113 protein-coding genes and 1 riboswitch (2 of these 114 only partly in view) are annotated in these 110039 nt (G+C 68.6%); of the genes, 67 read left to right on the top strand and 46 right to left on the bottom strand.

Going from position 1 to position 110039, the window contains the following annotated elements; translation table 11 throughout:
* Both WG902_RS16525 and WG902_RS16520 read left to right on the top strand, forming a co-directional pair.
* Window positions 1–125: the end of a (2Fe-2S)-binding protein gene (locus tag WG902_RS16525; protein WP_340061229.1), read on the top strand. It extends 352 nt beyond the left edge of the window; the window shows 125 of its 477 coding nt (coding positions 353–477); its start codon lies off the left edge, out of view; the stop codon is at window positions 123–125.
* Window positions 122–2245, top strand: coding sequence for a xanthine dehydrogenase family protein molybdopterin-binding subunit (locus WG902_RS16520; protein WP_340061228.1), 2124 nt, complete (start codon window positions 122–124; stop codon window positions 2243–2245). Before WG902_RS16525 ends, WG902_RS16520 begins: the two co-directional genes overlap by 4 nt.
* 260 nt (window positions 2246–2505) lie before the next feature.
* On the opposite strand, the gene WG902_RS16515 is transcribed toward WG902_RS16520, so the two are convergent.
* From WG902_RS16515 to nthA, 4 genes are all read right to left on the bottom strand, one after another.
* Window positions 2506–3090 (bottom strand): hypothetical protein, encoded by a 585-nt coding sequence (locus WG902_RS16515; protein WP_340061227.1) that lies wholly within the window; start codon window positions 3088–3090, stop codon window positions 2506–2508.
* Between the two features lie 107 nt (window positions 3091–3197).
* Entirely contained in the window at window positions 3198–3578 is a 381-nt protein-coding gene (locus WG902_RS16510) for a nitrile hydratase accessory protein (RefSeq protein WP_340061226.1), read from the bottom strand.
* Window positions 3575–4234, bottom strand: coding sequence for a nitrile hydratase subunit beta (gene nthB, locus WG902_RS16505; RefSeq protein WP_340061225.1), 660 nt, complete (start codon window positions 4232–4234; stop codon window positions 3575–3577). The genes WG902_RS16510 and nthB overlap by 4 nt, the downstream gene beginning before the upstream one ends.
* Window positions 4231–4860, bottom strand: a complete 630-nt coding sequence (gene nthA / locus WG902_RS16500) for a nitrile hydratase subunit alpha (RefSeq protein ID WP_340061224.1) — start codon at window positions 4858–4860, stop codon at window positions 4231–4233. The genes nthB and nthA overlap by 4 nt, the downstream gene beginning before the upstream one ends.
* Before the next feature lie 141 nt (window positions 4861–5001).
* Here nthA and WG902_RS16495 point away from each other — a divergent pair, with 141 nt between their 5' ends.
* From WG902_RS16495 to galK, 3 genes are read left to right on the top strand one after another with little or no spacing between them, the layout of a single operon-like run.
* Entirely contained in the window at window positions 5002–6798 is a 1797-nt protein-coding gene (locus WG902_RS16495; RefSeq protein WP_340061223.1) for a glycoside hydrolase family 2 protein, read from the top strand.
* Window positions 6798–7883, top strand: coding sequence for a galactose-1-phosphate uridylyltransferase (gene galT, locus WG902_RS16490; protein ID WP_340061222.1), 1086 nt, complete (start codon window positions 6798–6800; stop codon window positions 7881–7883). The genes WG902_RS16495 and galT overlap by 1 nt, the downstream gene beginning before the upstream one ends.
* Window positions 7880–8920 carry a galactokinase gene (galK, locus tag WG902_RS16485; RefSeq protein ID WP_340061221.1) on the top strand — a complete coding sequence of 347 codons (1041 nt, stop codon included), beginning with the start codon at window positions 7880–7882 and terminating at the stop codon, window positions 8918–8920. The genes galT and galK overlap by 4 nt, the downstream gene beginning before the upstream one ends.
* Window positions 8921–9119: 199 nt before the next feature.
* Here the strand turns inward: galK and galE are convergent, their stop codons facing one another.
* From galE to WG902_RS16465, 4 genes are all read right to left on the bottom strand, one after another.
* On the bottom strand, window positions 9120–10124 hold the full coding sequence (gene galE, locus WG902_RS16480; protein ID WP_340061220.1) for a UDP-glucose 4-epimerase GalE: 1005 nt from the start codon (window positions 10122–10124) through the stop codon (window positions 9120–9122).
* A complete protein-coding gene (locus tag WG902_RS16475) occupies window positions 10121–12340 on the bottom strand; it encodes a family 1 glycosylhydrolase (protein WP_340061219.1) in 2220 nt (739 codons plus the stop codon). The genes galE and WG902_RS16475 overlap by 4 nt, the downstream gene beginning before the upstream one ends.
* Complete coding sequence (gene glf / locus WG902_RS16470) at window positions 12340–13545, bottom strand: UDP-galactopyranose mutase (RefSeq protein ID WP_340061218.1); 1206 nt, start codon at window positions 13543–13545, stop codon at window positions 12340–12342. The genes WG902_RS16475 and glf overlap by 1 nt, the downstream gene beginning before the upstream one ends.
* A 71-nt stretch (window positions 13546–13616) precedes the next feature.
* A complete protein-coding gene (locus WG902_RS16465) occupies window positions 13617–14798 on the bottom strand; it encodes a glycosyltransferase (protein ID WP_340061217.1) in 1182 nt (393 codons plus the stop codon).
* A 256-nt stretch (window positions 14799–15054) separates the two neighbouring features.
* Here WG902_RS16465 and WG902_RS16460 point away from each other — a divergent pair, with 256 nt between their 5' ends.
* From WG902_RS16460 to WG902_RS16450, 3 genes are all read left to right on the top strand, one after another.
* Window positions 15055–15855 carry a phytanoyl-CoA dioxygenase family protein gene (locus WG902_RS16460; RefSeq protein ID WP_340061216.1) on the top strand — a complete coding sequence of 267 codons (801 nt, stop codon included), beginning with the start codon at window positions 15055–15057 and terminating at the stop codon, window positions 15853–15855.
* Window positions 15856–15862: 7 nt separating this feature from the next.
* Window positions 15863–16816: an aldose 1-epimerase gene (locus tag WG902_RS16455; protein ID WP_340061215.1), complete on the top strand. Its 954-nt coding sequence runs from the start codon at window positions 15863–15865 to the stop codon at window positions 16814–16816.
* Window positions 16817–16884: 68 nt separating this feature from the next.
* Entirely contained in the window at window positions 16885–17463 is a 579-nt protein-coding gene (locus WG902_RS16450; RefSeq protein WP_340061214.1) for a hypothetical protein, read from the top strand.
* Window positions 17464–17503: 40 nt separating this feature from the next.
* On the opposite strand, the gene WG902_RS16445 is transcribed toward WG902_RS16450, so the two are convergent.
* Together WG902_RS16445 and WG902_RS16440 are read right to left on the bottom strand one after the other, a co-directional pair.
* Window positions 17504–17701: a hypothetical protein gene (locus WG902_RS16445; RefSeq protein ID WP_340061213.1), complete on the bottom strand. Its 198-nt coding sequence runs from the start codon at window positions 17699–17701 to the stop codon at window positions 17504–17506.
* A gap of 74 nt (window positions 17702–17775) precedes the next feature.
* A complete protein-coding gene (locus WG902_RS16440) occupies window positions 17776–18999 on the bottom strand; it encodes an MFS transporter (protein ID WP_340061212.1) in 1224 nt (407 codons plus the stop codon).
* Between the two features lie 119 nt (window positions 19000–19118).
* Between WG902_RS16440 and WG902_RS16435 the strand changes: the two genes are divergently transcribed.
* The 4 genes from WG902_RS16435 to WG902_RS16420 all read left to right on the top strand — a co-directional run bounded on the left by WG902_RS16435 (window position 19119) and on the right by WG902_RS16420 (window position 22790).
* On the top strand, window positions 19119–20036 hold the full coding sequence (locus tag WG902_RS16435) for an alpha/beta hydrolase (protein ID WP_340061211.1): 918 nt from the start codon (window positions 19119–19121) through the stop codon (window positions 20034–20036).
* A 4-nt stretch (window positions 20037–20040) separates the two neighbouring features.
* On the top strand, window positions 20041–21012 hold the full coding sequence (locus WG902_RS16430) for a Bug family tripartite tricarboxylate transporter substrate binding protein (protein WP_340061210.1): 972 nt from the start codon (window positions 20041–20043) through the stop codon (window positions 21010–21012).
* Between the two features lie 40 nt (window positions 21013–21052).
* Window positions 21053–22534 (top strand): sensor histidine kinase, encoded by a 1482-nt coding sequence (locus WG902_RS16425; protein WP_340061209.1) that lies wholly within the window; start codon window positions 21053–21055, stop codon window positions 22532–22534.
* An 85-nt stretch (window positions 22535–22619) separates the two neighbouring features.
* Entirely contained in the window at window positions 22620–22790 is a 171-nt protein-coding gene (locus WG902_RS16420; protein WP_340061208.1) for a hypothetical protein, read from the top strand.
* Window positions 22791–22815: 25 nt separating this feature from the next.
* Here WG902_RS16420 and WG902_RS16415 read toward each other — a convergent pair whose 3' ends face one another.
* Window positions 22816–23841, bottom strand: coding sequence for an AraC family transcriptional regulator (locus WG902_RS16415; RefSeq protein WP_340061207.1), 1026 nt, complete (start codon window positions 23839–23841; stop codon window positions 22816–22818).
* A gap of 163 nt (window positions 23842–24004) precedes the next feature.
* Between WG902_RS16415 and WG902_RS16410 the strand changes: the two genes are divergently transcribed.
* The 6 genes from WG902_RS16410 to WG902_RS16385 are packed head-to-tail and all read left to right on the top strand — an operon-like array spanning window position 24005 to window position 30993.
* Complete coding sequence (locus WG902_RS16410) at window positions 24005–25564, top strand: carboxyl transferase domain-containing protein (RefSeq protein WP_445263701.1); 1560 nt, start codon at window positions 24005–24007, stop codon at window positions 25562–25564.
* 5 nt (window positions 25565–25569) lie between these two features.
* The gene (locus tag WG902_RS16405; RefSeq protein ID WP_340061205.1) at window positions 25570–26709 is read left to right on the top strand and encodes an acyl-CoA dehydrogenase family protein; all 1140 of its coding nucleotides are present in this window, start codon (window positions 25570–25572) and stop codon (window positions 26707–26709) included.
* 25 nt (window positions 26710–26734) lie between these two features.
* On the top strand, window positions 26735–27580 hold the full coding sequence (locus WG902_RS16400) for a hypothetical protein (RefSeq protein ID WP_340061204.1): 846 nt from the start codon (window positions 26735–26737) through the stop codon (window positions 27578–27580).
* Window positions 27577–28359, top strand: a complete 783-nt coding sequence (locus WG902_RS16395) for an enoyl-CoA hydratase/isomerase family protein (RefSeq protein WP_340061203.1) — start codon at window positions 27577–27579, stop codon at window positions 28357–28359. Before WG902_RS16400 ends, WG902_RS16395 begins: the two co-directional genes overlap by 4 nt.
* Before the next feature lie 4 nt (window positions 28360–28363).
* Window positions 28364–29005, top strand: a complete 642-nt coding sequence (locus tag WG902_RS16390) for a DUF4126 domain-containing protein (protein WP_340061202.1) — start codon at window positions 28364–28366, stop codon at window positions 29003–29005.
* Window positions 29005–30993 carry an acetyl-CoA carboxylase biotin carboxylase subunit gene (locus tag WG902_RS16385; protein WP_445263698.1) on the top strand — a complete coding sequence of 663 codons (1989 nt, stop codon included), beginning with the start codon at window positions 29005–29007 and terminating at the stop codon, window positions 30991–30993. The genes WG902_RS16390 and WG902_RS16385 overlap by 1 nt, the downstream gene beginning before the upstream one ends.
* Before the next feature lie 119 nt (window positions 30994–31112).
* Here WG902_RS16385 and WG902_RS16370 read toward each other — a convergent pair whose 3' ends face one another.
* The gene (locus WG902_RS16370; RefSeq protein ID WP_340061201.1) at window positions 31113–32189 is read right to left on the bottom strand and encodes an alpha/beta fold hydrolase; all 1077 of its coding nucleotides are present in this window, start codon (window positions 32187–32189) and stop codon (window positions 31113–31115) included.
* 90 nt (window positions 32190–32279) lie between these two features.
* Between WG902_RS16370 and WG902_RS16365 the strand changes: the two genes are divergently transcribed.
* The 7 genes from WG902_RS16365 (at window position 32280) to WG902_RS16335 (ending at window position 37369) form a co-directional block, all read left to right on the top strand.
* Window positions 32280–33200 carry a 2-hydroxyacid dehydrogenase gene (locus tag WG902_RS16365; protein ID WP_340061200.1) on the top strand — a complete coding sequence of 307 codons (921 nt, stop codon included), beginning with the start codon at window positions 32280–32282 and terminating at the stop codon, window positions 33198–33200.
* Between the two features lie 4 nt (window positions 33201–33204).
* The gene (locus tag WG902_RS16360; RefSeq protein WP_340061199.1) at window positions 33205–34113 is read left to right on the top strand and encodes a hydroxymethylglutaryl-CoA lyase; all 909 of its coding nucleotides are present in this window, start codon (window positions 33205–33207) and stop codon (window positions 34111–34113) included.
* A complete protein-coding gene (locus WG902_RS16355; RefSeq protein ID WP_340061198.1) occupies window positions 34110–34604 on the top strand; it encodes a YbaK/EbsC family protein in 495 nt (164 codons plus the stop codon). The genes WG902_RS16360 and WG902_RS16355 overlap by 4 nt, the downstream gene beginning before the upstream one ends.
* Window positions 34601–34822, top strand: a complete 222-nt coding sequence (locus WG902_RS16350) for a DUF1289 domain-containing protein (protein WP_340061197.1) — start codon at window positions 34601–34603, stop codon at window positions 34820–34822. The genes WG902_RS16355 and WG902_RS16350 overlap by 4 nt, the downstream gene beginning before the upstream one ends.
* Window positions 34819–35460, top strand: a complete 642-nt coding sequence (locus tag WG902_RS16345) for a 2-hydroxychromene-2-carboxylate isomerase (RefSeq protein WP_340061196.1) — start codon at window positions 34819–34821, stop codon at window positions 35458–35460. The genes WG902_RS16350 and WG902_RS16345 overlap by 4 nt, the downstream gene beginning before the upstream one ends.
* Window positions 35461–35485: 25 nt before the next feature.
* Window positions 35486–35647 (top strand): hypothetical protein, encoded by a 162-nt coding sequence (locus tag WG902_RS16340; RefSeq protein ID WP_340061195.1) that lies wholly within the window; start codon window positions 35486–35488, stop codon window positions 35645–35647.
* Between the two features lie 66 nt (window positions 35648–35713).
* Window positions 35714–37369 carry a histidine kinase dimerization/phospho-acceptor domain-containing protein gene (locus WG902_RS16335; protein WP_340061194.1) on the top strand — a complete coding sequence of 552 codons (1656 nt, stop codon included), beginning with the start codon at window positions 35714–35716 and terminating at the stop codon, window positions 37367–37369.
* Here the strand turns inward: WG902_RS16335 and WG902_RS16330 are convergent.
* Both WG902_RS16330 and WG902_RS16325 read right to left on the bottom strand, forming a co-directional pair.
* Window positions 37359–38459: an ABC transporter substrate-binding protein gene (locus WG902_RS16330; RefSeq protein WP_340061193.1), complete on the bottom strand. Its 1101-nt coding sequence runs from the start codon at window positions 38457–38459 to the stop codon at window positions 37359–37361. The two genes, WG902_RS16335 and WG902_RS16330, sit on opposite strands and share 11 nt — an antisense overlap.
* A 68-nt stretch (window positions 38460–38527) precedes the next feature.
* Entirely contained in the window at window positions 38528–38836 is a 309-nt protein-coding gene (locus WG902_RS16325; protein ID WP_340061192.1) for a hypothetical protein, read from the bottom strand.
* Window positions 38837–38996: 160 nt separating this feature from the next.
* Here WG902_RS16325 and uvrA point away from each other — a divergent pair, with 160 nt between their 5' ends.
* The 5 genes from uvrA to WG902_RS16300 all read left to right on the top strand — a co-directional run bounded on the left by uvrA (window position 38997) and on the right by WG902_RS16300 (window position 48365).
* Window positions 38997–44867, top strand: a complete 5871-nt coding sequence (uvrA, locus tag WG902_RS16320) for an excinuclease ABC subunit UvrA (RefSeq protein WP_340061191.1) — start codon at window positions 38997–38999, stop codon at window positions 44865–44867.
* Window positions 44868–44902: 35 nt separating this feature from the next.
* Window positions 44903–45949, top strand: coding sequence for a histone deacetylase family protein (locus tag WG902_RS16315; protein ID WP_340061190.1), 1047 nt, complete (start codon window positions 44903–44905; stop codon window positions 45947–45949).
* A gap of 32 nt (window positions 45950–45981) precedes the next feature.
* On the top strand, window positions 45982–46518 hold the full coding sequence (locus WG902_RS16310; RefSeq protein WP_340061189.1) for a hypothetical protein: 537 nt from the start codon (window positions 45982–45984) through the stop codon (window positions 46516–46518).
* A 112-nt stretch (window positions 46519–46630) separates the two neighbouring features.
* Window positions 46631–47587, top strand: a complete 957-nt coding sequence (locus WG902_RS16305; protein WP_340061188.1) for a Bug family tripartite tricarboxylate transporter substrate binding protein — start codon at window positions 46631–46633, stop codon at window positions 47585–47587.
* A gap of 10 nt (window positions 47588–47597) precedes the next feature.
* Window positions 47598–48365 (top strand): gamma-glutamyl-gamma-aminobutyrate hydrolase family protein, encoded by a 768-nt coding sequence (locus WG902_RS16300; RefSeq protein ID WP_340061187.1) that lies wholly within the window; start codon window positions 47598–47600, stop codon window positions 48363–48365.
* A 138-nt stretch (window positions 48366–48503) separates the two neighbouring features.
* Here WG902_RS16300 and WG902_RS16295 read toward each other — a convergent pair whose 3' ends face one another.
* Both WG902_RS16295 and WG902_RS16290 read right to left on the bottom strand, forming a co-directional pair.
* Window positions 48504–49295: an HAD-IIB family hydrolase gene (locus WG902_RS16295; RefSeq protein WP_340061297.1), complete on the bottom strand. Its 792-nt coding sequence runs from the start codon at window positions 49293–49295 to the stop codon at window positions 48504–48506.
* 19 nt (window positions 49296–49314) lie between these two features.
* Window positions 49315–50958 carry a peptide chain release factor 3 gene (locus WG902_RS16290; protein ID WP_340061186.1) on the bottom strand — a complete coding sequence of 548 codons (1644 nt, stop codon included), beginning with the start codon at window positions 50956–50958 and terminating at the stop codon, window positions 49315–49317.
* A gap of 82 nt (window positions 50959–51040) precedes the next feature.
* On the opposite strand from WG902_RS16290, the gene ligD reads away from it, so the two are divergent.
* The 5 genes from ligD to WG902_RS16265 are packed head-to-tail and all read left to right on the top strand — an operon-like array spanning window position 51041 to window position 56603.
* Window positions 51041–52267, top strand: coding sequence for a non-homologous end-joining DNA ligase (gene ligD, locus WG902_RS16285; protein WP_340061185.1), 1227 nt, complete (start codon window positions 51041–51043; stop codon window positions 52265–52267).
* Between the two features lie 35 nt (window positions 52268–52302).
* The gene (locus WG902_RS16280) at window positions 52303–53322 is read left to right on the top strand and encodes an NAD(P)-dependent oxidoreductase (RefSeq protein ID WP_340061184.1); all 1020 of its coding nucleotides are present in this window, start codon (window positions 52303–52305) and stop codon (window positions 53320–53322) included.
* Between the two features lie 38 nt (window positions 53323–53360).
* A complete protein-coding gene (locus WG902_RS16275; protein WP_340061183.1) occupies window positions 53361–54509 on the top strand; it encodes a mandelate racemase/muconate lactonizing enzyme family protein in 1149 nt (382 codons plus the stop codon).
* A 16-nt stretch (window positions 54510–54525) separates the two neighbouring features.
* Window positions 54526–55497, top strand: coding sequence for a Bug family tripartite tricarboxylate transporter substrate binding protein (locus WG902_RS16270; RefSeq protein WP_340061182.1), 972 nt, complete (start codon window positions 54526–54528; stop codon window positions 55495–55497).
* Window positions 55494–56603 carry an enolase C-terminal domain-like protein gene (locus WG902_RS16265; RefSeq protein ID WP_340061181.1) on the top strand — a complete coding sequence of 370 codons (1110 nt, stop codon included), beginning with the start codon at window positions 55494–55496 and terminating at the stop codon, window positions 56601–56603. Before WG902_RS16270 ends, WG902_RS16265 begins: the two co-directional genes overlap by 4 nt.
* A gap of 3 nt (window positions 56604–56606) precedes the next feature.
* On the opposite strand, the gene WG902_RS16260 is transcribed toward WG902_RS16265, so the two are convergent.
* Window positions 56607–57353 carry a class I SAM-dependent methyltransferase gene (locus tag WG902_RS16260; RefSeq protein WP_340061180.1) on the bottom strand — a complete coding sequence of 249 codons (747 nt, stop codon included), beginning with the start codon at window positions 57351–57353 and terminating at the stop codon, window positions 56607–56609.
* 112 nt (window positions 57354–57465) lie between these two features.
* Between WG902_RS16260 and WG902_RS16255 the strand changes: the two genes are divergently transcribed.
* Window positions 57466–58038: a DNA-3-methyladenine glycosylase I gene (locus tag WG902_RS16255; RefSeq protein WP_340061179.1), complete on the top strand. Its 573-nt coding sequence runs from the start codon at window positions 57466–57468 to the stop codon at window positions 58036–58038.
* A 78-nt stretch (window positions 58039–58116) separates the two neighbouring features.
* Entirely contained in the window at window positions 58117–58752 is a 636-nt protein-coding gene (locus WG902_RS16250) for a hypothetical protein (RefSeq protein ID WP_340061178.1), read from the top strand.
* Window positions 58753–58794: 42 nt separating this feature from the next.
* Here WG902_RS16250 and WG902_RS16245 read toward each other — a convergent pair whose 3' ends face one another.
* The gene (locus WG902_RS16245; RefSeq protein WP_340061177.1) at window positions 58795–59868 is read right to left on the bottom strand and encodes an ATP-dependent DNA ligase; all 1074 of its coding nucleotides are present in this window, start codon (window positions 59866–59868) and stop codon (window positions 58795–58797) included.
* A 65-nt stretch (window positions 59869–59933) separates the two neighbouring features.
* A riboswitch (S-adenosyl-L-homocysteine riboswitch) is annotated at window positions 59934–60005 on the top strand.
* A 59-nt stretch (window positions 60006–60064) separates the two neighbouring features.
* Between WG902_RS16245 and ahcY the strand changes: the two genes are divergently transcribed.
* The 3 genes from ahcY to metF all read left to right on the top strand — a co-directional run bounded on the left by ahcY (window position 60065) and on the right by metF (window position 63188).
* The gene (gene ahcY / locus WG902_RS16240; protein ID WP_340061176.1) at window positions 60065–61501 is read left to right on the top strand and encodes an adenosylhomocysteinase; all 1437 of its coding nucleotides are present in this window, start codon (window positions 60065–60067) and stop codon (window positions 61499–61501) included.
* Between the two features lie 122 nt (window positions 61502–61623).
* Window positions 61624–62364, top strand: a complete 741-nt coding sequence (locus WG902_RS16235) for a TlyA family RNA methyltransferase (RefSeq protein WP_340061175.1) — start codon at window positions 61624–61626, stop codon at window positions 62362–62364.
* The gene (metF, locus tag WG902_RS16230; protein WP_340061174.1) at window positions 62361–63188 is read left to right on the top strand and encodes a methylenetetrahydrofolate reductase [NAD(P)H]; all 828 of its coding nucleotides are present in this window, start codon (window positions 62361–62363) and stop codon (window positions 63186–63188) included. Before WG902_RS16235 ends, metF begins: the two co-directional genes overlap by 4 nt.
* Before the next feature lie 110 nt (window positions 63189–63298).
* Here the strand turns inward: metF and WG902_RS16225 are convergent, their stop codons facing one another.
* Together WG902_RS16225 and WG902_RS16220 are read right to left on the bottom strand one after the other, a co-directional pair.
* Window positions 63299–63892, bottom strand: a complete 594-nt coding sequence (locus WG902_RS16225; RefSeq protein WP_340061173.1) for an ATP-dependent Clp protease proteolytic subunit — start codon at window positions 63890–63892, stop codon at window positions 63299–63301.
* Window positions 63893–63936: 44 nt separating this feature from the next.
* Window positions 63937–64827 carry a 23S rRNA (adenine(2030)-N(6))-methyltransferase RlmJ gene (locus WG902_RS16220; RefSeq protein ID WP_340061172.1) on the bottom strand — a complete coding sequence of 297 codons (891 nt, stop codon included), beginning with the start codon at window positions 64825–64827 and terminating at the stop codon, window positions 63937–63939.
* Between the two features lie 322 nt (window positions 64828–65149).
* Between WG902_RS16220 and rplM the strand changes: the two genes are divergently transcribed.
* The 5 genes from rplM to erpA all read left to right on the top strand — a co-directional run bounded on the left by rplM (window position 65150) and on the right by erpA (window position 67678).
* Window positions 65150–65587, top strand: coding sequence for a 50S ribosomal protein L13 (rplM, locus tag WG902_RS16215; RefSeq protein WP_340061171.1), 438 nt, complete (start codon window positions 65150–65152; stop codon window positions 65585–65587).
* Complete coding sequence (gene rpsI / locus WG902_RS16210; protein ID WP_340061170.1) at window positions 65584–65976, top strand: 30S ribosomal protein S9; 393 nt, start codon at window positions 65584–65586, stop codon at window positions 65974–65976. Before rplM ends, rpsI begins: the two co-directional genes overlap by 4 nt.
* 135 nt (window positions 65977–66111) lie before the next feature.
* On the top strand, window positions 66112–66819 hold the full coding sequence (locus WG902_RS16205; RefSeq protein WP_340061169.1) for a DUF6776 family protein: 708 nt from the start codon (window positions 66112–66114) through the stop codon (window positions 66817–66819).
* Between the two features lie 24 nt (window positions 66820–66843).
* On the top strand, window positions 66844–67248 hold the full coding sequence (locus tag WG902_RS16200; protein ID WP_340061168.1) for a bactofilin family protein: 405 nt from the start codon (window positions 66844–66846) through the stop codon (window positions 67246–67248).
* Window positions 67249–67309: 61 nt separating this feature from the next.
* Window positions 67310–67678 (top strand): iron-sulfur cluster insertion protein ErpA, encoded by a 369-nt coding sequence (erpA, locus tag WG902_RS16195; RefSeq protein ID WP_340061167.1) that lies wholly within the window; start codon window positions 67310–67312, stop codon window positions 67676–67678.
* Here erpA and WG902_RS16190 read toward each other — a convergent pair.
* On the bottom strand, window positions 67675–68781 hold the full coding sequence (locus tag WG902_RS16190) for an anhydro-N-acetylmuramic acid kinase (protein ID WP_340061166.1): 1107 nt from the start codon (window positions 68779–68781) through the stop codon (window positions 67675–67677). The genes erpA and WG902_RS16190 overlap by 4 nt on opposite strands.
* A 27-nt stretch (window positions 68782–68808) precedes the next feature.
* Complete coding sequence (locus WG902_RS16185; protein WP_340061165.1) at window positions 68809–70179, bottom strand: M23 family metallopeptidase; 1371 nt, start codon at window positions 70177–70179, stop codon at window positions 68809–68811.
* A gap of 175 nt (window positions 70180–70354) precedes the next feature.
* On the opposite strand from WG902_RS16185, the gene tyrS reads away from it, so the two are divergent.
* From tyrS to vapC, 3 genes are read left to right on the top strand one after another with little or no spacing between them, the layout of a single operon-like run.
* Window positions 70355–71590 (top strand): tyrosine--tRNA ligase, encoded by a 1236-nt coding sequence (gene tyrS, locus WG902_RS16180; RefSeq protein ID WP_340061164.1) that lies wholly within the window; start codon window positions 70355–70357, stop codon window positions 71588–71590.
* A gap of 41 nt (window positions 71591–71631) precedes the next feature.
* The gene (locus WG902_RS16175; RefSeq protein WP_340061163.1) at window positions 71632–71922 is read left to right on the top strand and encodes a type II toxin-antitoxin system VapB family antitoxin; all 291 of its coding nucleotides are present in this window, start codon (window positions 71632–71634) and stop codon (window positions 71920–71922) included.
* Window positions 71922–72329 (top strand): type II toxin-antitoxin system VapC family toxin, encoded by a 408-nt coding sequence (gene vapC, locus WG902_RS16170; protein ID WP_340061162.1) that lies wholly within the window; start codon window positions 71922–71924, stop codon window positions 72327–72329. The genes WG902_RS16175 and vapC overlap by 1 nt, the downstream gene beginning before the upstream one ends.
* Before the next feature lie 4 nt (window positions 72330–72333).
* Here the strand turns inward: vapC and WG902_RS16165 are convergent, their stop codons facing one another.
* The 4 genes from WG902_RS16165 to WG902_RS16150 form a co-directional block, all read right to left on the bottom strand.
* Complete coding sequence (locus tag WG902_RS16165) at window positions 72334–73032, bottom strand: ankyrin repeat domain-containing protein (protein ID WP_340061161.1); 699 nt, start codon at window positions 73030–73032, stop codon at window positions 72334–72336.
* The gene (locus WG902_RS16160; protein WP_340061160.1) at window positions 73029–73520 is read right to left on the bottom strand and encodes a GlcG/HbpS family heme-binding protein; all 492 of its coding nucleotides are present in this window, start codon (window positions 73518–73520) and stop codon (window positions 73029–73031) included. The genes WG902_RS16165 and WG902_RS16160 overlap by 4 nt, the downstream gene beginning before the upstream one ends.
* A gap of 103 nt (window positions 73521–73623) precedes the next feature.
* Window positions 73624–74250 carry a response regulator transcription factor gene (locus tag WG902_RS16155; RefSeq protein ID WP_340061159.1) on the bottom strand — a complete coding sequence of 209 codons (627 nt, stop codon included), beginning with the start codon at window positions 74248–74250 and terminating at the stop codon, window positions 73624–73626.
* Window positions 74247–75701 carry a sensor histidine kinase gene (locus WG902_RS16150; RefSeq protein ID WP_340061158.1) on the bottom strand — a complete coding sequence of 485 codons (1455 nt, stop codon included), beginning with the start codon at window positions 75699–75701 and terminating at the stop codon, window positions 74247–74249. Before WG902_RS16150 ends, WG902_RS16155 begins: the two co-directional genes overlap by 4 nt.
* 40 nt (window positions 75702–75741) lie before the next feature.
* Between WG902_RS16150 and WG902_RS16145 the strand changes: the two genes are divergently transcribed.
* Together WG902_RS16145 and dtd are read left to right on the top strand one after the other, a co-directional pair.
* A complete protein-coding gene (locus tag WG902_RS16145) occupies window positions 75742–76659 on the top strand; it encodes a cation diffusion facilitator family transporter (protein ID WP_340061157.1) in 918 nt (305 codons plus the stop codon).
* Entirely contained in the window at window positions 76659–77099 is a 441-nt protein-coding gene (gene dtd, locus WG902_RS16140; protein ID WP_340061156.1) for a D-aminoacyl-tRNA deacylase, read from the top strand. The genes WG902_RS16145 and dtd overlap by 1 nt, the downstream gene beginning before the upstream one ends.
* 85 nt (window positions 77100–77184) lie before the next feature.
* Here dtd and ybeY read toward each other — a convergent pair whose 3' ends face one another.
* Both ybeY and WG902_RS16130 read right to left on the bottom strand, forming a co-directional pair.
* Window positions 77185–77634 (bottom strand): rRNA maturation RNase YbeY, encoded by a 450-nt coding sequence (ybeY, locus tag WG902_RS16135; RefSeq protein WP_340061155.1) that lies wholly within the window; start codon window positions 77632–77634, stop codon window positions 77185–77187.
* The gene (locus tag WG902_RS16130; RefSeq protein WP_340061154.1) at window positions 77631–78575 is read right to left on the bottom strand and encodes a PhoH family protein; all 945 of its coding nucleotides are present in this window, start codon (window positions 78573–78575) and stop codon (window positions 77631–77633) included. The genes ybeY and WG902_RS16130 overlap by 4 nt, the downstream gene beginning before the upstream one ends.
* Window positions 78576–78602: 27 nt before the next feature.
* Here WG902_RS16130 and ruvA point away from each other — a divergent pair, with 27 nt between their 5' ends.
* Together ruvA and ruvB are read left to right on the top strand one after the other, a co-directional pair.
* On the top strand, window positions 78603–79181 hold the full coding sequence (ruvA, locus tag WG902_RS16125) for a Holliday junction branch migration protein RuvA (RefSeq protein WP_340061153.1): 579 nt from the start codon (window positions 78603–78605) through the stop codon (window positions 79179–79181).
* A complete protein-coding gene (gene ruvB, locus WG902_RS16120) occupies window positions 79178–80236 on the top strand; it encodes a Holliday junction branch migration DNA helicase RuvB (RefSeq protein WP_340061152.1) in 1059 nt (352 codons plus the stop codon). The genes ruvA and ruvB overlap by 4 nt, the downstream gene beginning before the upstream one ends.
* A gap of 144 nt (window positions 80237–80380) precedes the next feature.
* Here ruvB and WG902_RS16115 read toward each other — a convergent pair whose 3' ends face one another.
* The 11 genes from WG902_RS16115 to WG902_RS16065 all read right to left on the bottom strand — a co-directional run bounded on the left by WG902_RS16115 (window position 80381) and on the right by WG902_RS16065 (window position 89693).
* Window positions 80381–82141 carry a lysoplasmalogenase family protein gene (locus WG902_RS16115; RefSeq protein ID WP_340061151.1) on the bottom strand — a complete coding sequence of 587 codons (1761 nt, stop codon included), beginning with the start codon at window positions 82139–82141 and terminating at the stop codon, window positions 80381–80383.
* 19 nt (window positions 82142–82160) lie between these two features.
* Entirely contained in the window at window positions 82161–83354 is a 1194-nt protein-coding gene (locus WG902_RS16110; protein WP_340061150.1) for a DSD1 family PLP-dependent enzyme, read from the bottom strand.
* The gene (locus WG902_RS16105) at window positions 83323–83967 is read right to left on the bottom strand and encodes a histidine phosphatase family protein (protein WP_340061149.1); all 645 of its coding nucleotides are present in this window, start codon (window positions 83965–83967) and stop codon (window positions 83323–83325) included. Before WG902_RS16105 ends, WG902_RS16110 begins: the two co-directional genes overlap by 32 nt.
* Before the next feature lie 22 nt (window positions 83968–83989).
* Window positions 83990–84913 (bottom strand): tRNA 2-thiocytidine(32) synthetase TtcA, encoded by a 924-nt coding sequence (gene ttcA / locus WG902_RS16100; RefSeq protein ID WP_340061148.1) that lies wholly within the window; start codon window positions 84911–84913, stop codon window positions 83990–83992.
* Window positions 84914–84917: 4 nt separating this feature from the next.
* Window positions 84918–86279, bottom strand: coding sequence for an ATP-binding protein (locus WG902_RS16095; protein WP_340061147.1), 1362 nt, complete (start codon window positions 86277–86279; stop codon window positions 84918–84920).
* Entirely contained in the window at window positions 86276–86944 is a 669-nt protein-coding gene (locus WG902_RS16090; RefSeq protein WP_340061146.1) for a response regulator, read from the bottom strand. The genes WG902_RS16095 and WG902_RS16090 overlap by 4 nt, the downstream gene beginning before the upstream one ends.
* 6 nt (window positions 86945–86950) lie before the next feature.
* Complete coding sequence (locus WG902_RS16085) at window positions 86951–87646, bottom strand: cytochrome b/b6 domain-containing protein (RefSeq protein WP_340061145.1); 696 nt, start codon at window positions 87644–87646, stop codon at window positions 86951–86953.
* Window positions 87618–87959 carry a diheme cytochrome c gene (locus WG902_RS16080; protein ID WP_445263697.1) on the bottom strand — a complete coding sequence of 114 codons (342 nt, stop codon included), beginning with the start codon at window positions 87957–87959 and terminating at the stop codon, window positions 87618–87620. The genes WG902_RS16085 and WG902_RS16080 overlap by 29 nt, the downstream gene beginning before the upstream one ends.
* Before the next feature lie 153 nt (window positions 87960–88112).
* Window positions 88113–88505: a DUF1924 domain-containing protein gene (locus WG902_RS16075; RefSeq protein ID WP_340061144.1), complete on the bottom strand. Its 393-nt coding sequence runs from the start codon at window positions 88503–88505 to the stop codon at window positions 88113–88115.
* A gap of 58 nt (window positions 88506–88563) precedes the next feature.
* Window positions 88564–88932 (bottom strand): dihydroneopterin aldolase, encoded by a 369-nt coding sequence (locus WG902_RS16070; protein ID WP_332825126.1) that lies wholly within the window; start codon window positions 88930–88932, stop codon window positions 88564–88566.
* Window positions 88929–89693 (bottom strand): SDR family oxidoreductase, encoded by a 765-nt coding sequence (locus tag WG902_RS16065; RefSeq protein ID WP_340061143.1) that lies wholly within the window; start codon window positions 89691–89693, stop codon window positions 88929–88931. The genes WG902_RS16070 and WG902_RS16065 overlap by 4 nt, the downstream gene beginning before the upstream one ends.
* Before the next feature lie 50 nt (window positions 89694–89743).
* On the opposite strand from WG902_RS16065, the gene WG902_RS16060 reads away from it, so the two are divergent.
* From WG902_RS16060 to WG902_RS16020, 9 genes are all read left to right on the top strand, one after another.
* Window positions 89744–90805 (top strand): class I SAM-dependent methyltransferase, encoded by a 1062-nt coding sequence (locus WG902_RS16060; protein ID WP_340061142.1) that lies wholly within the window; start codon window positions 89744–89746, stop codon window positions 90803–90805.
* A 142-nt stretch (window positions 90806–90947) separates the two neighbouring features.
* Window positions 90948–92117 carry an ROK family protein gene (locus tag WG902_RS16055; protein WP_340061296.1) on the top strand — a complete coding sequence of 390 codons (1170 nt, stop codon included), beginning with the start codon at window positions 90948–90950 and terminating at the stop codon, window positions 92115–92117.
* Window positions 92118–92172: 55 nt separating this feature from the next.
* Window positions 92173–93657 carry a sugar ABC transporter ATP-binding protein gene (locus tag WG902_RS16050; RefSeq protein ID WP_340061141.1) on the top strand — a complete coding sequence of 495 codons (1485 nt, stop codon included), beginning with the start codon at window positions 92173–92175 and terminating at the stop codon, window positions 93655–93657.
* Window positions 93638–94636 (top strand): ABC transporter permease, encoded by a 999-nt coding sequence (locus WG902_RS16045; RefSeq protein ID WP_340061140.1) that lies wholly within the window; start codon window positions 93638–93640, stop codon window positions 94634–94636. The genes WG902_RS16050 and WG902_RS16045 overlap by 20 nt, the downstream gene beginning before the upstream one ends.
* A gap of 43 nt (window positions 94637–94679) precedes the next feature.
* Window positions 94680–95648, top strand: a complete 969-nt coding sequence (locus WG902_RS16040) for a substrate-binding domain-containing protein (protein WP_340061139.1) — start codon at window positions 94680–94682, stop codon at window positions 95646–95648.
* Window positions 95649–95650: 2 nt separating this feature from the next.
* On the top strand, window positions 95651–96658 hold the full coding sequence (locus tag WG902_RS16035) for a sugar phosphate isomerase/epimerase family protein (RefSeq protein ID WP_340061138.1): 1008 nt from the start codon (window positions 95651–95653) through the stop codon (window positions 96656–96658).
* Window positions 96655–97818, top strand: coding sequence for a Gfo/Idh/MocA family protein (locus WG902_RS16030; protein ID WP_340061137.1), 1164 nt, complete (start codon window positions 96655–96657; stop codon window positions 97816–97818). Before WG902_RS16035 ends, WG902_RS16030 begins: the two co-directional genes overlap by 4 nt.
* Before the next feature lie 92 nt (window positions 97819–97910).
* Window positions 97911–98105: a DUF2905 domain-containing protein gene (locus WG902_RS16025; protein WP_340061136.1), complete on the top strand. Its 195-nt coding sequence runs from the start codon at window positions 97911–97913 to the stop codon at window positions 98103–98105.
* Window positions 98106–98109: 4 nt separating this feature from the next.
* The gene (locus WG902_RS16020) at window positions 98110–99033 is read left to right on the top strand and encodes an ROK family protein (protein WP_340061135.1); all 924 of its coding nucleotides are present in this window, start codon (window positions 98110–98112) and stop codon (window positions 99031–99033) included.
* Between the two features lie 18 nt (window positions 99034–99051).
* On the opposite strand, the gene WG902_RS16015 is transcribed toward WG902_RS16020, so the two are convergent.
* From WG902_RS16015 to WG902_RS15995, 5 genes are all read right to left on the bottom strand, one after another.
* A complete protein-coding gene (locus WG902_RS16015) occupies window positions 99052–99609 on the bottom strand; it encodes a hypothetical protein (RefSeq protein WP_340061134.1) in 558 nt (185 codons plus the stop codon).
* Complete coding sequence (locus tag WG902_RS16010) at window positions 99606–100877, bottom strand: multifunctional CCA addition/repair protein (RefSeq protein ID WP_340061133.1); 1272 nt, start codon at window positions 100875–100877, stop codon at window positions 99606–99608. The genes WG902_RS16015 and WG902_RS16010 overlap by 4 nt, the downstream gene beginning before the upstream one ends.
* Window positions 100878–100905: 28 nt before the next feature.
* Window positions 100906–101589, bottom strand: a complete 684-nt coding sequence (locus tag WG902_RS16005; protein WP_340061132.1) for a glutathione S-transferase family protein — start codon at window positions 101587–101589, stop codon at window positions 100906–100908.
* An 80-nt stretch (window positions 101590–101669) separates the two neighbouring features.
* Window positions 101670–102176, bottom strand: coding sequence for an MgtC/SapB family protein (locus WG902_RS16000; RefSeq protein ID WP_340061131.1), 507 nt, complete (start codon window positions 102174–102176; stop codon window positions 101670–101672).
* A gap of 12 nt (window positions 102177–102188) precedes the next feature.
* The gene (locus WG902_RS15995) at window positions 102189–104180 is read right to left on the bottom strand and encodes a lytic transglycosylase domain-containing protein (protein WP_340061130.1); all 1992 of its coding nucleotides are present in this window, start codon (window positions 104178–104180) and stop codon (window positions 102189–102191) included.
* A gap of 9 nt (window positions 104181–104189) precedes the next feature.
* Between WG902_RS15995 and WG902_RS15990 the strand changes: the two genes are divergently transcribed.
* A complete protein-coding gene (locus WG902_RS15990; RefSeq protein ID WP_340061129.1) occupies window positions 104190–104789 on the top strand; it encodes a 5-formyltetrahydrofolate cyclo-ligase in 600 nt (199 codons plus the stop codon).
* A gap of 137 nt (window positions 104790–104926) precedes the next feature.
* Here WG902_RS15990 and WG902_RS15985 read toward each other — a convergent pair whose 3' ends face one another.
* A complete protein-coding gene (locus WG902_RS15985) occupies window positions 104927–105910 on the bottom strand; it encodes a LysR substrate-binding domain-containing protein (protein WP_340061128.1) in 984 nt (327 codons plus the stop codon).
* Between the two features lie 115 nt (window positions 105911–106025).
* Here WG902_RS15985 and WG902_RS15980 point away from each other — a divergent pair, with 115 nt between their 5' ends.
* From WG902_RS15980 to WG902_RS15965, 4 genes are all read left to right on the top strand, one after another.
* Window positions 106026–106532, top strand: coding sequence for a DUF2917 domain-containing protein (locus WG902_RS15980; RefSeq protein ID WP_340061127.1), 507 nt, complete (start codon window positions 106026–106028; stop codon window positions 106530–106532).
* A gap of 37 nt (window positions 106533–106569) precedes the next feature.
* Window positions 106570–107118: a gluconokinase gene (locus tag WG902_RS15975; RefSeq protein ID WP_340061126.1), complete on the top strand. Its 549-nt coding sequence runs from the start codon at window positions 106570–106572 to the stop codon at window positions 107116–107118.
* Window positions 107115–108104 (top strand): MBL fold metallo-hydrolase, encoded by a 990-nt coding sequence (locus WG902_RS15970; RefSeq protein WP_340061125.1) that lies wholly within the window; start codon window positions 107115–107117, stop codon window positions 108102–108104. The genes WG902_RS15975 and WG902_RS15970 overlap by 4 nt, the downstream gene beginning before the upstream one ends.
* Before the next feature lie 116 nt (window positions 108105–108220).
* A complete protein-coding gene (locus WG902_RS15965; RefSeq protein WP_340061124.1) occupies window positions 108221–108538 on the top strand; it encodes a hypothetical protein in 318 nt (105 codons plus the stop codon).
* Here the strand turns inward: WG902_RS15965 and WG902_RS15960 are convergent.
* On the bottom strand, window positions 108515–109393 hold the full coding sequence (locus tag WG902_RS15960) for a DUF6279 family lipoprotein (protein ID WP_340061123.1): 879 nt from the start codon (window positions 109391–109393) through the stop codon (window positions 108515–108517). The genes WG902_RS15965 and WG902_RS15960 overlap by 24 nt on opposite strands.
* An 18-nt stretch (window positions 109394–109411) precedes the next feature.
* Between WG902_RS15960 and glmU the strand changes: the two genes are divergently transcribed.
* On the top strand, window positions 109412–110039 hold the start of the coding sequence (gene glmU, locus WG902_RS15955; protein WP_340061122.1) for a bifunctional UDP-N-acetylglucosamine diphosphorylase/glucosamine-1-phosphate N-acetyltransferase GlmU. 776 nt of this gene lie beyond the right edge of the window; the window shows 628 of its 1404 coding nt (coding positions 1–628); the start codon lies at window positions 109412–109414; the stop codon falls past the right edge of the window.

The raw sequence follows: 110039 nt of genomic DNA, 5'->3' as shown, positions 1-110039 counted from the left end.
GCATTGCGCAGCCGAGCGAGATGCAGGTGCGCGAGGCGCTCGACCGCCACCTGTGCCGCTGCGGCGCCCACAACCGGATCGTGCGCGCGGTGCTGCGCGCCTCGGGCAAGGAGGCGGTGCGATGAGCGACCTGCCGACGAACCTGAAGACCAATCCCCGCCTGTCGAACTGGCTGTCCATCGAGGCCGGCGGGCGCGTGGAGGTGCGCAGCGGCAAGGTGGAACTGGGACAGGGCATCACCACGGCGCTGGCCCGCATCGCCGCGCAGGAGCTGGACGTCGCATTCACGCGCATCGCCATGCGGCCGGCCAGCACCGACGGCGCGCCCAACGAAGGCTTCACATCGGGCAGCCTGTCGGTACAGGACTCCGGCAGCGCGCTGCGGCAGGTGTGCGCCGAAACCCGCGCGCTGTTCCTGGACGAAGCGGCGCGCCGCATGGAAGTGTCGCCCGCGGACCTGGTGGTGCGCGACGGCGAGATCCGCGTGCGCGGTGCGGCGCAGCTGCCTGGCACGAGCTACTGGGAGCTGGCCGGCGTGATCAGCCTCGATCGCGATGCGACCGGCCAGGCGCCGCCGCAAGCGCCACGCACCTCCGATGCCGACGAGCCGCAGCGCCTGGACCTGCCCGCGAAGATCCTCGGCCAGCCGGTGTTCCTGCACGACCTGGAACTGCCCGGGATGCTGCACGGGCGGGTGCTGCACCCGCCATCGACGCTGGCGCTGCTGCGGGACGTGGACATCATGGCGATGAAGGGCCTGCCCGGCGTGGTGGAAGTGGTGCGCGATGGCAGCTTCCTCGGCGTGATCGCGCACACGGAGCAGCAAGCGGCGTTGGCGTTGCGCAAACTGGAATCGGTCGCCCGCTGGGACGAGCAGGCGACCCTGCCGGACGCCAACGCATTGCCGGCTTTCCTGCGTTCCCAGCCCGCGGAGACCACGGTTGTCTCCGAAAGGAATCTCGACGCGGCGGCGCCGGAAGGCCGGCGCTTCGCAGCCAGTTACGCCAAGCCCTTTCTCGCGCATGCCTCGATCGCGCCCTCCTGCGGCGTCGCGCGGTTTGCGGCCGACGGGAGCCGGCTGGAGGTATGGACCCACGCGCAGGGCGTGTACCCGATGCAGCGGGACCTGGGCCTGCTGCTGGAGCAGCCGGCTTCCTCGATCACGGTGACCCATGTGCCCGGCGCCGGCTGCTACGGCCACAACGGCGCCGACGACGCCGCGTGCGAGGCGGTGCTGCTGGCGCGCGCCGTGCCCGGCCGCGCGGTGCGCCTGTTGTGGAGCCGCGCCGACGAACTGGGCTGGTCCCCTCTCGGGCCTGCAATGAGCGTGGACGTGAAGGCAACGGTGGACGACGGCGGCCGCATCGTCGACTGGGAGCACGAGGTCTGGTCGAATGGCCACAGCCTGCGGCCGGGCCGCGCGTCTTACCCGGTGTTCCGCGCGGCGATGTTCCTCGGCAAGCCGTTCACCGCGCCTGTCGCGATCAACATGCCGGTGCCCACGGGCGGCGGCGCCGAGCGCAACTCCATTCCCACCTACGGCTTTCCCCGCCACCGCGTGACGAACCATCGCGTGCTGGCCATGCCCTTGCGAACCTCCGCCCTGCGCGGGCTGGGGGCCGTCGGCAACGTGTTTGCCGCCGAGTCCTTCATGGACGAAATCGCGCAGCAGCTGGGCGTGGATCCGCTCGCCTTTCGCCTGCGCCATGCCGCCGACGACCGGACCCGCGCCGTGCTGGAGGAAGCAGCCCGCATGGCGGACTGGCAGGGGCGCAAGGCGCGGGAGGGCGAGGGCTGGGGCCTGGCCTTCGCGCGCTACAAGCACAACGGCGCGTTTTGCGCCGCCGTCGCCCAAGTGGACGTGCAGCGCGACGTGCGCGTGCGCAATCTCTGGCTCGCGGTGGATGTCGGCCGGGTGGTGGTTGCCGACGGCGTTCGCAACCAGCTCGAAGGCGGCGCCATCCAGACCGTGAGCTGGGCCACCCGGGAGGAGGTCCGCTTCGACGCGACGCGTGTCACCAGCGACAGCTGGGAGAGCTATCCGATCCTGCGCTTTTCCGAAGTGCCCGCCGTGCACATTTCGCTGTTGGACAGGCCGGCGGAGAAATCGGTCGGGGCGGGAGAAGCCACGCATGGCCCGGTGGCCGCGGCGATCGCCAATGCCGTGGCGGATGCGGTCGGGGTGCGGGTGCGGGAGTTGCCGCTGACGCGCGAACGGCTCGAACAGGCATTGCAGCAAGCCTGACGGACGCGTTTTCGTCCGACAGCAGAGCCTCACGTAGGTCGACGCGCACACGGCTGGGCCAGCGTGCAGCAGAGCCGTTTCCACCGCACGGCTGGAAGAAATTACAGGGCTACCGCGGCTTCAGCTTCTCCTACGTCCCTGTCGGATTTCTGCGGACGCCTGCTGCGGTGCTTCGCCGTGGCCGGGAAGAAGATCGACTGACTACCGTGAAGTGTGCCGAGCCGGAGTGCGCGGCATCGCAACAACCACTCACTGAAGGATCAAGGCATGAAATCGACCAAGTACACCCTCTCCACCCTGGCCGCCGCGGCGGCCCTGGCATTCGGCAGCGCTGCGATCGCGCAGGGCGCCGGTGGCGGCAGCGCCGGCGGCGCGGGCGGCGCAGCGGGCGCGGGCACCAGCGCCGGCGCGGCGGGCAGCGGGGGCGGCAGCATGGGCAGCGGCGCCGGGGGCAGCGGCTCCAGCACGGGCTCGGCATCGACCGGCGGCAGCGCGACGGGCTCCAGCGCCACGGGCACCGGCACGCGCACGGACAGCACGGCGAGCGGCACCTCGGGCACCACGATGGGCTCCACCTCCAGCTCCACTCCGAGCACGACGGGCAGCACCTCGGGCTCCACCCCCACCACCGCCGGCAGCTCCACCTCCGGCACCGTGGGCAGCTCCGGCTCCACCTCCGGCACGGTCGGCGGCTCCGCCTCGGGCACCGTCGGCAGCACGGGCAGCAGCGGCTCCCTTGGCAGCAGCGGCACCGCGGGTTCCTCGTCCTCCGGCACGACCCTCGGCGCTTCGGGCTCGAGCAGCGGCTCCACCATGGGCTCGTCGAGCAGCGGCTCGTCCAGCATGGGCGCATCGGGTAGCGGCGGCACCGTTCGTGCAGCGCGCGCCGACCGCAACTAAGCCACTCCCTCCCAAGACTCCCTTCCAGCCAGCGGCGTTGCCGCTGGCTTTTTTACGCGCGGGGTTCGGCAGGGGTGAAATCGTCGGCGCGCAACTCGATCGGCTGGCCGTGCGGCGTGCGGTCGGCGGCGTGGTCCCAGGCCCGCTGGTAGCGTGCGAGTTCGGTGGGTGACGCAGCTCCCCGCGCGGCCACGATGTCTTCCAGGGCGCCGAGCCACTGGCGGTAGTACGCTTCACCCGCGTCGGCACCCTCTGCCGCGGGTTCGGCGCGGATGCGCGCCGCCAACGCCTGCGCCCACTCGGGCCAGGTGAACAGGCCGCGCTCGTGCAACGCCAGCGTCATCGCGAAAGCCTGCGCCTGCCACGGCGCACCGAACACCGGCCCTTCCGCATCGCCAGGCAGCCCGGGAACGGGCACGGGCACCACACTCATGCGGCCTCCAGGTAAGACTGCCAGGCGTCGACCGAGACTTTCAATCCCGCTTGCGCCGTGGTGCCCCAGAGCTCGACGCCGTCGAACACCACCGTGTACAGCGGCTCGGGTTGTTCGCCCAGCGCCTGCGCGTGCGCGTCGGCAAACACGTGGCTGCCGTGCAGGCGCTCGACGGTGCCGACCTTGCCGCGCACGTAGCCGGGCAGCCGGGTGTGATGCGCAACGGCATGGGCCCGCGTCCGGACGCGCTGCCCGATGGTGAAGCTCGCCGCCGGCCCGGTGTCGCGCAGGGTCGGCGAGCCCTTGGCGAGCGCAGCCGCGACATCCTGCGCGCGCAGCACGCGCCGCACGGTGGCCGGCGGGTGGAGCATGCGGCCGGCCTGCAGTTCGTCGGGGAACACCTGGGCGCGCTCCAGCATCAGCTTTTCCAGCCCCGCCAGCCAGATGCGGTAGTAGCTCAGGCGTTCGTAATCAGGCAGCGTTTCTCGCGCGGCCCGGCTCATGTCGATGTTCCAGCTGCCGGTGGCGCCCATCGCCAGCACCAGTGCGAGCGCAGTCGGCTCCCATGGCTCGTGGAAGCGCTCGCTCTCGTCCTCGGGAACGACGGCGCCGTGCCCGCGCTGGCCGCCCAGGTCCGCATGCGTGGTGTACGTCATGGCGCGGCTCCGGGCGAGCGGGGCAGGCCCGTGCCGATCATCGAATCGCGCGTCACCAGGGCGGCGAGCTGGTCCTGGTCGAGGCCTTCCGTGCCGGCCGGCCGCTGTGGCAGCACCAGGTAGCGCACCTCCGCGGTGGAATCCCAGACCCGGATTTCACGTTCGGCCGGCAGCGTCACACCGAAATCCGCCAGCACTCCGCGTGGATCGCGCACGGCGCGCGAGCGATAAGGCGCGCTCTTGTACCAGACCGGCGGCAGGCCCAGCACCGGCCATGGGTAGCAACTGCACAGCGTGCAGACCACCATGTTGTGCACGGCGTCGGTGTTGGCCACCGCCACCAGGTGCTCGCCCTGGCGGCCCGCGTAGCCCAGCGAGGCGACAGCGGCCGTGGCGTCGCGCATCAGCCAGTCCCGAAACGCGGGCTCGCTCCACGCGCGGGCCACCACGCGCGCGCCGTTGCGCGGGCCCACGCGCGTCTGGTAGGTGTCGACGATGGCGTCCAGCGCCGCGGGGTCGATGTAGCCCTTCTGCGCCAGCAGGGTCTGCAGGGCGCGCACCCGCAGCTCGGTGGCGTCGAGCTCGCTGTGGTCGTGACCGTGGTCGTGATGCTCATGCGTGGCCATCCATCCATGATGCCCCAAGAGCCAACGCGGCGCCATCCGTCGCAACGTCCGCAACAGTCGTGATTCGGGCGCTTGTCCGACACGCCGGGCGCCGCTGCCGGTCAAAGCTTTTCGCTGCGCGATTTTTCAGGAGAAACGCATTTGGAGACAGGGACCCAACATGGCTATCCACGGCCGCAACTGCAGCGGGCCGACTGGACCAGCCTCAACGGGACGTGGCGCTTCCGCTTCGACGATGACGCTACGCTCGGCTGTCCCACGGACGTGAAGGATTGGCCACTGGAGATCACGGTGCCGTTTCCGCCGGAGTCCACCGCCAGCGGCATCGGAGACCGGGGCTTCCACAAGATCTGCTGGTACGAGCGGGAGTTCGACTGCAAGCCGGGGAAGGACCGCGTGGTCCTGCGTTTCGGCGCCGTCGATTACTCGGCGCGGGTCTGGGTGAACGGCCAGCTGGCGGTGACGCACGAGGGCGGCCACACGCCGTTCTGGGCCGATATCACCGACATGCTGCGATCCGATGGCCGCCAGACGGTGACAGTGCGTGCGGAGGACGACCCGTTCGAATTGACCAAGCCGCGCGGCAAGCAGGACTGGCAGCTCGAGCCGCATTCGATCTGGTATCCGCGCACCACCGGCATCTGGCAGACGGTGTGGTTGGAGCGGATGAACCGCACCTTCATCGACAAGATCCGCTGGACGCCGCGGGTCGAAGGTTTCCAGATCGGCATCGAGGCGCGCCTGGGCGGCGACATGAGCGCGACGGACATGTCGCTGGAGCTGGAACTCAAGCACGGCGACCGGCTGCTGGCGCGCGACCGCTACCGGGTGGTCGATGGCGAGGTGGACCGCTTCGTGGTGCTGTCCGACCCCGGCATCGACGACTTCCGCAATGAGCTGCTGTGGAGCCCGGAGCGCCCGACGCTGCTGGACGCGACATTGCGGCTGTGGATCGGCGGCAAGATGGTGGACGAGGTCAGGTCGTACACCGCGCTGCGCTCGGCGCACGTGCTGCGTGACCGGTTCATGCTCAATGGCCGGCCCTACGTGCTGCGCATGGTGCTGGACCAGGGTTACTGGCCGGACACGCTGCTGGCCTCGCCCGGCGATGCGGCGTTGCGCAAGGACGTGGAGCTGGCCAAGGCGATGGGCTTCAATGGGGTGCGCAAGCACCAGAAGATCGAGGACCCGCGCTACCTGTACTGGGCGGACAAGCTCGGGCTGATGGTCTGGGAAGAGATGCCGTCGGCCTACCGGTTCACCCGCACGGCCATCAAGCGCATCGTGCGCGAATGGACGGAAGTGATCGAACGTGACTACAGCCACCCCTGCATCATCGTGTGGGTGCCGTTCAACGAGTCGTGGGGCGTGCCGGAGCTGCCCACCGTGCAGGCGCATCGCCACGCGGTGGAAGCGCTGTACCACCTGACGAAGACGCTGGACCAGTCGCGCGCGGTGATCGGCAACGACGGCTGGGAGTCATCGGCCACCGACATCATCGGCATCCATGACTACGACTCCAACCTGGAGCACATCCGCAAGCGCTACGGCCCCGAGGTGGAGCCCGAGCAGCTGTTCGACCGGCGCCGGCCCGGCGGCCGCGTGCTGACGCTGGATGGCTATCCGCACCAGGGGCAGCCGATCATGCTGACCGAGTTCGGCGGCATCGCCTTCCAGGCCCATGCCGAAGCAGGCGTGAAGAAGATCTGGGGCTACACCGCGGTGGACGACGAGGAAACCTTTGCCCGCCTCTACGAGGAGCTGCTGAAGACCATCATCCACACGGCGCTGTTCAGCGGCTTCTGCTACACGCAGTTCGCCGACACCTTCCAGGAGGCGAACGGCCTGCTGTACGCGGACCGCACGCCGAAGATCCCGCTGGCGCGGATCGCCAAGGCCACGTCCGAATCGCGCACCTACATTCCCGGGGGCGTGTGATGCACAGCGTGGAACTCACCAAGCCGGATGGCCGGCGGATGACGCTCTATGCGCGCCAGCCCCTGCCGCCCGGCCTGCAGGCGCCCAGCCCGTTCCCCGACCCGCTGGCCGGCGCGGCGCACCTGCGCTGGCACCCGTTGCGCGGCGAGTGGGTGACGTATGCGGCGCACCGGCAGGGCCGCACCTTCCTGCCGCCGCCGGAATACAACCCGCTGGCGCCGATGACCGATCCGGCCAATCCCACGGAGGTGCCGGTGGGGCCGTGGGACGTGGCGGTGTTCGAGAACCGCTTTCCGTCGCTCGGCGGGGCCGTGGCGGCGCCGCCGGAACTGATCGTGCCGACGGCGCCGGCCGAGGGCCGCTGCGAAGTGGTGGTGTTCACGCAGGACCGCGAGGCTTCGCTCGGCGCGCTCCCGCTGGACCACATCGAGCTGCTGATGCGTGTGTGGGGGGACCGCATGCGGCGCCTGGGCGCGGAGGACGTCATCCAGTACGCGCTGCCTTTCGAGAACCGCGGCGCAGAGGTCGGAGTGACGCTGCACCATCCGCACGGGCAGATCTACGCGTATCCGGTCGTGCCGCCGGTTCCCGCCCGCATGCAACAGGTGGCGGTGGCGCACTACGCACGGGAGAAGCGCGGGCTGCTCGAGATGCACATCGAAAAGGAAGTGCGCGATGGCCGGCGGGTGCTGTACGAAGGCCCGCACGCGGTGGCTTTCGTGCCGGTGTGCGCGCGCTATCCCTACGAGGTGTGGGTGGCGCCCATCCGCGCGGTGGAAAGCTTCGCGCACCTCACCGACGAAGTGCGGGCCGACCTGGCCCGCGCGCTGAAGACGGTGCTGCTCAAGTTCGACGCGCTGTGGCAGCGGCCGTTTCCCTATCTCATGGCCTGGTACCAGGCGCCCACCGATGGCCATCCGCATCCGGAGTCGCACCTGCACGCCCAGTTGTGGCCGCCGTACCGCACGCGCGACCGCCTGAAGTACCTGGCGGGGACGGAGCTGGCCGCCGGCTTCTTCGCGATGGACGCGCTGCCGGAGGAGAAGGCCCGCGAGCTGCAACAGGTGGAAGTGAGGTTTGCATGAGCGCGGCATTCGACGCGGTGGCCGATGCACCCGGGCGCGTGAACCTGCTGGGCGAGCACACCGACTACAACGACGGCTTCGTGCTGCCGGTGGCGATCCGGCAGCGCACGCGGGTTTCGATGCGGCGCAACGGCACGGCCGCATTCGCGCTGCACGCCAAGGAGCTGGCGCAGACGGTGCGCTTCTCCTTCGACGAGCCGCCGACCGACCATTTCGCCAGCTACGTCTACGGTTGCCTGGTGCTGGCCAGGGCGCGCCGCGCGCAGATCCCGGGCCTGGACATCGAGGTGAGCTCGGACGTGCCCATGGGCGTGGGCCTGTCGTCGAGCGCGGCGCTGGAGGTGGCCACGCTGCGTTGCCTGCGGGAACTGCTGTCGCTGCCGTTCGACGACGTCGAGATCGCGCAGCTGGCGCAGAAGGCCGAGATCGAGTTCGCGCACGTGCGCTGCGGGATCATGGACCAGATGGCGTCCAGCCTCGCGGGGACGGAGCGCGCGTTGCTGATCGACACGCGCTCGCTGGACCGGCGCGACGTGCCCTTGCCCTTGGGAAGCGTGGTGCTGGTGCTGGATTCCGGCGTCGCGCGCACCCTCGCCGGCAGCGGCTACAACCAGCGGCGCGGCGAGTGCGAAGCGGCGGCGCGACAGCTGGGCGTGGTGTCGTTGCGCGACGTGCCCGGGCTCGACGCCATCGAGCGCCTGCCGGACCTGCTGCGCCGGCGCGCCCGGCACGTCTTCACCGAGAACGCGCGCGTTCTGCAGGCGGCGGAGATGACCGATGCGGCTGCGTTCGGCCAGCTGATGAATGCGTCGCATGCGAGCTTGCGCGATGACTACGAGGTGTCGACGCCCGAGCTGGACCAGCTGGTGGCGCTGCTGCAGTCGCACCCGGGGGTCTACGGGGCGCGGTTGACGGGTGCCGGGTTCGGGGGTGCGTGCGTGGCGCTGTGCAAGGCACAGCACGTGCAATCGGTTGCGGATGCGGTGCTGGCGCAGTACAACGCGGCGGGGCACAAGGGGCGGCAGCTGGTGCCTTGATTTGCATGCCGGGGTCGCTGGCGCGAACCCGGCCTACGGTGATGCGTCCGGCGTAGGGCGGCTTCGCGGAGCGGAACCCGCCGTACAGGTGATGCGTCCGGCGTAGGGCGGGTTCGCGAAGCGACCCCGCCATCGCCGAACCCGCCGTACGGGTGATGCGTCCGCGTAGGGCGGGTTCGCGAAGCGACCCCGCCATCGATCAGCGCTTCATCGCCGCGTGCTTCTGCTCCCACTGCCACGCATGCGCAATGATGGTCTCGATATCCGGGTACTGCGGCACCCAGTTCAACTCGGCGCGCGCGCGCTGCGCGTCGGCCACGAGCACCGGGGGATCGCCGGCGCGCGGCGGATCGTCGCGCAGCGGGATCGGGTGTCCCGTCACCTTGCGCGCCGCTTCGATGACCTCGTTGACCGAATGGCCGGCGCCGTTGCCCAGGTTGTAGACCGTCGTCGGCGCACCGTCGCCCAGTTTCTTCAACGCCAGCAAATGGGCCGTGCACAGGTCCTGCACGTGGATATAGTCGCGCACGCAGGAGCCGTCGGGCGTCGGGAAGTTCGAGCCGAAGCGGGAGATGAATTCACGCCGCCCGGACGCTACCTGCAGCACCAGCGGGATCAGGTGCGTCTCGGGTTCATGCCGCTCGCCGAGCGTGCCGTCCGGGTGCGCGCCCGCCGCATTGAAATAACGCAGCGTGATGGAGCGCACGCCGTAGGCCTGGCTGTAATCCGCCAGGGCCCTCTCGACACCCAGCTTGCTGTTGCCGTAGGGGTTGATCGGCTGCTGCGGGTGCCGCTCGGTGATGGGCACTTCCACCGGGTTGCCGTACACGGCCGCCGTGGACGAGAAGATGAATTGCTTGACGTCGCACGCCACCATGGTGTCCAGCAGGTTGAGCGTCTGCACCAGGTTGTTCCGCCAGTACTTCGCCGGCGCCGTCATCGACTCGCCGACCAGGCTGGCCGCGGCGAAATGCATCACGCATTGCGGCTGGTAGCGCTGCAGCAGTCCGCGCATGAAGGTGGGGTCCCCGATGTCGCCCGCCTCCAGCGTCGCGCCCGAGACGACCGCGTCCGCATGGCCGGTCGCCATGTTGTCGACGACGACCGGGTGGTAGCCGGACTCGGCCAGCATGCGAACCATGTGCGAGCCGATGTAGCCGGCGCCGCCGGCGACGATGACGGAAGGAAGTGCGTTCTGGGTCATGGAAGTGCGGATGCAGCTTCGAGTGTCTCATGCAAAAGTTCCGGCGCGATGGTCGCCGCCGGCGGGCAGGCGGACGGCGGTACGTCCGCCAGGTAGCGCGCCATGGCCTCCTCCAGGCTGGGCATCACCAGGCCCCGTTCGCTGCCGAGCACCGAGTAGCGTGGACGCGGTGCTGTCTGGCCAAGCGAAGCTCCCGGCACAGCCTCGACCAGGCCGGCGTCCAGCCCGGCCATGTCTGCCGCCAGCACCGCCAGTTCGCTCCAGCTCGCCGCGCCGCGGTTGGCCAGGTGCCAGATGCCGGACTCGCCGTCGATCAGCAGGTCGAGAGTGGCCTGCACCAGGTCGGGCACGTAGGTGGGCGACACGAACTGGTCATCCGCCGCGCGCCAGGGCTCGCCGCGGCGCAGCGCGCCCAGCGCCTGCGTCACGAAGTTGTGCTGGTCCCACGGGCCGAAGAAGGCGGCCGTGCGGATCACCAGCGCGTCGCGCGCATGCCGCAGCACCCGCACTTCGGATTCGCGCTTGGCACGGCCATACGCGTTGAGCGGCCGCGCCTCGTCGCTCTCCACGAAGGGCGCGTCCTTGCCGCCGTCGAACACCAGGTCACTGGAGAACGTGACGACGCGCACGCCGCGCAGGGCGCAGGCCTGCGCCAGGATGGCGGCGCCGACCACGTTGTCGCGCCAGCAACTCGGCTCCTCGTGTTCGGCCTCGTCCACCCGGACGTAGCCCGCGGTGTTGATCACCGCCCAAGGGTTCCACCGCTCGAGGGCCGCCTGCACGGAGGCGGCATCGGCGACATCCATGTCGGCGCGATGCAGGAGCTTGAAAGGCAGGCCGCGCAATTCGCACATGCGCGCGAAGGCGCGACCCAGGGTGCCCGTGGCGCCGGTGATCAGCAGGGGCCGCCCGCGCAGTGGCAGGGACTGCACCCGCCCGCTCGCGGGATAGCGCAGGCGCGTTTCGCGCTGCCACCAGCCAGGTGCTTCCAGCACCGGGTGATCGGGTTCCACGTCATGGCCCAGTTGCCATGCCAGCCTGGCCAGGGCCGTGGGCCGGGGCGGATCGGACCGCACGTCCCAGAGCGCCGGCTCGTAGTGGCCCTGGTCGAGCGTGACCAGGCTGTCCCAGTCGAAGCTGCCGAAAGCCGCCCAGCAGGTGAGCGCCCGCACGTCGTGGCCGGCCGCGCGCGCCCGTTGCGCCCCCTGCCACGCCTGGTGCAGCCAGCGCATCTGCTCTTCGCGGGAGCAGCCCAGGTGCACCTCGGTGATCGCCAGCGGCAGCTGGTAGCGCTCGCTGGCCTCCGCCAGCCGCGCTTCGAAGCTGCCGATGAAGTTGCCGTCGACCCGGACCCGTTCGACGTCCGCATACCGCTGGCGGCCGTTGCCACCCACCAGGTGTTCGGGATAGAGGTGGATGCGATCGTCCAGGTGACGCTCGCTGGTGAGGTAGCTGTTGATGCCGACGATGTCGGGCGGGCACTGCGCGTCGATGAAGAACTGCAGCTCTTTTTCGGTCGCTCCGGATTCGCGCAGGTAATTCCACATGCCGTGCCGCGGCGTCACGCGCCCGGTCAGCAGGTCGAAGGACAGCCAGCGCCGCAGGTTCTCGAAGTCGGCCTGGTACTTCAGCGAGCGCGAGCTGGTGATGTAGCCGAGGTCCTCCGTCTGCACCAGCTTGGCGTTGGGATGGACGGCGCGGATGGCGCGCATCGCCAGCACCGTGCCGCGCATCTGGTTCAGCAGCGCCCGCACGAAGCTGACGTCGTCCGCGCGATGCGGATACCAGTGGCCGTACAGGCCACTGAAGCGGGCCGTGGTGAGCGGCTCGTTGACGGGCGTCCAGGCGTCGATGTGCGGATAACGCTCGGCGGCCGCGGCTGCATAGTCAGCCAGCAAATCGGGCAACGCCGGGTCCAGCAGGTTGGTCCACATCGGGCCGCTGCCGTGGTGCAGCAGGCCGGCGATGGGCGCCACCTTCAGTTCCTGCAGCCGCGCGATGCGCTGGTCGCTCCACTCCCAGGCACAGGGGCCGCCACGTTCGGCCTGCGTGCGTTCCCACACCAGCGGGAAGCGCATGCGCTGGATGCCGAGGCCGGCCAGCCGGTCGAGGTCGTCGAGGCGATGGGCGAAGCCGCTGGCCGGGAGCTGGTCGTGGAACCGGTCACCGACACGATTGACGGTGCACTCGGGTCCGGCCCACAGTTCGAGCGGCATCAGGCCGTGACCGGCGCCGCCAGCGCCGCCGAACCCAAGCCCCGGCCGGCCTCATGGGAGGCCTGCAGCTTGCGGAAAGTGGCGAGCGCCTGGCCCACCACCTGGTCCATGTTGTAGTACTTGTACGTGGCAAGCCGGCCGACGAACGTGACGTTCGGCGTGTTCTCGGCTTCCGCCTCGTACTTGCGGTACAGCTCCGCGTTCTCGGGCCGCGGCACCGGGTAGTACGGGTCGCCTTCGGCGCACGGATACTCGTACACGACCGACGTGGAGGCGTGCTCCTGGCCGGTGATGTGCTTGAACTCGCTGATGCGGGTGTAGGCGTAGTCGTTGGGGTAGTTCACCGTGCCCACCGCCTGGAACTGCTCCTTGGGCACGTTGACGTGCTCGAAGCGCAGGCTGCGGTACGGCAGCTTGCCGTACTTGTTGTCGAAGAAGGCGTCGACCGGGCCGGTGTAGATCATGTGCCTGAACGGGATGATGTCCACGATCTCGCGGTAGTCCGTGTTCACCATGATCTTGATGTTCGGGTGCGCCAGCATCTTCTCGAACATGCGCGTGTAGCCGTGCAGCGGCATGGCCTGGAACTTGTCGGCGAAGTAGCGATCGTCGCGGTTGGTGCGCGTGGGCACGCGCGCCGTGACGCTGGCGTCCAGCTCGGACGGGTCCAGCGCCCACTGCTTGCGCGTGTAGCCGCGGAAGAACTTGTTGTACAGCTCGCGGCCTACCTTGTTGACCACCACGTCCTCGGAGGTCTTGATCTCGTCCTTCTTCTCGGCGACGGACTCGAAGAACTTCTCCACCTCGAACGAGGTCAGGTTCAGGCCGTACAGCTTGTTGATCGTGTCCAGGTTGATGGGCATCGGCACCAGCTGGCCGTCCACGCTGGCCAGCACGCGGTGCTGGTACGGCCGCCACTGCGTGAACTTCGACAGGTACTCGAAGATGTCTTCCGAGTTGGTGTGGAAGATGTGCGGCCCGTACGGGTGGATCAGTACGCCGTGGTCGTCGTAGCGGTCATACGCGTTGCCGCCGATGTGCGGGCGCTTGTCGACGATGAGCACGCGCATGCCGAGTTCGTTGGCCAGCCGCTCGGCCAGCACGCTGCCGGCAAAGCCGGCGCCCACGATGAGGTAGTCGAATATCGCGCGATCGGGCACGGTGGCGGCGACCGCTCGCTCGAGGTCCTGGCTGATCTTGTCCATGGGCTGTTCCTGATGCTTGCAAAGGGGAAAGCCGGTGGCGGCCGGGACGGCCGTCGTCCCGGCGGGGTCGGTCAGTTCGCGGCCATCCCCGAAGACGCGGCGGAGGCGCGCGCCAGTTCGGTCGCGATGTTGGCCACTGCAGGCAGCTCGCGGGCTTCGCGTGCGGCCTCGGCCTTGGCGATCACTGCGGCCATCTGTTCGGCCGTGTTGTCCCACGAGGTGCGGGCGATGATGTCAGCCACGGCCTGGTCGTGCACCGCGCGCTGCGCGGGCGTCCAATCCAGGAAGGCCTCGCAGGCGGCGACGAAGCCGGCGGCGTCTTCCTTGATGGGCACCACGTGGCCGTAAGGCTCCACGACGTCGCGGATGGCGGTGCTGACCGAGGGCCGGCCGCAGGCCATGTATTCCAGCGTCTTGGTGGGACTGATGAAGCGCGTGGACTCGTTCAGCGCGAACGGCAACAGGCAGACGTCCCAGCCGTTGATGAAGGCGGGCAGGTCCTGGTAGTTCTGCTGGCCCAGCCAGTGGATGTTCGGCCGCTGGGGGCAGCTGGCCGGATCGATCTTGACGACCGGCCCGACCATGACGATCTGCCAATCCGGCCGCGCGTCCGCGACCCCCGCGATCAGATCGAGGTTGATGCGTTCGTCGATCACGCCGCAGTAGCCCAGCCGGGGCCGGGCGATGTGCTTCTGCAGGCGGTGGTCCGGAGTGCCCTGGCGGAAGTGCAGTGCATCGACGCTGCTGGGGAAGCAGTGCACGTTGCGGTGCCTGCCCTTCTTGGCGTTGTAGAGGCTGCGGCCGCCGGTGAAGACCACGTCGGCGGCCTTGAACAGCGCCGTTTCCTGGTCGATCAGTTCCTTCGGCGCGCCGCGGAACATGGACAGTTCGTCCATGCAGTCGTAGATGATGCCCTCCGGCTCCAGCTTCTCGGCCATGGGCAAGGCCATCGGCGTGTAGAACCAGACCCAGTAATCGTCGATCCGTTGTTCCTGCAGGCACTTGCCCACCAGCTTCTGCAGCGCGGCCTTGTGCTCCGCATGAAAACCGTGCGCCGCGCCGCGCAGGTGCGGTCGCCACACCTCTATGCCAGGAGCGGCGGCGATGTACTCGATGCGGTCTTCCGACGCGTTGGGCATCGGCTCCTCGATGAAGATCACCGGCCAACGCGAGGCCAACCGTGTCAGCAGGTGCTGTGGGCGTTGATAGACGAAGTTCCAGCGGAGGTGGGAGAAGACTACGAGGGTTTTCATGGGGTTATTTTGCTGGCCTATTGCGCAGCAATGCCGTGCCACAAGAGCAAATGGGTGCAGTCCTACGCATGCGTACGCCACCTTCGGGCGAGCCGTGAGCGACGCGACGCTGTACGTAGCGCAGGCGTTTCCCGCATGTCCATCGTCCGGCAGCCGGTCCCCGCGTGGGACACATCCTGCATTGCGCGTGCTGAGCTTGCACGGGCGTCGATTGGGTGGAAGATAAGCGTTCTCCATTCGCACCCGAGACCTATCCATGCGCTACACAGCCGCAGAGCACGACGCCTTCGCTCGCGATTTCAACCGCGACAGCCTCGTCATCCTGCGCGACCACATCCCGCGTGCCAAGCTCGCGCGCTGGGCCGAGGCCTTCCCGCCGCTGCTGCGCGCGCAGATCGCGCGCGAGAAGCAGGTTTCCAGCCGCGGTGCGCAGCGTTACTACGTGACGCTTCCGTTCGCCGGCCTGTGGGCCGATCCCGAGATCTACGAAGACCGTGACCTGCTGGCCGTGGTGGAGCGGGTCGCGGGGCCCGAGCCGGTGCTGTGCCAGCTGGCCAGCGACACGCCGATGAAGGGCTCCGACTTCCAGCCGTGGCATGCCGACACGCCGGCGCTGTTCCCGGAATGGAACAACAACGACACGCCATCGTTCCAGCTGGCGGTGAACTTCGCCCTGTGCGACATCGACGACGACAACGGACCGTTCGAGACCACCTACGGCACGCACCGGATGAACAAGCCGCAGGCCATGGCGGGGCTCGCATCCGGCGCGATCGCGCAGCACCGCCTGCACATGCGCATGGGCGACGTGATGATCCGCGACGTGCGCGCCGTCCACCGCGGCACGCCGAATTTCACCGACCGGCCGCGGCCGATGGTCGTGCTGGGCTACAGCCGCCGCTGGTACTTGCGGCCCGAGGTGCAGATCCGGGTGCCGCAAAGCACATGGGACACCTTGTCGCCGACCGGGCGCAGCCTCCTGCGCTTCAACCCCGTGGTGCCGGATGAGGAGCTCGCGCTCGAACAGGAAGAAAGCTATCGCAGCTTTGCCTACTGAACCGCAGATGACGCCTGCCGCCGTTTCCGCCGAACCCCTCGTCGTGCTGGCCGCCGGGGAATTGCGGCTGGTGCTGGCGCCCGACGCCGGCGGCTCCATCGCCAGCTTCACCCGCCATTGGCAGCAAGGTGGCAGCCGGCGGCACCTGCACTGGCTGCGGCCTGCCACGGCCACCGGGCTGGCGGCCCGGGACCCGCTGGACATGGCGAGCTTTCCGCTGGTGCCGTTCTGCAACCGCATCCGCAACGGGCGCGCCAGCTTCGAGGGCCGCCAGATCCGCTTTCCGCCCAACCATCCCGCTGCGGACGCACCGCATCCCTTGCACGGCATCGGCTGGTTGCGGCCCTGGCAGGTGGCGTCGGCGGCCGTGGACGAGGCCGAGCTGACCCTGGCAGTGGATGCGAGCGAGGCCTGGCCGTGGCGCTTTTCCGCGCGCCAGCATTTCCGCCTGCGCCAACGCGTGTTGCACGTGGAGATGGAGGTACGCAACGAGGACACGGCGGCCATGCCGGCCGGCATCGGCCACCATCCCTATTTCCCGCACCACCCGGGCACGCGCGTGCGCAGCCCCGCGCGCGCCATGTGGCGGGGCGACGCGCAAGTGATGCCGGTCGACCTGCAGTCGGGCGGCCCGGTCGACGCGTTGCGCGAAGGCGTGGAGCTCGCCCGGCTCGACCTGGACAACAACTTCACCGGCTGGGAGCACTCCACCCGCATCGACTGGCCCGAAGACGTGCACGGCCCGGCGCGCAGCATCACCATGGAGGCGGAGTCGCCGCTCGACTACTTCGTGCTGTACTGCCCGAGCGGCTACGACCATTTCTGCGCCGAGCCCGTGAGCCAGTGCACCGACTGGCTGAACCTGCTGCCGCAGTACGGCCGCGAACCGCTGGGCGGCGCCCGCCTCGCCCCCGACGCATCCCTCATTGTCCGGTTCACGCTGCGGCCGCAATGGGAGTGAGCCTCCCGGTAGCCAGCCCGGGGGAAACCCGGCGGGCAGGGTGGCCGCGCAAGGACTAAACTTGGCCCATGGGCTTGCTCCTGTACGGCGGTCTCGGGCTGCTCCCGCTCTGGGTGCTGATCGCTTATGCCTTGCTCGCGCAGCCGGGCGGCGCGTCCCAGGCTTCCGACACGGTGCTGTGGTGGACGGTGGGCGCGGTCCCCGCGTGCTTCATGACGCTGATGTTCGCGGAGGCCATCATGGTTTCGCGCGAGCGCCGGCACGACCCCTGGCGACAGCACAAGATCCTGCTGATCGTGGCGCCCTGTGTCGCCCTCCTGGTGGCCAGCGGCCTGACCTGGGAGCGCCAGGAGGATGCGCGCATCGGCGAAGAGGCGCGCATCACGCGATTCGTCGCGCAAGACCCCGGCGTCGTCGCCTGGCTGGGGCCTGATGCGCCGACCAGGGTGACGCTGTCGCAACCCAACGCGGACCTCACCGGCGCGCCGCAGCGCTACTGGGTGACGGCGGAAAGCGGTCGCCGCCGCGTGCAGGCCGTGGTGCATGCGGACCGCGCGGCCGCGGCCGAACGGCTGACGTTGCTGTGCGCGGAGCGCGAGATGCTTCCGGTGCTGCGCGACAAGCCGCCGCTGCGGTGCCCGCGCTGACGCCCAGCCGTCAGGGCATCCGGTCAGCGCGCGTGACCGGCTAGTCCAGCGGTTTCTCCGCCGTCGGCACCGGCGCCGCCTCGTCGGGGACCTTCGCCGCATCGGACGCATGCCGTTCCATGTGCGTCTTCTTGCCCGGCTGCGGCGTCTTGTCCGCGCCGGGTGCGATCTCTTCCTTGTTGTGCTTCTTTTCCTGCTGCACCTTCTTGTCGTGCGCAATGTTGCGGGGGTCCGTCATCGAGTCTCCTGTGTGGTTGACCGACCATCCTCCACGCAGGGTTCCCGCCCGGGCGTAGGACAAGCCGACGCCGCCTACCCCGGCTTCTTCGCCATGAGGAACAACACCGAGCCGGACCCGGCGACCAGCGCCAGCACCGTGAACCCCAGGCGGTAGTTGCCGGTGGCATCGGCAAACAGTCCCGCGATCATCGGCCCGGCCACCTGCCCGAGCGAAATGATGATGGCCGACAGGCCCAGGATCATGCCGATGGCCTGCAAGCCGAAGTAGTCCGCGCGCAGGGCCTGCATGAACGGCCCGCGCAGGCCCCATGCCACGCCATGCAGCACGGCGAAGGCGCCCAGCATCACGGGATGCACCGCCCAGGTCAGGGCGAGCAAGCCCAGCATGTGCGCCAGCATGCAGCCCGCGGCGACCACGCGCTTGTTCCAGCGGTCGCCCTTGGCCGCGCCCACCAGCACGCCGCAGGCCTGGGCGATCGTCATGAGCGTGATCACGAAAGACGCCTCGGCCAGGGTGTAGCCGAGGCCCTGCTTCATGTGCGAGATGGCGTGCACGTTCACGGCGGTCACCACCAGCAGCGCGAAGGCGTGGCCGACGCCCAGCAGCCAGAAGGCGCGGGTGCGCAGCGCCTGCGCCGCCGTGAACGACGGCGCCCGCACGGGCATCGTTCCACCCAGCGTCGGTTCGGGCGCCGGCGCTGGAGGGAGCCCGTCCATCGTCTCGCCGATCTCCGCGGGATTGCGTCGGACGAAGCGCGCGAGCGGCAGGCCGGCCAACAGCACGATCACACCCGAGCCCATGGCCGTCATGCGCCAGCCATGCGTCTGCATCGCCCAGCCGACCACCGGCACCGCCAGTCCGCCGGCTGCGAGGCCCAGGCTGATCATGGAAAGCGCCCGGGCGCGCCGGCGCTCGAACCAGTGCATCAGCGCAACGGAGAACGGAAAGTAACCCGAAAGGCTTGCACCGATCGACACGATGACCACGGCCACATAGAAGCCGGCAAGCGAATCGATCTGGCTGAGGAAAATGAAACCGGCGGCCAGCAGCAGGATGCCTGCGTGGACCAGCATGCGCGGGCCGAAGCGGTCCACCAGCCAGCCGAGCGCGGGGCCGAGCAGCGCGCCCTCGAGCGACTGCAGCGCGGCGCCGCCCGCGAGGGCGGTCTTGCTCCAGCCGCGCTCCTCCGAAAGCACCGCGACATAGGCCCCGAAGGCCTGCACGAGCATGGCGGAATGGAGGAACTGGATCCCGGCGCCCGCTGCCGCGATGCGCCAGCCGTGGAAGATTTTCAAGGCGTGCTGCGAGAATGCGCACGCAGTGTATCTCCCGGAGCACCCGGGCAACTCCCGGCTAGGCAGGCCGTCAGCGCCCGATCAGAATGGCGCGTGCCGACAACATGGAGAACAGGCCGATGACGAATGTGAAGTGGACAGGTGGCGACGAGCACTGGGCGAAGAAGGGCGACGTCCGCCTCTTCCTGTGGAACAAGAAGGCAGCGGCCGGCGTGCCGCATGCGGGCACGATCTTGTTCGTGCATGGTTCGTCGATGGCCGGGCAGCCCACGTACGACCTGCAGGTGCCGGGCCGGCCGTTCTCGTCCGCGATGGACTGGTTCGCGCAGCACGGCTTCGACACCTGGACGATGGACAACGAGGGCTACGGCCGCTCGGACAAGCATCGCCCCATCAATTCCGACATCTCCAACGGCGCCGACGACCTCGCTGCCGGCAGCGAATACATCCTCAAAGCCACGGGAGCGAAGAACCTGCTGATGTACGGTATATCGTCGGGCGCGCTGAAGGCCGCATTGTTCGCGCAAAGGCACCCCGAGCGTGTCGCCAGGCTGGCGCTCGACGCCTTCGTCTGGACGGGCGAAGGCAGCCCCACCCTGGAACAGCGCAAGAAGAAGCTGGCGGAGTTCCAGGCCAAGACCCGCCGGCCCATCGACCGCGCCTTCATCCACAGCGTCTTCGACCGCGACCATCCCGGGACGGCGGACGAGGCGACCATCGACGCTTTCGCCGACGCGATCCTGACGCTCGACTCGTCGATGCCCACCGGCACCTACGTGGACATGTGCTCGAAGCTGCCGCTGGTGGACCCCGCGAAGATCCGGATGCCCACGATCGTGCTGCGCGGCGAATACGACGGCATCGCCAGCATCGAGGACCTGCTCGCATTCTTCCAGCGGCTGCCGAACATGCAGAAGCAGTTCAGCGTGATGGCGGGCGTCTCGCACGCCAGCTTCCAGCAGAAGAACTACTTGATGGTCTACGACATCCTGCACGCGTTCTACACGCTGCGCGACCCGCTCTACAGGGGAGGGTGATCCGATGCTCCACGTTCTTCGTGCCACCGGCCTGGCGGTGCTGCTGGCCGTGGCCGGTGCTTCCGCCGTCGCCCAGCAGGCCTATCCCAACCGCCCGGTCCGGCTGATCGTCCCGTTCGCGCCCGGTGGATTCACGGACGTCGTCGCGCGCATCCTCGGGCAGAAGATGTCGGTCGCGCTCGGCCAGCAGTTCATCGTCGAGAACAAGGCCGGCGCCGGCTCCACCATCGGATCCGATTTCGTGGCCAAGGCGCCGCCGGACGGCTACACGCTGCTGATGGTGTCCAGCACGCACGTCATCAGCCCCTGGATCTACAGCAACCTTCCCTACGATCCGATCAAGAGCTTCACGGTCGTCGGCAAGCTGGTCGACTCACCCTACGTGCTGCTGGTCCACCCCAAGGTGCCGGCAAGGAACGTGCAGGAGTTCATCGCCGCCGCCAAGGCCCAGCCGGGCACGCTGCACTACGCATCGTCGGGCAACGGCAGCGCGCAGCACCTCATGGGCGGCCTGTTCGTGGCGATGACGGGCGCGCCGCTCAAGCACGTCCCCTATCGCGGCAGCTCGGGCGCGGCGAACGACCTCGTGGCGGGCGTCGTCGAGAGCAGCTTTGCGGGCGTGCCGAACGCGCTGTCGCAAGTGCCGCAAGGGCGGCTGCGCGCCCTCGCGGTCACCACGTCCAAGCGCGCGCCGCAGCTGCCGGATGTGCCGACCATGCAGGAGGCCGGCGTCCCCGGTTACGACGCCTCGGTGTGGCTGGCGCTGCTGGCGCCGGCGGGCACGCCGCCCGACATCGTCCGCCGCCTGAACAGCGAGATCGCGGCGCTGATGCAGGCGCCGGACACGCGCAAGGCGTTGCTCGACGCGGGTGTCGAGCCGACGCCGTCCACGCCGCAGGAAATGAGCGCCTACATGACGCAGGAACTCGCGCGCTGGGGCAAGGTGGTCAAGGACGCCAACATCAAGCTGGAATGAGCCTCCGGGAAGTGCTCTTGTCCCATCGGTGCGCGCCATCGTGCTGAGCGGAACCACCCTGTCCGCCGACCCGGGCCTCGTCGCGAAGGCCATCGCGGAGGCGACGGACGACATCGTCTTCGCCAAGGACCTGGAGCGCCGCTACCAGTTCGCCAACCCCGCGATGCTGGCGGCGGTGGGCTGCACGCGCGAGCAGGTGATCGGCCACGTCGATGCCGAGTTCCTGCGCGACCCCGTGACGGTAGCCCAACTGATCGGCATCGATCGCCGGGTCCTGGTGGACGGCGAGACCGTGGAGACCGAACAGCCGCTGCGGATGCCCGACGGCAGCCTGCGCTACTGGCTCTCGCGCAAGATGCCGCTGCGCGACGCGCAAGGGCGGCTGATCGGCTTGCTGGGGATTGCACGCGACATCACGTCGCGCAAGCTGGCCGAAAAGCAGAACGACGCCGGCCGGCTGAAGCTGGAGATGGCGGTGCAGGCGGCCGGCCTGGTGATGGCCGAAATCGACTATCGCAGCAACCAGAACCACATCTCCGCCGAGCTCGCGCGGCTGCTGGAACTGGGCGACGGCGAGATGACCGTGCCACGCCAGGCGATCTTCGACCGCATCCATCGCGAGGACATCGACCGCTACATGGCGGGCATCCGCGCGGCGATGGATCCCACCGGCAACGGCCACCTGGCCATCGACGTGCGCGCGCAGTTGCCCAGCGGCACGGTGCGCTGGCTGCACATCGTGCTGCAGGTCACCTTCAGCGCGATCGATGGCGAACTCAAACCCGATCGGGGCGTCTGCGCCGCGCGTGACGTCACCCAGGAAAGGGAGGCTGACCGCCACAAGGACGAATTCATCGCGACGCTGGCGCACGAACTGCGCAACCCCCTCGCCCCCATCCGCACAGGGCTGGAGATCCTGCGGCGCGTGGGTGAGCTGCCGCCGGCCGCGGCGCGCACGCGCGAGATGATGGAACGCCAGCTCAACCACATGGTGCGGCTCGTGGACGACCTGATGGACGTGTCGCGCATCAGCCGGGGCAAGCTGGAATTGCGGCTGGCGCCCGTGTCGGTGGCGCAGGTGGTGGAGCACGCGCTGGAAGCCAGCCAGCCGGGGCTGCAGGCGGCGGGCCATGTGCTGGAAGTGCAGGTTCCGGCGCAGCCGCTGGTGGTGCGCGGGGACCTGACCCGCCTGGCGCAGGTGGTCAGCAACCTGGTGAACAACGCGGTCAAGTACACGCCGCGTGGCGGCCGCATCGCCTTGTCGGCGGCCGTGGATGGCGACGAGGCGGTGCTGGCGGTGCGCGACGACGGCGCCGGCATCCCCACGAGCCTGCTGCCGCGCGTGTTCGACCTGTTCGCACAGGGCGACGGCGCGCGCGAGAAAGGGCAAGGCGGCCTCGGCATCGGCCTGTGGCTGGTCAGGAGGCTGGTGGAGATGCACGGCGGCCGGATCGACGCCCGCAGCGACGGGCCGGACCAGGGCAGCACCTTCACCGTGCGCCTGCCGGTGTGGCGCTCCTGAGGCGGCGCGCCTACAGCCGGCGCGGCTGGCGGCTGATGGCGGCAGCCGGTGCCTGCGCTAGCCTGTGGACGAACAGGAGCCCGCCATGCCCGATCTGAATGACGCAAACCCGACGCCGCCCGAGGAGTCGAAGGCGCGGTTGCGGCGCGCCGAGGAAGAAAGCCGCAAGCTCGATTCGCCGCAGCGGACCAACGAGTCCACCATCGACCCCGAAAAGCCCGAGGACGACATCCTGGACGGCTTCCACGGCGGCTGAGCCGCGGCGCCGGAGCATCGCGCGTTCAGGCGCTGCGCCGGAATTCACCGGGGCTGACGCCCGTCCACTGCCGGAAGGCCCGGGCAAAACTCTTCTCGTTGCGAAAGCCCACCGCCGCGGCCACCTGCTTCAACGGCTTCGCGGTGCGCCACAGTAGCTCCCGTGACTTCTCCATCCGGACCTCGTCCTTGAGCTGCTGCAGGCTGGCGCCTTCGTCCTTGAGCTGGCGGTGCAGCGTGCGCGCCGAAACGTTCAGCAGCGAAGCCAGCGCCCCGGCGCTGTGCGCGCGCTCCGGGTGCGCGGCCAATGCCTGCCGCACCTGGGGCACCAGCAGGCGGTCGCGCCGGTACTGCAGCACGGTGATGGACAAGGCACGCTGCAGCATCTGCGCCAGCGCCTTCTCGTCACGTCGAAGCGGCAGCGCGAGGTACCGCGCATCGAAGACGATCGCCGCCGTGGCGGCGCCGAACTGCATCGCGCCCGGGAACATGTGGACATAGGCGTCCGCATGCGGGGGCGCCGGGAAGGGAAACCGGGTGGCCTGCAGCGGGATCCGCGAGTCGACGTACCAGCATGCAAGGCCATGGATGTTGCGCAGCACGAAGGCCAGGCTCAGCTCGCGCAACTCCGGCGGCAACGGCCGCACCTCCTCGATGGCGACGCAGGCGCTGGCGCCACTGACCGACAGGGACAGCGCGATGTCACCGGTCAGCAGTGCGTGGTGCCGGCACCAGCGCTTGAGGGCCACACCGAGGTCCGGCGCCGTCAGGGACGCGCGTGCGAGCATGCCGTAGCTGCCCCAGGGCAGCTTGCGGCCGAAAGCGCCCAGCCCTTCGTCGTCCAGCTCCTGCATGGCTGCCGCGGACAAGATCTCCATCTGGCGCGAGGTGATGCGCGCGTCGGATCTCGCCAGCTGTGCTGGCGTGATCTGTGCCAGGGCGAGCGCCTGCGCCGGGCCCCGGCCATGCTGCCGGTAGGCCGCCGCGATAGCTCTGGCAAACGCCATGGGTGTGGCGGCAATGGGGGCGGGCCGGTGGCGGGCGACAGGCATCGGCGCAGTGTAATTGCGTGGCAGGATTTGCAACCAGCGGGGCAACCCGGGCGGCGTCCGAAGGGCTAAGCTCCGGCGCAAGCGCCCGACAGGAGACAAAGTGCCGGCTCTCGAATCGCAACTCAATCCCCGCTCCGCCGAATTCCAGTCCTATGCGGCGGCCATGCAGGCGCTGGTGGACGACCTGAACGCGCAGGTGGCCTTGCACGCGGCCGGCGGCGGCGAAGCGGCGCGCAAGAAGCATTCGGGGCGCGGCAAGCTGCCGCCGCGCGAGCGCGTGCAGATGCTGCTGGACCCGGGGACGCCTTTCCTGGAGATCGCGCCGCTGGCCGCGCACGGCATGTACCTGGAGAAGGACGGCGTGATGGCCGCGCCGTGCGCCGGCATGATCGCAGGCATCGGGCGCGTGAGCGGCGTCGACTGCATGGTGGTCTGCAATGACGCCACCGTGAAGGGCGGCACCTACTACCCGATGACGGTCAAGAAGCACCTGCGCGCGCAGGAGATCGCCGCGCAGAACCGCCTGCCCTGCATCTACCTCGTGGATTCGGGCGGCGCCAACCTGCCGAACCAGGACGAGGTGTTCCCGGACCGCGAGCATTTCGGCCGCATCTTCTACAACCAGGCCAACCTCTCCGCGCAAGGGCTCGCCCAGATCGCGGTGGTGATGGGATCGTGCACCGCCGGCGGCGCGTATGTGCCGGCGATGAGCGACGAGACCATCATCGTCAAGGAGCAGGGCACCATCTTCCTGGGCGGCCCGCCGCTGGTGAAGGCGGCGACGGGCGAAGTGGTGAGCGCCGAAGACCTGGGCGGCGGCGACGTGCACACGCGGCTGTCCGGCGTGGCCGACCACCTGGCGATGAACGACGAGCACGCGCTGGCATTGGCGCGGCAGGCGGTGGCCACGCTCAACCGCCCGAAAGTCCCGCCGGTGGAACTGCGCAAGCCGGAGCCGCCGAAGTACGACCGCAAGGAGCTGTACGGCGTGATCCCGACCGACGCGCGCAAGCCGTTCGACGTGCGCGAGATCATCGCCCGCCTGGTCGACGGGTCGGAGTTCCACGAGTTCAAGGCGCGCTTCGGCGCCACCCTGGTCTGCGGCTTCGCGCACATCGAGGGCATGCCGGTCGGCATCCTCGCCAACAACGGCATCCTGTTCTCCGAGTCGGCGCAGAAGGGCGCGCACTTCATCGAGCTGTGCTGCCAGCGCAAGGTGCCGCTGGTGTTCCTGCAGAACATCACGGGCTTCATGGTGGGCCGCAAGTACGAAAGTGAAGGCATCGCGCGGCACGGCGCCAAGCTGGTCACCGCCGTGGCGACGGCCAGCGTGCCGAAGTTCACCGTCATCATCGGCGGCAGCTACGGCGCCGGCAATTACGGCATGTGCGGCCGCGCCTATTCGCCGCGGTTCCTGTGGATGTGGCCGAGCGCGCGCATCTGCGTGATGGGCGCCGAGCAGGCCGCGAGCGTGCTCGCCACCGTCAAGCGCGACGGCATCGAGGGCCGCGGCGGCCAGTGGAGCGCCGAGGAAGAGGCCGCGTTCAAGCAGCCGATCCTGGACCAGTTCGGCCGCCAGTCGCATCCGTATTACTCCAGCGCGCGGCTGTGGGACGACGGTGTCATCGATCCGGCCGACACCCGCCGCGTGCTGTCGCTGGGCCTGTCGGCATCCATGAACGCACCGATCGGCGAGCCGAAGTTCGGCGTGTTCCGCATGTGATCGCCATGAGCAACATCTCCATCTACGACAACCCCGACCACGAGCTGCTGCGCGACCAGGTCGCCCGCTTCATCGCGAAAGAAGTGGAGCCGCACGGCCAGGCCTGGGAGGAGCAGGGCTTCGTGCCGCGCGACGTGCTGCGGCGCATGGGCGCGGCCGGCCTGCTCGGGCTCATGTTCGATCCGGACCACGGCGGCGGCGGCGCCGATGCGATGACCAACCTGGTGTTTGCCGAGGCGCTGTCGCAGTCCACGTTCGCCGGCTTCATCATCACGGTGCTGGTCCACACCGACATGGCGGGCCCGCACCTGCACCACGCGGGCAATGCCGCGCAGAAGGACAAGTACCTCAAGCGGGTGACGGCGGGCGAAACGATCTGCGCGGTCGGCATCACCGAGCCCGGCGCCGGCTCGGACGTCGCCGGCATCCGCACGACCGCCAGGCGTGACGGCGGCGACTGGGTGCTCAACGGCACCAAGATGTTCATCACCAACGGCGTGCATGCGGACCTGTATTTCGTCGCCGCGAAGTCCGGCCCCGGCAAGCGCGAAGTCTCGATGTTCATCGTGGAGAAGGGCACGCCCGGCTTCAGCGTAGGCCGCGCGCTGAAGAAGACCGGCTGGCTCTCCTCGGACACCGCGGAGCTGGTGCTCGACAACGTGCGGGTCCCGGCCGCCAACCTGCTGGGAGAGGAAGGCAAGGGCTTCTATTCGGTGATGAAGAACTTCCAGACCGAACGCATCGCGCTGGCCGCCATGGCGGTGGGGCACTGCCAGCAGGCGCTGAAGATCACGCTCGACTACGTGCGGCAGCGCCATGCCTTCGGCGGGCCGTTGTGGGACCAGCAGGTCATCCGCCAGCGGCTGTCCATGCTCGACGCCAGGACGCGCGCGGCGCGGCAATTCATGTATCACTGCGCGTGGAGGGTCACGCAGGGCCACGACATCGTGCAGGATGTGTCCATGCTCAAGGCGCTGACCGGCGAGCTCGTCAACGAGGTGGTGCAGGCCTGCCAGCAGTTTCACGGGGGCATGGGCTACATCCGCGAGACAGCCATCGAGCGGCTCTGGCGCGACGCCCGCGTGCTGGCCATCGGCGGCGGGGCCACCGAAGTGATGCTGGAAGAAGTTGCCAAGCGCTATTGAGGCTTTTCAAAGGGGGAGACACACGATGAACCGTAGCGTCACCGAAAGGACTGCCGGCGTGCTGCTCGCATTAGGGCTGGTTGCCGGCACGAGCAGCGCCTGGGCGCGCGACGACAAGCTGCTGCTGCCGATCGGCCCCGCGTTGCGCAGCACGGTCGGCCCCCGGCTGCCGGGCGACATCGCCTTCGGTTTCGGCCGGGCGTCGGCGGCCGGGCTGGACGCCGGTGCCGCAGGCGCGTCCGCTTACGGCAAGGCGGATCCTTTCACCGCCCCCAATCCCAACTTCGGCGGCCAACGGGCGCGGCGGCCCGACGCCGTCGTCTGCATCGACGCCTTCCGCAAGGCATTGGCGGAGTTGCAGGACGGCGCGCGTGACGCCGGCGCCACTGCGGTCGTCGGCATCGTGAGCCATCACGACGGCACGGACATGGACAGCGCCACGACCTACGAATGCCACGTCGGCCACACCCGAGGCGTCGTGGAGCTGCGCGGCGCGTTCACGCGCGGCCCCGTGGCGCGACCCTTGGCCGCGGCGCCCGCCGCTGCGCAGCCCCCGGCCACCGCGGCTGCCGGCCAGCCGCGGCATATCGCCAGCGGCTTCGCCGCCATCGACGACATCGACGCCATTCCGTATCTCTCCGACCGCGGCCGCCAGCGCTACCGCGAGTGGCTGGCGCTGCCCACGCCCAAGGCTTTCGCGATTTCGCACACCGGCTATTTCTTCGCCACGTCAGGCCTCCAGCCGGCGGACACTTCAATGCCCACCGATCCCAACGAACGCGCCTTGCTCGGTTGCGAGCGCAATGCCAAGGTGCAGTGCAAGCTGTACGCGGTCAATGGCTCGGTGGTCTGGACCAGGGAACCCCGATGAAACACCTGCAATTGCAATTCGACGCCGGCATCGAGACCGTCACGCTCGACCGCCCCGATGTCCGCAACGCCTTCAACGACGAGGTCATCGAGGAGCTGACGGCCGTCTTCCTGGAACTGGGCAAGCGCGACGAGGTGCGATGCATCGTGCTGGCCGGCAACGGTCCGGCGTTCTGCGCGGGCGCCGACCTGAACTGGATGAGGAAGATGGCCGGTTACTCGCGCGACGAGAACCTGCAGGACGCGACCAAGCTCGCGCGCATGCTCGAGGTCATCTACCGCTGCCCGCAGCCGACCATCGCCGCCGTGCACGGTGACGTCTATGCCGGCGGCACCGGGCTGGTCGCGGTGTGCGACATGGCCGTGTCGGTGGACACGGCGCAGTACTGCCTGTCCGAGGTGAAGCTCGGGCTGATCCCGGCCACCATCAGCCCGTACGTGATCCGCGCGATGGGCGCCCGCGCCGCGCACCGCTACTTCCTGACGGCGGAACGCTTCAGCGCGGCCGAAGCCTTGCGCATCGGCTTCGTGCACGAAGTCGTCAAGGCGGATGCGCTGCAAGGCCGCGTGGCCGAGTTGGGCCGCGCTGTGGTGCAGGCCGGGCCGGAGGCGGTGAAGGCTTGCAAGCGCCTGCTGCACGACGTGGCCGGCCACGAGATCAGTTCAGGCCTGGTGCGCCGCACCGTCGAGGGCATTGCCGACATCCGCGCCAGCGACGAAGGCCGCGAAGGCATCCAGTCCTTCCTGGGCAAGCGCAAACCCAATTGGCTGGTGGGCTGACGCCATGCTGGAGTCGCTCGGATCGCTGGTCGACACGCCGCAAATGGTGGCGCTGGCCGCGGCGCTGGGCTGGGCCAGCGGCTTCCGCCTGTATGCGGCGGTGTTCCTTACCGGCATCGCCGGGTGGATGAACTGGGTGGACTTGCCGGCCGGCCTGCAGGTGCTGGAGCACCCGGGCGTGCTGGCGGCCAGCGGCTTCATGCTGTTCGCCGAGTTCTTCGCCGACAAGATCCCCTATGTCGATTCGATCTGGGATGCGATCCATACGGTGATCCGCATCCCCGCGGGCGCTGCGCTGGCGGCCGGCGCGCTCGGCGCCGACAGCCAGGCGATGGGCTGGATCGCGGCCATCCTGGGCGGCAGCCTGGCCGCGACCAGTCACGCCACCAAGATGACGACGCGGGCGGCGGTGAACACCTCGCCCGAGCCCTTTTCCAACATCGCGGTGTCGCTGGTCGAGGACGGGCTGGTGGTCTTCATGCTGTGGCTGTCGGCGACGCATCCGGTGGCCTTTGCCATCGTGCTCATCGTCAGCGTCGTGCTGGCAATCATCCTGCTGGTGGTGCTGGTGAAGTTCCTGCGCACGGTGGTGGGCGGAGTACGTGGTTTCTTCCAGGGGCGGCCTTTGCCGCGGGAGCTGGGTTGATGTTCAAGAAGATATTGATCGCCAATCGCGGCGAAATCGCCTGCCGGGTCGCGGCGACGGCGCGGCGCATGGCGATCCAGACGGTGGCGGTGTACTCCGATGCGGACGCGCGCGCCAAGCACGTGGAGGCGTGCGACGAGGCGGTGCACATCGGCGGCAGCGCGCCGAAGGAAAGCTACCTGCGTTGGGAACGCATCATCGAGGCGGCGCGTGCGACCGGCGCGCAAGCCATCCACCCGGGCTACGGTTTCCTGAGCGAGAACGAAGCTTTCGCAACGGCCTGCGCGGAAGCGGGACTGGTGTTCATCGGCCCGCCGGCTGCCGCCATCCAGGCGATGGGGCTGAAGTCGGAGTCCAAGCAGCTGATGGAAAAGGCCGGCGTGCCGCTGGTGCCCGGGTACCACGGCGCCAACCAGGACCCGGACCTGCTGAAACGCGAGGCCGACCGCATCGGCTACCCGGTGCTGATCAAGGCCAGCGCCGGCGGCGGCGGCAAGGGCATGCGCGCGGTCGACAAGGCGGAAGATTTCGCCGCGGCGCTGGCCTCCTGCCAGCGCGAGGCGCGCAACAGTTTCGGCGACGAAGCGGTGCTGGTGGAGAAGTACGTCACGCGGCCGCGGCACATCGAGATCCAGGTGTTCGGCGACACGCAGGGCAACTACGTCTACCTGTTCGAGCGGGACTGCTCGGTGCAGCGGCGCCACCAGAAGGTGCTGGAAGAGGCGCCGGCGCCCGGCATGACGGAAGCGATGCGCAAGCGCATGGGCGAGGCGGCGGTGGCCGCGGCGCGCGCGGTGAAGTACGTGGGTGCGGGGACGGTGGAGTTCATCGTGGAGCAACGCGCCTCCGGCATGGAATTCTTCTTCATGGAGATGAACACCCGCCTGCAAGTGGAGCACCCGGTGACCGAAGCCATCACCGGCCTCGACCTGGTGGAATGGCAATTGCGCGTGGCAGCCGGTGAGCCGCTGCCACTGCGGCAGGCCGACCTGCGCATCCAGGGGCATGCGATCGAGGCGCGCATCTGCGCCGAAAACCCCGACAACAACTTCCTGCCCGCCACCGGCACCCTGCACGTGTACCGCAAGCCGCAGGCGACGGCGTTCCAGCGCGGCGCGGTGCGGGTGGACGACGGCGTGCGCGAGGGCGATGCCATCTCGCCGTTCTACGACTCGATGATCGCCAAGCTGATCGTCCACGGGGCCACACGCGAGGAAGCACTGGCCCGGCTGGACGAGGCGCTGGCGGCCACGCACATCGTCGGCCTGAGCACCAACGTGCAGTTCCTGCGGCACGTCGTCCGGAGCCGCTCGTTCGCCGAGGCGGACCTGGACACGGCGCTGATCCCGCGCGAGGCCGCGGTGCTGTTCCACCAGCAGCCGGTGGGCCTGGAACTCGCTGCTGCGGCAGCGGTGGCGAAGACGCTGCTGGACGAGCAGGCGCAGGCGGGACCCGACCCCTTCAGCCGGCGCGATGGCTGGCGCTCGCACGGCGTCGCGCTGCGGCGCTTCGCCTTCGATTTCGGGGGCGAGCGCCGCAAGGCGGAACTCACCACGCTGCACGACGGCGCCCTGGTACTGGCGGTCGATGGGCAGCCGGCGGCGCTGGCGTTCCGCGGCGCGGGCGAAGCGATCGAGCTGCAGTACGGCAGCCAGCGCACCCGGGCGGTGGTCTACACGCAGGGCGAAACGGACCACGTGTTCACGGGAGCAGGGGCGGCGCAGATCGTGTCGATCGACCTGCTCGCGCATGCCGGCGACGCGGCGGCGGAGGGCGGCCGTCTCACGGCGCCGATGCCCGGCAAGGTGGTGTCGTTCGCGGTGAAGGCCGGCGACAAGGTGAGCAAGGGCCAGGCGCTGGCGGTGATGGAGGCCATGAAGATGGAGCACACCATCGCCGCGCCGGCCGATGGCACGGTGGCGGAGTTGCTCTATGCGCCGGGGGACCAAGTGGCCGAGGGCGCGGAGTTGCTGAAGATCGCGGTGTGATCACCGGGGTTCGGCTGCGCTCACCGCCAGCCTACGGTTCGGCGGCGATCACCGCCGGCCTTCGACGACGGTGTCTCGTAGGCCGGCGGTGAGCCCGAAGGCGAACCCCGGTGGTTTTCCTATTGCCCGAGCCGCGGCGCCGACTTCAGCACCGCATCCAGCTCCTGCTTCCAGAAGCGCGCGCTGCCCGTCGTTCCATGCCCGAGCGTCTGGTCGCTCGCGGGAATCACGTAAGCGCGGCCGCTCTTCACGCGCTTGATCTCGCGCTCCAGGATGCCCAGTTCCACCGGGTTGCGTTCGTCGTCGGCGGAATTGATGGCAAGCAGCGTCGCATTGATCTTCTCCAGCCCGGCGGACGGGTTGTAGTCGGCGGAGGACTCCCATTGCAGCAGGTGGTCGTTGGCGTCACCCGTGAACGCGCCGGGCTTCAGGCGCGCTTCCAGCGCGGCATCGGCACGCTCGCGGCTGGGTCCCGCCTTCATGTACGAATGGTTGCCGCCGTTGGTGGCGGTGGCGAAGAACACGGAGGCGATCTGGGCGCTGGCCGGCTGGGTCGTGTAGTTGCCGTTGTTCCAGGCCGGGTCGCGGCGGATCGATTCGGTCAGCAGGCGGCGCAGCATCCAGTTGCGGCCGGACATCGGCGTCGGCAGCGAGGCCATCGGCACCGCGACATCCATCATGCCGGGATGTTTCTGCGCCCAGATCCAGGTCTGCATGCCGCCCATGGAGTTGCCGATCACCAGCCGCAGGTGCTTGATGCCCAGGTGCTCCGTCACCAGCCGGTACTGCGCGTCGACCATGTCGTCGTAGTTGTACTTGGGGAACTTCATGCGCAGTCCGTCGGACGGCTTGCTGGACTGGCCGGTGCCGATGGCATCGGTGAGGATGATGAAGTAGCGGGTGGCGTCCAGCGGCTGGCCGGCGCCGAAAAGCTCGCCGCCGAAGTTGGGCGTCAGCATGGACGCGGACGATCCGGTGGTGCCGTGCAGCACCAGCACCGGCTCGCCGTTCGGGTTGCCGACGGTCTGGTACGCGAGCTTCAACTCGGGCAGCACCTCGCCGGTGTGGAACTTGAAGTCGCGCACGACCCAGCTGCCCTGGCGGGGCGCGGGGAATTCTGCGGCGAACGAAGTGAGGGCTGCGGTGCACAACGCGAGGGATGCGGTAGCGCCGCGCAGGAAGGAACCGGCGGTCATGTCGTCTCCTGTTTCTGGGGATCGTGGCGGGTGCAGCTTCGCATCGGGAGGGGCGCGGCGTCAATCCGCGCCGTCCCGCACAATATCGCCATGCGCGTCACCGTCTGTTGTTCCGACACCAAGGCCGCCCCCTGGATCGAGGCCTTGCGGGCGGCGCTGCCCGGGGCCGCCGTGGAGGAGTGGCGCCCCGGCGCGCCGCAGGCCGACCACGCGGTGGTGTGGGCGCCACCCCAGCAGTTCCTGGACGAACAGCCGGACCTGAAGGGCATTTTCAACATCGGCGCCGGCGTCGATGCGCTGATGAAGCTGGCGCTGCCGCGCGATGCCGTGGTGGTGCGGCTGGACGACGCCGGCATGTCCGTGCAGATGGCGGAGTTCGTCTGCCACGCCGTGATCCGCCACTTCCGCGAATTCGATGCCTACGAGCGCGACGCCGCCCAGGGCAAATGGGGCTTCCGGCGGCCGCGGCTGCGTTCGGAGTTCCCGGTCGGGGTGATGGGCCTGGGTGTGCTGGGCGCGCGCGTCGCGCAGGCGCTGGCCGCCTTCGAGTTTCCGGTGCTGGGGTGGAGCCGAAGCGCCAGGGAAGTCGCGGGCGTCCGCTGCTTCGCGGGCGGGGCGCAGTTCGACAACTTCCTCGCATCGACGCGCGTGCTGGTCAACCTGCTGCCGCTGACGCCCGACACCGAAAACATCCTGGACCGCGCGACGCTCGGCCGCCTGCAGCCGGGCGGCTACCTCGTCAACGTGGCCCGCGGCGCGCATGTGGTCGATGCCGACCTGCTGGCGTTGCTGGACAGCGGTCACCTGGCCGGTGCGGCGCTGGACGTGTTCCGCACCGAGCCGCTGCCGGCCGAGCATCCGTTCTGGCGGCATCCGAAGATCACCGTGACGCCGCACACCTCGGCCCGCACCTTGCGCGATGAAAGCGTGACGCAGATCGCCCGCAAGATCGCTGCCTTCGAGCGTGGAGAACCCATCGCCGGCGTGGTCGATCGGAAGAAAGGATACTGAGGCCATGCAACTCCCCGCCAAGGTCAAGCTCGTCGACGTCGGCCCGCGCGACGGCTTGCAGAACGAGAAGGAGCCCGTCCCGGCGGCGGTGAAGATCGAACTCGTGCATCGCCTGCAGGACGCGGGCCTGACCGAGATCGAAGTCACCAGCTTCGTGTCGCCCAAATGGGTGCCGCAGATGGCGGACGCGGCCGAAGTGATGGCGGGCATCCGCCGCCGCACGGGCGTCCACTACTCGGTGCTGACGCCCAACATGAAGGGCTTCGAAGCCGCGCTGGCATCGCGGCCCGACGAGGTGGTGGTGTTCGGCGCCGCCAGCGAGGCGTTCAGCCAGCGCAACATCAACTGCTCGATCGCCGAAAGCATCGACCGCTTCGCGCCGGTGGTCGAGGCGGCCCGCGCCAGGGGCATCCACGTGCGGGGCGTGATCTCGGTCGCCGTCGGTTGCCCGTACCAGGGCGAGGTCAGCCCCGAAGGCGTGGAACTGGTGGCGCGGCTGATGAAGCAGATCGGCGTGCAGCACTGCGGCGTGGCGGACACCATCGGCGTCGGCACGCCGCGCAAGGTGCAGGCGGCGATGGAGGCAGCGTTGAAGCATTTCGCCCTCGACGACCTCTCCGGCCACTTCCACGACACCTACGGCCAGGCGCTGGTGAACACCATGGCGTGCCTGGAGATGGGCATCTGGCAGTACGACGCGTCGGTCGCCGGGCTCGGCGGCTGCCCTTACGCCAAGGGAGCGACCGGCAACGTGGCCACCGAAGACGTGGTGTACCTGTTGCACGGCATGGGCATCGACACGGGCATCGACCTGGACCGGCTGATCGACGCCGGCAAGTACATCAGCGACTTCCTCGGCCGCAAGCCGAATTCGCGCGCCTCGACGGCGCTGTTGAACAAGAGGGCTGCATGAATGCGGACGGTGAGTTTCCCGAAGGCGTCCAGCGCGTCGCGCGTGTCCTGCAGGACCAGGGCCACCCCCACCTGCCCGTGATGCTGGACGGCGCGGCGCGCACCGCGCAGCAGGCGGCGGACGCGCTCGGCATCCAGGTGGGCCAGATCGCCAAGAGCATCATCTTCCGCCGCAAGTCCGACGACGCCGCGGTCCTGGTCATCACCTCGGGCGATCGCCGCGTGGACGAGAAGAAGGTCGATGCCATCGTCGGCAAGACGGGGCGCGCCGACGCCGACTTCGTCAAGGGCAAGACGGGCTTCTCCATCGGCGGCGTGTCACCGGTCGCGCATGCGGTGGCGCCGGTCACGCTGATCGACCGCGAGCTGTTCCGCTTCGACGAGATCTGGGCCGCCGCCGGCCACCCGCACGGCGTGTTCAAGCTGCGGCCGCAGGACCTGGAGCGCCTGACCGGCGCGCCGGTGGCCGACGTCGTGCAGAAGCTCGAATGAATTCAGCGCGCGAATTGCTCCTGGAGCAGGCGGCGCAATTGCCGGATGCGCCGCAGGCGCCGTCGCCCTGCATCTCGGTGTGCCGGATGGACGCGGTCACTGGCCTCTGCGAAGGCTGTTTCCGCACGCTGGACGAGGTCGCCGCGTGGGGCATGATGGCCGACGACGACAAGCGCGCGGTGTGGCGGGAACTGGTCCGGCGCGCGCAGCAGCCATGAAGCACATCACCTTCACCTTCGACGTCATCTCGCCTTATGCCTACCTGGCTTTCGAGAAATTGCCGGAGGTATTGAAGGGCCTGAGCTACTCGGTCGAGTATCGGCCGGTGCTGTTCGCGGCTTTCCTCAAGCACCACGGCCAACTGGGGCCGGCGGAGATCCCGCCCAAGCGCGACTGGACCTACCGGCAGGTGCTGTGGCTTGCGCATGCCAACGGCATCCCGATGCAGATGCCCGCTGCCCATCCCTTCAATCCGCTCGGTTTGCTGCGGCTGGGGCTGGCTTGCGGCGACAGCGGCCGGGTGAACCGGCACGTTGCCGAAGCGCTGTTCCACCACGTCTGGCGCGGCGGCGCGGAAGCGACGGATCCGGTCCGCCTTGCCGCACTGCAAGCCCGGTTGCAGCCCGTTCGCGATCCCGCCGGTGACGACGTGAAGGCAGAACTGAAGTCCAACACCGAGACCGCCATCGCGCGCGGCCTGTTCGGCGTTCCGGCGTGCGAAGTGGACGGCAAGATCTTCTGGGGCTTCGACGGACTCGCGATGCTGCGCGCGTATGTCGACGGCGACGCCTTCTTCACTTCGGGCGCGTGGGAGCAGGCCGCGGCCGTGCCGGCGGGACAGGCGCGGCGCGGGTAGACTCCCCGCCAGGAGACAGACAACCATGTGGAAACTGGCCATCGGCTTCGTCATTTTCGCGGCCCTCTCGCTGTTCGTCATCTTCCGGGCGGGAGACAAGGTGGACATGGGCGGAGAGAAGCACGGCACCGATGCGGTCGCGCCCGCGGGCGCTGCCTCCGGCGCTGCATCCGCCCCCAAGCACTGAGCCTCGCAGTCTCCGCGGCGCCACGCCGCGTTTGATGCGCCGCCACGGCTGGGCTAGACTCGCCCCGTGCCGCCACGGCCCTTCCAGCTCACGCGCTATTTCACGACCACCAGCCTGGTGGCCTTCTGCGTGCTCGGCGCGGCATTGTTCTTCCTGCAGCTCGGCGAGGAAAGGTTTTTTGCCGGCACCCAGGCCGAACAGGCCGCCTTCTTTGCCAAGGTGCAGGGCGACCTGCTGCAGGAGCAGAAGGAAAACGCCCGCGCCAGCCTGGTGGCAGTGCACGAAGCCGGGCACATCAACCTGACCCGTGTGTTCGCCAACGCCTTGTGGGCGTCGCACCTCCAGCCACTCGTGGCGCAGGCGCAGGCCGTGCCCATCGGTCCCTGCCGGCTGCCGATGGAGGCCGATGTCGCCGGCCGCACTGCTGCCGAGGCGAAGCTGGCCTGCATCGCCAAGGTCCGCAGCCAGGTCCATGCCTTGCCCGCCTTCGCCAAGGTGGACGGACCGGTGCGCGCCCTGATGCGCACCACGAACGTGTTCAAGATCAAGGTCTATGACCTGCGCGGCCTGACCGTGTATTCGTCCGAGGCCGTGCAGGTGGGCGAGGACAAGGTGGACAACGCGGGCTGGAAGGCAGCGGCGGCGGGCAAGGTGGCCAGCGAGCTCGTGCACCGCAACCAGTTCAGCGCGTTCGAGGGCGTGGTGAAGGACCGCGACCTGATCCAGAGCTACATCCCTGTTGCGGCCGCGGGGGGCGGCATCGGCGGCGTGTTCGAGATCTATTCCGACGTGACGCCGCTGCTGCAGCAACTGGAGGCCGCCAGCGCGCGCAGCGCCGCCGCCAGCGCCCGCCACCGCGACCGCCTGCTGGCCGGCGCGGCGGCCAACCAGGAAGAGGTGGAGTCGGCGTCCACGCGGCTGTTGCTGACGGTGCTGGCGCTGCTGGGCCTGACCTACGGCGCCCTGCTGTCCTTCGTGCGCCGCGGCCAGCGCGTGATCGACCAGGAATCGCGCGCGCGCGCCCACGCGGCGGAGCGCGAGCAGGACTGGCACCGCGAGAAGATGGGGACCATCGGGGCCATGGCGGCCAACATCTCGCACGAGGTGGGCAACCCGCTGGCGATCATCGCGGGGCTCGCGCGCGAAATCCAGCAATGGCGCGAGCAGCGCCACATCAAGCCGGAGTTCGCCCGGATGATCGTCGAGCAGACGGCGCGGATCTCGGCGCTGACCGGGCGCATCGGCGACTTCGCGCAGCCGGGACGCGACACGCTGCAGCTGCTGGACGTGAACGACCAGGTGCGTGCGGTCAGCGACTTCCTGGGTTTCGACCGCCGCTTCCACGGCACCCCCATCGAGTTGCGGCTCGGCGCCCGCCTGCCCGCCTGCCATGGCGTGCCCGACCACCTGACCGAAGTGCTGATGGCCCTGCTGCAGGCCCTGGAGCATGCCTGCGAGGACTGCCGCACCCCCAGCGCGCGGCTGGTGGTGGAGACGTCCTACCTGGCCAGTGTGGTCACGATCCGCATGAGCGGCTTTTGCGGCTACGGTCGCGAGCGGTGCGAATTCCCCGCCAACGACCCGCGCGTCGACTCGGCGCGGCAGCTCATGGAGGGAATGGGCGGGCACATCGAGGCCGCCGGTCCCGCCGTCGAAGTGCATCTCATGTGCGCCATGGGGGACCCGGCGCCTGCCGCCGAGCCCGACGCCGTCAGCGCCTGAACTTGCCGTCGCTGCCGATGATCGAGAGATCGGCGAAGTCCAGCCCCGTGTGGTCGGTGGCGCTGAAGCTCACTTCCAGCCCGCCGATGTCGAACCGGTCCAACGACTCCAGCGCCGCAACGACCTTGGCACGCGTCGGATTGGGGCCGGCGCGGCGCAGGCCTTCCACCAGCACCTTGGCCGCTGCGTAGCCTTCCAGCATGGCGGGGCTCAGTTCGATCTTCTTCTCCTTGGCCAGGACCATCGCTTCCTTGACCAGGCCAAAGGCAATGGACCGTTCGGCCGGGAACACCTGGGTGACGATCACCCCGCGCGCGGAATCGCCCAGGCTCTTCACGAAACCCGATGACGCGTTGTTGGACAGGGTCACCACCTGCGCGGCCGACTTGGCCGCGCGAAGGGCCTTCACGCCGTCGGCCACGGCATTTCCGGACGCAATCCAGAGCACGGCCTGCGCATCCTTGCCGGTGATGTCGGGAATCATCTTCGCGTAGTCGGGCTTCAGGCGATCGGCCTTGATGACCACCAGCGGCTCGAGCTTCGCCTTCTGGAAACCCTTGCGCGCGCCTTCCAGGCCGTCGGTGCCGAAGGAGTCGTCGGCATAGACGACCGCGATCCGCTGGATGCCCAGCGTGTGCAGGTGCGTCACGGCCTTTTCGGCCTCCCGCTGGTAGGTGGCGCGCACGTTGAACACGTACTTGTTGACGGGCTGGTGCAGCACCATGGCCCCGGTGGACGGGGCGATCATCGCCACGCCATGCGTTGCCAGCAGCGGGAGGATGGCCACGCTGTGCGGCGTGCCGCGCACCAGGAACAGCGCGGTGACGCGCTTCTGCTCGATCAGCACCTTGGCGTTCTCGGCCGCGAGCTTGGCGTCGAACTTGTCGTCCATCGAGATCAGCTCGATCTTCTGGCCGTTGACGCCGCCCTTGGCGTTGACGCTGTCGAGCCAGAGCTTGGCGCCCATGGTGGTTTCCTGCACGCCGGCGGCGACGATGCCGGTGATGCCGGCCGTCTGGCCGATCAGGATCTGGGCCGTGGCCCAGGCAGGCGCCAGGGCCAGCAGCGCTGCGCACAAATACTTGTTCACTTTGTTGTCTCCTATCCCCCAAATGGGTGAACTGCCGACTTTAGGCAGTTCGTGCCACCGGGAGCCAGTCAGACGCGCGTGAGAAGGCGTGCCGGCAACACTTCGCGGAAAAAGGGCACAAGTCCGTTGATCCGCTGCACCGCCTGCGCCTGGCAGTGCTGGGTGGAAACGGCCTGGAACACGGCGTCACGGAGCAACCACAGTTCCTCCGCGCATTCGGCCGTATGCAGCCGCCAGCGGACGCGATCGACGTCGAAGCCTTCACAGTCCTCCAATACCGCCAGCAAGCGCTGGCGAACCGCATCGACGCCAGCGGCGGGCGCGCGGAACTGCCATTCGAAGGGGTGGCTCGGAAGCCAGGTGGACCTTGCGGTCATGGGCGTCGGCAGGCGGAAGGGACCTTCACCATCCGTGAATGGATGAGCATGGCGTGTAGGACAACGCCTTGTCCGTGGTAGGACAAGGGTATGCCCCGGGCCGTGGGCCGGGTGAGCGCGCACTCCCTAGAATATCCGGCCTTGTTTCCAGAAGGCCTCCATGTCCCAGGGATCGATCCGCATCCGCGGCGCCAGACAGCACAACCTCAAGAATCTCGACCTCGATCTCCACACCGGCGAACTCACCGTGGTGACCGGCCCCAGCGGGTCGGGCAAGTCCAGCCTGGTGTTCGACACCCTCTACGCCGAAGGCCAGCGCCGCTACGTCGAGACCTTCTCGGCCTATGCGCGCCAGTTCCTGGAACGCATGGACAAGCCGGCGGTGGACCGGGTCGAGGGCGTGCCGCCGGCGATCGCGATCGACCAGACCAATCCGGTGCGCTCGTCGCGCTCGACGGTCGGGACGATGACCGAGCTGAACGACCACCTGAAGCTGCTGTTCGCGCGGGCGGCGCAATTGTTCGACCGCAACACTGCGCAGCTGGTGCGGCATGACTCGCCCGAAACCATCTACGAACAGCTGATGGAGCGCACGCGCGGCACCGATCCGCGGCTGGTGGTGACGTTCCCGGTGGAGCTGCCGGGAGGCACGACCGCGGAGGAAATCGAACAATGGCTGGCCGCGAGCGGCTTCACGCGCGTGCAGGCAGAGCGCGAAGTCGCCACGCCGACGGGGCCGCGCAAGGTCCTCGACGTGGTGGCGGACCGCTTTCGCGTGCAGGGCGTGGAGAAGGTGCGGGCGATCGAGGCGATCGAGGTGGCGCTGAAGCGGGGCAGCGGGCAGCTATCGGTGTACGCGGGCGATGAGGACGCGAAGGAGGTGTGGAAGTTCTCCACCGGCCTGCACTGCCCCGACAGCGACATCCGCTATGGCGACCCGGTGCCGTCGAAGTTCTCGTTCAACTCGCCGGTCGGGGCGTGCGAGACCTGCCGCGGCTTCGGCCGCGTGATCGGCGTCGACTACAACCTGGTGATCCCGAACGACAAGCTGACGCTGCGTGCGGGAGCGATCAAGACGTTCTCGACGCCGGCCTGGTCCGAATCGCAGGACGACATGATGCGGCACGCGGAAGCCGCCGGCATCCCGCGCGACACGCCCTGGTACAAGCTCACGCCGGAGCAGCAGCACTGGGTGATCCACGGCGCTCCCAACTACCGGGAGGGCAACTGGAACCGCCAGTGGTACGGCGTCAAGCGCTTCTTCGTGTACCTTGAAAGCAAGGCGTACAAGATGCACATCCGCGTGATGCTGTCCAAGTACCGCAGCTACACGCCGTGCGAGGCCTGCGCCGGCGCGCGCCTGAAGACCGAGCCGCTGTTGTGGCGCCTGGGCAGCAAGGAAGATGCGGACACGGTGCTGGAACCGGCCAGGCGCTTCATGCCGGTGGGCGTGCAGTGGTCGCGCGCGCAGCTGGAAGCGCTGCCGGGACTGACGCTGCACGACCTGATGATGCTGCCGATCGAACGGCTGCGACGCTTCTTCGACCGGGTCGAGCCGGATGCGGAAGCGCATGCCGGCGGAGACCTGCAGGCCATGAAGCTGCTGTTCGAGGAGATCAACACGCGCCTGAAGTACCTGGTCGACGTGGGCATCGGCTACCTCACGCTGGACCGGCAAAGCCGCACGCTGTCCGGCGGCGAGGTGCAGCGGATCAACCTGACCACCGCGCTCGGGACCTCGCTGGTGAACACGCTGTTCGTGCTGGACGAGCCGAGCATCGGTTTGCATCCGCGTGACATGGGCCGCATCACGCAGGCCATGCACCGCCTGCGCGACGCCGGCAATACGCTGGTGGTGGTGGAGCATGACCCCGCCGTGATGGTGGCGGCGGACCGCATCATCGACATGGGCCCGGGCCCGGGCGAGAAGGGCGGCCAGATCGTCTTCGACGGCACCGTGGCGGACCTGCGCAATGCCGACACGCTGACCGGCGCCTACCTCGGCGCGCGCAAGCACGTGGGCATGGGCTTCAAGCGCGCGGTCACCGAATCCACGCCGCGGCTGGTGCTCGAGGGCGCGCGCGAGCACAACCTGCGGGACCTGAACGTGGAAATCCCGCTGCAACGCATGGTGGTCATCACCGGCGTCTCGGGGTCCGGCAAATCGAGCCTGGTGCAGGACATCCTGGCGCCGGCGCTGCTGCGGCACTTCGGCCGCGCGACGGAGTCCGCCGGCGCGCACGACCGCCTGCTGGGGGCGGACCATCTCTCCGACGTCGTCTTCGTCGACCAATCTCCCATCGGCAAGACGGCGCGTTCCAATCCCGCGAGCTATGTCGGCGCGTGGGACTCGGTGCGCGAGATCTTCGCCACCTCGCCGCTGGCGCGGCAGCGCGGCTACACCGGCTCGAAGTTCAGCTTCAACTCCGGCGACGGGCGCTGCCCCACCTGCGGCGGCTCGGGCTACGAGCACGTCGAGATGCAGTTCCTCTCCGACGTCTACCTGCGCTGCCCGGACTGCGACGGCAAGCGGTACCGCCCGGAAATCATGGAGGTGACGATCGAGCGGCACCCCGTGGGTGCGCTGCAGCCGCGCAAGCTGAACGTGGCGGACGTGCTGGACCTGACGGTCAGCGAGGCCGCGGCCCTGTTCGCCAACGACCGCGACGTGATCCGCGCCCTGCAACCGATCGTGGACGTCGGCCTGGAATACGTGAAGCTCGGGCAGCCCGTGCCCACGCTGTCGGGCGGCGAATCGCAGCGCCTGAAGCTGGCCGGCTTCCTGGCCGAGGCGGCACGCTCGTCCACCCATTCGCGGCAAGGCGTGGCCAAGAAAGGGACGCTGTTCCTGTTCGACGAGCCGACCACCGGCCTGCACTTCGACGACATCGCCAAGCTGATGCGCGCCTTGCGCCGGCTGCTGGAGGCCGGCAATTCGCTGATCGTCATCGAACACAACCTCGACGTGATCCGCGCGGCCGACTGGCTGGTGGACCTGGGGCCGGAAGGCGGCGACGGCGGCGGGCTGCTGGTGGCCGAAGGTCCGCCCGAGGAAGTGAAGCTGCATCCGACGTCGCACACCGCCAAGGCCTTGCGCGACTACGACATGACATTGGGCGTCGGCAGCCTGGCCTTGAGCGAGAAAACCGCCGCCGAGTACGCGCAGCGCGCGACGAACAAGGCGGAGCGCCCCCAGGCGATCCAGATCGTCAACGCCAAGGAACACAACCTCAAGAGCCTCAGCGTCGACATCCCGCACAACAAGTTCAGCGTGATCACCGGCGTGTCCGGCTCCGGCAAGTCCACGCTGGCCTTCGACATCCTGTTCAACGAGGGGCAGCGCCGCTACCTCGAATCGCTCAATGCCTACGCGCGGTCGATCGTGCAGCCGGCCGGCCGGCCCGAGGTGGATGCGGTGTACGGCATCCCGCCGACGGTGGCGATCGAGCAGCGCCTGTCGCGCGGCGGCCGCAAGTCCACGGTGGGCACGACCACCGAGGTGTGGCACTTCCTGCGCCTGCTGTACGTGAAGCTCGGGATCCAGCACTGCGTGCACGACGGCGCCGAAGTGCGGCCGCAAAACCCCGACATCATCGTGGCGCAGATCATGAAGCGCTACAAGGGCCAGCACATCGGCCTGCTGGCGCCGCTGGTGGTCAACCGCAAGGGCGTGTACACCGAGCTGGCCGACTGGGCGCGGCCGCGCGGCTACTCGCACCTGCGCGTCGACGGCAACTTCCTGCCCACCACCGGCTTCCCGCGCATCGACCGCTTCAAGGAGCACACGATCGAACTGCCGGTGTGCGACCTGGACGTCACCCCCGCCAATGAGGCCCTGCTGCGCGAGAAACTGGCCGCGGCGCTGGAGCACGGCAAGGGCATCGTGCACGTGCTGGCGCCGCTGGACGGACTGCGCACTGCGTTCAGCTCCGGCCTCGTCAAGCACGAGGGCATCGGCCAGGTGGAGGTGTTTTCGACCTTGCGGGCCTGCCCCGTCTGCGCCACGAGCTACCCCGAGCTCGACCCCCGCCTGTTTTCGTACAACAGCAAGCACGGCTGGTGTCCGGACTGCGTCGGCACCGGCGTGAAGCTGACGCGCGACCAGCGCAAGGCCTTCGACGACACCGTCGTGGCGGCGGAGGACAAGGGCCGCGAACAGACCTTTGCCGAGCCCGAAGTGGAGGACGTGTCCGACGAGGCGTGCGTCACCTGCCGCGGCAGCCGCCTGAACGCGCAGGCGCGGGCGGTGCGCTTCGACAAGACCGGCATCGCCGACATCGCGGCGCTGTCGGTGCACGACGTGCGCCGGTGGGTGGAAGGCCTGCAGGTGCAGGACGTCCTGAGCGTGCGCGAGCAGGGCATCTCGCGCGACCTGATCCCCGAGATCAAGTCGCGCCTGGAGTTCCTGGAGGAAGTGGGGCTCGGTTACCTGACGCTGGACCGCGGCGCGCCCACGCTTTCGGGCGGCGAGGCGCAGCGCATCCGGCTGGCGGCGCAGCTCGGCTCCAACCTGCAGGGCGTCTGCTACGTGCTCGACGAACCCACCATCGGCCTGCACGCGCGCGACAACCAGATCCTGCTGGACGCGCTGCACAAGCTGGGCAGCAAGGGCAACACGCTGGTGGTGGTGGAGCACGACGAGGACACGATCCGGCGCGCCGACCACATCATCGACATCGGGCCCAGCGCCGGCAAGCGTGGCGGCCGCGTGGTCGCGCAAGGCAGCGTTTCGCAGGTGACGGATGTCACCGAGTCCGTCACCGGCCGCTACCTGCTGCATGCGATGCAGCACCCGCTGAAGCCGCGGCGGCTGGTGGATGCGATGCACGACCGCGAGCCTGTGGGCATCCCCATTGCGGAGACACCGTCCACGGTGGTGAAAGGCAAGAAGCCACGCTCGCTGCTGGCGCAGATCGCTTCCAAGCTTCCTGTCCCCCTGGGGGAGGGAGGCGGTGCGGGCGGTGCGCCCACCAACTTCCTACGCCTGAAAGGCGCAGACCTCCACAACCTGCGGGACGTGGACGTCGACGTGCCCTTGCGCCGCCTGGTGGTCGTCACCGGCGTTTCGGGCTCGGGCAAGTCCACGCTGGCGCGCGACGTCCTGCTGCACAACGTGCAGGCGGTGGTGCAGCAACGCTATACCAAGGCCGGCCGCGACGCCGACGCCGCGGGCAAGCACGCCAAATGGGTGGGCTGCAAGTCACTCTCGGGATACCAGTCGATCGACCGCGTGCTGGAAGTCGACCAGACGCCGATCGGCAAGACGCCGCGGTCCTGCCCCGCCACCTATATCGGCTTCTGGGACACGATCCGCAAGCTGTTCGCGGACACGCTGGAGGCGCGCGCCCGCGGCTACGGGCCGGGCCGCTTCTCCTTCAATACCGGCGAGGGCCGCTGTGCGTTGTGCGAGGGGCGCGGCGTGCGGACCATCGCCATGAGCTTCCTGCCGGACGTCGAAGTCCCCTGCGAGGCCTGCCACGGCGCGCGTTTCAACCCGGAGACGCTGGCCGTCACCTGGCGCGGCAAGAGCATCGGCGACGTGCTGCAGATGGAAGTGGACGAGGCGGTGGACTTCTTCGCCGCCATGCAGAACATCAGCCATCCGCTGCAGTTGCTGCGCGACGTGGGGCTGGGCTACCTGACCCTGGGGCAGCCGTCGCCGACGCTGTCGGGGGGCGAGGCCCAGCGCATCAAGCTGGTGACCGAGCTCTCCAAGGTGCGGGACGACATCACGCGGCGCGGGCAGAAAGCGCCGCACACGCTGTACGTGCTGGACGAACCGACGGTGGGGCTGCACATGGCCGACGTCGAGAAGCTGGTCCGGGTGCTGCACCGGCTGGTGGACGGCGGCCACAGCGTGGTGGTGATCGAGCACGACCTCGACGTGATCGCGGAGGCCGACTGGATCATCGACCTGGGCCCGGACGGCGGCTCCGCCGGCGGCAAGGTGGTCGCTGCGGCTCCCCCGGAGGAGGTGGTGGCGCTCGGCACGCACACGGGGAAGGTGCTGGGGCCGGTGCTGGCGCGCTAAGCTGGGGTTCGCGCGGCTCACCACCAGCCTACCCCATGAAAACGTTCTTCAACGACCAGCACCCCCTGCACCACGGCCGGCACGAGATGTTCCGCGGCAAGCTGGTGCCGTGCGTGGAGGTGCCTTCGCGGGCCGACTTCGTGCTGCAGGAACTGCGCGCGCGTGGCTTGGGTGAGGTCGCGTCCGCGCCGGAGGTCGACCTTGCCCCGATCGAACGCGTCCACGCCAGGCGCTACATCGACTTCCTCTCCACGGCCTGGAACGAATGGGTCGCACTCGATCCCGCCAACGCGGAACTGGATGCGCTGCCGTCGTACTGGCCGATCCGCACCTTCCGCAGCGACGTGCTGCCGGCCAGCTTTCCCGCCCGCATGGGTCTGTTTTCGTACGACGCCGGCTCGCCGATCACCAGCGGCACCTGGCCTGCCGCACGACAAGGGGCGGCATGCGCGGTCGGCGCGGCGGACCATCTGCTGCAGGGCGGCCGCTCCGCGTTCGTGCTGACGCGCCCGCCGGGTCATCACGCGGGCCATGACTTCTTCGGCGGCTACTGCTTCGTCAACAACGCTGCCGTCGCCGCACAGCGGCTGCGCGACGGCGGCGTTGCGCGCGTCGCCGTCCTCGACATCGACTACCACCACGGCAACGGGACGCAGGCGATCTTTTACGAACGCGGCGACGTGTTCTTCGCCAGCGTGCACGGCGACCCGCACACGGAGTACCCGTACTACCTGGGGTACGCCGACGAACGCGGCGCGGGCGCGGGCGAAGGCTGCAATCTCAACCTGCCGCTCCCGCGGGGCACCGGCGTCGCGCGCTGGCGCGAAGCGATGGCCATTGCGTTGCAGGCGATCGCGCGTTTCGGTGCCGACGCATTGGTGGTCTCGCTGGGCGTGGACACGTTCGCGGGTGATCCCATCGCCGGCTTTACATTGCAAAGCAGCGACTACCTGCAGGTGGGCGATGACCTCGGCGCAACAAGACTGCCCACTATGTTCGTGTTCGAAGGGGGCTACGCGGTCGCCGAAGTAGGGGTGAACACTGTCAACGTGCTGGAGGCTTTCAAGCAGCGCGCGGGCTGATTACCATCGAGCTCCCCCTACCGGAGTTCATCATGCTTTATCCGATGGTCCGCAGTTTCCTGGTGCCGCTCGCAGCGGCCACGCTGCTTGCCGCGTGCGGCGGCGGCGAAGTCGCCATCTTCATCGAAGACGATTTCGGCAACGAAAATTCGTATTCCAGCGGCCGTGTCGGCACGGTCGACGTCGTGTCGCCGCAGGACACGCGGTTCTCCGGCACCTACACCACCAACGACGTGCAGCTCACGGGCACCTATCGCTTCGCGCCGGCGGGCACGATCCCGGCGACCTGCCGCTTCCGCTTCGCCGGCCTGCAGCTCGATGGCCGCAATGCGTTCCTCGACGGCGAGATCCGCTACCGGGTGAACTCGACCGAGGTCGTGACCTCGTTCCTCGCGATCAATGGCCTGGCCTACCGGCTCGACGACAGCGCCGCCGTGGTGGTGAACAAGGACCTGAGCCGCATCCGATTCCAGAACGCGACGCTTTCCTCCCGCGGCAACCCGGCAGAGACGATCACCGTCACGGGTTTCATTCCGTACCGGTCGGACAACCTGCCGAACGGCTGCTGAGCAAGCGCCTGTCGCCTGCGTTACTGACGGCGGGTCCGACCGGATGGCGGGCGCGCGCGGCACGCGCTCCAATACGCGTTTCGTCCAACGCGTTTCACCATCAGGAGTCCCGATGCGCCGTCGCCATCTCATCCAGCTCGCCGCCGCCACCCTGGCCGCCGCGAGCATGGGTGCCCAAGCCCAGGCCTTTCCGGCCAAGCCGATCAAGCTCGTCATCGCCTTCCCCGCGGGCGGGCCGACCGACATCACCATGCGGCAGCTGGCCGACAACGCGGGCAAGATCCTGGGCCAGCCCGTCATCGTCGAGAACAAGCCCGGCGCCGGCGGCTCGTTGCCCGCGCAACTGCTGCAGTCCAGTGCCGCCGACGGCTACACGCTCGCGCAGATTCCGCTCGGCGTGTTCCGCCTGCCGTACACCACCAAGATCAACTGGGACCCGGTCAAGGACATCAACTACGTCCTCAACGTCACCGGCTATGCCTTCGGCATCGTGGTGCCGACGGACAGCCCGATCAAGAACTGGAACGACTTCGTCGCCTATGCCAAGGCGAACCCGGGCAAGCTGAGCTACGGGTCGACCGGCACGCTGACCAGCCCGCACCTCACCACCGAGCTGATCGCGCAGAAGCTCGGCGTCCAGCTGAACCACATCCCCTACAAGGGCAGCGCCGAACTGGCGCAGGCCATCACCGGCGGCCACATCATGGCGGCGGCCGATTCGACCGGCTTCGCGCCGCTGGTCAAGGCGGGCAAGCTGCGCGTGCTGAACACCTGGGGCGAGAAGCGGCTGGAGCAGTTCCCCGAGGCGCCGACGCTCAAGGAGCTGGGCCTGGACATCGTGCAGAACTCACCCTTCGGCATCGGCGTGCCGCGCGACACGCCGCCCGACGTGGTGAAGAAACTGCACGACGCCTTCAAGAAGGCGATGGAAGACCCCTCGTACGTGCAGGCGCTGAACCGGTACGACATGGTGCCGATGTACATGGACCCCGCGCAGTACACGCGCTTTGCGCAGGACACCTTCCGCACCGAGAAGGCGCTGGTCGAAAAGCTCGGGCTGGCCAAGTAAGCTGCGCGTCATGCCCGACGCATCCCGCAAGCCGCTGGTCTGGCTGCCCGCCTGCCACCGCAATCTGGACCTCGGCGATCCCGGTGGCTACACCGTGCTCGCCGATCGCTATGCGGCCGCGGTGACGGACCTGGGCCTGCAGCCCGTGCTGTTTCCCATGGCGGAGGCCGCGGACATCGCCTGCCTGCTGCCGATGGTCGACGGCGTGCTGCTGACGGGCTCGCCGTCCAACGTGGAGGCGACGCACTTCGGCGCCACCGCGTTGCCCACCGACCTCCTCGACCCGCGCCGCGACAAGCTGACGATGCATCTCGTGCGGGCCGCGCTGGTCGGGGGCGTGCCGCTGTTGGGCGTCTGCCGCGGGCTGCAGGAGATCAACGTCGCGCTCGGCGGCACGCTGCACCAGACGCTGCACGACCAGCCCGGGATGATGGATCACCGGGAACCGGAGAGCGAGGACCTCGCGGTGCAGTTCGCGGACCGGCACGAAGTTCTGCTCGAGCCGGGCAGCGCGTTCGCGCAGTGGGCGGCCGGCACGCGGGCGATGGTCAACTCGCTGCACGGGCAAGGCCTGAATCGCTTGGGCGAAGGCTTGGTGCCGGAGGCGCATGCGCCGGACGGCCTTGTCGAGGGCGTGCGCGTGTCGGGCGCCTCGGCCTTCGCGTACGGCGTGCAGTGGCACCCCGAGTGGCGCCATCGGGAGCACGCGTTCAACGATCGCATGCTGGGAGCTTTTGCTTCAGCCTGTCGCGGGCACCGTGCCGAGCGGCCGGTTTGAAAACCGAACAACCGGACGCAGAAGGCGCAGAAGTTACGCAGAAGACGGAGAAAAAACCAAAAAAAGGTTTTGGATGTCCTTTTGCGGCTTCTGCGTAACTTCTGCGCCTTCTGCGTCGGCTGTCCGCTCCCGAATTTCCTAGCGCGCCGACAGGATCGCCCGCGCCACTTCCGCAAACCCCGCTCCGCGTTCGCTGGGCGTCACGTACCTGGGCTTGAACGCCAGCTGATGCTCGAACCGGCGGATGTTGGCGACTCCCACGCTGTGCGGGAAGTGCTGGAACATCAGCACGTCATTGGTCGAATCGCCGACATACACCCAGCGATCGATCTCGGCGTCCAGTTCGCGTCCCAGCAGCGTGCGCAGGATCCAGCGGGCGCCGGACAGCTTGTTGTGCTCGCCATACCAGCCATTCACGTGGATCGAGCTGACGGTGGCATTCATGCCTTCGGCGCGCATCAGCGCCACGACCTCGTCGATGCAGGCCTGCGGCAGGTGGACGAATTCGCTGTGGTCGATGGCGATGTCCGTTTCGCGGCCGCCGCTGTCGCGGGACACCGTCGCGCGCGGCACCTCGCGCACGATGCGCTGGGCCACCTGCTGCATGCGCGCATGGTTGGTGCGGCGCGTGGCCTCGTCCTGCACGTACAGCTTGCGCAGCGGCCCGCCGTCCGGATCGCGTGCCAGCGCCACCGCTCCGTTCTCCGCCACGATCGCATCGACCGGCCAGGCCGCCGCGAAAGGCTCGCTCCATCCCACCGGCCGCCCGGTGATCGGGACGACGTGCAGGCCGGCGGCGCGCAGCGCGACCAGCGCCTCCAGCACATCCGCCGTCACCGCGCCTTCGGTGGTCAGCGTGTCATCGATGTCGGTGAGCACGCCCGTGATGCGGCCACGCTCGGTGGCCGGCCACTTGTCCAGGGGCAGCATCGCCGCCGCCTTCTTCACGTCAGCTGCCCGCCTGCTGCAGCGCCAGGCCGGCGTGCTCGCGCAGCAGGTGGAAATGGATCTTCGGAAAGCGCTCCTGCGCCAGCCGCACGTCGTACGGCGAAGTGCAGAGGAAAGCGAGTGCATTGGCCGCGTCCAGTGCCAGCCGCTGCGGGTACGCGTCGGTGAAGGCCTTCAGCTCCGCCGGCGTGTCGGCGGTGATCCAGCGCGCACCGGTGTAGGGGCAGCCTTCCAGCCGAACGTCGCAGTCGTACTCCGTCTTCAGGCGGTGCTGCACCACCTCGAACTGCAGCTGGCCGATGGCGCCCAGCAGCATGGGGCCGCCGATCTCGGGACGGAACACCTGGATCGCGCCTTCTTCGCCGAGCTGGGACAGGCCTTGCTGCAGTTGCTTGGTGCGCAGCGGGTTCTTCAGCACGACGACCATGAACAATTCGGGCGCGAAGAAAGGCAGGCCGGTGTACTGCAGGTTGATCGAGCCGTCGGTGATGGTGTCGCCGAGCTGCACGCCCCCGTGCGTGGTGAAGCCGATGATGTCGCCGGCGAACGCCTCGTCGACGGCCTCGCGGCGCTGCGACAGGAAGGTGACGACGGAGGTGGGGCGCAGCTCCTTGGCGGTGCGCTGCACCTTCAGCTTCATGCCCGGCGTGTACTTGCCTGACGCCATGCGGACGAATGCGATGCGGTCGCGGTGGGACGGGTCCATGTTGGCCTGCACCTTGAACACCACGCCGGAGAAGGCGGTGTCGTCGGGCTCGACGATGCGTTCCACCGGCTGCCGGTTCACCACCACCGTGCTCTTGCGGGCCTGCGGCGCCGGCGCCAGGTCGACCAGCGCGTCCAGCACTTCCATCACGCCGAAGTTGTTGACCGCGGAGCCGAAGAACACCGGCGTCTGCTTGGCGGCCAGGAAGGCGGCGTGGTTCCAGGTGGGCGATGCGCCCGCGGCCAGCTCCATGCTTTCGGCTGCGGCGTCGTACTCGCCGTCGAAGCGCCTGCGCAATTCCGCGTCGTCGGTGAGCGGGACCGTGTCCAGGTCCTGCGGACGCTTCTCGCTGCCGGACTCGAACACCGTCATGGCCTGCTTGCGCAGGTTCATGATGCCGCCGAAACTCTTGCCCTTGCCGACAGGCCAAGTCATCGGCACGCAGGGCATGCCCAGTTCGCGTTCCACCTCGTCCAGGATGTCCAGCGGCTCGCGCACCTCGCGGTCCATCTTGTTGACGAAGGTGATGATGGGCGTGTCGCGCTGGCGGCAGACCTCGATCAGCCGCCGCGTCTGTGCTTCCACGCCGTTGGCCGCATCGATGACCATCAGTGCGGCGTCCACGGCGGTCAGCACCCGGTAGGTGTCTTCCGAGAAATCCTTGTGGCCGGGCGTGTCGAGCAGGTTGATCACGTGGTCGCGGTACAGCATCTGCATCACGGACGAGGCCACGGAAATGCCGCGCTGCTTTTCGATCTCCATCCAGTCGGACGTGGCATGGCGCGATGCCTTGCGGCCCTTCACCGCGCCCGCGATCTGGATCGCGCCGGAGAACAGCAACAGCTTTTCCGTCAGCGTGGTCTTGCCCGCGTCGGGGTGGGAAATGATGGCGAAGGTGCGGCGGCGGCGGACTTCGGCGCCGAAAGGCGAGGCGGACAAGGGGGGACTCCAAAGGGAACGGCCGCGCTGGAAACGGCCGTGTCTGACCCCGTATTGTGCCGTGGCGGTGTATTTTGGTCCGATGGCCCAGGCAAAGGACGAGAAGACGCTGGAGATTGGCGGCCGCGAGGTCGTGATCACCAGTCCCACCAAGCTGCTCATTCCCGCGGCGGGGGTGACCAAGCTCGACCTGGTGAACTATTACGTGGCGGTGGCCGAGGGCGCGCTGCGCGGCGCCGGCGGGCGGCCTTGCGTGCTGGTGCGCTATCCCAACGGGATCGCCGAGGACTTCTTCTTCCAGAAGCGCGCGCCCACCAAGCGCCCCGACTGGGTGGAGGTGTCCGAAATCCGCTTCCCGTCGGGACGGACCGCGGAGGAAGTCGTCCCCCGCCATCCGGCAGACCTCGCCTGGATGGCCAACCTGGCGTGCCTGGAACTGCACCCGCACCCGGTACGGGCGGAGGACCTCGACCATCCCGATGAGCTTCGCGTCGACCTCGACCCGGTGCCCGGCGTCGAATGGCCGCAGATCCGCGAAGTGGCCGACGTCGTGCACCAGGTGCTGGCCGAACTCGGGCTCAAGGGCTGGCCGAAAACGTCCGGATCGCGCGGCATCCACGTGCTGGTGCGCATCCAGCCGAAGTGGACGTTCGATGAAGTGCGCCGCGCCGCGCTGGCGCTCGCCCGCGAAGTGGAGAAGCGGGCGCCGTCCCTGGCCACCAGCAAATGGTGGAAGGAGGAGCGGCGCGGCGTGTTCGTCGACTACAACCAGAACGCGAAGGACCGCACCGTCACGTCCGCCTACTCCGTGCGGCCCAAGCCCGATGCGCGCGTCTCGGCGCCGGTGACGTGGAAGGAGCTGGTCGACTGCAACCCGGCCGACTTCACCCTGCACACCATGCCCGAGCGCTTCCGCCGCATCGGCGACCCGCATGCGGAGATCGAGCAGTGGCAGTGTTCGCTGGAGCCGCTGCTGGAGCTGTCACGCCGGCACGAGGCGGAAGGCCTGGGCGATGCGCCCTGGCCGCCGCACTATGCCAAGGCGGCGGGCGAGCCGCGCCGGGCGCCGCCTTCGACGGCCCGCGTGAAGAAGCCGTTGATCGAAGTGGCGCGCAGCGAGCGCGAAGCCGAGGCCGTGGCCGCCGCGGAGGAGTGGAAAGCGAAGCATCCGAAGGCGGCGGCACACCTCGAACCCGCCGACGTGCTGGTGGACCGCATGCGCGGCAGCTCGTCGCTCTGGTATCGGGTGCGGATCAACCTGGAACGCGTGCCGGCGCGGCTGCGGCCGAAGTCGGACAAGCCCGGATAGCAGCACAGACGGTGGGGCGTGGCACGATGGAGCCCGTGACCACCATCAAGCCCCGGGTCCTGCTGACCAATCCGATCCATTTCGAGCTGCAGTCCAGCCTGGCCTCCCGGTGCGAATTGCTGCTCGCGCCCGACCCGGGCTTCGCGACGATCCGGCGGCTGGCTGCCGACGTCGACGCCATCGTCGTGCGCGCGCAGTTGCCTCCGGACTTGTTCGACCATACGCCGCGCTTGCGCGCCGTCGTGCGACATGGCGTGGGGCTGGACATGATCCCGGTGGAGGCGGCGACGGCGCGCGGCATTCCCGTGGCCAACCTTCCCGGTTCCAACACGCAAACGGTGGTGGAGTACTGCCTGGCAGCGATGCTGCACCTGCGCCGCGGCGTGGCCACCCTGGACGCCACGCTGCGCAGCGATGGCTGGGCAGCGGCACGTCCGCTCGCCGACGGCGGCCGCGAGCTTGCCGGCGGCACCTGCGGCATCGTCGGCGTGGGCGCCATCGGTGCCAGGCTGGCCACGGTCTGCACTGCACTGGGAATGAACGTGCTCGGCCTGACGCGCAGGCCGGCGAGCCTGCCGGCCGGCGTGCAGGCCGTGGACAAGCAAGGGCTCTTCTCGCGTTCGGACGTGGTCGTGCTGTGCTGCCCGCTGACGGAGCAGACGCGGGGACTGGTCGATGCGGCGACCGTCGCCTCGATGAAGCCGGGCGCCTTGCTGGTCAACGTTTCGCGCGGACCGGTGATCGACACCGAGGCCGTCCTGCGTGCCCTGCGGGAAGGCCGGCTCGGCGGTGCGGCGCTGGACGTGCACGACCGGCAGCCGCTGGCGGGAACGGAAGCCGTGTTCGATGCACCGAACGTGCTGCTGACTCCGCACGTGGCAGGGATCAGCGACACCAGCATGCGGGCCATGAGCGAGGCGGCCATCGCCACGCTGTTCGCGCTGCTGCGCGGTGAGCGGCCGCCCAACGTGGTGAATGCGGAAGTGTTCAGCCAGGACCTGCTTCGGCCCGCGCTCATGGTTCCTACCGGTGCGCCGGAACCGGGCCATGGGTAGACTGCCCGGCGGCCTGCACCAGGCTGCAAGGACGTTCCATGAAGATCACCGCCATCCAGGCGATCCCCCTTTCCTTCCGCCTGCCCGAGGGAAAGACCGTCACGATGGGCGTGGGCAGCACCACCAAGCGCGACGCCATCATCGTGCGGGTGCAGACCGACGAGGGCATCACCGGCTACGGCGAGGCCCATCCCGGCCGCAGCCCGGGCGCGATCACCAGCCTGATCCACAGCACCATCGCGCCCATGCTGATGGGAATGCAGGCGACCGACGTGGTGGGCGCCTGGCAGCGCGTGCACCGCATGCAGCTGTCCAGCCATGGGCTGGGCGCCGGTGCGGCCCTGGCGCTGTCGGGCATCGACATGGCGCTGTGGGACATCCGCGGCAAGGCGGCCGGCATGCCGCTGTGTGAGTTGCTGGGCGGCACCCGGCGGCGCCTGCCGGCGTACGCGGGCGGCATTGCCCTGGGTTACCAGCCCAAGGAATCGCTGGCCGACGAGGCGCAGGGCTACGTCGAGCGCGGCTACAAGGCGCTGAAGCTGCGCCTGGGCGACAGCGCCGCGGTGGACATCGAGCGGCTGCTGCACGTGCGCAAGGCGCTCGGCGATGGCGTGGACATCCTCAGCGACGCCAACACCGCGTACACGATGGCCGACGCGCGCCGCGTGCTCCCGGTGCTGGCGGACATCCGCGCCGGCTGGCTGGAAGAGCCCTTCGCCTGCAACGACTTCGCGTCCTATCGCGAGGCGGCCAAGATCACGCCGCTGGTGCCCATCGCCGCCGGCGAGAACCACTACACGCGCTTCGAATTCGCCCAGCTGCTGGAGGCGGGCGCGGTGCAGGTGTGGCAGCCGGACCTGTCCAAGTGCGGCGGCATCACCGAAGGCGTGCGCATCGCCGCCATCGCCTCGGCGTGGCGGATCCCGATCAACCCGCACAGCTCCGCCACCGGCCTGAACCACGCGGCCACGCTGCACTTCATGGCGGCGACCGAGAACGCCGGCTACTTCGAAGCCTGCGTGTCGAAGTTCAATCCCTTCCGCGACATGTTCGGCGGCATCTTCGAGATCGGCCGCGACGGCTGCGTCGAGCCGCCGGCCGGCCCGGGACTGGGCGTCGAGGTGGACGAGTCCCTCTTCGAGAAATACCCGTCCATCGACGGACCCGGCTACGTGGTGAAGTTCTGAACAACAAGGAGAAGACATGCGCAACCTGATGATCCGCCTGCTGGCGGCGGCGTTCCTCGGCATCGTGGCGGGAGGGGCCTCGGCGCAGGCCTTTCCGGACCGCGGCGTGAAGTTCGTGGTGCCTTATCCGCCCGGCGGCTTCAACGACACGTTGGCGCGGGTCTCGTCCGAGAAGCTGGCGAAGATGTGGAACCAGTCCGTGGTGGTGGAGAACAAGCCGGGCGGCAACACGACGCTGGGCAACGTGTCCGTCGCCAAGGGGCCGGCCGACGGCTACACCATCCTGATCACGCCGCTGCCGTTCTCGGCGCTGCCCGGGCTGTACGGCGACAAGCTGCCGTACGACGCGCTGAAGGACTTCCAGCCGCTGGTGTGGGCCGGCAGCACGATGAACGCGCTGGTGGTGCGCAACGACCTGCCGGTGTCCAGTGTCGCGGAGTTCATCGACTACGCGAAGAAGAACCCCGGCAAGATGAACTTCGGCTCCACCGGCTCCGGTTCCTCCAACCACCTGTCGATGGAACTGTTCATGAAGATGACCGGCACGAAGCTGGCGCACATCCCTTACAAGGGCAGCGCCCCGGCCGTGACGGCGTTGCTGGCCGGCGAGATCGACGCGCTGTTCGACAACGTGCCCAACGTGGTCCAGCACATCAAGGCCGGCAAGATGAAGGTGATCGGCGTCAGCGGCCTGAAGCGCTCCGCGCTGCTGCCGGACGCGCCGACGGTGGCGGAATCCGGCGTGCCCGGCTATGAAGTGAACGTGTGGTTCGGCATGCAGGTGCCGGCCGGCACGCCCAGGCCCGTGGTGGACAAGCTCAATCGCGACATGGTCACGCTGCTGAAGGAGCCGGACGTGATCAAGCGCTTCAACGACCAGGGCGTCGAAGTGGTGGCCAGCACGCCGGAGCAGTTCAGCACGCTGGTGCGCAGCGAGGTCACCAAGTGGACGCAGTTGATTCGCGACGCCAACATCCGCATCGAATGAAGATCACCGACGTCACGCTCACGCTGTTCGCCTGGGACGACATCCCGGCGACCAGCTACGGCGCGCACACCGGCAAGTTCTCCGGCGCCAGCAAGCTGGGGCTGCTGAAGATCGTGACGGACGAGGGCGTCACCGGCCATGCCTTCCTGGGCTCGGCCTTCTTCCCGGCGGACTCGGATGGCGGCAGCCTGATCCGGGTGCTGAAGCCGCTGTTGCTGGGGCAGGACCCGCTGCAGCGCGAGCGGCTGTACCAGGCGATGTGGAAGCGGGTGCGGACCACCACCGTGCGCAGCATCGGCGCCGTCGACGTCGCGTTGTGGGACATCGCCGGCCAGGTCGCCGGCCTGCCGATCCACAACCTGCTGGGAACCTACCGGGACCAGGTCCCGGCGTACATGAGTTCGGCAGTGCTGGCGAGCCCGGCTGCGTATGCCGAGGAGGCGCTGCACTACAAGGCGCAGAACCTCGTCGCCTACAAGATCCATCCGCCGCAGGCGTGGCGCGAGGACATCCGCGTCTGCGAGGCGGTGCGCAAGGCCGTCGGCGACGACTACCTGCTGATGCTGGACGCTGCCTGGAGCTACGACTATCCGTCTGCGCTGCGCGTCGGCCAGGCCGCGCAGGACCTGGGCTACTACTGGTACGAGGATCCGCTCGCCGACAACGACATCTACAACTACCTCGAACTGCGCAAGCACCTGCACATCCCCATCATGGCCACGGAGTACCCCGCAGGTGGACTCGACGCGTTCACGCCCTGGGTGAAGGAGCGCGCGACCGACTATCTGCGCGGGGACGTCGCGGTCAAGGGCGGCATCACGGGCCTGATGAAGGTGGCGCATCTCGCGGAGGCCTTCCACCTGAACTTCGAAGTGCACCACGGCGGCAACTCGCTGAACAACGTGGCCAACCTGCACGTGATCATGGCGATCCGGAACACCGAGTTCTTCGAAGTGCTGTTGCCGGCGGAGTCGCAGAAGTACGGACTGGCGCGCGACATCGAGATCGATGCGGGCGGCATGGTGCACGCGCCGACGGGCGCCGGACTGGGAGCGGAGATCGACTTCGCGCTGGTGGAGCGCAAGAAGGTCGCCGTGCTGGCGTGATGCCTACTGCGCGGCGCGGCGGGCAACGAGGAAATAGCCCAGCGGGAACGGTCCCGCGGTGTTCTTCGAGGCACGCCGGCCCGATGCGGTTTCGAGCCAGCGGCAGCCCAGACCGTGCACGGCCCATGCCAGCCTGCGCATCCCGGGCCGCCAACGTGCGATCAGCTTGCCGGTGATGTCCAGCAGTACCTCCGGAGCCCCTCCGATGCGGTCGAGCGCCAGCACTTCGAGGCCTGCCCCGGCGGCGCCGCGCCGCAGCGCGTGCTCCGTGTAGCGGTAGTAGTCGTGCGGCTCCTCGTGGAGCCAATACAGGAACGGCACGTTCATCAGCAGGTGGCCACCGGGGCGCAGCACGCGCGCCATTTCGTTCCAGAGCACGGCGGGCTCCGGAATGTGTTCCAGCACGTCGGACAGAAGCACGGTGTCGAACGAAGCCGTCGACAGCGGCAAGGGCTGCGACAAGTCGCACTCGAGGTCGAGGTGCGGGTTGCGGTGCAGCGTCTGCGCCCAGTCGACACAGACAGCTTCCGAGACCCGGTCGCGGTAGGCCGAGTAGAGGGGCACCTTCCCGCAGCCGAGGTCCAGGAGCCGGCCGCCGGCGTAAGTGGCCAGCGCCCGCTCGTAATGGGCCGCGACGCGCCCCGCGATCAGGCGGGACCCCCGCCCGAGTTCCCTCTCGTCCAGGGACGGCGCCAGGTGGCCGTCACGCCAGACGTACTTGCTTGCTTGCCATTGATCCTGGTTCTGCATGGGGGGCGCCGTTGCGGATGGCAGCAGAGTCTACCGTTCGGTACGATCGAAGCATGAGCCGCCGGGCCGCCCCAAGGAGAATCCCGCAGCGCGTAGCGCGGAGGGAATTCCAATGAGCCTGCCTGTTCATCGCTGCACCTGGGCCGAGGGTGACGACGCCCTGATGGCCAGGTACCACGACGAGGAATGGGGCGTGCCCCAGCGCGACCCCCGCATGCTGTGGGAAATGCTGGTGCTGGAGGGATTCCAGGCGGGGCTGTCGTGGCGGACGATCCTGCACAAGCGCGAGGCCTTCCGCAAGGCGTTCGCCGGGTTCGATCCGGTGAAGGTGGCGCGCTTCGGCGAGAAACAGGTGGAGGAGCTGGTCGCGGACGCCGGCATCATCCGCTCGCGCGCCAAGATCGAGGCGACCATTGCCGCGGCCAGGATCTACTGCGACATGCAGGCCCGCGGCGAAGACTTCGCGGCTTTCTGCTGGTCGTTCACCGACGGGAAGGTGCTGCGGGGCGACGGCCGCTCGGTACCGGCGAGCACGCCCTTGTCCGGGAGGATCTCGAAGGAACTCAAGCGCCGCGGCTTCAAGTTCGTGGGGCCGGTGATCGTCCATGCGTGGATGCAGGCGGTGGGGATCGTGAACGACCACTCGGTGGCCTGCTTCCGCCGCAACAAGTCGCAGGGACCTTAGGCGGGTCTCCACCATGGGTATTTGATTTCCGACGCGGCTGAACCATTCTTCGTCTCCCACGAACGAAGAGGGTTCACCATGGACAAGACCTTTGCACGGAAGGCCGGCGCCGCCCTGCTGCTGGCATGGGTGGCCTCCAATGCCCCGGCCCAGCGCCTCGATCCCCACCCGCCGCTGCGACCGGGATCGGTCTGGGTGAACAGCGTGCAGAACAGCGGCAGTTTCGGCAGCGGCGAAGGAGAGGTCCAGAGCATGCTGGTTGAAAAAAACTGGGATGGCCGCCAGTTCCTAGGAATCCAGTCCACGGAGGGAACGCTGCTGATCCATCCCGCAGGCGGTCAGTGGGTCGGATTGATGGGCGCGGACGGGCAGATCGCCGTCGTCTGGGATCCGCCGCTCGCCTGGGAGTACCCGGTGGAAGTCGGCAAAAGCTGGACCCGAAACTTCCAGGTGAAGTTTCCGGCGGAAGGCCGAAGCGTACCGGTCGAAGGCCGGCAGATGGTGGAAGCGTATGAAGACGTCACGGTGCCGGCCGGTACCTTCAAGGCCTACCGTTTCCGGTGGACCGACAGCACGGGCACCATCAACACGGACTGGTACAGCCCTGATGTTCAACTGTTCGTGAAGCGAATCCAGGAACGCTCTGCCCAATATCCGCAGGGACCCGGGCGGCGAGAAACGATGCTGAAGTCGTACAACGTACTGAAGCAGTGAGGCAGGGCGACGGGTCCCCGCTTCCCCGGTGCGCGACCCCGACTACGCCCCGAACACCTTCGCCAGCGCGAACGGCGTCGTCACCTCCAGCTGGTCATAGCGGCAGTCCGTGGCCGGCTTGTCCGGCCGCCAGCGCAGGAACACCGTGGCGTGGCGGAAGCGGTCGCCCTGCAGGTGGTCGTACTTCACTTCCACCACGCGCTCCGGCCGCAAAGGCACCCAGCTCAGGTCCTTGCCGCCGCTCCATCGGCTCTGCGCGCCGGGCATCCGCTGCGCATCCCCCACCTGAGCCCCGGCCCACTCGCGCCACGGATGGTCTTCGACATCGCTGCGCAAGGGCTCGAGTTCCCTGGCGAGCTCTTCACGCATCTCCATCTTGAACGCGGAGGTCACGCCCACGTGGTGCAGCACGCCCGCCTCGTCGTAAAGACCGAGCAGCAGGGAGCCGACCGCGTCGTTGCGGTCCTTGTACCAGCGGAAGCCGGCAACCACGCACTCCGCGCTGCGCACGTGCTTGATCTTCAGCATCGTCCGCTTGCCTGGTTGATAAGGCGCGCTTTCCAGCTTGGCGATCACGCCGTCCAGTCCCGCACCTTCGAATTCCTCCAACCACTTTTCGGCCTCCGCGCGGTCGCGCGTCACCGGCGTCAGGTGCAGGGGCGGCTTGGGCTTGCCGAGCAGGCGCTCGAGCCGCACGCGGCGCTCCGCTTGCGGCAGTTCCATCGTGGATTTGCCGCCCGCGGCCAGCAGGTCGAAGGCGACAAAGGCCGCCGGCGTCTCCTTGGACAATTTGGCGATGCGCGACGGCGCCGGGTGGATGCGCTGCTGGAGCGCGTCGAAGTCCAGGCCGCGCGGCCCGGCCACCACGATCTCGCCGTCGAGCACGCAGCCTTTCGGCAGCGTGTCGTGCAGCGCCTTCTCCAGTTCGGGGAAGTAGCGGTTCAGCGGCCGGAGGTCGCGGCTCTGCAGGTAGGTCTGCTCCGCGCCGCGGAACACCAGCGCGCGGAAGCCGTCCCACTTGGGCTCGAACAGGAAGCCGGCCTCGGTGGGGAGCGCCTCGGCGATCTTGGCGAGCATCGGCTCGATGGGGGGAGTGGGGAATCCGGTGGTAGCCATGTGGCCTTTGTACAGGATCGAACACTGTTGTTTGGAGCCGGACGCCGGATTCCGATAAAATGCGGGCAACCGAGGAGCGTTGCAGCGTCCGCCCAGGACGCGAGGCTCGGCTAATCATGCAACGACGCTCACCCACTCTTCCGTGCGGTGAGCCCTCCGGAAGGGTGGGTTCCCCATCCATAGCTCCGGAGCCCACATGAACGCCGTTCTCAAGACCACCGCGCCCGCCGACTGCGCGATCACCGACATTTCCCTTGCCGCCTGGGGCCGCAAGGAAATCCGCATCGCCGAAACCGAGATGCCCGGCCTGATGGCCATCCGCGACGAATTCGCGAAAAGCCAGCCGCTCAAGGGCGCGCGCATCACCGGCTCGCTTCACATGACCATCCAGACCGCGGTGCTGATCGAGACGCTGCAGGCACTGGGCGCGACGGTTCGCTGGGCCTCGTGCAACATCTTCTCCACCCAGGACCACGCCGCCGCGGCCATCGCCGCGGGCGGCACGCCGGTGTTCGCCATCAAGGGCGAGTCGCTGGAAGACTACTGGGACTACACGCACCGCATCTTCGACTTCGGGCCGAAGGGCAGCGAAGGCGAAGGCCCGAACATGATCCTGGACGACGGCGGCGACGCCACGCTGCTGATGCACCTGGGCCAGCGCTGCGAGAAGGACCTGTCGCTCATCGACACCCACTCCACCGAGGAAGAGCGCATCCTGCACGCCGCCATCCGCGCCAAGCTGAAGGAAGACCCGACCTGGTACAGCCGCAAGGCCGCCCAGATCATCGGCGTGACGGAAGAGACCACGACCGGCGTGCACCGCCTGATCGACATGGCCAACAAGGGCCTGTTGAAGTTCCGTGCCATCAACGTCAACGACTCGGTCACCAAGAGCAAGTTCGACAACCTGTACGGCTGCCGCGAGTCGCTGGTGGACGGCATCAAGCGCGCCACCGATGTGATGATCGCGGGCAAGGTCGCGGTCGTGGCCGGCTACGGCGACGTCGGCAAGGGCTCGGCGCAGGCACTGCGCGCGCTGTCGGCGCAGGTGTGGGTCACCGAGATCGACCCCATCAACGCGCTGCAGGCCGCCATGGAAGGCTACCGCATCGTCACGATGGAATATGCGGCGGACAAGGCCGACATCTTCGTCACCACGACCGGCAACAAGGACGTGATCACCTTCGACCACATGGCGAAGATGAAGGACCAGGCGATCGTCTGCAACATCGGCCACTTCGACAACGAGATCGATGTCGCGTCGCTCGAGAAGAAGTGCAAGTGGGACGAGATCAAGCCGCAGGTCGACCACGTGATCTTCCCGGACGGCAAGCGCATCATCCTGCTGGCCAAGGGACGCCTGGTGAACCTGGGTTGCGGCACCGGCCACCCCAGCTACGTGATGTCCTCGTCGTTCGCCAACCAGACGCTGGCGCAGATCGAGCTGTTCACCAAGCCGAGCGAGTATGAAGTCGGCCAGGTCTATGTGCTGCCGAAGCTGCTGGACGAGAAGGTCGCGCGGCTGCAGCTGTCGAAGCTGGGCGCGCAGCTCACCGAGCTGACGCAGGCGCAGGCGGACTACATCGGCGTGAAGAAGACCGGGCCGTACAAGGCGGATACGTACCGGTACTGAGGTCACCCCCGCGGAGGCGGGGGCCCAGGTGACGCGCAGCGTCATCCCCGCGGAGGCGGGGAGCCAGAAGCAGAAATGCGGAAGCCCTGGGTTCCCGCCTTCGCGGGAATGACGAATTCACGATGCGTGCCGACCAATTCCTCGTCGATCGCGGCCTCGCGGCCACGCGTTCGCAGGCGCAGCGGCTGATTGCCTCCGGCGTGCGGTGGTTCGACGGCGCGGCCTGGAAGCGCGTGGCCAAGAATGGTGACGAGCTTCCCGCCACCGCGCAGGTCGAGTTGCTGGACACGGCGGAATCGCGCTACGTCTCGCGTGGCGGGCTGAAGCTCGAAGGCGCGCTGGTGAGCGCCGGCCTCGACGTGACCGGCTGGAATTGCCTCGACGTCGGCCAGTCCACCGGCGGATTCACCGACTGCCTGCTGCAGCAGGGCGCCAAACACGTGATCGGCGTGGACGTCGGCCACGGCCAGCTGCACCCGAAGCTGCGCGCCGACCCGAGGGTCAGCGCCATCGAGAAACTCAATGCCCGGGAGCTGAAGCCGCACTACGTCGGAGGCAACTTCGACCTGGTGACGGGTGATCTTTCGTTCATTTCGTTGACCCTGGTGTTGCCCCCGCTCGCGCCATTGTTGAAGCCGGGCGGTCATCTGCTCATGCTTGCCAAGCCGCAGTTCGAACTGCAACCGGGGCAGATCGGCAAGGGCGGTGTGGTCCGCGACGCGTCGCTGTATCCGATCGTCGAGCAGCGGCTGCGCGATGCCTGCGCTGCGCTCGGACTGCGGGTCGCCGGCTGGTACGACAGTCCCATCGCGGGTGGCGACGGCAACCGCGAATTCTTCCTTCACGCACTGAGGAGCGATTGATGCTTCCCATCAGCCTCGAATTCTTTCCGCCCAAGACGCCCGAAGGCAGCGACAAGCTGCGCGCCGCGCGGCAACAGCTGTACGCACTCAAGCCGGAGTTCTGCTCCGTCACCTATGGCGCGGGCGGCTCCACGCACACCGGCACCTTCAACACCGTCAGCGAGATCCTGGCCGAGGGCGTGGATGCGGCCAGCCACTTCTCGTGCATCGGCGCGACGCGGGCCAAGGTGTGCGACCAGCTCGCGCAGCTGCGGGCCATGGGCGTGAAGCGCCTGGTGGCCCTGCGCGGCGACCTGCCCAGCGGCTACGGCAGCGGCGGCGAGTTCCAGTACGCCAGCGACCTCGTGGCCTACATCCGCGAGGAGTGCGGCAGCGACTTCCGCATCGAGGTGGCCTGCTATCCCGAAGTGCATCCCCAGGCGAAGTCGCCGCGCGCCGACCTGGACGCCTTCGTGACCAAGGTGAAGGCCGGGGCGGACGCCGGCATCACGCAGTACTTCTACAACGCGGATGCCTACTTCCGCTTCGTCGACGAGGTGCGCAAGCTCGGGGTCGACGTGCCGGTGGTGCCCGGCATCATGCCGATCACCAATTCGAGCCAGTTGCTGCGCTTTTCGGACAGCTGCGGCGCCGAGGTGCCGCGCTGGATCCGCCTGCGGCTCCAAAGCTTCGGCGACGACAGCGCGTCGATCAAGGCCTTCGGCCTCGACGTGGTGAGCGCGCTGTGCGAGCAACTGCAGCGCGGCGGCGCGCCGGGCCTGCACTTCTACACGATGAACCAGGCGGGGCCGACGCTTGCGGTCGCGCAGCGACTGGCGCGCTGAGGTGGATCACCGGGGTTCCTGGCGTCACCCCGGCCTACGGGACTGACGTGGCTTCGTAGGCCGGTGGTGAGCGCGCAGCCGAACCCCGGTAGCACGCGCACCACCGCCCCCTACTTCTTCAGCTCGGACTTGTTGGCGATGATGCGGCCCACCAGGCCGTACTCGATCGCTTCCTCGGCCGACAGCCAGCGGTCGCGCTCGATGTCTTCCAGCACGCCTTCGAGCGACCGGCCGGTCTCGCGCGAGATCGTGCGGGCGATGCGCTCGCGCGCCTTGATGATCTCCTGCGCGTGGATGGCGATGTCGCTCGCGGGCCCGCCGGCGCCACCGGAGGGCTGGTGGATCAGGAAGCGCGTGTTCGGCGTGCAGAAGCGCCGCGCCTTCGGCACGGACAGGTACAGGTGCGTCGCGGCGCTGCCCACCCAGCCGGTGCCGATCATGTTCACGGGTGCGGCGATGAAGCGGATGATGTCGTGGATGGCGTCGCCGGACTCCAGGTGGCCGCCGGGCGAGCTCACCAGCATGTCGATGGGGGCCGACGAGTCGGCGTCCAGCGCGATCAGGCGCCGCGCGATGTCGCTGGCCGACTGGTCGGAAACGGCTCCGAACAGCAGGACGGTGCGGGACTTGAACGCTTTTTCCTCGAGGAAGGCGTTGCGGGGTTCGGCCGTGGCGGCCGGGGTGTCGGGATCGGGGTGCTCCATGCTGTCTCCTTGCCTGCGCATCATGCCGCAAGCGCGTGGCCGCGTTATCCGCCGGCCTCGATAACCTGGGACTGGCCGCGGCCGCGGCCCAGCACTTCCACCAGCGCAGGCAGCACCTGCTGCAGGGCAGGCTTGAGCGTATGCGGCGGATTGACGAGGAAGACGCCGCTGGCCGTCAGCCCCTTGTTGGCCGGAGGCTCACCCGGGGTCTCCGGCTTCTGCCCGATGTTCAGCACGGCGTGCAGCCAGGACTTGCCGGCCTGGGTGGCCAGCGTCTTCAGCCGGCGCGGCAGCTCGTGCGCCTCGGGTCGCGGGATGACCGGGTACCAGACCATGTAGGTGCCGGTCGGAAATTTCTTCAGCGACTCCTGGATGGCGGTGGCGACGCGCTGATAGTCCGTCTTGATTTCATAGCTGGGATCGATCAGCACGAGGCCGCGGCGCTGCACCGGCGGCACGTGCGCGCGCAGCCCGTCGAAGCCGTCCTCGCGCTTGAGGTTCACCTGGCGGCCGGCATGGAGCTGCTCGACGTGCGTGGCGAGCGACTTGCTGTCCGTGGGGTGCAGTTCGAACAGCCAGAGCTTGTCCTTGACGTCCTGGCGCAGCAGGGCCTGCGTGACGAAGGGCGAGCCGGGGTAGATCTTCGGCTTGCCCTTGGGGTTGAAGGTAGCGATGAGTTCGAGGTAGTCGGCCAGCAGGGGCGGCGGGGCGGCGGCCAGCGGGCTGGCCAGCAGCTTGACGATGCCGTCCTGGGCCTCGCCGGAGGTGCCGGCAAAATCGCTGTCCAGCCGGTACAGCCCGGCCCCGGCGTGGGTGTCGACCACGGAGATGGGCGTCGGCTTGGCCGTCAGGTGCTTGAGGACGGCAATCAGCACCATGTGCTTCAGGACGTCGGCGTGGTTGCCGGCATGGAAGCCGTGGCGGTAGCTGAACATGCTTGCGATGGTACTTCGGCCGGGGGGCCGGACAGGCCAAGGCCAAACCCAACAACCGGACGCAGAAGACGCAGAGGTTACGCAGAAGACGCAAAAGGACATCCAAAGAATGGTTTTTTGGATGTTTTCTGCGTCTTCTGCGTGCGCAGCTTCTGCGACTTCTGCGTCCGGTACCCGGTTTTCCCCCTTCGGTCTATAATGCCGGGTTCCGTAGCGCCTAGTGGCCCCGCGACGGAGTTGTACACCCCACCTAAGAGATCCCCGCCAGAGGGAAACCGACCGTGGAAAAGGGCCCGCAAAACCGCAACCTCGAAAGAGACTCATGTCCACCACTGTCAGCGCCAAGCCCGCTGACGTGAAGCACGAGTGGTTTGTGATTGACGCCACCGACAAGGTGCTCGGACGGGTAGCCAGCGAAGCTGCCCTCCGACTGCGCGGCAAGCACAAGGCCATTTACACGCCTCACGTCGACACCGGCGACTTCATCGTCGTCATCAACGCCTCCCAGCTCCGGGTCACCGGCGCGAAAGAGACCGACAAGATCTACTACCGCCACACCGGCTACCCGGGTGGCATCCGCCAGCAGACCTTCAAGGAAATGCAGGCCAAGCACCCCGGCCGCGCGCTCGAGAAGGCCGTCAAGGGCATGCTGCCCAAGGGCCCGCTGGGTTACGCAATGATCAAGAAGCTGAAGGTTTACGGTGGCGCCGAGCACCCGCATACCGCCCAGCAACCGAAACCTCTGGAGATCACGCGATGATCGGTGAATGGAACAACGGCACCGGCCGCCGCAAGAGCAGCGTGGCCCGTGTCTTCCTGAAGAAGGGCTCCGGCAAGATCACGGTCAACGACAAGGACATCCAGGAGTTCTTCGGCCGCGAGACCTCGATCATGATCGTCAAGCAGCCGCTGGTGCTGACCGGCAACGTGGAAGCGTTCGACATCATGTGCAACGTGCACGGTGGCGGCGAATCCGGCCAGGCCGGCGCCGTGCGCCACGGCATCACGCGCGCGCTGATCGACTACGACGCGGCCCTCAAGCCGCAGTTGTCGCAAGCGGGCTTCGTGACCCGCGACGCGCGCGAAGTGGAACGCAAGAAGGTCGGCCTGCACTCCGCTCGCCGCCGCAAGCAATTCTCCAAGCGCTAAGGCGTCACGCTCCACCAAAAAGCCCGGCACTGCCGGGCTTTTTGCTGGGGGCGGCGCAAATGAGGTTGTATCCGACACGAAGCGGCACAAACTCTCACTTGCTGACCTAGCGGTCTTTGGGCAGAGTCCTCATCCATGCGTTTCAAGCTGCTCAGGCGCCGGCTGACCATCAGCGCCCCCCGGATGAAGGTGCGCAGCGCCATGCCCTGGCCCCTGCGCTGGGCCTCCGCCGCCATCGTGCTGGGCTTCTGCGGCGCCATCAGCCTGTGGGCTTTCGAACTGGGCAAGGAGATTGCCGGCGTGGACAACGGGGACCGCGAGGAACTCTCCCGCCTGCGGGAGGACGTGGTCAAGCTGCGACAGGAGCGTGATCGCATCCAGTCGATCCTGAACACGTCCGGCAGCGCCATCACCCTGGAGCGCGCCGCGCAGGAGCGCATGGCGTCGCAGCTGCGGGTGCTGGACGCGGAGAACCGGGCGCTGCGCGAGGACCTCGGCTTCTTCGAGAAACTGATGCCTGCCAGCGGCACGGAAGGCGTGGCCATCCGCGGCCTGCAGGCCGAGGTCTTGTCGGGAGCCCAGCTCAGGTGGCAGGTGCTGGTCATCCAGCCGGGCAAGAATACGCCGGAGTTCCGTGGCCAGCTGGAATTGAGCTTTTCCGGCACCCTGGACGGCAAGCCCTGGACCATGCCCCTGCCAGGCGGCGCCCAGGCGCTGCAGTTCAAGCAGTATCGTCGCGTGGAAGGCATGGTCAACCTGCCGCCCGAAGCGGTGGTGAAGAATGTGTCGGCCCGCATCGTGGAAGGCACGGTGAGCCGTGCCGTCCAGAATGTGTCCTTGTAGATGAACCCGTTGAGGAGAATCGTGATGTTCGGTAAGAAAGCCCAGCCTCCCATCAAGAGCCTGATCGCGCAGGGCACGCGCATCGAAGGCAACATGAAATTCAACGAAGGCCTGCGCGTCGATGGCGAGGTCTTCGGCGACATCCATGCGAGCACCGAGGAAGCCGGCAGCCTGCTGGTGATCTCCGAAGCCGCCGTGGTGCAGGGCGGCATCGCCGCGGACCACGTCATCATCAACGGCACCGTGCGCGGCCCCGTCCACGCCCGCGAGCTGCTGGAGCTGCAGCCCAAGGCCAAGATCGAGGGCGACGTGTCCTACGTGTCCCTTGAGATGCACCAGGGCGCCACCATCTCCGGTCAACTCCGTCCCTTGACGACGGGCGCCTCCGAAGAGGAAAAGCCCTTACTCAAGCTGGCGACAAAAAACTGAGGATGGACGCCGGCCGCCGGTCGGGCGTACCATCAGGAAGCTATTTGACGAAAGAAAGCCCATGAGCGCAGTTGCCGAGAACGTCACCTCCAGTGAAATGCCCCAACCGCTGCTGTTCACCGACAGCGCCGCGGCCAAGGTGGCCGACCTCATCGCCGAGGAGGGCAATACCGACCTGAAGCTGCGCGTGTTCGTGCAGGGCGGGGGTTGCTCGGGTTTCCAGTACGGATTCACCTTCGACGAAGTGACCAACGAGGACGACACGGTCATGACCAAGAATGGCGTGTCGCTGCTGATCGACTCGATGAGCTACCAGTACCTCGTCGGCGCCGAGATCGACTACAAGGAAGACCTGCAAGGCGCCCAGTTTGTCATCAAGAACCCGAACGCCACCACCACCTGCGGGTGCGGGTCGAGCTTCTCGGCCTAAGCGGGGTAGATTCCCCCCAACACACGGGCGCCTCTGGCGCCCGTTGTGCTTTGCAGGTCCAGTTTTTCACCGCGCAGGCACTTGCGCGCCAGCCAGGCGAAGGCGGCCGCCTCCACCTGCAGCGGCGGCAGGCCGGCCTCGGCGCTCGAGAGCACCTGGGTATCCAGCAACAGTGCCTGCAGCCGGCGCATCAGGTGGCCGTTGAGGGCGCCGCCGCCGCAGACGATCAGACGGCGCAGGCCCGGCGCATGCGTGTGCGCATCGCCGGCGCAGGCGCGGGCGGTCAGCTCGGCCAGCGTGGCCTGCACGTCGCGCGGCTGCGCCGCCGCGAACTTCGACAGGTGCGCCAGGAACCAGGGCTGGTTGAACAGGTCGCGGCCGGTGCTCTTGGGCGGCTTCAGGGCGAAGTACGGCTCGGACAGCATCGCGGCCAGCAGGTCGGGCAGCACCGTCCCGCCCGCCGCCCACAGGCCGTCGTCGTCGTACGGCTTGCCGGTGTGCTGCCCGGTCCATGCGTCCATGAGTGCGTTGCCGGGGCCGCAGTCGAAACCCTGCACCTCGCCGTCCGGCCGCAACACGGTCAGGTTGGAGATCCCGCCGATGTTCAGCACACCGGTCGTTTCGCCCGGCCTGGAGAACACGGCCTGGTGGAAGGCCGGCGCCAGCGGCGCGCCCTGGCCCCCGGCGGCGACGTCGCGGCTGCGGAAATCCGCCACCACCGTCAGGCCGGTCCATTCAGCCAGCAGCGCCGGCTGCGCCAGCTGGATCGTGTAGCCGGTGCCGTCATATTGCCGGGGGCGGTGGCGCACGGTCTGTCCGTGGGCACCGATCGCATGGACCTGCCTGATGTCGATGCCTGGGGTGGCGAGCAAGGCCCGCGTGACGTCGGCATACACGCGCATCAGCGCGTTGCCGGCCAGCCAGCCACGGTGCAGTTCGTCGGGACCGGACGTGTTCAGCGCCATGAGCTCGGCGCGCAGGTCATCGGGGAAGGGGGCGCTGGCGTGCCGAAGGACGCTGACGCCCGAGGAGAAGTCGGCCAGCACGCCGTCGACACCGTCCATGGACGTTCCCGACATCAGGCCGATGAAGAGATCGGGCATGGGGCTATGGTAGCCCGCCCGAAGCGGTCAGCGAGCCGACGCGACCAGGTTCGCGGACGCGGCGGCGGCCAGTTGCGCGTGCATCGCGCGCGCCGCAAGCGTGAACTGCGGGCGGGCCTGGGCGGAGAGCTCGATGCTCTTGCTCTGGCGAGCCACTTCCATCGGGTCGCGCTGCGTACCGTTCTGGTGAAACTCGAAGTGCAGGTGCGGGCCGGTGGCCCAGCCGGTGGAACCGACGCCACCCAGGCGCTGGCCGCGCTGCACGGGCTGGCCCTGGCGCACGTCCATGCGGCTGAGGTGGGCGTACAGCGTGATGTCGCCCTTGCCGTGATTGACCTTGACCACGTTGCCGTAGCCGCCCATCTGGCCGGCGAATTCGACGGTGCCGTCGCCGACAGACCGCACCGGCGCCCCGGTGGGCGCGCCGTAGTCCACGCCCTTGTGGGCGCGCCAGCTATGCAGGATGGGGTGCATGCGCATGGAGAAGCCGCTGGTGATGCGGGTCACTTCCATGGGGGAGGCGAGGAAGGCGCGCTCGAGGCTCCTGCCGTCGAAGTCGAAGTAGCCGCCGTTGGTGCCCGGCTCCTGGAACCAGATCGCCTGGAGCTGGCGGCCGGCATTGACGAACTGCGCGGACAGCACGCGGCCGGTGCGCATCGGCTCGCCGTCGGCTTCCAGCGTTTCGTAGACCAGCGCGAAGCGGTCGCCCACGCGCAGGCGGCGATGAAAGTCGATCTCGCCGGCGAAGATGTCCACCATCTGAACGGTGATGGCATCGGGGATGCCGGCTTCGTCCGCGGCGCCGAACAGCGAGCTGCGGATGGTGCCGCTGCCCACGCGCAGGGACGCGACCAGGGGCGCCGTCTCGATGCGGGTGGTGAAGGGGCCGTCGTCCTGGCGCTCGACGACCAGGCGCTTGAACGTGGTGGGAAGCTGGCTGCCTTCCACGGTCGTCCAGCGCACGGTCAGGCGTTGCAGTTCGTGGTTGCCGGTGGCTTCCACGTGGACCAGCCGGCCCGGGGCGCCCAGCACGAGCTGGCGCGCGGAGGGGTCGTTCCGCAGGAAAGCGGCCGCACCGGCGTCGTTTACGCCCAGGCGGCCGAGCAGCGACTCGGCGGTGTCCGTGGGGCGCACGGCCTCGCTGCGGTAAAGGTTGAATTGCCAGGTGTCCAGGGCCTCGGATTGCTCCGCCAGCGGCAAGGGCTGCACGTTCTCGAGGATTTGCCGTACCGGCAGCATCGAAGGATCCGGCCCCAGCGACGCCACGGCGAAGGCGCCGCCGCCGCCGCACAACAGGATGGCCGCGAGCAACGCCGTGACCTGGCGCGGGTGGTGTTCGAGCGCATGGCCTGCGCGCGAAACGAGCTCCTTCCCGGCGGTGATCCAAGATTGCTTCAAATTCGTCCTTGTGAGCCTGGCGCTGTAGGCAAGCATCCTACATGCCTGATCGCCGTTGTCCTGCGTCGCGCTGGGGGCGCAGCCGATGGCGCAATGGCGCCGCAACTAGAATCGGCTGGCGCCCTGCGAGCCGCGAGTATAGCCAAAACAGCGGCTCTCCCACGAAAAACTCCTTATGAATCAAGAGCTTGTTACAAACCCGCCGGTCCTGAGCGAGCGTGTCCGGGAGGCACTGGCGGTCACCATGCGCGGCGCGGAGGAGCTGATCCCAGCGGATGAGTGGACAAAAAAACTGGCTCGGTGGGAGGCCACGGGGGTGCCGCTGCGCATCAAGCTGGGCCTGGACCCCACCGCGCCCGACATTCATGTCGGACACACCGTGGTACTGAACAAATTGCGTCAGCTCCAGGACCTCGGCCATACCGTTATTTTCCTGATCGGCGACTTCACCTCCATGATCGGCGACCCGTCCGGTCGCAACACCACCCGGCCGCCCCTGACGGCCGAGCAGATCAAGGTCAATGCCGAGACCTACCGCGCCCAGGCGGACAAGATCCTGGATCCCGCCCGCACCGAGCTTCGCTACAACAGCGAATGGAGCGACCCGCTGGGCGCCCGCGGGATGATCCAGCTGGCGGCCAAGTACACGGTGGCCCGGATGATGGAGCGCGACGACTTCAACAAGCGCTTCAAGGACGGGCGCTCGATCTCCGTCCACGAATTCCTCTACCCGCTGATGCAGGGCTACGACTCCGTCGCCCTGAAGAGCGACCTCGAACTGGGCGGCACCGACCAGAAGTTCAACCTGCTGATGGGTCGACACCTGCAAGCCGAGTACGGGCAGGAGCCACAGTGCATCCTGACCATGCCGTTGCTGGAAGGCCTCGACGGCGTCGACAAGATGTCGAAGAGCAAGAACAACTACATCGGCATCTCCGAGGATCCGAACACGATGTTCGCCAAGGCGATGTCCATCTCCGACACCCTGATGTGGCGCTGGTACACGCTGCTCAGCTTCCGCAGCGAGGCGGACATTGCTGCGTTGAAAAAGGAAGTGGACGGTGGCCGCAACCCGCGCGACGCGAAGGTGGCCCTGGCCAAGGAGATCACCGCGCGCTTCCACTCGCCGGCTGCGGCGGCCGCGGCGGAGCAGGACTTCGTGAATCGCAGCAAGGGCGGGGTGCCGGATGAGATCCCGGAAGTGACGCTGCCCGGCGCGCCGCTCGGGATCGCGCAATTGCTCAAGCAGGCGAACCTGGCGCCGTCGACGAGCGAGGCGAACCGGCTGATCGAGGGCGGCGGGGTGCGGATCGATTCGTCCGTCGTCAGTGACAAGGGGCTCAAGCTGGGGGCTGGAACCTATGTCGTGCAGGTGGGGAAGAGGAAGTTTGCCAGGGTGACGCTCGGATAGCCGGTGTGGCAATTTTGTGGGTCGAATGTACAATTCGGGCCATGATCACCAACATCGACATCGACGACGACCTCGTGGCCGAGGCGCTGAAGGTGTCGGGTGCGCGCAGCAAGCGGGAAGTGGTGGATCGCGCCTTGCGCGAGATGGTCGCCCGCGCCAAGCGTCCGCGCTTTCGCGATTTCTTCGGTGTCGGTGACATCGATCCCGCTTACGACCCGAAGGCGTCCACGCCCGAAGAGTTCGGCAAATACCGCGTTGAACAGCCGCGCGCGTCCTATCGGTACCCGGTTCCTCCGCCCGAGACATCGCCATCCAGGAAACGGAAGCGCTGATGTTGCTGGTGGACTCTTCCGTCTGGATCGACCGGTCGCGGGGCGCCGAAACCGATGCCACCCGCTATGTGGACATGCGTGAGGGCCAGGAAGAGGTGGCGCTCACGGGGGTGATCTACCAGGAAGTGCTGCAGGGCGCCCGGAGCGATCGTGGCTTCGACGCTTTGCGCGACATGCTCTCCGCCATGCTGCTGCTCGAACCGCGGGAGTGGTCGACCTACGAAATCGCGGCCATCCTGTACCGCCGGGCCCGGCAGGCCGGGTTCACCATCCGCAAGCCGAACGACTGCCTGATCGCGGCCATCGCCTTGGAGCATGGCGCCCTCCTGGTCCACAACGACAAGGACTTCAACGCGCTGGCGCAAATCGAACCCGCGTTGCTGGTGTACCCCGGCCGTCCGCACTAGCTTGTCATCGCGCTCCCGCCGCCTCCAGCATCTTCACCATCTCCGCATAACCACGCGCCTTGGCCAGCTGGAGCGGGGTGCGGCCTTCGCGGTCGGCCAGTTGCAGGTTGGCCTTGGCATCGACCAATGCCTTCAGCGTCGCCTGGTGGCGCGCACCACCGTCCCCCAGCACAACGGCTTCGATCGTCGCCGTCCAGTGCAGGTTGTTGACGTGATCGAGCGGCGCGCCGGCGGCGATGAGCTGCCTCACCACGCCTGCGTGCCCCAGGTGCGCGGCGGCGATGAGCGCCGTGCCGTCGTAGCGGCTGGTCACCTGCCTGGCGCTGGCGCCCAGCGACAGCAGCAGGCGCAGGGTCTCCTCGTCGTTCGCGACGGAAGCGATGGTCACTGCGTCGTAGCGGTCGTTCTCCAGCAAGTCCAGCTTCGCGCCTGCCTTGGCCAGTGCCTGCACGGCCGCGCGTTGCTTCGCGAAGGTCGCTACATGCAGCGGCGTGCGGCCGTTGCCGTCGCGGGCGTTCAGGTCCGCGCCGCTTTTGGCCAGGGACGCGACGCGTGAGGCATCGCCGGCGTGCGCCGCCGCATGCAGTCCCTGGTAACGCGCGGCTTCCGCGGCGCCGGGGCCGGACTGCGCCTGCACCGTGGCGGCGCCCAAGGCGCCGAAGGCCAGCAGGATGGAAACGAGCAGGGGGCGCAGCGGGTTCATTGCAGTTGTCCTTTCACCTTGTCGATGGCGGCGATGGCGCATTGTTCGTCCAGGTGGCCGCCGGGCGCACCACCGATGCCGATGGCGCCGATGGTGTCGTTGCCGATCTTGATCGGCACGCCGCCGCCCAGCAGCAGGAAGCCCGGGATGTTCACCAGGTTGGCGGCAGCCGGATTCTTCTGTGCGCCTTCCATCATGGCCAGCGTGCTGTTCTTCGCCGAGGCGGAAGTGAAGGCCTTGTCATGGCTGGCGGCCAACGTGTGCGGACCGGCGTTGTCGGCCCGCATCACGGCGCGCACGGTGCCGGAGCGGTCCACCACCGTGGCGGCAACCGCATAGCCGGCGGCGGTGCACGCATTCACCGCCTCGGTGGCGATCTGGCTCGCCAGCGCGAGGGAGAGGGTGCGTTCGGTGCGCACGCCCTGGGCGTGGGAGCCGAAGGCGGCAAGAGCGAGGGAGGTGGCGAGGGCGGTAGCGATGAAGCGCATGGGGGTTCTCCTGGTTGGTGTGGGAGAACTGTAGGAATTCGGCGCCGCCGCGAACATTCGTACGGCTACGCGCAGGGCTCCGTAGAAATACGGAGCGGGGGCTTCAGGCATTTCCCTCGTCGATGAGGGAACCGTAGCGCCGGATCAACTGCGCCAGCGACTCCGCCTGCAGCTTGGCGAACAGGTTGGCGCGATGGGTCTCCACCGTCCTGGGGGAGAGCGTGAGCGCGCGGCCAATCTCCTTGTTGGTGAGGCCTTCGACGATCAGGCCGGCCACCTCGCGTTCACGCTCCGACAGTTGCGCATAGCGCTCCCGCGCCGCGCGGTCCGCGCCGAGCCGCTCGCGCGACTTCACGTGCTGGCGCACCGCGTTCTGCAGTGCCTCCAGCAGCGCCTCGTCATCGACCGGCTTCTCCAGGAATTCCGCCGCGCCCGACTTGAAGGCGCGACGGCACATTTCCACCGTGCCATGCCCCGTGAGCATGATCACCGGCTGGTCGACTCCCTGCGCAACCAATGTTTCCAGCACCGCCAGCCCGCTGATGCCCGGCATGCGGACATCGAGCACGATCGCACCGATGTCGTTGCGGGGGAATTCGCGCAGGAACCGCTGCGGGTCCGCCCAGCCCTGCACGCGCAGGCCCACGGTGGAGATCAGCAGGGCGAGGCTGCTGCGCACCGCGTCGTCGTCGTCGATCAGGTGCACGAGGGGAGACAGGGGAGCGTTCATGCGGGGGACGCCAGCGGCAGGCGCAGCGTGAAGGCCGCGCCGCGCCGCGAACGAGGTTCCACGGCAAGCAGCCCGCCCATTCCCGAAGCAAGGCTTTCGCACAGGCTCAGGCCCAGGCCCAACCCGTGTTCGCGCGTCGTGAAGAAGGGCTCGAAGATCCGCGGCAGCACCTCGGGCGGGATGCCGGGTCCGCTGTCGTCCACCGTCAGCGCCCCGTGGTGCGCGTCCTGCTGCACGCGAACCGAGAGCGTGCGCTCCTGCGGCGGCACCTGGTCCAGCGCCTGCAGTGCATTGGTCAGGAGGTTGTGGATGATCTGCTCCAGCGCCACGGGTTCCGCCTGCACCGCCACGTCGCGTGCACCCGCCTCGAGGCGCGGCGCCACCTGCCGGCGAGCGAATTCCGGCTCCAGCAGGTAGAAGGCATTGCGCACCGCTTGCGACAGCACCACGGGCTGCAGCGTCGCCGAGACTCCGGGCCGCTCGACGCCACGGCGCAAGCGCGCCACCACGTCGGCGGCACGGCGTGCCTGCTCTTCCGCCTGGCGCATGGCGCCGCGCGCAGTCTCCTTGTCCGGCTCGTCGTCGTCGAGCAGGCGGCGGGCGGCCTGGGTGTTCGCCAGCAACGCCGCCAGCGGCTGGTTCAGTTCATGGGCCATGCCCGCGGCCAGTTCGCCCAGCGTGTTCAGGCGCGCCACCTGGCCGAGACGCAGCAGCTCCTCGGCGCGTTGACGTTCCGCCTGCTGCAGGCGCAGCCACGCCCACGCGGACACCAGCGCGGCCATCAGCGCCGCCCACGCCAGCATCCACGGCCATGGCAATTCCTGCCAGCCGACATTGCGGCGCGCCACCACGTCGAAGGGCTGGCTGTCCGCTGCCAGGTGTTTGTGGAACGCGAAGGACCAGGGGCCGTCGCCGCGCCCCTCCTGCAGCACGAAGCTTTGCCCGGAGTGCGCCAGCGCCACCCGGACGGCACTCGACCGGGGGTCCATCGGCCATTCCTGCCACGGCACGACCTGGCGCAGGTCGAAGGTCGCGGCGTAGCTGGCGGGCTGCGCCGCCAGCACGACACGGTAGCGGCCGGCGGGGAAGTCGACATCCGCGAGTGCCGGACGGCGTGCCGTGCGCGACTGCGCCTCGGCGCTGGTGAGGGCGGCATCGCTCCAGGCCGCATCCGCTTCGCGCCGCTGCACGGAGAGGATCTGCGGGTACAGCGCCGGCAGGCGCTGCTCCGCGCTGCCCGCGCCGGCAGCCGGCTGCAGCAACGCGAGGGTGGCCAGGATCGCATCGTGCTGCACGACCCTCTGGCTGAGCAGGCGGTGGGCGATGCGCGCATCCGTCTCGAACGCATCCTGCAGGCGCGCCAGCTCCATGCGCGCCAGTCCCACGCAGCCGACGGCCGTGAGGCCAAGCCACAGCAGGAGGGAGCCGCGATGGCGGCCGGGCAGTCGCATGCGCCGATTCTTGCACGCTGCCGTGCAGCACAATCTGCGCATGTCCCTCGCCCTTGCCGCCAGCCGCATCCCACCCCAGGTGCTGCTGCGCTGGTCCGTCGCGGTGGCCGTGGTGACCATCATCCTGAAAGGCCTGGCCTGGTGGCTCACCGGCTCCGTGGGCCTGCTCTCCGACGCGATGGAGTCCTTCGTCAACCTGGCCGGCGCGCTGTTCGCCCTGCTGATGGTGAAGATCGCGCTGCGTCCCGCCGACGAAGATCACCCTTACGGGCACCACAAGGCGGAATACTTCTCCGCCGGCTTCGAGGGCCTGCTGATCATGGTGGCCGCAGCCGGCATCCTGTGGGCCGCGCTGCTGCGCCTGCAGGACCCGCAGCCGCTGGAGCAGGTCGGCGTCGGCCTCGCGCTCTCGGTGGCGAGCTCCGCATTGAACGGCGGCCTCGCCTGGTTGATGTTCCAGTCGGGGCGGACGCACCGCTCCATGGCGCTCGAGGGCGATGCGCGCCACCTGCTGACGGACGTGTGGACGTCGGTGGGCGTGGTCGTCGGCATCGGCCTGGTGATCGCGACGGACTGGCTGTGGCTGGACCCGGTGGTCGGCATCCTCGTGGCGCTGAACATCCTGCGGGAAGGGGTGCACCTGGTCTGGCGTTCCAGCGAGGGATTGATGGACCGCGCCCTGGAGGCCGAGGTGATCGCCGAGATCGAGAAGACGCTGGCGCAGTTCGAGCACCGCACCATCCGCTTCGACCACGTTTCCACCCGGCGCTCCGGCCAGCGGCGCTTCGTCGACCTGCACATGCACATGCCGGCCGACTGGACGCTGGGCCGGGCCGCGGCACTGCGCGGTTCGGTCGAACAGGCCCTGATGAGTGCGGTGCCCGGCTTGCGGGCCACGATCCAGCTGCTGCCCACGAACGTGGAAGCGCATTTCGACGACGAGAAGGACCTGATCTGATGCTCGCGGTGGTGCAGAGGGTGAGCGAGGCGCGCGTGGTGGTGGACGGCCGCACCATCGGCGAGATCGGCCAGGGCGTGCTCGTGCTGGTGTGCGCGGAGCGCGGAGACGGCGAAGCGCAGGCGGACAAGCTGCTGGCCAAGCTGTTGAAGCTGCGCATCTTCAGCGACGACGCCGGCAAGATGAACCGCAGCGTGCAGGACGTGCAGGGTGGGCTGCTGCTGGTCAGCCAGTTCACGCTGGCGGCGGACACGAGCGGAGGGAACCGGCCGAGCTTCACGAATGCGGCGCCGCCGGAGGAGGGGCGGCGGCTGTACGAGTACGTGGTCGCCCAAGCGCGCTTGGTGCATCCGGTCGTCCAGACCGGCGAGTTCGCGGCGGACATGCAGGTGCATCTCGTGAATGATGGGCCGGTCACCATCCCCATGACCGTGCGGTGAGTGTCGGGGTGCGCGTTGCGCAACCCGACCTACGCAACGGCGCCCCACTCTGTAGGTCGGGTTGCGCAACGCGCACCCCGACACCTCAATAAGGGTTCGCGTACCCCAACGCCCCCAGCAGCAGCACCTCCAGCGCTTCCATCTCGGCCGCTTCGAGATCGGTGGTTTCATGGTCATACCCCTGCGCATGCAGGGTCCCATGCACCAGCAAATGCGCGTAGTGCGCCTCCAGCGTCTTGCCTTGCTCCCGCGCTTCCCGTTCCACCACCGGCGCGCACAGCACCAGGTCGGCGGAGACGACCGGCTCGCGGGCATAGTCGAAGGTCAGCACGTTGGTGGCGTAGTCCTTGTCGCGGTACTGGCGATTGAGGGACTGGCCTTCCTCGCTGCCGACGATGCGCACGGCGATTTCGGCGGGGCGGACCAGCGCCATCGCGACCCACCGGCGCACGCGTGCCGAACGCAACACCTGCCGGTGCGCCGCTGCGCCCGGGAAAGCACCGAACTGCAGCGACAAGTCGAGCGCCGCGGTCATTTCTCGGACTTGCGCGCCGCGTCGTAGGCATCGACGATGCGCGCCACCAGCGGGTGCCGCACCACATCTGCGCTGGTGAAGCGCGTGTGGGCGATGCCCTTGACGCGCCGGAGGATGTGCTCCGCTTCGATCAGGCCCGAAGGCATGCCCTTGGGCAGGTCGATCTGGCTCACGTCCCCGGTCACCACGCACTTGCTGCCGAAGCCGATGCGGGTGAGGAACATCTTCATCTGCTCGGACGTGGTGTTCTGCGCCTCGTCCAGGATCACGAACGCATTGTTCAGCGTGCGCCCGCGCATGAAAGCCAGCGGCGCGATCTCGAGCGCCTGGCGCTCGAACGCCTTCGTCACCCGCTCCAGTCCCATCAGCTCGTACAGCGCGTCGTACAGCGGGCGCAAATACGGGTCCACCTTCTGCGTCAGGTCGCCGGGCAGGAATCCGAGCTTTTCCCCGGCCTCCACCGCGGGGCGCGTGAGCACGATGCGCTGCACGGCACTGCGCTCCAGGGCGTCGACGGCGCAGGCCACGGCCAGGTAGGTCTTGCCGGTGCCCGCCGGGCCGATGCCGAAGGTGATGTCGTGGCTGGCGATGTTCTCGAGATACACGCTCTGGGTGGGCGTGCGCGGCTTCAGGTCGGTGCGGCGCGTGTGCAGCACCAGCGAGCCCTCGGCGTCCTTCGCCAGCGGGGCTTCGTCGCCGGCCAGCATCAACTGCACCTTCTCCCTGGAAATCGTGCGGCCCGCCATCTCGTACAGCGCCTGCAGCACTTCCATCGCCCTTTCGGCCCTGGCCTTGGGACCCTCCACCCGAAAGTGCTCGCCGCGGCGGGAGATGCGCACCTGCAGCGCCGACTCGATGGTGCGCAGGTGTTCGTCCATGGGGCCGCCCAGGTGCGAGAGGCGGCTGTTGTTCAGGGGAGTGAAGGCGTGCCGGAGAATCAAGCTGATAATCTCTTCAGAGGGACCGCAATGATAGGCAGATTGACGGGGACGTTGAGCGAAAAGAATCCGCCGCAGGTGCTGGTGGATTGCCAGGGCGTCGGCTACGAGGTGGACGTGCCCATGAGCACGTTCTTCAACTTGCCGGGCCTGGGCGACAAGGTGTCGCTGCTGACGCACTTCGTCGTGCGCGAGGATGCGCAGATCCTGTTCGGCTTCGGCACGGCGGGCGAGCGCGAGGCCTTTCGCCAACTCATCAAGATTTCCGGCGTGGGGCCGCGCACCGCCTTGTCCGTGCTGAGCGGCATGAGCGTGACGGACATCGCGCAGGCCGTGACGGCGCAGGACGCGAGCCGCTTCGTCAAGGTGCCGGGCATCGGCAAGAAGACGGCGGAGCGCCTGCTGCTGGAGCTGAAGGGGAAGATCGGCGCCGACCTCGGCGCGCTCGGCGCGGCCGGTATAGGGAGCGACGCGCAGGGCGACATCCTGCAGGCGCTGGTCGCGCTGGGCTACAGCGACAAGGAGGCGCAGGCGGCGCTGAAGTCGCTGCCCAAGGATGCGAGCGTGAGCGACGGCATCAAGCAGGCGCTGAAGGCACTGGCACGATGAGCATTCAAACGGACGATTTCGCCCCGCCGCCGTCCAAGCGCGTCGTCTCCGCCGCGCCGGCGTCGCCGGCGGAAGAGGCGATGGAGCGCGCACTGCGCCCGAAGGGTCTCGCCGAATACGTCGGCCAGGCCAAGACACGCGAACAGCTGGAGATCTTCATCAGTGCCGCCCGCAAGCGCGGCGAGGCGCTGGACCACGTGCTGCTGTTCGGTCCGCCCGGCCTGGGCAAGACCACGTTGTCCCACATCATCGCGTACGAGCTCGGCGTGAACCTGCGCCAGACCTCGGGCCCGGTGCTGGAGAAACCCAAGGACCTGGCGGCGCTGCTGACCAACCTGGAAAAGAACGACGTTCTCTTCATCGACGAGATCCATCGCCTCTCGCCGGTGGTGGAGGAGATCCTCTATCCGGCGCTGGAGGACTACCAGATCGACATCATGATCGGCGAGGGCCCGGCTGCGCGCTCGATCAAGCTGGACCTGCAGCCCTTCACGCTGGTGGGCGCCACCACGCGCGCCGGCATGCTGACCAATCCGCTGCGCGACCGCTTCGGCATCGTCGCGCGGCTGGAGTTCTACACGCCGGAGGAGCTGACGCGCATCGTGCATCGCAGCGCCGGCTTGTTGAAGGCGCCGATCGACGCCGAAGGCGCATCCGAGATCGCCCGCCGCTCGCGCGGCACGCCGCGCATCGCCAACCGGCTGTTGCGCCGCGTGCGTGACTATGCCGACGTCAAGGGCAGCGGGAGAATCGACGACGCCATCGCGCAGAAGGCGCTGGCCATGCTGGACGTCGATCCGCTGGGCTTCGACGTCATGGACCGCAAACTGCTGGAGGCGGTGATCCACCGCTTCGACGGCGGCCCGGTGGGGCTGGACAACGTGGCGGCGTCCATCGGCGAGGAGCGCGACACCATCGAGGACGTGATCGAGCCGTACCTGATCCAGCAGGGATATTTGCAGCGCACGCCGCGGGGGCGCATCGCGACGCTGGCGGCGTACCGGCACCTTGGGGTCGCGCCGCCGCAGACCGAGGGCGGGTTGTTCGGGGCGTGAGCGTGCGGTGTCGGGGTGCGCGTTGCGCAACCCGACCTACGCGATGCGGGCGGTCAGTTCATGTGTCGGGGTGCGCTTCGCGCAACCCGACCTCCGCGGGGCGGGCGGTGAGTTCCCGTCACGCTGACGGGCGTTGAATTCGCGTTACGCGGGACGGGCGTTCAATTCGTAGGTCGGGTTGCCGAAGGCACCCCGACTTGCAAGCACCGCGTTCCGCACGATCAACACCTGCGCCGCGTAATACGTCGCCAGCACCCAGAACTGCGCCAGCGGCAGCGGCTGCGCGAAGCGGTTGATGGCCAGCACCGTGTCGCTGAGCATGAAGAACACCGAGCCCACGGCGACCGCCACCGACGCCGCATCGCGCAACACCACGGCACGCCCGATCGCCTGCGCCGCCATCAGCGCGATCACCACCGCATACGCGGCCACCGCGACCTTCAATACCGGTCCCAGGTGGGGGAACAGGAAGGCGTACATGGCAACCGCGGCACCCAGCGTGGCGAAGAGCGCCCGCCCGCTCGGGAACCACGACTGGCCTTGCTTGAACAGTGCCAGGTAGCACAGGTGCGCCGCCAGGAAGCTCACGAGCCCGGGAATGAACAGGCCCTCCAGCATCAGCAGCACGTCCCCCGCCAGGCACAGCACCAGCGCCGCCAGCAGCTTGAACTCGAACTGGCCCGCCGAGCGCAGCCACGCCGAGCGCTGCAGGACGAACACGATGGCCAGCACCATGGCCAGCGGCTTGAACACGCGGTGCAGGTCGATCCAGCCTTGCGCGGCGCACGCCGTGGCCAGCGCACCGGCTTCGATCAGGAACACCTCCAGCATGCCGATGCGGCCCTGCATCGCCGCTCCGATGGCCCAGAGCGACGCCATCAGTGCCGCGAGCCACACGGCAGACTGGCTGACGGGCAATTGATCCGCATGCCAAAGGAACAGCGCCACGCCGCCGAGCAGCACCGTGAATTGCAGTCCGGCAAACCAGGCCATGGCCGATGTCATCGGCGGGTGGTAGCGCGTGACGCCCTCCATGCTGAACGCCGGCTTGGGAAACCGCGCCGCCACATCGGCCGGCCGCCAGCCGGGCGGCTTGAACCACACGCGCAGCTTGTCGGCCCAGGAGCGCGCGTGCCAGCTGTCCCTGGCCAGTGCCCAGTACACCTCGAAGTTGGACCACAGCGGGTCCCAGCTTTGCAGCGGCGCGCGGGTGCCGTACACGCACTTCTGGTCCTCTTCCCGGAAGCTGCCGAACATGCGGTCCCAGATGACCAGCACCCCGCCGTAATTGCGATCGAGGTAGGTGTCGTTGACGGCGTGATGCACGCGATGGTTGGAGGGCGAGCAGAACCAGCGGTCGAACCAGCCGAGCTTGCCGACGTGCTCCGTGTGCACCCAGAACTGGTACAGCAGGTCGATGAGCGCCACGACGCCGAAGACCAGGGGCGGCACACCCGCCAGCGCCATCGGCAGGTAGAAGATCCAACCGAGCAGGGCACCGGAACTCGTCTGGCGCAGCGCCGTGGACAGGTTGTAGTCCTGGCTCTGGTGATGCACGACGTGCGCGGCCCAGAACACGGAGACTTCATGTCCCGCGCGGTGCAGCCAGTAGTAGCAGAAGTCGTAGAACACCAGCGCCAGCAGCCAGCCGACCGGCGACATCCAGAACGCGTCGTTGTGCCACAGGGACACCCGCGAGAACACGGCGGTGTAGATGCCGATGCGGAACAGGCGCGTCAGCACCGCCGTGATCTGGCTCAGCATGCCCAGCGAGATGCTGTTGATCGCGTCGTTCAGGCGGTAGGTGTTGCGCCCCCGCCAGGCGCCCCAGGCCATCTCCACTGCGATCAAGAGCAGGAAGACCGGCGTCGCGAGAACGATGATCTGGCTCGGGGACAGCTTCATGGCCCCATTGTCGCGCTGCCTAGGTCAGCGCGCCTCTGGCGTCAACCCGGATGATCTTGTCCACCCGGCCGTTCTCCAGGCCACCGGCGACGCCGATCAGGAAGTTGTGCAGGTTGACCGTCGGATCGCAGTGGCCGGGGATCAGCCAGACCGTCTCGTCCAGCCTCGGGATGCGCTGGTTGCCGCCCTTGGGGCGCAACAGCCCGTGCTCGTCGCCGCCATTCGCGTATTCCAGCTCGCCCGTCGGCTGGCGCGCCAGCACCGCCGGCAGGCCCGAGTCGATGGCGTGCGCCTTGTGGCCGGCGTCGCAAACGGCGTGCAGCAGTCCCGAGCTCATGATCTGCGACTTCACGAACAGCGCATGTTCGAACTGCGGCTGCGCCGGATCGTGCGCATTGGCCGCGTAGTCCGCGTCCATGAACATGAAGGAGCCGGACTGCAGCTCGCCGTAGACGCCGCTGGCCGCCTCGCACACCATGCTGCCGGTGCCGGCCCCGGTGACCAGGTCCACCGGGATGCCTTCGGCTTCGATCAGCTTGCGGGTGAACAAGACGTCCTGCACAGCCTGGCCGATCGCGTCGCGCCGGGCCTGCGGCGTGCGCAGGTGCTGCGCGCGGCCGTGATAGGCCTGCAGCCCGGCAAAGCGCAGTGCGGGGTGCTTGCGGATCGCGAGCGCCAGGTCCAGCCCGGCGCGGCCCGGCGGCACGCCGCAGCGGCCCTGGCCGACGTCGATCTCCACGAACACGTCGATGACGGCGGCGTCGCCGGTGCGGCGCCGATCGTCCATGGCATTGGCCAGGCGGTGGACGCCTTCGACGCTGTCGACGGCAATGGCCAGCTGCCCATGTTCGGACGCGAGGCGATGCGCCAGGTCGGCCACGCGCGCCAGCTTCGACGGCGCCACCACCTCGTTGGAGATGTAGACGTTGTTCACGCCGCCGGCCATCATGGCCTCGGCTTCGCTCGTCTTCTGCACGCAGACGCCGACCGCGCCCGCCTGCATCTGCAGCCGCGCGATGGCCGAGCTCTTGTGCATCTTGGCGTGGGGCCGCCAGCGCACGTCGTGCTTGCGGGCGAAGTCGGCCATGCGCGCCAGGTTGCGCTGCATGGCGTCGAGGTCGACCACGAGGGCGGGAGTGTCGATCGCGATGACCGGCTGGCCGATCAGCCGGCGCAGTTCGTCAGAAAGAGGTGTTTTCGTCGAAGGATGCATGGTCCAGGTGCTGTGTGTCCGACCAGCCCACGAGCGTGAAGCCTTCGGGCGTCCACAGCAGCCTGTTGATGGCGCCATTCGGCAGCTGCCACGTGCGCGGGGAGTTGACCTCCTGGCCGGTGGCCACGCGGTAGAGCGTATCGAGCACCCCGCCGTGCGCGACCACGGCGATCTGCTCGCCACGGTGGCGCGCCGCCAGGTCGCTCACCGTGCGGGTGACGCGCTCGCGCAATTGCAACAGCGACTCGCCGCCTTCCGGCGGCTCCCAATCGGGCAGGCGCCGCTTCCAGTTCTGCGCGTGCTCGGGCCAGGTCTGGTGGATTTCGTCGAAAGTCTTGCCTTCGAAAAGGCCGAAGCGCCGCTCGCGCAGCCCGGTATGGGCCACCACGGAGATGCTCTGCACCTCTCCGATGGCGCGTGCGGTCTCGTGGGCGCGACCGAGGTCGCTGGAGTAGATGGCGGCAAGCTGCTCGGACGTGAGCGCGTGGCCCACCCGTTTGGCCTGCCAGCGGCCCGTGTCGTTCAGCTGGATGTCGAGCTGCCCCTGGATGCGGGCATCCACGTTCCAGGGCGTCTCGCCATGCCGGATGGCGATGATGCGCGTGGCTTCCATCGGGGACATTGTAGGGAGGGCTTTACAGACGCCGGAGCGAAATTTTTGCGGGCACGACAGCCGGCTGCGGGAAGTCCTCGGGATCGAAGGCCCGGTCGCCATCCGCGCTGGCGATGCCCGTGGCGCTGAGGTTCCTGAAATCGTGCAGCGTCGTGTCCGCCAGGTGGGAAGGCACCACGTTCTGCAGCGCGTGCAGCATGTTGTCCAGCCGGCCGGGAAAACGCTTCTCCCAGTCTTTCAGCATGGCGCCCACCTGCTTGCGCTGCAGGTTCTCCTGGCTGCCGCACAGCGTGCAGGGGATGAGCGGGAAGGCCTGCACCTCGGCCCAGCGCACCAGGTCCGCCTCGTTCACATAGGCCAGCGGGCGGATCACCATGTGCCTGCCGTCGTCGCTGACCAGCTTGGGCGGCATGCCCTTGAGCTTGCCGCCGAAGAACATGTTGAGGAACAGCGTCTGCAGCATGTCGTCGCGGTGGTGGCCCAGGGCGAGCTTGGTGGCGCCCAATTCGTCCGCGACGCGGTACAGGATGCCGCGGCGCAGGCGACTGCACAGGCTGCACATCGTCTTGCCCTCGGGGATCTTGTCCTTGACGATCGAGTAGGTGTCCTGCTCCTCGATGTGGAAGGGCACGCCGAGCGCCTTCAGGTAGTCGGGCAGCACGTGCGCTGGAAAACCCGGCTGCTTCTGGTCCAGGTTCACCGCGACGATGTCGAAGCGGACTGGCGCCCGTTGCTGCATCTTCAGCAGGATGTCCAGCAGGGCGTAGCTGTCCTTGCCGCCCGACAGGCAGACCATCACCCTGTCGCCTTCCTCGACCATGTGGTAGTCGCCGATGGCCTGGCCGACCAGGCGGCACAGCCGCTTCTCCAGCTTGTGGTCCTCGCGCTCGATGCGCAGGCGCGCCTCGTGCGGGGTGGCTTCGGGTTCGATCCAGACGGCGCTCATCCGGCTATTTTCGCACCGCGGCATCGTGCCCGCCGGGGAAGTGCGCCGTGACCCGCAAACCACCGAGCAGGGGGGATCTGTCCGCGGCGAGGCGGCCGCCGTGGGCTTGCACGATGCGTTGCACGATCGACCAACCCAGGCCGCTGCCGGCCATCTCCTGACCTGCGGCGCGGAAGAAGCGCTGGCCGAGCCGCTCCAGCTCGCCTGCCGCCAGGCCGGGGCCGCTGTCCTCCACGCAGAGCATGACTCCGGCTCCATCGCTGTCGATGCGCACCTCGATGCGGGCGCCGCACGGTGCGTACCGCACCGCGTTGTCCACAAGGTTGCGCACCAGCGCCGCGAGCAGGGGCTCGTCACCCGCCACCACGGCGCGCGGACCGGCGGCCAGCGACATCGACTGCTGCCGCGCCAGGCTGGCGGGCGCCAGCTCCGCCATGACACGCCGGGCCACCGCGGCGAGATCGACCGGCCGGAGAATCGGGGCTTGCGCGGCTTCCAGCCGCGACAGCATCAGCAACTGTTCCACGAGCCGCGTCGCGCGATCGCAACCCGCCAGCGTGGCCTCCAGCGCGTGGCGCCGCTGCGATTCCTCCACCGCCCCCAGCGCCACTTGCGCCTGCGCGCGGATGGCGGCGATGGGCGTGCGCAGTTCGTGCGCGGCATCGGCGCTGAAGCGCCGCTCGCGTTCCAGCAGGCCGGCGATGCGGCCGAACAGCTGGTCGAGCGCGGCCACCAGCGGCCGGATTTCCGAGGGGGCATCGCCCAGCTGCAGCGGCTGCAGGTCGGAGCCGTGGCGCCGCGCGACCGCCTCGCCCAAGGTGCGCAAGGGGCGCACCCCGCGGCGCACGGCCCACCACAGCGCGAGGGCCAGCAGTGGCAGTCCGAGCGCCACCGGCCACACGCCGCTGCGCAGCACCGCCACCAGGATCTCCGCGCGGGAACGCTGCTGCTCCCCCACGAAGACCTGGATGTCGCGCTCGGCTCCATGGGCGGCGAACACCCGCCAGCGCTGGCCCTGCAGGCGGACGTCATGAAAGCCGCTCGGGCTGGCGTCGCCCGCGACCATGGGCTCCCGCGGCGCGTTGGGCGAGCGCAGCACCAGCCTCTGATCGTGGAAGACCTGGAACGCCACCTTGGGCGCATAGCGGTGCAGCACCGGTGCGTCGACCTCCTCGTCGTCGTCGTCGGCGCCCACCCCTTGCGCGGCCAGCAACGCGGCGGACTGCGCAAGGTGGCCATCGAGCAGTTCGTCCAGTTCGTGGCTGGCGTCCCTCCAGGCGATGGCCGCGGTCGCCAGCCACACCGCGAGCGACACGGACAGCACCAGCAGCAGCAGGCGTCCCTGCAGCGAGGCCGGCGGCTTCACGCCGGTGCCTCGCGCGGCAGCACGTAGCCCACGCCGCGCACGGTCTGGACCACGGTGGGGGCGAGCTTGCGCCGCAGGTGGTGCATGTGCACCTCCACCGCGTTGCTTTCCACCTCCCGCCCCCAGCTGTAGAGGCGCTGCTCCAGCTGCTCGCGCGACAACACCCGGCCGGCGCCGAGCATCAACGCCAGCAGCAGGTCGTATTCGCGCGCGGCCAGCGCCACCGGGTGGCCGGCGAGCCGGACCGTGCGCGCGGCCGGATCCAGCGCGACATCCTGCGCGCGCAACACCTCCTGCGGCTGGCCGTGGGCCCGCCGCACCAGCGCACGCAGCCGCGCCGCCAGTTCGTCCAGGTCCACCGGCTTGAGCACGTAGTCGTCGGCCCCCAGGTCCAGCCCGCGCACGCGATCCCGCACGGCGTCGCGCGCGGTGAGCACCAGCACCGGCGTGCGCACGCCCTGGGCGCGCAAGCTGGAGAGCACCTCGAATCCATCCTTGCGTGGCAGGCCCAGGTCCAGCACGGCGGCGTCATGCACGCCCGCACGCAGCTCTCGGTCGGCCGCGGCGCCGTCGCGCACCCAATCCACCTGGAAGCCGCGCTGGCGCAGCCCCGACTGCAGTCCGTCCCCCAGGAGCGGATCGTCTTCGGCCAGCAGGATGCGCATGGTGCCTCAGTCCTCGTCGTGCCGGCTCTGCACCGACGGTGCATCGCGCGGAACGCCTGGGGCGCCTTGCCATTGCGTCCACCAGAACGCCAGCACCGCCAGCAGCATGAGCGTGGCGAGCCAGCGCCAGGCCTTGCGGATGCCGTCCCGAGGCGACACGGCCTTGCGTCCGTGGATCATGGCGCCCACCAGGTTCTCCCCGTGCAGCAGGCTGCTGGCCACCACGGCGGCCACGTGCACCACCACCAGCGCCAGCATGGCCGTGGCGATGCCTTCGTGGAGCTCCCCCATCCAGTGGCCGGCCAGTTCCTGGTAACTCGCCCAGCCGGTCAGCGGCGCCAGCAGCGCCAGCGCGAGCAGCCCCAGGATCGCCACCGCGCCGGCGGGATTGTGCCCTGCATGGTGTTGCGGCTGGCCGCCTCGCAAGGATCGAAGGTAGGACGCGACGGCCCGCGGGCCACGCACGAAGTCGGAGAAGCGGGCGTGGCGCGTGCCGACCAGCCCCCACAGGATGCGGAACACCACCAGCCCGGCCAGGGTGTAGCCGGCGGTAATGTGCACGAGCTGCCAGCGCTCGCTCTCGGCGGACAGCCACGCGACGGCGAAACAGAGCACCGCCATCCAGTGGAAGACGCGTACCGGCGCGTCCCACACCAGGGTGAGGGGCCGGCGTTCAGCGGGGGATGCGGACGGCGTGTTCATCGAAGTCTCCCTGGTCGGCGCCGGAGTGGCAGGCGGCGCAGTTGGCGGGGCTCTTCACCGCCGCCCGCTTCCAGGCGTCGGCAGGCACCTCGCGGTGCTCGCGCGCGAACCAGTCCGAGCGCGTGATGCGGTCCTGCGGCGGGACCGCGGCGAAGCGGCGGCTGGTCGCCGCGTGCACGGCGAGCCATTTGGACAGCTCGGCCACCGTGGTCGCATCCAGCGAGGCATCGGTGCCGAAGTGCCGGGGCAAATCCTGCAGGAGCCGTTGCCATGAGGCCGCCGGCAGCAGGCCCGGTGATAGGCGACATGGCACGCGCCGCATTCCTGCTGGTACCTGGGCAGCATGGCAACGCGCGGGGCGTCGGCACGCGCCACCGGTGCGGCGCTGCAGGCCAGCACCAGGCAGGCGCCGGCAAGGAGGCGGGAGCGGTTCTTCGTAGTCTTCAGTCTGGCAGGCATGGCGGCCTCACTTCTTGAGCGACATCAACCAGGCCATCACATCGGCCTTCTCGCCCGCACTGCATTCACGGCCGACCACGTCATTGCAGTTGCGCCGGAACCACTTCTCGACCTTTGCCGGGTCGGTGAAGCGATCCGGGTTGAAGCCGGGTGCGAGGGCGCCTATGGTCTTGCCGGTGGCTGCATGCTTGCCGGACTGGGTGGGCGGCGCCCCGTGGCAGGAGGCGCAGCTCCAGTCGCGGCCGTGCCGGGTGGTGAAGAACTGTTCTCCGCGCGTGGCTGCCGCCGGCCCGCCGGCTTGCGCCGCGTACGCGGCGGTGAGCTCCGCCGGGGTGGTGGCGTTGGCGGCGGGCAGCGCGAAGGCCGCCAAACACGCCAACAGGATCGAGGTGGGTTTCATCGGCAACTCCTTGTGGCGCCGATGATGGAAAGCCCCGCTTAGGGTTTTCTTAAGCCGCCTACCACTGCCCGGTCTCCACCCGGATCGCGACTTCGCAGTCCTCGAAGATCTCCAGCTTCACGATGCGCACGCGCACCCCGAGCACCCCCGGCAACTGCATCAGGCGGTGCGCCAGCTTGCCAATCAGCGTCTCCAGCAGGTTCACGTGCACCGCCGTGCATTCCTCGATGATGATGCGCCGCACCTTGCGGTAGTCCAGCACATGGGTGATGTCGTCGTCGCTGGGCAGCAGGGGCTGCGTGCCGAGATTCAGTTCGGCATCCACGCGGATCGGTTGCGGCGCGCTTTTCTCGTGGTCGAGGATGCCGAGGCTGGCGTCGAAGCGCAGACCTTCAAGGGTGAGGATCTGGGTGCCGGCCTTGCTCATGGGAGGAGAGAAAAATCGCGATCGAACTTCATCAGGTGCTGGCCGCCGTCGACCAGCAGCGTCGTGCCGGTGATCGAAGCGTTCTCCAGCGCGAAGCGCACGGCCGATGCGACGTCTTCCGGCGTAGACGAGCGGCCCAGCGGAGACAGCTTGTGCAGTTGCTCGAAGCGCTCCTGTGACAGGAGATGGCTGGTGAGCGTGAGGCCGGGCGCGACGCCCACCACGCGCAGCTCCGGAGCCAGCGCCTGCGCCAGCAGTGTGGTCGCTGCTTCGAGCGCGGCCTTCGACAGCGTGTAGCTGAAGAAGTCGGGATTCGGATTCCAGAGCTTCTGGTCCAGCAGGTTGACCACGGCGCCCTGCGCTACGCGCTGCTTCAGGTGCGTGGCCAGCAACTGCGCCAGCAGCACGGGCGCCGCCGTGTTGGAGGCCAGGTGCGCGGCCATCGACGCGAAAGTGAAGGTCTGCGCGCTGTCGTGCTCGAAGCGGGATGCGTTGTTGACCACCGCATCCAGCCCGCCGAAGCGGTCCAGCACCTCCTGCATCAGGCCGCGCACCTGGGCCTCGTCGCTCAGTTCGGCCTGGAAGACTTCGGCCGCGGCATGTAAACCGCACTCTGCCGCGGTCTGGCGCGCCTCCACCTCCGAGCCGCGGAAGTGCACGGCCACCTGCCAGCCGGCTCGCGCCAGCTCGAGTGCGACGGCGCGGCCCAGCCGCCGGGCGGCGCCGGTGACGAGCACGGTGCGCACGGGGGCGAGGCTCATTCGCGGACAATCGGGCAGTGGACCAAGATGCAGCCAGTGTAACGAGCGCAGTGCGCAAACTCATCGGGGAGCAGGTGGCGCGCAACGGCGGCTGGCTGCCCTTCGACCGCTACATGGCGCTGGCCTTGTATGCACCGGGCCTGGGCTACTACGCCAACGCGTCCCGCAAGTTCGGCACCATGCCGGGCTCCGGCAGTGACTTCGCCACCGCGCCGGAGATGAGCCCGCTGTTTGGCCGCATGCTCGCGGTGCAGGTGCAGGAGGCACTGGAACACACCGGCACGCACGAGGTGTGGGAGTTCGGTGCCGGCTCCGGGGCCCTGGCCGTCGAACTCCTGCAGGCACTGGGCGACCGCGTGCGCCGCTACACGATCGTCGAGCTCTCGGCGCACCTGCGCGCGCGGCAACAGCAAGTGCTGGCCGCGTTTGCGCCGCGCGTCACCTGGGCCGATCAACTGCCAGAAAAGATCGAGGGCGTGGTGGTCGGCAACGAGGTGCTGGATGCGATGCCGGTCAAGCTGCTGGCGCGTCGCAACAACGCGTGGCACGAGCGCGGTGTCGCGCTCCGGGAGGGGCGACTGGCCTGGTCGGAAGTGCCGACGCACCTGCGCCCTCCGGTCGTCCCGGGCGGCACCGGCGACTACGTGACCGAAGTGCACCACCAGGCCGAGGCTTTCATGCGCACGCTGGCCGAGCGGTTGGTCCGGGGAGCGGCCTTCTTCATCGACTACGGCTTTCCCGAAGCCGAGTACTACCACCCCCAGCGCAGCATGGGAACGGTGATGTGCCACCGCGGCCACCTGGCCGACCCGGATCCGCTGGACGCCCCGGGGGAGAAGGACATCAGCGCGCACGTCAACTTCACCGGCATCGCCGTCGCCGCGCAGGACGCCGGGCTGCCCACGCTGGGGTATGCCTCGCAGGGCCGCTTCCTCGTGAACTGCGGCATCGGCGAGGCGATGGCCGCCGCCTCCGTGCAGGACCAGGTGGCCGCCCAGCGCCTGATCGCGGACCACGAAATGGGCGAACTGTTCAAGGTGATCGGCTTCCAGCGCGGCGCGTTCTGGGAGGCGACGGGCTTTCGCACCGGGGACCGCACCCACACGCTTTAGGCCGACTTCGGTCATGTTTTGTCCGAAGATCAATCTTGTGCGGCTAAAGTCACGGTCCTAGCATCCGAACCAACCCGGCGCACAGACACCGGGGCCAGGAGACAACAGCGTGATCCGCTGGGACCGGCTTTCGCCCGCAGAGATGGACGTGCTCCAGGCCGTGTTCTGGTCGGTGGGCAGCTCGCGCCATGCCCTGGCCGGTCGCCTCGACTGCTCCAAGAGCAAGGCCAACGCGCTCGCCGCCGGCCTGATCGAGCAAGGCCTGCTGGAAGAGACCGGCCTGCAGGTCTCCTCCGGCGGCCGCCGTCCCGAGACGCTGCAGCTTGCCCGGGGCCTGGGCGTGGTGATCGGGGTCGACCTCGGCGCCACCAGCCTCGATGTCGCCGTGATGAAGCCGGACCTGACGGTGGTGGCGCGCGCTTCCGAAGACGCCGACGTCCGGGCCGGCCCCGGCGTGGTGCTGGCGCGGGTGCGCGACCTCATGCGCGAATTGCTGGCGCGCTGCGGCGTCCCCGCCAAGAGCGTGATCGGCGTGGGCATGGGCGTGCCGGGGCCGGTGGACTTCGCCAGCGCGCAGCTGGTGAATCCACCGCTGATGCCGGAGTGGGACAGCTTCTCCATCCGCGACTACCTGGGCGAGGCCTTCACCGCGCCGGTGTTCGTGGACAACGACGTCAACCTGATGGCGCTGGGCGAGTTGTGGCGGCTGCAGCGCGGCCTGCAGAACTTCATGGTGATCAAGGTCGGCACCGGCATCGGCTGCGGCATCGTCTGCCACGGCGAGGTCTATCGCGGCGCCAACGGCTCCGCGGGCGATGTCGGCCACATCTGCGTGGACCAGGGCGGCCCGCGCTGCCACTGCGGCAACATGGGTTGCGTGGAGGCGATGGCGGCCGCGCCCGCGATCACGCGGCTGGCGACCGAGGCGGCGCAGGCTGGCGAGAGCCGCGTGCTGGCGGATTGCCTGAGCGCCAACGGCAAGCTCACCGCCGTCGACGTGGGGCAGGCCAGCCGCAATGGCGACGCGGCGGCCAACGCCATCATCCAGCGCGCCGGCAGCCTGATCGGCCAGATGCTGGCGTCGGTGGTGAACTTCTTCAACCCCTCGCACGTGTTCATCGGCGGCGGCGTCACGCAGATCGGTCCGCTGTTCCTGGCCTCCGTGCGCCAGAGCGTGTACCACCGCTCGCTGGCGCTGTCGACGCGCCACCTCGAGATCCAGTACACGCCGCTCGGCGCGCAGGCCGGGCTGGTGGGCGCGGGCGCGCTGGCGATGCAGGAGTCGCTGCGCCTGCATGGGGGGCGGGGATGAGCCGCCGGGCCGCCCCAAGGCGAATGCCGCAGCGCGTAGCGCGGAGGCTAGTCGAATGAGCCTGAGGGTCGAATTCCGCGACATCGCCCGCAGCTTCGGCCCGGTGCAGGTGCTGCACGGCGTGAGCTTCACGCTCGAGCCGGGCCGCGTGTACGGACTGCTCGGCGAGAACGGCGCGGGCAAGTCCACGCTGATGAAGATCCTGGCCGGCTACCTGGAGCCCACCAGCGGCGAGATCGTGGTCGACGGCCAGCCGCGGCACTTTCGCAATTCGCGCGACGCGGAGGCGGCGGGCATCGTCCTGATCCACCAGGAGTTCAACCTGGCGGAAGACCTGACGATCGCGCAGAACATCTTCCTCGGCCACGAAAAGACGCGTGGCTGGGTGCTGGACGACACCGCGATGCGCGCGGCCACGGTGGATGTGCTGCGGCAGGTCGGCCTGCAGGCGAGCCCGGACACGCGCCTGCGGCAGTTGATCGTCGCGGAGAAGCAGCTGGTCGAGATCGCCAAGGCACTGGCGCGCAAGGCGCGCCTGCTGATCATGGACGAACCCACGGCCACGCTCACGCCCGGCGAGACGCAGAGGCTGTTCGCGCTGATGGCGCAGCTCAAGGCCGACGGCGTCACGCTGGTGTACATCTCGCACAAGCTCGACGAAGTGGAGCGCGTCACCGACGAGGTGATCGTGATGCGCGACGGCCAGTTCGTCACGCGCCAGCCGACTTCCCAGCTCACGCGCCACGACATGGCCAACCTGATGGTCGGCCGCGAGCTGTCCGACCTGTTCCCGCCCAAGCGACCGGCCCCGGACGCGCCACCGGTGCTGCAGGTGCGCGGCTTCAGCGTACCGGGCTGGGCGGACGACGTGAGCTTCGAGGCGCGGCCGGGAGAGATCCTGGGCTTCGCCGGCCTCGTCGGCGCAGGGCGCACCGAGATGTTCGAAGGCTTGCTGGGCCTGCGGCGCTCGAGCGCGGGCGAGGTGCGCGTCGCCGGCAAGCCGGTGCACCTGCGCTCGCCCCGCGACGCCGCCGACGAGGGCATCACGTACCTGAGCGAGGACCGCAAGGGCAAGGGCCTGCTGGTGAACTTCGGCCTGCGCGAGAACCTGACGCTGATGAACCTGCGCGAGTACGCGCGTCCGTGGCTGGCGCCGGCGCGCGAAGAAGAGGCGCTGGCCGGCGCGGTGCAGGACTTCGGCATCCGCACCGGCGACTTGCGCCAGCGCGCCTCGGCGCTGTCCGGCGGCAACCAGCAGAAGCTGGCGCTGGCCAAGGTGCTGCAGCCGCGGCCGCGCGTGGTGGTGCTGGACGAGCCGACGCGCGGGGTCGATGTGGGCGCCAAGCGCGACATCTATTTCCTGGTCCAGAAGCTGGCCGCCGGAGGCCAGGCGGTGATCGTGATTTCTTCCGAGCTGGTCGAGCTGATCGGCCTGTGCCACCGCGTCGCCGTCATGCGCAGCGGCCGCCTCACGGCGACGCTGCAGGACGCGCACCTGACCGAAGAGGAGCTGATCGCCCATGCCACCGGAAACCGCTGAATCGCGCGGCGCGCGCGCCGCCGAACTCTGGGGCAGGCTGCACGGCTTCGGGCCGGTGGTGGGCCTCGTGCTGCTGTGCATCGCTGCCACCTTGTTGAACGGCGAGTTCGCGACGGTCGACAACGGGCTGAACGTGCTGACCCGCACCGCCTTCATCGGCATCATCGCGGTGGGCATGTGCTTCGTCATCATCAGCGGCGGCATCGACCTCTCGGTCGGCTCGATGGCGGCCTTGATCGCCGGCTGCATGATCCTGGTGATGAACAAGGCAGCGGCCACTGTCGGTTCGCCGGTGCTGGTGGTCGCGCTGGGCATGGGGCTGGCGCTGGTGCTCGGCGCCGCGTTCGGCCTGGCGCACGGGCTGCTGATCACGAAGGGCCGCATCGAGCCCTTCATCGTGACGCTCGGCACGCTGGGCATCTTCCGCGCCTACCTGACCTACTTCGCCGACGGCGGCGCGATCACGCTGGACAACGCGCTGGCCGACGTCTACAGCCCGGTCTATTACGGCAGCCTGCTCGGCGTGCCTTTCCCGGTGTGGGTGTTCGCGGTGGTGGCGCTCACGGGAGGCTTCATCCTCAACCGCACCGCCTTCGGCCGCTACGTGCAGGCGATCGGCTCCAACGAGCAGGTGGCGCGCTACGCCGCCGTCTCCGTGGACAAGGTGAAGATCCTCACGTACATGCTGCTCGGGCTGTGCGTCGGCATCGCCACGATGCTGTATGTGCCGCGCCTCGGCTCCGCCTCGCCCACCACCGGCCTGTTGTGGGAGCTGGAGGCGATCGCCGCCGTCATCGTGGGCGGCACGGCGCTCAAGGGCGGCGCGGGCAGCATCACCGGCACGGTCATCGGCGCGATCCTGCTTTCGGTCATCAGCAACATCCTCAACCTCACCAGCATCATCAGCGTGCACCTGAACGCCGCGGTGCAGGGTTTCGTCATCATCGTCGTGGCTTTCCTGCAGCGGGGCCGGCGATGAAGCAGTTCCTTTCCTCACCGCTGATCTTTCCACTGGAGACAACATGAAGCATTTCACCCGACGGCTCGCCCTCACGGCGGCCACCCTCGCGCTGGCATCCGCCGCCGTCCCCGCGCTGGCGCAGGCCAAGAAGGAAGTCCTGGGCGTGTCCATGCCCGCCGCCACGCACAGCTTCATGGCTGGCGCCGTGTACTGGGCCGGCGAGGCCAAGAAGGACCTGGAAAAGGCCAACCCCGGCATCCAGGTGATCGTGAAGACCGCCGCCAATGCGTCCGAGCAGGCCAACCAGCTGCAGGACCTGGTGACGGTCAACAAGATCACCTCGCTGGTCGTGTTTCCGTTCGAATCGGCCGCGCTCACCAAGCCGGTTGCCCAGGTCAAGGCCAAGGGCGTCTATGTGACCGTGGTCGACCGCGGCCTCACCGACACGAGCGCGCAGGACGCGTACGTCTCCGGCGACAACACCGCCTTCGGCAGGATCCCGGCGGAGTACATCGCCAAGGCGCTGAACGGCAAGGGCAACATCGTCGCGCTGCGCGGCATCCCGACCACGATCGACAACGAGCGCATGGATGCCTTCAACGCCGTGATGAAGAAGCATCCCGGCATCAAGGTGCTGGACGCCAAGCACGGCAACTGGAACCGCGACGACGCCTTCAAGGTGACGCAGGACTACCTGACGCGCTTCAAGCAGATCGACGCCGTCTGGGCGGCCGACGACGACATGGCGGTGGGCGTGCTCAAGGCGATCGAGCAGGCCAAGCGCAAGGACATCAAGCTGGTGTTCGGCGGCGCCGGCGCCAAGGGCGCGATCAAGACGCTGATGGACGGCAGCGATCCGCTGATCCAGGCCAACGTGTCGTACTCGCCCAAGTTCATGTACGACGCCATCAAGATGACCGGCGAGGCGCGCCTGAAGGGCGAGAAGCTGAAGGCGACCAACATCGTGCCGTCGGTGCTGATCACGAAGGCGAACGCGAAGGACTTCTACTTCCCGAACTCGCCGTTCTGACCATGGCCCGCCCCGTCACGCTGTTCACCGGCCAGTGGGCGGACCTGCCCCTGGCCGAACTCGCGCCGCTCGCGAAGAGCATGGGCTACGACGGCCTGGAGCTGGCTTGCTGGGGCGACCACTTCAACGTGCAGGAGGCTCTGAAGAGCGACGCCTACCTGCGCGACAAGTGGGCCTTGCTCAAGTCGCACGGCCTGACATCGCTGGCGATCGGCAACCACCTGGTCGGACAGGCCGTGTGCGACCTGATCGACGCGCGCCACAAGTCCATCCTGCCCGCGCACGTGTGGGGCGACGGCGATCCGGAAGGCGTGCGCCAGCGCGCCGCGAAGGAGCTGGCCGACACGGCGCGCGCGGCCAGGAAGTTCGGCGTCAAGACCGTCACCGGTTTCACCGGTTCGTCGATCTGGCACGCCACCTATGCGTTCCCGCCGACGACGCAGGAATTTTGGGATGCCGGCTTTGCCGATTTCGGCAAGCGGTTCACGCCCATCCTCGACGCCTTCGAGAAGGAAGACATCAACTTCGCGCTGGAGGTGCACCCGACCGAGATCGCTTTCGACATCGCATCGACGCAGCGCGCGATCGCGGCGGTGCAAGGCCACAAGCGCTTCGGCTTCAACTTCGACCCCAGCCACCTGGCGTACCAGGGCGTCGACTACGTCAAGTTCATCCGGACCTTCCCGGACCGCATCTACAACGCCCACATGAAGGACGTGTGGTGGGGCAAGGGCGACGGCACCGTCGGCGTGTTCGGCGGCCACACGAGTTTCGGCGATGCGCGCCGGAACTGGGACTTCCGCAGCGTCGGCCGCGGCATGGTCGATTTCGAATCCATCATCGTCGCCCTCAACGACATCGGGTATGCGGGACCGCTGTCGGTGGAATGGGAAGACAGCCGCATGGACCGCGTGCATGGCGCCACCGAAAGCGCCGCCTTCTGCCGGCGCCTGGACTTCAAGCCTGCCGTCGGCGCGTTCGATGCGGCGTTCGGCCGGGAGAACCGATGAGCGATGCCGTGCGCAAGCTGCGCTATGCCATGGTCGGAGGCGGCGAGGGCGCCTTCATCGGCGCGGTGCATCGCAAGGCGATGGCGCTGGACGGGCAGTACGAGCTGGTGGCCGGGGCGCTGTCGTCGACGCCGGACAAGGCGCGCGCTTCCGGCCGCGCGCTCGGGCTTGCGGCGGAGCGCGTTCATCCGGACTGGCACGCGCTGCTGGCAGACGAGTTGCGGCGCGACAGCGCCACCCGTGTCGACGTGGTGGTGATCGTCACGCCCAACCATGTCCACTTTCCCGTCGCGAAGGCGTTCGTGGACGCGGGCTTCCACGTCGTCTGCGACAAGCCGCTGGTGCACACCAGTGCGCAGGCTGCCGAACTGGTGGCGGCGGTGAAGGCCCGCGGCACCGTCTTCGGCGTCACCTACAACTACAGCGGATATCCGCTCGTTCGCCAGGCCCGCGAGATGGTGCGCGCCGGTGAACTGGGCGAACTGCGCAAGGTCGTCGTCGAATACAACCAGGGCTGGCTGGCCACGCGCGTGGAAGCCGGCGGCAACAAGCAGGCCGTGTGGCGCAACGACCCGGCGCAGAGCGGCGGCGCCGGGGCCATCGGCGACATCGGATCGCACGCCGAGAACCTGGTGTCCACCGTCACGGGCCTGGAACTGGAAAGCCTCTGCGCCGACCTCGGTTCGCTGGTCCCGGGCCGGGTGCTGGACGACGATGCCAACCTGCTGCTGCGCTTTCGCGGCGGCGCCCGCGGCGTGATGGTGGCCTCGCAGGTCAATACCGGCATCGAGAACGGCTTTCGGCTGCGGGTGTCGGGAACGCTGGGCACGATCGAGTGGTGGCAGGAGGAGCCGAACCGGCTGACGCACTTCCCGCACGACGGCCCACCGCGGCTGCTGACGCGGGGTTCGCCCTGGCTGCACGAAGCGGCGCTGCGCGCGGGCCGCATTCCGCCGGGCCACCCCGAGGGCTTCATCGAGGCCTTCGCGAACATCTACCTCGGCGTCGCTGCGGCGATCCGCGCGCACGGTGCCGGCCGTGCGGCGGATCCGCTGGACGCGGATTACCCCGATGTGGAAGCCGGCGCGCGCGGCGTGCGGTTCATCGAAGCCGTTCTGGCATCGGCCCGCAGCGACGAGAAGTGGACGCGCATCCCGTAGGCCGGCGGTGAGCCCGCAGGCGAACCCCGGTGATCGGTTCGTGAAATCACCGGGGTTCGCCTGCGGGCTCACCGCCGGCCTACACTGTCGCCATGTTCCGCTGGATGATCGTCGTCTTTCTTGCGCTGGTGCTGATCAGCTGGTTCGCACCCGCGCTGCAGAAATTCGGCTTCGGCCGGCTGCCCGGCGACCTGCGCTTCAAGCTGTTCGGCCGGGAGATGTTCCTGCCGTTCACCTCCACCATCCTGCTGAGCCTGCTGGCCGCGGGCATCGCGAAATTCATCTGAATCCATGAAGGCGTGCATCGACATCGGCGGCACCAAGGTCGCCGTCAGCCTGAACACGGGGGCGGGGCTCGATCTGGTCGCCCGGCGCAGCGAACCGACCGCCAAGACCGGCGCCAACGATGCGCTCGCGCGGCAGGTGATCCGCATGGTCGACGAAGCCTGCGCGGAACTGGGCGTGGATCCTTCCCGCGTGCAGCGCGCCGGCGTCTCGTCGGCTGGCCCCTTCGTGCTGCGCGCCGGAATGGTGGAGCTCGCCAGCCCCAACATCTGCGGCGGCCTGGCCGGGCCGGCGCGGGGCCTGCCCAACGACTGGATGACGGCAACGCTCGAAGCGCCGCTGCGCGGCCGTTTCGGCGAAGTGCGCGTCGAGAACGACTGCATCGGTGCGCTGGAAGCCGAGCGCCGCTGGGGCGCGCTTCAGGGTTACGAACATTGCGGCTATGTCACCTGGAGCACCGGCGTCGGCATGGGGTTCTGCGTCGATGGCCGCGTGCTGCGCGGCAAGAACGGCAACGCCGGACACGGCGGCCACATGTTCGTGAGCGACAACGACGACGCGCTGTGCGGCTGCGGCAACATCGGCGACCTCGAGGCGCTGGTCGCCGGCAACGCCGTGACGAGGCGCTTCGGCGCGGACGCGGCGGTGCTGCTGCAGCACGCGCGTGCCGGCGACGCCGAGGCGATCCGCAAGGTGGACGAGCTTTGTCGCGTGATGGGCCGCGCGCTCTACAACGTGGTCGTGGTGCTCGACCTGCAGCGCATCAGCCTGGGCGGCAGCGTCTTCACCAACAACGTGGACTACCTGCTGCCCCGCCTGCAGGCGCAGGTGCAGGGCAAGCTGCCCGCGCTCACCGCCGGTTGCGAGCTGGTGCCGGCGGGACTCGCCGAACGCGTGGGCGACTACGCCGCCCTCGCGCTGATCACCTAGTTCCGGGGTCCGCGACGTTCAGCGGGTGCCGGCTTCGTTGGGGTTGTGAATGATCCAGATCAAGTTGCCCGCGCCGTACTGAAAGCCGGAGGGTCCGGCAAAAATCAGGCGTCCCTGGCCCTTGTAGACCAGCTCGTGGCGGTGGCGATCGCTGCCGTAGTAGAAAGGAATCCAGGCCTTTCCGGATGCGTACACGCCATGGTCGGTGGGCTGGCCGATGAGATCGGTCACCTGCTTCATGGGCATGCCGATTTCCAGCCGGGTGAAGCGGCTGTTGGCGGCCGGCCTGCCGGTGATCTCGCCTTCCCAGCCGTCCCGTCCCTTCACCTTGCGCCCATCGCCGGCCGCAACCTTGGACGAATCGACCACTTCGCCGCGCGCGTTCACGCCGCCGCTGGGGGCGGGGGCCCTGGCTGCGGGGGCGGGTGCAGGTGCAGCCGCGGGTGCAGGAGCCGGAGCAGGGGCCGGGGCCGGGGCGGGGCTGCCGGTGATTTCCCTGACCTGGGCGCAGCCGGCTCCAAGGACGGCCGAGGCGCACAGCGCGGACAGGATGGCTAAAGACGTGGCGTTCTTCATGGCATCTCCTGAGGATCGTTTTTGGAAGGCATGGATTGTGAGGCAATTTCCAGCCCTGCATCCACGGCGCCAATCCGCGCTTGCTGGATCAGTTCAGCGATCTTCGGGCCGCTCGCCTGCTCCTGCATCGCCTGCGCTGCTATTGTCTTTGTAGCAACGGACTGGGCCAGGGACAAGGCCGCAAGCAGGCGTGGGCGTTGCGGGTAGGGCTGCTCCTGCAGGCCGAGGCGGCCCCTCGCATCGCACTCGCAGGCCAGCAGCGCCAGCTCGAACCGCTGCGGCTTGCGAAAGGCGTCGCAGCGCTCCAGCAGCCGCACGATGGCGGCAGCGCCGAACTCGCCGCTGCGGTGGATGTTGCCGTGCTCGCGCGCCACCACGTCGGCCAGTTCGCGGCAGTCGTTGGGCACGCGCAGCCGGTTGCACACGGTCTGCAGCAGCCGGGCGCTGCGCTGCTCGTGTCCGATGTGCTTGGGCAGCATCTCGGCGGGCGTGGTCCCCTTGCCCAGGTCGTGGGTGAGGCAGGCAAAACGCACCTGCAACGGCGCATCGAGCCGCGCGCTCATGTCCAGCACCATCATGTTGTGCACCCCGGTGTCCACTTCCGGGTGGTAATCGGCCCGCTGGGGGACACCCCACAAGCGGTCTACCTCCGGCAGCACGCGCGCCAGCGCGCCGCAGGCGCGCAGCACCTCGAACATGCGCGAAGGCCTGGCTTCCATCAGTCCGCGGGCGAGCTCCTGCCACACCCGCTCCGGCACCAGATGGTCCGCCTCGCCGTCTTCCACCATCTCGCGCATCAGCTGCAGCGTTTCCGGCGCCACCTCGAAGTCGGTGAAGCGGGCGGCGAAACGCGCCACGCGCAGGATGCGCACCGGGTCCTCGCGGAACGCTTCGGTCACGTGCCGCAGCACGCGCGCGCGCAGGTCGCGCTGGCCGCCATGCGGGTCGATCAGCGCGCCGTCGCCGGCCTGGGCGATGGCGTTGATGGTGAGGTCACGGCGGCCCAGGTCCTGCTCCAGCGTGACTTCCGGCGCGGCGTGGAAGGCGAAGCCGTGGTAGCCGCGGCCGGTCTTGCGCTCGGTGCGCGCGAGCGCATATTCCTCGCGCGTTTCCGGGTGCAGGAAGACGGGGAAGTCCCTGCCGACCGGCAGGTAGCCGGCCGCGATCATCTGTTCGGGCGTGGCGCCGACGACCACCCAGTCCTGGTCCTGGACCGGCAACCCCAGCAAGGCGTCCCGCACCGCCCCGCCCACGCGGAAAGTTCGCATGGGCGCAGTGTACCGAGGCGCGGTTCGACTACCTCGACGTGCGGTACGGCTCGTCCATCGCCACGAAGTCGTGTTCGACCAGCGCGTCGTCGATCCACGCTTTCACGCCCGGCAGCGCGCACACGCGGCGGATGTAGTCGGTGACCGCGCCCGGCACCGGCAGGCCGTAGTTCCGGATGCGCATGCACACCGGCGCATAGAAAGCGTCGGCGATCGTGAACTCGCCGAACAGCATCGGGCCGCCGTGCTCCTGCAGCAGCCCGGTCCACATCTCGCCGATGCGCTGCACGTCGCTGCGCACGCCGGCCTGGTCACGCCACACCACCGCGCCCACCTGCGGCAGCGACGCCTCGATGTTCATCGGGCAGTGGCTGCGCAATGCACCGAAGCCCGAGTGCATCTCCGCCACCACGCTGCGCGCGCGAGCCCGCGCCCTGGCGTCGCGCGGCCAGAGCTGGCGGTCGGGAAACTTCTCCGCGGCGTATTCCGCGATCGCCAGGCTGTCCCAGATGGCGAGGCCGTCGTCCACCAGCACCGGCACGCGGCCTGCGGGGCTGACCTTGAGCACCTCGTTCTTGAAGCGCGAGTCGCCCTCGAAGGAGTCGAAGCGCACCATGCGCTCCTCGAACGGGATGCCGGCCTGCTTGAGCAGGACCCACGGCCGCATGGACCACGACGAGTAGTTCTTGTTGCCGATGTACAGGGTGAGCATCGCGTCCTCCGCGGTTGGAATGGCGGGATGCTAGCGGGACCGCGCCGGACATTGATGCAAAAAGCGGCCCGGATTGATGTTCAGTCCGATTTCCGTGGCGGCACGTCGCGCCGCAGCCCCAGGCGTCGCATGGGGCCGATCAGGTTGAGGATGCCCAGCACCAGCAGGGTGGCGACGACGGCCGTGACTTCGCGGCCCAGGCCCGCGGCCATGCCGATGGCCGAAGTCATCCAGATCCCCGCCGCGGTGGTGAGGCCGCGCACGTGTTCCTCGGTGGGCAGCTTCAGGATGCTGCCGGCGCACAGGAAGCCGACACCTGCCAGCAGCCCCTGGAGCACGCGGCTCAACCCCTCGGCGTCCATCCCGGCTTGCAGCGGCACGAACACCACCAGCGCCGAACCCGCGGCCACGAGCATGTGGGTTCGGATGCCGGCCTCCTTGCCGGAGCGCTCCCGTTGCAGCCCGAGCAGGCCGCCCAGCAACGCCGCCAGCCCGAGGCGCACCACCAGCCGCGTCAGCTGCTCCACGTCGTCGAGGCCGGCGAACTCCTCGGCGATCGTGTTCCGGATGGTGTCCCAGGTGCCCATCCGCACAATCTATCAGGGCAACTCGGAGTTAGGGACGGGTTGTGACGAATCGCGCGGCCCGATGACGCCCAGCCGCGCCTTCAGGGACTGCGGCTGGCCCGTGAACATCGCGGCGTAGAGCGTGGCGTTGGACACCACCTTCTTCACGTAGTCCCGGGTTTCGGTGAAGGGGATCGTCTCGGCCCAGGCCGCGCCTTCCACCGTCGCGCCATTGCGCCAGGCGCGCGGGCGGCTGGGGCCGGCGTTGTACGCGGCGGCGGCCAGCGGCATCGAGCCCCCGAAGTCGTCGAGCACCAGCTTCAAGTAGCCGGTGCCGATGGCGATGTTCGTCTCGCGGTCGGTGAGCTGGTCCACCCTGAACCCGCTCAGGCCGATCCGGTTGGCCGTCCAGCGCGCGGTGGCGGGCATCACCTGCATCAGGCCCGAGGCGCCCACGCTGGAACGCGCGTCCATGACGAAGCGGCTTTCCTGGCGGATCAACCCGTAGACATAGGCGGGGTCCAGGCCGATCTCGCGGCTGCGACGCAGCACCGATTCGCGGAACGGCGTGGGAAACCGCTGTTCGAAGTCGAATTCCGTGCGCGTTCGTTCGCTGGTGTTGATGCAGCGGTCCCATACCTCGCGCTCGCAGGCGAACTGCGCCGCCGCCAGCAGTTCGCGGTCGGGCAGCAGGCCCCCGCGGTGCAGGTTGGTGGTGTAGTTCCACTCGCGACTGCCTTCGGCGCGCAGGCCGATCGAGATGGCGAGCAACGCGCGGTTCAGGCCGGGGTCCTGGCGCGCCGCTTTCATTTCTTCCTCCGTCAGCGGCGACGGCCTCGGGGGAACCGTGACCTTCAGGCCCAGGTCGTCCAGCGCGAGTTGCTCGTAGAAGCCGCGCGGCGACGCAATGGACTCCAGCAGCTTCTGCGCCTCGGCCCGCTGCCCTTCGGACTGGCCGATGCCCAGCAGCGCGCGGGCCTTCCAGTACACCCAGGCCGGCTCGGCCTGCGCTGCGTCGCTCATCCCGTTGACGGCTTCGAGGATGTTGCCCCAGTCGATGCCGCGCGGCGCGCGCAAGGCGGCGCGCACTTTCCACGCGAGGAGCTCGTCGCTCAGGTGCTTGTCCCGCTCCACCTTGGAGAAGTAGGCGTTGGCCTCCGGGTTCAGCCGCTGCGCCGCCTGCCGGCCCACCACGGCCCAGATCCAGTCCCGCTCCTCCGGGTGCACCTGGGGTCCCCATTTGTTTTCGAGCTGCAGCGCGGCGTTTTCGGAGTCGGTCGTCGCCAGCTTGATGAGGGCCAGGCCGACCATCTCGCGGCGCACGCGTGACGCCGCCACGACGCGGCTGGTGAGGAACTTGGTCGGGCTGGCATTCAACTCCGCCAGCATCGGCAAGGCGTCGGGGTGGGCGATTTCCAATGCGGCGGCGGCCGCCTTCGGGCGATTGGCCTCGATCGACTGGCGCGCCTTGCGCCAGGCGTCCGCCGGCGTCATCCGCCGGGGACCGGTGGAAGTGGCGATCAGCGCGGCGGCGGCCGCCGTGCAGCCTTCGTCCGCGTCCCGCAGGCCGAACCAGTTGCGGCGCACTTCGTCGGCGATGGCGCCACCGCTGGCCGGCCCCTCCTGCACGAACTTGGCCAGCAAGGCGTAGCACCGCACCTCGCGGTCGTCATTCATCCTGTACTTCGGGTATTCCTGCCCGAACAGGTCCCAGCGGCGCTGCTGGCCCAGCATGAGCAGCCAGTCGTTGCGCAGCCGGTCTTCCTGGTAGGTTCCGGCGAAGCGCGCCAGGAACTGCCGGACCTCCTCGGGCGTGGCCGTATCGAGGCGGGCGCGCAGTTCCCAGTAGGCCGCCCAGGGCTCCAGCGCATGGCCCTGCGCCTGCGGCAGCAATTGGGCAAGGCGGGCCTTGTTGCCCTGGCCGAAGGCTTGCGCCATCTCCAGCAGCACGGTGTTCTGCGGCTGAGCCTGGACACAACCCGCAAGGGTGATCGCCAGGGATGCCAGAATCGTTCTCAACTTCATCGGGAAATTATGGACAGTTCGGATCAAAAAAAGCTGGTGCGCAAAAAGCTGATCGAGCAGCGGCTGGCCATGCCGGACCGTCACCACCGCGCCGAGAAGCTGCAGCAGGTGATGCGGATCTGGCTGGTGGGCCGCCCCGACACCGTGATCGGGGCGTACTGGCCGATCAAGGGCGAATTCGACCCGCTGCCGGCGCTGCATCGCTGGAAGGAAGATGGCGAGCTGCTGGACGAGCCGCAGCTGCGTCGCATCGGCCTGCCGGTGGTGGACAAGCTCCATCGGACCCTGAAGTTCCACGCGTGGTTCCCGGGGTGCCCGATGGAGGAGGACGCCTACGGTATCCCAAAACCGAAGGACACGGAGGTCGTGGTGCCAACCTTGCTGTTCGTTCCGTGCGTCGGCTACGGCGTCGGCGGCTACCGGTTGGGCTATGGCGGCGGCTTCTACGACCGCACGCTGGCCCAGTTGCGGCCGAAGCCGTACACCGTGGGCCTCGGTTTCGCGGCCGGGTTCCTGCCGAACATGGAGCCGGAGCCGCACGACGTGGCGCTGAATGCCATCCTGAACGAGATGGGCGCGGTGTGGCCGATGGAACTGGACGAGGATTGAAAGCGGACAGCCGGACGCAGAAGGCGCAGAAGTTACGCAGAAGTCGCAGAAGGACATCCAAAACCTTTCTTGGTTTCTTTTGCGTCTTCTGCGTAGTTTCTGCGACTTCTGCGTCCGGTATCCGTTCCCGCTTTCAACTAATCCATGTCATCCACCGTGTCCGGGTCCGGCACCTCCCCGATCACCTGGCGGGTGATGCGGCTCTGGGTCATGAGCCAGTCGCAGAAGGCCCGCACCTCCGGCCGCTGCGGCGTGCGCGGGCCGACGATCAGCCAATACGCCATCGGCGAATCCATCCGCAGCTTCGGCAACGGCTCCACCAGGTCGCCGTTGGCCAGGCTCTCGGCCACCAGCGGCAGGCGCGCCAGCACCACGCCCTGGCCCGTGAGCGCCGCCTGCACCATCTGGTAGGCATAGTTGAAATAAAGCCAGCGCTTGGGCTGCAGCTTCGACAGGCCGTGCTGGTCGAACCAGCGCCGCCACGTCAGCCACTCCAGGTGCGTCTGGTGCGCATCGCCGGCCTCGATCAGGGTGAATTGCGCCAGGTCCGCCGGCTTGGCGAACACGGCGCCGCCCTTGAGCAGCCAGGGACTGACCACGGGTGTGAGCTCCTCGCCGAACAGCCGGATCGCCTGGGGCGGCATCGAGCCCATGGGGCCGTAGCGCAGCGCCATGTCGACGTCCGCCACCTCCAGGTCCAGCATCGAGTCGCTGGCGTCGATGCGGATGTCGATGTCGGGGTTGTCGCGCTGGAACTGCTCCAGCCGCGGAATCAGCCACATCGACGCGAAGGACGCGAAGGTCGTGAGCGCCACCGCGCGGCGGCCGGCGCTCTGGCGGATCTGCCGCACCGTGTTGTCGATGCGCGGCAGCGACTGCGACACGGCCATCAGCAATTGCGACCCTGCGCCCGTCAGTTCCACGGCGCGCGTGTGCCGCAGGAACAGTGACACGCCGACTTCTTCTTCGAGCGACTGGATCTGCCGGCTGACGGCCGACTGGGTCAGCGCCATCTCCTCCGCCGCGGCGCGAAAGTTGAGGTGACGGGCGACGGCTTCGAAGGCCCGCAGGTGGCCGGCGGAAATCGGGCGGGTGCGCAAATGGGTCTGCGAATGCTGCATGGGCGGCTCGGGGATTGATGCGAATCCGGAATCAATAGCGTAGCTGGATTTCATTGGACCGCCAAGCTGGCGTGAAAGATCATCTCATTCCGAAATGCCATCGCCGGAGAACGCCATGACCGCTGCTTCCCCCACTGCCCATTCGCTCCTGTCCGCCCCCGCCGCACCGCTGCCGGGCACCTGGAAACTGGCGCGTGGACGCGCGGTGACGCTGCGTCCGGCCACCGACGGCATCCTGCGCGTCGCCCATGGCCGCGTCTGGGCCACGACCGACGGCCCGCACGGCGGCACGCCTTTCGATTCGGGGGACCATGTGCTGGAAGTCGGCCGCTCGATGTATGTGCGGGCCGGCCAGCGCGTGGTGATCGAGTCGTGGGCGCGCCAGACGGCCTCGTACTTCGCCTGGGACCCGGTCTTCGCGGCGGCGCCGCAGCCTGTCCAGCGGCGGCGGCCGAACCCCGCCGTGGTGCTGCAGCCGCTGGCCGACCTGCGCGCGGCGGTGGGCCTGGGACTGCGTGCCTTGGGGCAACTGGCCGGCGGCCTGGCGCACCTGGCCTGGGACGTGGCGCGCGGCGGCAGCAGCAACGCGGCCAGCCGGCGCCCGCACGGCGCGCCCGGCTGAGTCCGGCCGGGCGAGGGCGGCGACCATAATCGCCGCCATGCCCGTCACGCCCGCGCCTGCCTCCCGTCCGCTGCATGTGGTCGTGATGGGCGTGGCCGGCTGTGGCAAGTCGCTGGTCGGCGCACTGCTCGCGCAGCGCTTGGGCCTTGCCCTGGTGGAGGGGGACGATTTCCATCCGCCGCGCAATATCCAGAAGATGCGCGAGGGCACGCCGCTCACCGATGCCGACCGGGCCGACTGGCTGCGGCGGCTGGCGCAGGAACTGGCGGCGCAGCCGCGCGGCGCGGTGCTCACCTGCTCGGCCTTGAAGCGCTCCTACCGCGACATGCTGCGTGCCGCGGTTGCGGACTTGCGCTTCCTGCACCTTGCCCTGACGCAGCACCAGGCGCTGGAACGCGTGGCCGCGCGCACCGACCATTTCTATCCGCCCAGCCTGGTGGCCAGCCAGTTCGAAGCGCTGGAGGACCCGTCCGGGGAACCGGGCGTCCACGTCGCCAATGCCACCCAGCACATCGACCGCATCGTGGATGAGGCCGAACGTTGGTTCAAAATCGGGCCTGGCGCCCCTTCCGCAGGAACCCCATGACCAAAGCATTCGCGAGCCAGTCCGACCTGGCCGACAAGAAGATCACTTTCGAGCAGCTGTCGCCGCATTGCTGGGCGTACACCGCCGAGGGCGACCCGAATTCGGGCGTGATCATCGGCGAGAAGTTCATCATGGTCAGCGACGCTACGGCCACTCCGGCCATGGCGCAGGACCTGATCGCGCGCATCCGCACCGTCAGCGACAAGCCGATCAAGTACGTGCTGCTCACGCACTATCACGCCGTGCGCGTGCTGGGCGCCAGCGCCTATGCGGCCGAAGGCGCGACGGAAATCATCGCGAGCCAGGGGACGTACGAGCTGATCGTCGAGCGCGGCAAGGAAGACATGCAGTCCGAGATGGACCGCTTTCCGCGCCTGTTCCGCAATGCCGAAACCGTGCCGGGGCTGACCTGGCCGACGATGGTGATCAGCGGCGGCAACCCGGTGCGCGGCGAAGTCCCCGGCAAGCTGTCGGTCGACCTGGGCGGCGTGCGCGTGCAGATCTGGTCGCCCGGCCCCGGCCACACGCGCGGCGACACGATCGCCTGGGTGGAAGAGGAGAAGGTGCTGTTCTCCGGCGACTTGGTGGAATACAACGCGGGCGTGTACACGGGCGACGCGCAGCTGGAGGAATGGCCGGCGACACTGGAGGCGCTGCGCGCGCTGCGCGCCGAGGCCCTGGTGCCCGGCCGCGGCGAGGCCATGAAGGGCAATGCCAACGTGAACCTCGCGCTCGACTACACGAAGCGCTGGGTCGAGACGCTGTTCCGCTGCGCCAGGGAAGCGGCCGCCGCCAACATGGACCTGCGCGCCGCCATGGCGCACACGCGCAAGGCGATGGACCCGGTGTTCGGCAACGTATTCATCTACGAGCATTGCCTGCCTTTCGACGTGACGCGCGCGTACGACGAGGCGAAGGGTTTGAAGAACCCGCGCATCTGGACGGCGGAGCGCGACAAGGAGATGTGGGCCTCGCTGCAGGAGTGACCAGCTCCACGTAGGCGAGCGCCGACAAATTGCGTTCCCGCGGGCCGACACGCAGCGGGCCAACCCGTTCCTAAGCTGGACAGAAGGCGTCATCCGCCGTCACCAGAGGAGCAACCATGTCCGAAGACAAGTCCACGCCGCGCATCCTGCAGCAGCAGCCGCAACGCGAAAGCGATCCGCAACAGCAGCAGTCCGGCGGCACCGACTTCCAGTCGCGCGGCCAGGCACAAGGCCAGCAACAGGCCGACGGCAAGGTGGAAGGCGAGGGCAGCTACACCGCCACCCGCGATTACCAGAAGAACATCAAGGACTACCTGGACAAGGCCGACGTGGACGCCGACGCCAAGGCCGCGAAGCCGCGTTCCGATGCGGAAGCGCGCGACCTGGAAGCGGCGGAGCGCGAAGGCAAGTCACACTCGCGCGGAGAGCGCTAATTCCCGCAGGTCCCGCTGGTAGGCGCGCAGCCGCCGGACCGCCTGCTCGCGCTGCGCGGGCGTGGTGGCTTGGTGGACCGCCGCAAACGTGCGGCAGCTTTCCTGGATCAGCGCGTCGCGCCAGGCGCGATAACTCACGTCCGGCGGCTGTTGCATCCGCTGCAGCGCGGCGTGTACCAGCGCGGTGGCCGCGGCCGGCGAGGTGTCCGGCACCGATGCCTGTCGCAGCGCCTGCAGCACGTCCTGCTGCCAGCGCTGCCGCTCCGACAGGATGCGGCCAGGGTTGTACATCGACCGCTCGATCGCCTGCCGCAGCACGCCGCGCTGCGGCGCGTCGAGCCGGCCGTAGACACTTTCCAGGCGGTCCAGCATCTGCTCGTAGCGCTTCTCGTGTTGCTGCGGCGCCGGGCGGCTGATCCATTTCTTGAAGAAATCCTCGTTGCGGCTGCGGTATTTGCGCTCCAGGTGGCGCAGCTGCTGCGCGGACAGGGTCGGCGCCATTGCGCCCATGCCTGCCGCCGCCTGCCCGGCCACCGCCGCGATGCGGACCTGCACCTGAGCCACGATGTCGCAGGCCTGCTGCGGCGTCACTTCCTCGGCGGCCATGGCCTCCATCCGCGCGAGGATCTCGATCAGCTTCGGCAGCTCCTCCCGGCGGTGCCAGTCGTGCAGCCTCGCCAGCTCCCGCCTGGCGTCCGGTTCCTGCTCCTCGCTGAAGTCGACGTAACCGTCGATCCACCAGAAGGCCAGCTCCGGCAGGGTGCTGTAGCCCAGCTTGATGGCGCTGCATGCCGCGAGCCCCAGCGAAAGGGCGAGCGCAAGGATAATGGCTGCGATACGGGGCAACGACTTCATGGGCTGGAAGGGTAGCGAATGAACGCAGTGGACGTGGTCGTGATGGCGGCCGGCAAGGGAACGCGGATGAAGAGCCGCACGCCCAAGGTGTTGCATCGGCTGGGCGGGCGGCCCCTGATCCAGCACGTCATCGACACGGCGCAAGCCCTGAAAGCGCGGCGAACCATCGTCATTACCGGCCATGGTGCCGCAGATGTGGAAAGCTGGGTGGCCCATGCGGCCTCGGCGGCCGGCCAGCGCGTGCCGGACTTCGTGCGCCAGGAGCCGCAATTGGGCACCGGCCATGCCGTGCAGCAGGTCGTGCCGGTCCTGCCGGACGACGGCATCGCCCTCATCCTGAACGGCGACGTGCCGCTGGTCCGCCCGGAAACACTGCAGGTCCTGGTGGACCGCTGCGGCGGCAGCCGCCTCGCGCTGCTGACGGTGGAGATGGCCGACCCCACGGGCTACGGCCGGATCGTTCGCTCGGGCGACGCAGTGAAGGCGATCGTCGAGCACAAGGACGCGAGCCCTGCGCAACGCGCCCTCCGCGAGGTCTACACCGGTTTCATGGCCGTTCCTTCCGCCCAACTGAAGAAGTGGCTGGCGCGCCTGACCAACGACAACGCGCAAGGTGAGTACTACCTGACCGACATCGTCAAGCTCG

It is taken from the genome of Ramlibacter sp. PS3R-8 (assembly GCF_037572435.1).
GTDB lineage: Bacteria > Pseudomonadota > Gammaproteobacteria > Burkholderiales > Burkholderiaceae_C > Ramlibacter.
This window is presented reverse-complemented; position numbering and strand designations above follow the sequence as displayed.

Coding starts and splice junctions, on each gene's coding strand:
- WG902_RS16025 (WP_340061136.1), top strand. CDS start 97,911: ATGTTCCGCTGGATGATCGTCGTCTTTCTTGCGCTGGTGCTGATCAGC.
- tyrS (WP_340061164.1), top strand. CDS start 70,355: ATGAATCAAGAGCTTGTTACAAACCCGCCGGTCCTGAGCGAGCGTGTC.
- rplM (WP_340061171.1), top strand. CDS start 65,150: ATGTCCACCACTGTCAGCGCCAAGCCCGCTGACGTGAAGCACGAGTGG.
- WG902_RS16050 (WP_340061141.1), top strand. CDS start 92,173: ATGAGCCTGAGGGTCGAATTCCGCGACATCGCCCGCAGCTTCGGCCCG.
- WG902_RS16205 (WP_340061169.1), top strand. CDS start 66,112: ATGCGTTTCAAGCTGCTCAGGCGCCGGCTGACCATCAGCGCCCCCCGG.
- WG902_RS15975 (WP_340061126.1), top strand. CDS start 106,570: ATGCCCGTCACGCCCGCGCCTGCCTCCCGTCCGCTGCATGTGGTCGTG.
- WG902_RS15965 (WP_340061124.1), top strand. CDS start 108,221: ATGTCCGAAGACAAGTCCACGCCGCGCATCCTGCAGCAGCAGCCGCAA.
- WG902_RS16065 (WP_340061143.1), bottom strand. CDS start 89,693: ATGAGCCTCGCCCCCGTGCGCACCGTGCTCGTCACCGGCGCCGCCCGG.
- vapC (WP_340061162.1), top strand. CDS start 71,922: ATGTTGCTGGTGGACTCTTCCGTCTGGATCGACCGGTCGCGGGGCGCC.
- WG902_RS16085 (WP_340061145.1), bottom strand. CDS start 87,646: ATGAACACGCCGTCCGCATCCCCCGCTGAACGCCGGCCCCTCACCCTG.
- WG902_RS15980 (WP_340061127.1), top strand. CDS start 106,026: ATGACCGCTGCTTCCCCCACTGCCCATTCGCTCCTGTCCGCCCCCGCC.
- WG902_RS16255 (WP_340061179.1), top strand. CDS start 57,466: ATGAGCCTGCCTGTTCATCGCTGCACCTGGGCCGAGGGTGACGACGCC.
- WG902_RS16510 (WP_340061226.1), bottom strand. CDS start 3,578: ATGAGTGTGGTGCCCGTGCCCGTTCCCGGGCTGCCTGGCGATGCGGAA.
- WG902_RS16340 (WP_340061195.1), top strand. CDS start 35,486: ATGTGGAAACTGGCCATCGGCTTCGTCATTTTCGCGGCCCTCTCGCTG.
- WG902_RS16355 (WP_340061198.1), top strand. CDS start 34,110: ATGAATGCGGACGGTGAGTTTCCCGAAGGCGTCCAGCGCGTCGCGCGT.
- WG902_RS16300 (WP_340061187.1), top strand. CDS start 47,598: ATGCCCGACGCATCCCGCAAGCCGCTGGTCTGGCTGCCCGCCTGCCAC.
- WG902_RS16450 (WP_340061214.1), top strand. CDS start 16,885: ATGGGCTTGCTCCTGTACGGCGGTCTCGGGCTGCTCCCGCTCTGGGTG.
- ybeY (WP_340061155.1), bottom strand. CDS start 77,634: ATGACCGCGGCGCTCGACTTGTCGCTGCAGTTCGGTGCTTTCCCGGGC.
- galK (WP_340061221.1), top strand. CDS start 7,880: ATGAGCGCGGCATTCGACGCGGTGGCCGATGCACCCGGGCGCGTGAAC.
- nthA (WP_340061224.1), bottom strand. CDS start 4,860: ATGGCCACGCATGAGCATCACGACCACGGTCACGACCACAGCGAGCTC.
- WG902_RS16390 (WP_340061202.1), top strand. CDS start 28,364: ATGCTGGAGTCGCTCGGATCGCTGGTCGACACGCCGCAAATGGTGGCG.
- WG902_RS16145 (WP_340061157.1), top strand. CDS start 75,742: ATGTCCCTCGCCCTTGCCGCCAGCCGCATCCCACCCCAGGTGCTGCTG.
- WG902_RS16360 (WP_340061199.1), top strand. CDS start 33,205: ATGCAACTCCCCGCCAAGGTCAAGCTCGTCGACGTCGGCCCGCGCGAC.
- WG902_RS16345 (WP_340061196.1), top strand. CDS start 34,819: ATGAAGCACATCACCTTCACCTTCGACGTCATCTCGCCTTATGCCTAC.
- WG902_RS16110 (WP_340061150.1), bottom strand. CDS start 83,354: ATGCATCCTTCGACGAAAACACCTCTTTCTGACGAACTGCGCCGGCTG.
- WG902_RS16190 (WP_340061166.1), bottom strand. CDS start 68,781: ATGCCCGATCTCTTCATCGGCCTGATGTCGGGAACGTCCATGGACGGT.
- nthB (WP_340061225.1), bottom strand. CDS start 4,234: ATGACGTACACCACGCATGCGGACCTGGGCGGCCAGCGCGGGCACGGC.
- WG902_RS16115 (WP_340061151.1), bottom strand. CDS start 82,141: ATGAAGCTGTCCCCGAGCCAGATCATCGTTCTCGCGACGCCGGTCTTC.
- WG902_RS16245 (WP_340061177.1), bottom strand. CDS start 59,868: ATGGCTACCACCGGATTCCCCACTCCCCCCATCGAGCCGATGCTCGCC.
- WG902_RS16515 (WP_340061227.1), bottom strand. CDS start 3,090: ATGCTGGACGAGCCGCTGCTCGACGAGCCCATGGTGGAGCCGCTGCTC.
- WG902_RS16005 (WP_340061132.1), bottom strand. CDS start 101,589: ATGCTCACCCTGTACATCGGCAACAAGAACTACTCGTCGTGGTCCATG.
- WG902_RS16040 (WP_340061139.1), top strand. CDS start 94,680: ATGAAGCATTTCACCCGACGGCTCGCCCTCACGGCGGCCACCCTCGCG.
- ttcA (WP_340061148.1), bottom strand. CDS start 84,913: ATGAGCGCCGTCTGGATCGAACCCGAAGCCACCCCGCACGAGGCGCGC.
- WG902_RS16410 (WP_445263701.1), top strand. CDS start 24,005: ATGCAGGCGCTGGTGGACGACCTGAACGCGCAGGTGGCCTTGCACGCG.
- WG902_RS16415 (WP_340061207.1), bottom strand. CDS start 23,841: ATGCCTGTCGCCCGCCACCGGCCCGCCCCCATTGCCGCCACACCCATG.
- galE (WP_340061220.1), bottom strand. CDS start 10,124: ATGACCCAGAACGCACTTCCTTCCGTCATCGTCGCCGGCGGCGCCGGC.
- WG902_RS16055 (WP_340061296.1), top strand. CDS start 90,948: ATGGACGTGCTCCAGGCCGTGTTCTGGTCGGTGGGCAGCTCGCGCCAT.
- WG902_RS15960 (WP_340061123.1), bottom strand. CDS start 109,393: ATGAAGTCGTTGCCCCGTATCGCAGCCATTATCCTTGCGCTCGCCCTT.
- WG902_RS15970 (WP_340061125.1), top strand. CDS start 107,115: ATGACCAAAGCATTCGCGAGCCAGTCCGACCTGGCCGACAAGAAGATC.
- WG902_RS15990 (WP_340061129.1), top strand. CDS start 104,190: ATGGACAGTTCGGATCAAAAAAAGCTGGTGCGCAAAAAGCTGATCGAG.
- WG902_RS15985 (WP_340061128.1), bottom strand. CDS start 105,910: ATGCAGCATTCGCAGACCCATTTGCGCACCCGCCCGATTTCCGCCGGC.
- WG902_RS16165 (WP_340061161.1), bottom strand. CDS start 73,032: ATGAACCCGCTGCGCCCCCTGCTCGTTTCCATCCTGCTGGCCTTCGGC.
- WG902_RS16175 (WP_340061163.1), top strand. CDS start 71,632: ATGATCACCAACATCGACATCGACGACGACCTCGTGGCCGAGGCGCTG.
- WG902_RS16460 (WP_340061216.1), top strand. CDS start 15,055: ATGCGCTACACAGCCGCAGAGCACGACGCCTTCGCTCGCGATTTCAAC.
- WG902_RS16235 (WP_340061175.1), top strand. CDS start 61,624: ATGCGTGCCGACCAATTCCTCGTCGATCGCGGCCTCGCGGCCACGCGT.
- WG902_RS16370 (WP_340061201.1), bottom strand. CDS start 32,189: ATGACCGCCGGTTCCTTCCTGCGCGGCGCTACCGCATCCCTCGCGTTG.
- WG902_RS16475 (WP_340061219.1), bottom strand. CDS start 12,340: ATGCCGCTCGAACTGTGGGCCGGACCCGAGTGCACCGTCAATCGTGTC.
- WG902_RS16220 (WP_340061172.1), bottom strand. CDS start 64,827: ATGTTCAGCTACCGCCACGGCTTCCATGCCGGCAACCACGCCGACGTC.
- WG902_RS16265 (WP_340061181.1), top strand. CDS start 55,494: ATGAAGATCACCGACGTCACGCTCACGCTGTTCGCCTGGGACGACATC.
- WG902_RS16150 (WP_340061158.1), bottom strand. CDS start 75,701: ATGCGACTGCCCGGCCGCCATCGCGGCTCCCTCCTGCTGTGGCTTGGC.
- ligD (WP_340061185.1), top strand. CDS start 51,041: ATGGCCCAGGCAAAGGACGAGAAGACGCTGGAGATTGGCGGCCGCGAG.
- WG902_RS16225 (WP_340061173.1), bottom strand. CDS start 63,892: ATGGAGCACCCCGATCCCGACACCCCGGCCGCCACGGCCGAACCCCGC.
- WG902_RS16420 (WP_340061208.1), top strand. CDS start 22,620: ATGCCCGATCTGAATGACGCAAACCCGACGCCGCCCGAGGAGTCGAAG.
- WG902_RS16000 (WP_340061131.1), bottom strand. CDS start 102,176: ATGGGCACCTGGGACACCATCCGGAACACGATCGCCGAGGAGTTCGCC.
- WG902_RS16075 (WP_340061144.1), bottom strand. CDS start 88,505: ATGAAACCCACCTCGATCCTGTTGGCGTGTTTGGCGGCCTTCGCGCTG.
- WG902_RS16430 (WP_340061210.1), top strand. CDS start 20,041: ATGCTCCACGTTCTTCGTGCCACCGGCCTGGCGGTGCTGCTGGCCGTG.
- WG902_RS16350 (WP_340061197.1), top strand. CDS start 34,601: ATGAATTCAGCGCGCGAATTGCTCCTGGAGCAGGCGGCGCAATTGCCG.
- WG902_RS16455 (WP_340061215.1), top strand. CDS start 15,863: ATGACGCCTGCCGCCGTTTCCGCCGAACCCCTCGTCGTGCTGGCCGCC.
- WG902_RS16020 (WP_340061135.1), top strand. CDS start 98,110: ATGAAGGCGTGCATCGACATCGGCGGCACCAAGGTCGCCGTCAGCCTG.
- WG902_RS16295 (WP_340061297.1), bottom strand. CDS start 49,295: ATGCTGCCCCTGGACAAGTGGCCGGCCACCGAGCGTGGCCGCATCACG.
- WG902_RS16405 (WP_340061205.1), top strand. CDS start 25,570: ATGAGCAACATCTCCATCTACGACAACCCCGACCACGAGCTGCTGCGC.
- WG902_RS16155 (WP_340061159.1), bottom strand. CDS start 74,250: ATGAACGCTCCCCTGTCTCCCCTCGTGCACCTGATCGACGACGACGAC.
- WG902_RS16520 (WP_340061228.1), top strand. CDS start 122: ATGAGCGACCTGCCGACGAACCTGAAGACCAATCCCCGCCTGTCGAAC.
- WG902_RS16310 (WP_340061189.1), top strand. CDS start 45,982: ATGCTTTATCCGATGGTCCGCAGTTTCCTGGTGCCGCTCGCAGCGGCC.
- erpA (WP_340061167.1), top strand. CDS start 67,310: ATGAGCGCAGTTGCCGAGAACGTCACCTCCAGTGAAATGCCCCAACCG.
- WG902_RS16015 (WP_340061134.1), bottom strand. CDS start 99,609: ATGAAGAACGCCACGTCTTTAGCCATCCTGTCCGCGCTGTGCGCCTCG.
- dtd (WP_340061156.1), top strand. CDS start 76,659: ATGCTCGCGGTGGTGCAGAGGGTGAGCGAGGCGCGCGTGGTGGTGGAC.
- WG902_RS15995 (WP_340061130.1), bottom strand. CDS start 104,180: ATGAAGTTGAGAACGATTCTGGCATCCCTGGCGATCACCCTTGCGGGT.
- rpsI (WP_340061170.1), top strand. CDS start 65,584: ATGATCGGTGAATGGAACAACGGCACCGGCCGCCGCAAGAGCAGCGTG.
- WG902_RS16465 (WP_340061217.1), bottom strand. CDS start 14,798: ATGAAAACCCTCGTAGTCTTCTCCCACCTCCGCTGGAACTTCGTCTAT.
- WG902_RS16260 (WP_340061180.1), bottom strand. CDS start 57,353: ATGCAGAACCAGGATCAATGGCAAGCAAGCAAGTACGTCTGGCGTGAC.
- WG902_RS16270 (WP_340061182.1), top strand. CDS start 54,526: ATGCGCAACCTGATGATCCGCCTGCTGGCGGCGGCGTTCCTCGGCATC.
- WG902_RS16305 (WP_340061188.1), top strand. CDS start 46,631: ATGCGCCGTCGCCATCTCATCCAGCTCGCCGCCGCCACCCTGGCCGCC.
- WG902_RS16325 (WP_340061192.1), bottom strand. CDS start 38,836: ATGACCGCAAGGTCCACCTGGCTTCCGAGCCACCCCTTCGAATGGCAG.
- WG902_RS16395 (WP_340061203.1), top strand. CDS start 27,577: ATGAAACACCTGCAATTGCAATTCGACGCCGGCATCGAGACCGTCACG.
- WG902_RS16105 (WP_340061149.1), bottom strand. CDS start 83,967: ATGGAAGCCACGCGCATCATCGCCATCCGGCATGGCGAGACGCCCTGG.
- WG902_RS16435 (WP_340061211.1), top strand. CDS start 19,119: ATGACGAATGTGAAGTGGACAGGTGGCGACGAGCACTGGGCGAAGAAG.
- galT (WP_340061222.1), top strand. CDS start 6,798: ATGCACAGCGTGGAACTCACCAAGCCGGATGGCCGGCGGATGACGCTC.
- WG902_RS16160 (WP_340061160.1), bottom strand. CDS start 73,520: ATGCGCTTCATCGCTACCGCCCTCGCCACCTCCCTCGCTCTTGCCGCC.
- WG902_RS16010 (WP_340061133.1), bottom strand. CDS start 100,877: ATGCGAACTTTCCGCGTGGGCGGGGCGGTGCGGGACGCCTTGCTGGGG.
- glf (WP_340061218.1), bottom strand. CDS start 13,545: ATGGACAAGATCAGCCAGGACCTCGAGCGAGCGGTCGCCGCCACCGTG.
- WG902_RS16070 (WP_332825126.1), bottom strand. CDS start 88,932: ATGAGCAAGGCCGGCACCCAGATCCTCACCCTTGAAGGTCTGCGCTTC.
- WG902_RS16445 (WP_340061213.1), bottom strand. CDS start 17,701: ATGACGGACCCCCGCAACATTGCGCACGACAAGAAGGTGCAGCAGGAA.
- WG902_RS16365 (WP_340061200.1), top strand. CDS start 32,280: ATGCGCGTCACCGTCTGTTGTTCCGACACCAAGGCCGCCCCCTGGATC.
- WG902_RS16250 (WP_340061178.1), top strand. CDS start 58,117: ATGGACAAGACCTTTGCACGGAAGGCCGGCGCCGCCCTGCTGCTGGCA.
- WG902_RS16400 (WP_340061204.1), top strand. CDS start 26,735: ATGAACCGTAGCGTCACCGAAAGGACTGCCGGCGTGCTGCTCGCATTA.
- WG902_RS16200 (WP_340061168.1), top strand. CDS start 66,844: ATGTTCGGTAAGAAAGCCCAGCCTCCCATCAAGAGCCTGATCGCGCAG.
- WG902_RS16315 (WP_340061190.1), top strand. CDS start 44,903: ATGAAAACGTTCTTCAACGACCAGCACCCCCTGCACCACGGCCGGCAC.
- WG902_RS16045 (WP_340061140.1), top strand. CDS start 93,638: ATGCCACCGGAAACCGCTGAATCGCGCGGCGCGCGCGCCGCCGAACTC.
- uvrA (WP_340061191.1), top strand. CDS start 38,997: ATGTCCCAGGGATCGATCCGCATCCGCGGCGCCAGACAGCACAACCTC.
- ruvB (WP_340061152.1), top strand. CDS start 79,178: ATGAGCATTCAAACGGACGATTTCGCCCCGCCGCCGTCCAAGCGCGTC.
- ruvA (WP_340061153.1), top strand. CDS start 78,603: ATGATAGGCAGATTGACGGGGACGTTGAGCGAAAAGAATCCGCCGCAG.
- WG902_RS16035 (WP_340061138.1), top strand. CDS start 95,651: ATGGCCCGCCCCGTCACGCTGTTCACCGGCCAGTGGGCGGACCTGCCC.
- WG902_RS16385 (WP_445263698.1), top strand. CDS start 29,005: ATGTTCAAGAAGATATTGATCGCCAATCGCGGCGAAATCGCCTGCCGG.
- WG902_RS16030 (WP_340061137.1), top strand. CDS start 96,655: ATGAGCGATGCCGTGCGCAAGCTGCGCTATGCCATGGTCGGAGGCGGC.
- ahcY (WP_340061176.1), top strand. CDS start 60,065: ATGAACGCCGTTCTCAAGACCACCGCGCCCGCCGACTGCGCGATCACC.
- WG902_RS16275 (WP_340061183.1), top strand. CDS start 53,361: ATGAAGATCACCGCCATCCAGGCGATCCCCCTTTCCTTCCGCCTGCCC.
- WG902_RS16090 (WP_340061146.1), bottom strand. CDS start 86,944: ATGCGCATCCTGCTGGCCGAAGACGATCCGCTCCTGGGGGACGGACTG.